This window comes from Rhodobacteraceae bacterium LMO-JJ12 (genome assembly GCA_021555075.1).
Classification (GTDB): Bacteria; Pseudomonadota; Alphaproteobacteria; order Rhodobacterales; family Rhodobacteraceae; genus JAKGBX01.
Genome location: JAKGBX010000002.1, coordinates 305,001 through 419,622 on the forward strand (window position 1 = coordinate 305,001; position 114,622 = coordinate 419,622).

Consider the following 114,622-nt stretch of genomic DNA (forward strand, 5'->3'; position numbering starts at 1 on the left):
ACAGACGTTCGAAGCGAAGCAGCGCTGAGTTATGGCGATGTGATTTTCCAGGATAAGACGATCGGCAGGGAAACCTATGTCACCTACGGCTTTGGCCGGACATATGGACCTTTTCAGCCAGTGATCGGGGCATCTGTGACCGACAGCGGCGACGCATGGGTCGGGATCGGAGCCACTTATACCGCCAATTTTGCGGCAAACAGGCTTTATGCCAAAATGTCGTTGATGCCTGGCTATTATAGCCACGGAAACGGACCGGATCTCGGCCATGACCTAGAATTTCGTTCGGGTCTTGAACTGGGGTATCGGGCCAACAATGGGATCAAGATCGGGATCAGCTATGATCATCGGTCGAATGCCGAACTTGCTTCGGTAAATCCCGGGATGGAAACCCTGCAACTCAGGGTCAGCATCCCCCTCAATTGAGGTTGTCATTAGTGTCCAGTCTTGTGACGGCGTACCTTTTGTATAATGGGTCATCGACTTGGTCTATCTAGCAAGCTTAAGCCGTTAGGTGTAGGCGCAGCGAAAGCGAGTCTTAATAGGGCGAATGAGTTAGATGGATCAGACCCGAAACCGAGTGATCTAGGCATGGCCAGGTTGAAGGTGCAGTAACATGCACTGGAGGACCGAACCCACATCTGTTGAAAAAGATCGGGATGAGCTGTGCCTAGGGGTGAAAGGCCAATCAAACTCGGAGATAGCTGGTTCTCTGCGAAATCTATTTAGGTAGAGCGTCATCCGAATACCCTCGGGGGTAGAGCACTGGATGGGTAATGGGGCCCCACAGGCTTACTGATCCTAACCAAACTCCGAATACCGAGGAGTACTAGATGGCAGACACACTGCGGATGCTAACGTCCGTAGTGAAGAGGGAAACAACCCTGACCTCCAGCTAAGGCCCCTAATTCATGGCTAAGTGGGAAAGCAGGTGGGACGACCAAAACAACCAGGAAGTTGGCTTAGAAGCAGCCATCTTTTAAAGATAGCGTAACAGCTCACTGGTCTAAATAAGTTGTCCTGCGGCGAAGATGTAACGGGGCTCAAGCCATGAGCCGAAGCTGAGGATGCCGTAAGGCATGGTAGCAGAGCGTAGTGTGACATAACTCCTATCCTCTTTAGCGCCCTTCGGGGTGTCATGGAGGACAAGGAGTTTTCTGTGAAGCCGGCGCGTGAGCGATCCGGTGGAGAGATCACTAGCGAGAATGATGACATGAGTAGCGACAAACAGGGTGAGAGACCCTGTCGCCGAAAGTCCAAGGGTTCCTGCTTAAAGCTAATCTGAGCAGGGTAAGCCGACCCCTAAGGCGAGGCCGAAAGGCGTAGTCGATGGGAACCAGGTTAATATTCCTGGGCCAGGAAGAAGTGACGGATCTCGAGGGTAGTTCATCCTTATTGGATTGAATGGGCTGCTTAGAGGTTCCTGGAAATAGCTCTTCCGCTAGATCGTACCCTAAACCGACACAGGTGGACTGGTAGAGAATACCAAGGCGCTTGAGAGAACTATGTTGAAGGAACTCGGCAAAATACCTCCGTAAGTTCGCGAGAAGGAGGCCCGGTTTCTACGCAAGTATTGACTGGGGGCACAAACCAGGGGGTGGCGACTGTTTACTAAAAACACAGGGCTCTGCGAAGTCGCAAGACGACGTATAGGGTCTGACGCCTGCCCGGTGCCTGAAGGTTAAAAGGAGGGGTGAGAGCTCTGAATTGAAGCCCAGGTAAACGGCGGCCGTAACTATAACGGTCCTAAGGTAGCGAAATTCCTTGTCGGGTAAGTTCCGACCTGCACGAATGGCGTAACGACTTCCCCGCTGTCTCCAACATAGACTCAGCGAAATTGAATTACCTGTCAAGATGCAGGTTTCCCGCGGTTAGACGGAAAGACCCCGTGCACCTTTACTACAGCTTCACACTGGCATTAGGCCGAACATGTGCAGAATAGGTGGTAGACTTTGAAGCAGGAACGCTAGTTTCTGTGGAGTCACCTTTGAGATACCACCCTTGTTCTGCTTGATGTCTAACCGCGGTCCGTTATCCGGATCCGGGACCCTGTGTGGCGGGTAGTTTGACTGGGGCGGTCGCCTCCTAAAGCGTAACGGAGGCGCGCGAAGGTTGGCTCAGAGCGGTCGGAAATCGCTCGTTGAGTGCAATGGCAGAAGCCAGCCTGACTGCAAGACTGACAAGTCGAGCAGAGTCGAAAGACGGCCATAGTGATCCGGTGGTCCCGAGTGGAAGGGCCATCGCTCAACGGATAAAAGGTACGCCGGGGATAACAGGCTGATACTGCCCAAGAGTCCATATCGACGGCAGTGTTTGGCACCTCGATGTCGGCTCATCTCATCCTGGGGCTGGAGCAGGTCCCAAGGGTACGGCTGTTCGCCGTTTAAAGAGGTACGTGAGCTGGGTTTAGAACGTCGTGAGACAGTTCGGTCCCTATCTGCCGTGGGTGTAGGATACTTGAGAGGAGTTGCCCCTAGTACGAGAGGACCGGGGTGAACGATCCACTGGTGTACCAGTTGTTCCGCCAGGAGCAGTGCTGGGTAGCTATGATCGGACAGGATAACCGCTGAAGGCATCTAAGCGGGAAGCCCCCCTCAAAACAAGGTATCCCTGAGGACCGAGGTAGACCACCTCGTCAATAGGCCAGAGATGTAAGCGTAGTAATACGTTCAGTTGACTGGTACTAATCGTCCGATAGGCTTGATTTGATCCAGTAGAAGACAGATTTTCTACTCGGCTAATCAAAAGCATACACTTAAAACAGTCGTAGTTGACTTGGAATACAGAGGTTTTTTCGGTTTGGTGGTCATAGCGCAAGCAAAACACCCAGCCCCATCCCGAACCTGGCCGTTAAGTGCTGTAGCGCCGATGGTACTGCGTCTTAAGACGTGGGAGAGTAGGACACTGCCAAACCTAAAAAGCCTCTGTGCGAAACCTCAGGTTTCGTTGATATCTCTCTAACGATGATTTCTGCACAATTCTGGTTTCAAGCACGCTTAGCAGGCGTGCATTTTGCTGAGTCCTCTTGGTAACACTCGTTCCCAGGGCCTCGGCCATATGCTTGACGGTCATCCCGATTGCGTGGATTCTGTGCGAAAAAGTAAGCAAAATCAGATATATCGAGGCAGAGGCGGAACCGAGGCATGAGCATTGCGGCAGTAACGATGGTATGGAACGACAATTGGTTCCTGCGCCGCTGGATATCGTACTATGGCCCAATTCTTGGCGAGAGAAACCTCTATGTCGTCAGCCATGGGCGCGACGACAGCCTGAACGAGATCGTGGGCGAAGCGAATGTGATCGAACTCCCGCGTAATCCCGATGACATTTCCTTTGATACGCGCCGCTGGGGTTTCTTGTCGTCTTATACGTCGGCGTTGACCCGCTATCATGACGCGGTGATCTGTCTTGACGTTGACGAGCTTTTGGTTCCGTCCGGCCCCGAGAAATCCTTGCCCGAGGTGATTGCGGCGTTTGGCTGCGATGCACCGCGCGTGGTGCCGGGCTTTGAGCTTTTTCCAGAAGAGAATGACGCCAAACTTGTTGACGGTGCCGACAGGATCGCGCCCCATATGGAGGGCGCGCTTTTCTCGCCGTTCTACAGCAAAGCTGGCATCGCGATGCGTCCGGTTGAATTCTTTCCCGGCGCTCATGGCATGATGGACGAGCCTGCGAAATATTGTCCTGATCTGGTGTTGATGCATCTTCGCTATGCAAATTTAAACGAGTTGAAACGGCGCAACAGCGAGCGTCTAATAATTTCTGAACGCGTGGCTGATGACCGCAAGGAATACCTGGAAGAAGGCAAGCCCTTTGCCACATGGCGCAACGCTGACAAGATTACGCGCCGCGCATTTCGCAGTTTTCGCAAGGCGCGGCAGGTGGAATGGGATGACATGCTGAACACGGTTGCTACAGAATTGGAGCGATTACGAGTACGGCGCGGTCGGGTTCACAAATTTCTCAACAAGCGTTATGAACCGCTTCGTGCGCCACTACCCGACTGGATGGTGACGCAGTTCTGAGGCGTTCTAAGATGCCGCAATTTGATGCTTTGCATGGTTCTGTCCGAAGCTCTGAAAAGAGTATCGGAAAATACCGAATACTTCGTCTACGCCCCTTGCGGCCCTTCGTGTGGTGCGATAACACGTCGGATATTGGCGCGGGGTGGAGCAGCCCGGTAGCTCGTCAGGCTCATAACCTGAAGGTCGTAGGTTCAAATCCTACCCCCGCAACCACCGAAATCTGACTCAGATGCGATAAGGCCTCCTTCGGGAGGCCTTTCGTCATTTTGTGGGGGCCATGCAACAAGATCCGGGAAACATCTCCCCGGATCTCGATTGCCATACCATCGCGGGCATCCTCGTCGGCAAATAGCCGCACTTCGCCCAAAAGTGACTTGAGCAAAGTGTTGGCCGCCACCATCTGATTATTCCCGGTCAACAGGTGTTCGAGACGCTCCACTTGCCGGCGGTAGATTTCCTCAAGTTCTGCAGCCGTCGGCAGTTTTGTGCACTCCGCCGAAGCCGGATTCTCTGATATTTCGGCACGCAACTCGTCACGTTCCGCTTCACGGGACGTCAGTCGTGCCAGAAGTGATTCACCAGCCTCATCGCTCTCAAGTCGGTCCAGCAGCCTTTCAATAGCGGCTTCCGTCCAGTTTAGGCGCCTCTGAAGTGAAGCGAGGCGAGCATCGGCTTCGATGCGATCATGTGAGAGCATTTCCGTCACCTCTTTTGCAAATTGTGCGGTGAAAATTGGGGTAATCAAACCCTGGCGAAGCCGGGCAAGCACACGCGCTTCGAGGCGGTCACGTGTGATCGTTCGGCTATTGCTGCACTCGTGCTTGCCCTGTGATTTTCGCGTGTAGCAGCCATACCGCCCCTTCGCGACGAGTGTGAAGCCACCTTCACAACAGCCGCATTTGACGAGACCATTCAGGAGGTAACGAGCCCTATGACTGCCATTTAGAGGTGCCGTTTTTCCGGCATATTTCGCATGCGTGCGCTCCTACCGGTCTTGAACCGTGTTCCAAACATCGTCAGATACGATTGCGGGAGCGGGTGCTTCGCCATAGATGATATCGTCAACATCAGCCGGTCGTGAAATGCGGTTTCCAGTTTCGGAATCGCGCGCAAATCGATTGCGCCCGTATACGATAATGCCCACATATGCTTCGTTGCGCAGCATTCCATCGCGCTTCTTTGCATTTCCTCTAATTGTGCTGTCGTTGCATTTGCCGCCGGACGGTGAAGGAATGCCATCCTTGTTGAGCTGCGCAGCAATCTGGCGCGGCGAGAGTCCATCTGCGTAGTCGTCGAAGATACGGCGCACAACTTCGGCTCGTTCCGGAACAATTTCCCGGTTCAGTTCCTTTTTGTTAGCGACGACGCGGTAGCCGTATGCAAGACCGGCAGCGACTCGACCGTCGCGGGTCTGACCCTTCTGTCCTCGGCGAACTTTATCCGCTGTTTCCCTCGACTAATGTTCTGCGATCGCACCCAAAAAAGGGTACTACTTTCCAATCAAATTTGCCTCCATTGGACGCATAGAGATCGACGCCGTGGCCTTCAAACCAGTCGGCAAGGACACTGATGTCAGCGGCACGCCTCCCGATTCTCTCGATCCCCTCGACGATCACTCCGGATATATCGCCTTCGGCGACGCGATCTTTCATAGATGAGACACCCGGTCGAGAACGCAGAAGCGAGCGCCCGCTCAATGCATGATCCGAATATTCGCCAACAATTTCAAAGCCGAGCCTTTTTGCCGTTTCACGGCCAAGTGCGAGTTGATGCTCGCAGGATTGATCATTTTGTTTGTCGGTCGAATACCGTGCATACAGGACCACCTTCAGCTGACCCTTGCTGGAATTGCGTTGAGAGGGAGCGGCGGCGGCGCGACGCGCCTTGCGGTTCGGAGTATTCATCGCGAGCTTTCCTTCCGAGTCCTGGCAACATAAGCTTTTGCGATCACTGAAACGAGATTCGACAGTGTGATTTCTACCGATTTTTCACCTCCTGGATTGTCGTTCGCGGCGGTGAGGGTAGTCTTATTGGGCTGATTGTTCATGCCGAGATTTCCTCAATTTTCTCAGATTGCCGTGTTTGGTGGCTACCTGATGCGGTTTCACAGACGCCGAATTGGTGTCTGATGAGGAAGTGCAATCGGATCTGACGGAGCAGCCGGATGTTTGATTAAGGTTCGATATCTCGAAGGTCAAAGCCACCAAATCTTCGGATCAAACACGGCCATGCGGGCGTTATAATCTTAGCCTTCGGTGGCGGATTGCTATCTGTGCCGAGAATGGTTTTCCCTCTCAATCCTTTGACAGGCCAGCCCCGTGCTGGCGGAGATACCCCTGCGTGTCGGCAGTCGCGTCGTAGCGGGCCTGGTCAATGTTGACGATGGTGTTGAGCATGATGGTCTCCCTTTGCATGCGTGATCGGTATTGGTGCCTGTTTCATCGGCGTCATGATCCGTGCATTGCAGGAACGGTTTTGGCGTGTGGGTGTCTCCTTGTTCTGGTGCTGGGGATGTTGGTCGTTCTTTCTCGGAACGAAGGAAAAATCTGCAGGCTGGCACCCTTTTTGTACGGAGGGATGGCCGCACCTCGGCCGAGGAGCCGGGGCGCGGCCTTAACATCAAGCAGCACGCCCGTCCGAGGCGGGGAAGATGTCGGCGCCGCGCAGGGCGTCGTCAAGCCCATCCGCCAGCAGACAGATGTCGTCGACCATGGGTTCTGACGGGTCGATCATGGCGAAGCAGGCGGCCTCCACACGGTTATCGTCGTGGACGTTCCTAAGTGTGAGGATGTCGAGCAGGTCGAACATCCTGGTCCGAAGTCGGCGGGTGATGGCCATTTGGTTGGCAAGACCGTCGAGAATCTCGCGAACAATACAGGCTCCTTTCCCGCCTGCGAGAAGGGCGGCACTGTTGGCAAGGTCCTCCGAGTGTTCCGAGAGAAAACGGCATAGGCCGATATCGCGGTTAGGCTGAGCATTTGTGTGCGTTTCCGCAGTGATCTTTCCGTGGTACATGACACCTCCTGTAATTTGTTAGGCAGTCCGGGTTTCGTCCCGGTCAAGTTGGAGGCCGATGTCATTTGTGCCCGCTTCGGATCGGCGCATCTTTCCAGGATTGATGCGCTTGTCGGTGTGGGCGGTCGGTTTGCCTTTCCTTGCAAAAATTCTTCGCATTTCGTCTCGATCGAACTTGATATTGGCCAGTTCTGTCAGGGACGAAGAAAATAATTCACTGAGACGCCAATTTTGTGAAGCCGACTGCGCGGCATGATTGCCCCTACGGCCTTTCGCCCTTAGGCTGCCGCAAAATAGAAACTATCGGCAGGCCATCATGCTCACAGGCACCATCCGCTCTCAAATCGATCAGATCTGGAACGCTTTCTGGTCCGGCGGCGTTCTTCAGCTATTCCGACAACTACCTGACGGGTGATCATCGACAATCCCAAAACGATGGTGGCCGGACGGTCGGATTTCTCTCCAGAGTCGACGCTGTGCACCAGAACAGGGTCTGCACCGACGCCAGTCGTACCGCGCCGATGACTGAAGAGACGACCCGAGATGTCACCAGCGCAGCACCGAAGGAACAGCTCGAAGATGCCCGAGAAGTGAGGAAGAGCTGTGGATTCAGGGATATTCCGATTATCAGTTCAGGCGTCGACCCGCCCAGTATCTTGAGTGCCCGCAACGCTCTTCAAAATCTCTGGCAGGTGATTCAGCAAGAAGAATACTTGTGGTCCAATCATCTGGTGAATCTTGGCTGCCGTTGAAAATATGTGGGAAAAACAATCATGTCCGATCCACTAGACTCGACCAATACCGATGCAACCGCGCCGCGCCGCGAATCCGTATCGGATGGGTCGCGCTCCGGGCCCCATGGGAATCTGGGACGTATGATAGCGATCGCAAGCGGCAAGGGCGGGGTGGGCAAGTCCACAGTTACTGCCAACCTTGCGGTGATGCTGGCGCAACGCGGCCTGCGTATCGGGCTGGTGGATGCCGATCTCTACGGCCCCTCGATTCCTGGCATGCTTGGCATCTTCGCCGACAAGCCTCCGGCGATGACGCCCGAAAAAAGGTAATTCCCGCCGAGGCGCACGGAGTCAAGGTGATCTCGATGGGAATGCTCACCGGCGATGATGAACCGGCAATCCTGCGGGGCCCGATGGTGACAAAATATCTGCGGATGTTCATCACGCAGGTGGAATGGGGCGAGTTGGATATCTTGCTGCTCGATCTGCCGCCGGGCACAGGCGATACGCAACTGACGCTGGCGCAGGCGTTTCCTTTGACTGGTGCCGTCGTTGTTTCCACGCCCCAGGATGTCAGCCTCAAGATCGCGCGGCGCGGATTGCGGATGCTGGAAAAAGTAAACGTGCCAATCCTCGGGATTATCGAAAACATGAGCGGCTTTACCTGCCCTTCCTGCGGCGAGGTCACGCATATTTTCCATAAAGGCGGGGGCGAGCTTATCGCAGACAGTCTCGCTGTACCCTATCTTGGCGCCATCCCTCTTGATCCGGCGATTGTCGATGGTGGTGACAGCGGCGTGCCGTTGGTGGCGACCGCGACAGACAGCCCGGCGGCGCGGGCTTACGCCGCTATTGCCGATGTGCTGATCGGAGGTACGGGACAAGACGCCGGTTTGCAGGTGCCGTTCGACTGGAACATCGCGACGGGAGCCGGTCATCCTGCACCAGCACCGGAAGGCACCGCGACGGACCGGCCGCTGGCATTGGATTATGACGCTACGGGCCTGACGATAAGATGGTCCGATACGGTCCAGAAGATCGACCCGCGTGACCTGCGACTGTCCTGCCGTTGCGCGGTTTGCCGCGATGAAGTGAGCGGCAGGCCGCTTCTGAACCCGGACACACTTCCACTGGATGTGGCCCCGACCAGGATCTGGAGCGTCGGCAACTACGCGCTCGGTGTGGCCTTTAGCGATGGGCATAATTCGGGGATTTATAGCTATCCCGCACTGCGCGAGATCTATTCACAATTGACGGTGTGATGCATGTGCAGGTGACGGGCGAGACGATCCTTGTGACGCGCGCAACCGGCCACGATTGGCAGGTGCTCAAAGGTCCCATCGCCGCAGCGATCCGTGCGGTTCTGGACAGCACCGACCAGCCACTCGGAGACGGAGCGGCGACACCAGCCACCGCAAAACGCGACGCAAAGCTTTTGGCTGCAATCAGCGAATTGCTCGACGCCAAGACAAACCCTTCGATTGCAAGCCATGGCGGCCATGTCAGCGCCGAGAGCGTGGAGAACGGCATCGTTCATCTGCGAATGGCGGGCGGCTGCCAGGGCTGCGCCGCCTCGGCGGTGACGCTCCGCCAAGGGGTCGAGACAATGTTGCGCGCCGCCTTGCCGACAATCCGCGAGATTGTGGATGTGACCGATCACGCCAGCGGGCAGACGCCGTTTTACGGTGACAAACCGGGGCAAAGCCCGGTGTTCAGGCGTCTGGTTCCGGCTGACGTCCTTGCCTGGGAGGAAGGTCAACTGAGGATCGCGCCGACCTATGTCGCGCCACGTCTTGGGCTGAAACCGGAAGATTTGCAGGCCGGATTCTCGCGCGGCGAGATCGTCATGGAGACCGGTCCTGGCCCCCAATCCGAGGCGACTCGCGTGATCGTGCGCGGGCCTACCTTGAGGACCTGTCGATCGAGGAGGTGCCAATTGCTTATGGGCGTCTGGCACGCAAATTGGGGATGTTCGCGCCGGGCTCGATCCGCAAGATCACTGACGCGCTGGAGGTCACGATGCGCGAGGATTGCGAGGCAGACAGGCCGTTTGTCGCGGCGCGTGTCGTAGGCCGTGGCCCTGAACGGCTCCCCGGCAATGGGTTCTTTGACCTAGCTGACGCTCTGGGGCGGGGGCCGCATTCGGGCGAGACAAAGCAGGCCTTTCACCAAAGGCTTCTCACGAGCAGCTTTGGTCCGGATTGACTTGATAGAAAGACGCAACGCGCGTCTTGGCGGTCAGGTCCGAAAACCGCGGCATGATCTCATCATCCGCGCCGCCCTGCATCCTCCAGCGCCAATGTGCGTGGTGCGCGGGAGCCTCGACAGTCAATGAACGCCCCTCGGGAAACCAGAAATCGAGAACACCATCCCATTCCTGACGACTCGTGATGGCCATCATATCAACTCCAAATGATTGTGGAAATCGTCATCACCCATGTTCCTTTCAGGACCCATGGACAAATATCACTGATACGCAGAAGATCGGACACTCTCGCGATTGTAATAACGGCCGCATAGAACGACCAGTGCGCGAAGTAGGAATAGGCCAGCCCGTTAGGGACCTTCAACATCAGGTAGGGGAAAACCAGACCAAACAGGCTGGCCACAAAGGAAAATATTACTACATAGCCGACAGGCGCTCCACCAAACAGCAGAAGCAAATGGCTGGCACCGAACAATGCGGCGCAGGTGACGGAAATTCTCTGGAAACTGTACCCAAGCGATGCAAGCGACAACACAAGGGCTGCCACCAGCAACTGCTGAAAAAGAATATCCACAGATTTCGGAAGGAAATACCAAGGATTCGCATATGGGAGCTCACGCGGGAAAACGCCTGGTGGTGGTACAAACGGTGGCAACGCCGGTACTATATAACCTACAAAAAGCACGGCTCCGACAAAGAATACTGTCCAGACTGTTGCGCTCATTATCCGGTTGTCAAACGCGCCCCAACGCGATCTTTCTTGCCATGTTGAATAGAGCGGTGTGAAAAGGACCACGCAGAGGCCAACCCAATAGAAATAGTAAAGCGCAACCGCCATGCTGTTTTCATTATAGCCCGGGGTAACTCCCAGACGGGGCAGCAGGAGATAGTAGCCGAGATCCGATAGCACCCAGATGAAGCCAATCAGTGCGATGGGGCTGTTTCGTATTTTGGTCATCAACGACATTAACCTTCCGATCAATTACCGATGTCCGCCTCGACAAATTTCATTGCCATATCTGCGCAAGGGCAAACCAGCCGTAGGTATTCGGGCGAGAGCAAGATAGCGGGCTTATAAGCCACGCTCCACCAAGCGAATAGCCCGCGCCACAAAGGCGCGGGCGCTTTTCGTTTCTGTCAATACCTTACGCCGCAACGCGCTCGACCTTGGCCTCGATGGGTCTGGCCTTGGCCGCCTTCGGCACCCGCAGCAGGCGCATGCCGTTGAGGATAACGATCAGCACCGAAAGTTGGTGAACCAGCATGCCGCCCGCCATGTGGATGGTGCCGCTGTAGACCCCGAACAGCAACCCGATCACGGTCAGCACGGCGATGACGAGGTTCTGACGCATGTTGGTCAGCGTGGCGCGCGAGATTTCCATCGCCTCGGCGATCTTGCCGAGATCGTCGGTCATCAGCGCGATATCCGCCGTCTCGATGGCGATGTCGCTGCCCGACGCCCCCATTGCGATGCTGATGTCGGCCGCCGCCAGGGCGGGCGCGTCGTTGATGCCGTCGCCCACCATCGCCACGTGCTGACCCTCGGCGCGCATCTTGCGGATCCGCTCCAGCTTGTCGTCGGGCAGCATCGCGGCATGCACCTCGTCGACGCCGACCGCTGCTGCAATCGCCTCGGCTGCCGGGCGTTGGTCGCCGGTCAGCATCACCACCCGGTTGACCCCGAGCGCGTGCAGGCGGTCGATCATCGGCCTGGCGCTGGCGCGCGGCATGTCGGCCAGCCCCAGCAGACCGACGACTTCGCCATTGCGCGCAACGATCACCACGGTGTGGCCCAGCCCATGGAGCCGGGCAATGTCCGCTTTGGCCGCGTCGTCAAAAGCGATCTTCAGGTGATCGAACAGACGATGGCTGCCGACGGCGATCTCAAAGCCGTCATGGCGCGCAACCAGGCCCATACCGGCGATTTCCTCAAGTGAGTCAGCGGTGGGCAGGTGGCCCTGCTTGCGCGCGGCCTCGATGATCGGGCGGCCGAGCGGGTGGTTCGACCCGGTCTCGGCGATGCCCGCCCAGAGCAGAACATCGGCCTCGCTTTGGCCCGCCAGCGCCACAACCTCGGCCAGACGCGGCTGACCTTCGGTCAACGTGCCGGTCTTGTCGAGCGCCAGCGTATTGATGCGCCCGGCGTTCTCCAGATGCTCGCCGCCCTTGATCAGGATGCCGGCGCGGGCCGCGCGACCGATTCCTGCGACCACCGATACCGGGGTCGAGATGACCAGGGCACCGGGGCAGCTGACCACCAGCAAGGTCAGCGCCAGTTCGACGTTGCGCGTGACGATGTAGCTGACCACCGCCATCACGAACACGACCGGCGTATACCAGCGCCCGAAACTCTCGATCATCCGCTGCGCCGGGGCCTTGGCCTCTTGCGCCTCTTCAACGCGGGTGATGATCCGCGCCAGCGTGGTGTCACCGCCGACGCCGGTTGCGCGCAGATGCAGCAGGCCGTTTTCGGCCAGGGTTCCGGCAAAGACCTTGGATCCCGGGGCCTTTTCGGCCGGGATCGGCTCGCCGGTGATCGAGGCCTCGTTGACCGCCGCGGTGCCCTCAACCACCTCGCCATCGACCGGCAGGCGCTCACCGGCCCTGACCAGAACTGTTTCGCCAAGTTGCACCTCATGGGCGACAACCTCAATCGTCTCGCCGTTACGCAACACGGTCGCCGTGACAGGTGCGGCGTCGATCAGCGCCTTGAGCGCACCGCGGGTGCGGCTCATGGTGCGGGTTTCCAGCCAGGCCCCGAGCATGAACAGGAAGGTCACGGCAGCGGATTCCCAGTGGTTGTTGATGAACAGCGCGCCGACAGCGGCGACGATGACCAGCAATTCGATGCTGAGATGGCGCAAGCGCAGCGAGGCCCATGCCCGAAGCGCGATGTCATAGCCGGCCAGCACCGCGGCAATCGTCATCAGCGGCGTCCAGGGGGCGGCCAGCCCGAAGCCATACCAGACGACCAGTGCGAGGGTGATGAACAACCCGCTGGCGATGGTCAGCCATTTGCGCCGATCAGCGGGGTGTCTGTAGATATCCATGATTGCGGAAAACATGTGCTTTCTCCTTGCGTGATAACCCCCACCGCTTGGGGGCAGAGGGGTGGAATGAACGAGGGTCAGAATGCCGAAGGTTTGGCGGTATAACCGGTCTTGGCGATGGAATTCACCAAGGCGGCCACGTCGCTGAGCGCCGGGTCATGCTCGACCTCGATCCGCCCGCTGGCGAACTTCACCTCGGCCTTCTCCACGCCGGGCAGTGCCAGCAGCGCACTCTCGATTTTCGGCACGCAGGAAGGACAGGAAAGCTCGTCGCTGCGCAGTTTGGTGCGGATTGTCGAATTGGTCATGGCGTGATCCTTTCATGTGAACGTCATTGCGTCTGACCCCAATATGGCTACACACTCAGCGCACAGTGAGTGGCCAAAACAGAAAGGCGACCTTGCATGAATGCACAGCTTGCGAATTGGGACGATCTGCGGGTGTTTCTGGCCGTGGCGCGCGCGGGCAGCCTCTCGGGGGCGGCACGCCGCCTTGGCGTCAACCATTCCACGGTGTTCCGCCGGATTGCCGGGCTCGAGGAAACGCTGGGGGTGCGGCTGTTCGAGCGCCTGGCGACCGGCTATGCCCTGACCCCGGCGGGCGAGGAAACCCTTGGCATCGTCGAGTGCATCGAGGCCGATGTCGCCACCCTTGACCGCACCGTCACCGGCCAGGATCTGCGCCTCAGCGGCACCGTGCGGATCACCGCGACCGACATGCTCGCCTTTTGGCTGCTGCCGGATCTCCTTCGCCAGTTTCGGGAGAGCTATCCGGGGATCGAGGTGGAAATCGTGGTGGGCAACGAGACGCTCAACCTGTCGCGGCGCGAAACCGATATCGCCCTGCGGATCGGCAACACCCCGCCCGAAACACTGGTGGGGCGGCGCGTCGGTCGTCTGGATTTCGCGATCTACGGCGCGCCGGATTATTGCGCCGCCCACACCGACACCGATCTCGCGCAGCACGACTGGATCGGGTTTGACAGCGCCCACGCGCCCCTGACCCGCCAGCTCGAAAAGCTCGTGCCCGGTCTGTGCCCGACCGTGCGCTCGAACTCGGTGGCCTGCGCCGTGCGGCTGGCCAAGGCCGGGCTTGGCCTTGCGGTGCTGCCCTGCGCCATCGCCGATCAGAAGCGCGACCTGACCCGCGTCGCCGAACTGCCTGACAACTTAGGCCTTGACCTGTGGTTGCTGACCCACGAAGACCTGCGCCACACCGCCCGCATCCGCGCCGTGCTGGATTTCATGACGCCCGCGCTGGCTGAAAGCCTGAAGGGAGGCAAGGTTTCCGACATGTGACCGGAACCCTTCCATCAGCGCAAACAATCACGGGATCAGGTTGGAGGCCGCGCCGCGTACCAGATTTTTCACCTTGATTCCCCGATAGACAACCTCGAAGCCACAGCAGATGTGCCTAAGGTGCTCAGGTTGGCAATTCCACGGGGCCTACGTGCTGCAGCGTGACGATGACGGCAAACGTACCCTTGCCTGTTCCGCCCTCGAAACTGACGGTTCCGCCGTGCAACTCGGCAATCCGCAAGACAATCGAGAGCCCGAGGCCGCACCCCTGCCGCCCGCTCCCCGCCACACGGTAAAATCTGTCAAACACCCTGTCCTGCAAGTCCGGGGGAATGCCGGGTCCGCTGTCGGTGATCCGAAGAATGACGGTCTGATCGGAGGTCTCAACAGAGGCCGTCACCTCGCCGCCCCTGGGGGTGTAGCGAACCGCATTATCAAGCAGATTGCGAAGCATGATGCGAAGAAGATCAGCGTTCCCGCTCACAACCGCCAGATCGGAAAGCATGTCAGCCGCCCCCAGATCGATACCATCGGCTCCCGCCTTGGGCGCTATTGCCGCAACGCATTCGATTACCAAATCTGATAGGTTCACCGGCTCGGTGACACCGACGATCGCATCCCGATCCAACCGCGATAGCACAAGCAGTTGTTCCACCAGGCGTGCGCCCCGATCGGCACCTTCGATCACCCCGACAAGTGCCGAAGCGCAGTTGTCCGCATCCCGCTCCAACCGGGCAACCTGGGCATGGGTCTTGATCGCGGCGAGCGGGGTGCGCAACTCATGCGCGGCATCGGTGGCAAAATGGCGTTCGCGTTCAAGAAGCACGGCGATCCGTCCGAACAACCGGTCAAGCGCCTCAAGAAGCGGGCGGATTTCATCGGGTGCGTCGTCGACACCGATTGGCCGCATGTCATCGGGGCTGCGCCATTCGACCACCGAGGTGACGTTTCGCAACGGTCGCAGCCCCCAACCCACCGACAGCCAGATCAACCCTCCGAGCAGCGGAATTGCGACCCAGAGCGGATGCAGGATGTGAACTGCAACGAGGTCGGCGAACTTCCCCTTCACATCATGGCGCAGCGCCACCTCGACTGAGCGCCCTTCGCCATCTGATGTTCCGAACACGCGCCAGATCTGACTATCGGCGGCGGCATCGTGAAACCCTGATTGCCAACGGTCCGTTGGAAAACCCGGCGACGCCACCGTCTCGCGCGCCGCCCCGCCTGCGCCAGCATGGACACGGAAGGCGATTATATGATCTGCATCGGCCTCCGGTTGATGCAGCATCGCTTCATTCAGATCGTCCGGCGGCAGGCGGTCGAGCAGAACAAGCAGGAGATCGGCCGATTGTACAAGATGGGTGTCCAGCATCTCGTCAATCAGTTGTCTTGTATCGAGATAGGTAAAGAATGCCGTGGCCAGCCAGGCGGCAATGATGCTGCCGCCGAGAATCACCAGCAACCGTTGGCGCAGCGAACGGATCATCTGTCGCCTACCGCGATGATATAGCCGACGCCACGGATGGTGCGAATGAGTTCCGCATAAAGCTTCCGGCGCAGGTTGTGGATGTAGACTTCGATCGTGTTGCTGCCGATCTCCTCGCCCCAGCCATAAAGGCTGTCTTCCAGCTGGCTGCGGGTGCGCACCCGCCCTGCATTCATCATCAGTTCCTGCAAGGTGGCGAATTCACGCGCGGACAACTCCACCTTTTGGCCGTCCAGAAACACCGCATGGCTGGCCAAATCGAGCGCGACCCTGCCATGCTGCAGAAGCGGGCCCGCCGCACCCTTTGAGCGGCGCAGCAGGGCGCGCAGCCGCGCCTGAAGCTCGGCCAGTTCGAACGGTTTGATCAGGTAATCGTCACCCCCCGCATCAAGCCCGGAAACGCGGTCGGCAAGAGTGTCTCGGGCGGTCAAGACGAGGACAGGGGTTGGGTCCTTCGATACACGCAGCCGCCTGAGCAATGTCAGCCCGTTGATGCCCGGCAATCCGAGGTCGAGGACGACGGCGTCATAGGAATTGGTGTGCAACGCTGCTTCGCCATCAAGACCGTCGACGACCCAGTCGACCGCCCAACCGGCTTGGGCAAGCCCTGTGGACACGCCCTTGCCCAGAAGGGTATCGTCTTCGACCAACAGAATGCGCATCGTCCCAACGAACCTCAATTTTCTACAATTTCATACCGTCATAACACTGAACGTCAGAACCGGTACCGAGACAAGTGCGGGCCGCGATCTCTTGCGGCCCGTGGGTCTTGTGGCTCTGATCGCCCGGATCAATCCAGCGGCTGCCAACCGGGATGCTCGAAATGCTCGCCATAGGCATTGAGGGCCTGCACGATCATCACCGCGCCCGCGCGGGGCTCGCTCCCGGCCTCCATGTCGGATGCACCTTCGATGACCTGTCCGAGAACGCTGTGCAGTTGCTCATCGACCTCTGGCTCCAATACGCAGTTCTCGATCATGAAGTTGGTCTGCTCCATCACCGTAGCAGCCAGCGACTTATAATCTTCAGCCGGGAGGCGATCTTCGTGGATCGCGGCAAGCTGTCCGGCGAGCGCATTGCGAATGGCATCCATACCTTTGTGCATGTTGTCGTCGCCTTGCCATTTCTCACCTGCATTCAGCGACAAGGCAAGCTCGCTTGCGCCATGTCCCTGATGAGAACTGCTCTGTGCGAAGCCGGGGGCGGCAGCAAGGGAAAGTGCAATCCCGAACAACGCCGGTGCGATATATTTGACAGTAAACATTTCAGGTCTCCTTTTAAGATCCTTTTTGGCATCTCGATGGACGCGCTGGATCCTGTCTGAGCACTGTTCCTTAAACGCCGCTTAAAGCGATGGTCCAAAACCTGTATTACTCGGGATTTTATCAAACCTCTTCGCAGTGTGAGCTTCGATTTCGCCCTAAGAAGTCGTTCCAAGGCTCGCGAGGTTCTGTTCGAGCCTGTGTTGCGCATTGGACCTGTGAGAGCGAATACGGGCATCACGAAAGGAGCTTGACCCTCCAGTAACTGGATAGCTTAGACGGAAATAAATCAGAAGAAAGTTGGCAGGACATGGAACATGATCATTCGCACGCAAAGTCGAGCATTCCGGAGGGAGCCGAAACGGCTAAGGACCCGGTCTGCGGCATGACAGTCGCGCTTGGGCCCGACACGCTTCACGCGGAGTTTCAGGACGAGACCTTCCATTTCTGCTCCGAGAACTGTCATGTCAGGTTCAAGGCCGATCCGTGGTTCTACGCCTCGGGGCGGGCCGCCGGGCAAAAGAAAACCGCTCCGGCCGACGCGCAGTACACCTGCCCGATGCACCCCGAGATCGTCCGCGATGTGCCGGGGGACTGCCCGATCTGCGGCATGGCGCTGGAGCCAATCATGCCCTCGGAAGAGCCCAGTGAGGAACTGAACGACTTCACCCGCCGGATGTGGATCTCGTCTGTGGCAGCGGTGCCGCTTATCATCCTGGCGATGGGTGAAATGGTCGCCCTGCCGGTGCGCGACTGGATCGGGCATCAGACGGCCAGCTATCTGGAGTTTGTGCTGGCAACGCCGATCGTGCTCTGGGCGGCCTTGCCGTTCTTCAAGCGTGGCTGGGAGTCGGTGCTGAACCGCTCGCCCAACATGTGGACCCTGATCAGCCTCGGCGTGGCGGCGGCCTATCTCTATTCGCTGGTCGCGACATTCCTGCCCGGCGTGTTTCCGGAACAATACCGGACGGGTGAAGCTGTCGGCAACTATTTCGAGGCGGCGGTGGTGATCGTGACGCTGGTCTTTGTCGGGCAGGTGTTGGAGTTGCGCGCCCGCGAACGCACCGGCGACGCGATCCGCGCATTGCTGGACCTCGCGCCCAAGATCGCGCGACGGATCCTGCCCGATGGCACCGAATATGACGCACCGCTGGAACACATCATGGAGGGCGACCGGCTGCGGGTGCGCCCCGGCGATGCCGTGCCGGTGGATGGCGTGGTGATCGAGGGGCGATCCAGCCTCGATGAAAGCATGCTGACGGGCGAGTCGATGCCGGTGGAAAAGGGGCCGGGCGATGCGGTGACCGGGGCCACAATAAACCATAACGGCAGCCTCGTGATCGAGGCGGGCAAGGTGGGTGCCGACACCGTGCTGGCGCAGATCGTAGCCATGGTGTCGAATGCGCGCCGCTCCCGTGCGCCGATTCAGGGGCTGGCTGACCGGGTCTCGGCGATCTTCGTCCCGACCGTGGTGGCGGTCGCGATTATCGCATTCGCCGTCTGGATGATCTTCGGACCGGAACCGGCACTGGTCTTTGCCATCGCCTCGGCGGTCTCGGTTCTGATCATCGCCTGCCCCTGTGCGCTTGGGTTGGCGACGCCGATCTCGATCACCACGGCGGCGGGGCGCGGGGCGCAGGCCGGGGTGTTGATCAAGGATGCCGAGGCGCTGGAGCGTATGGCAGCCGTTGATATGCTGATCGTCGACAAGACCGGGACGCTGACCATGGGCAAGCCGAAGCTGACCGATACCGTCGTGCTTGGGGGACTGCCGCAAGCCGACCTCTTGTCCCTTGCCGCTGCGCTGGAGCGTGGCTCGGAGCACCCGCTGGCCGAGGCGATTGTCGAGGGGGCTGAAGCGCAAGGTGCGGCGCGGCAGGAGGCGACGGATTTCGAGGCGATCACCGGCAAGGGCGTGCGCGGCAAGGTCAATGGGCGCACAGTGGCGCTCGGCAATAGCGCGATGATGCAAGAGATGGGGTTGGATACCGCCACAGCGGAGGCAGAGGCCGACGCCCTGCGCGCGATGGGCAAGACGGCGATGTTCATTGCGGTCGATGGTGCGCTTGCCGGCATCGTGGCGGTTGCCGACCCGATCAAGGACAGCAGCGCAGAGGCGATCAAGGAGCTACATGCACAGGGGCTGCGTATCATCATGGCGACCGGCGACAATGAACGGACGGGTCAGGCGGTAGCGAGCAAGCTCGGCATCGACGAGGTGCGCGCGGGCGTGTTGCCCGAGGCCAAGAAAGACCTGATCGACCAGTTGCGAACCAAGGGCCACAAGATCGCGATGGCGGGTGACGGGGTGAACGATGCCCCCGCGCTGGCCGCAGCCGACGTCGGCATCGCCATGGGCACCGGCGCCGACGTGGCGATGGAAAGCGCCGGCATCACCCTGCTGGGCGGCGACCTGATGGGCATCGTGCGGGCGCGCAAACTGGCGCGCGCCACGCTGCGCAACATCAAGCAGAACCTGTTCTTTGCCTTCGCCTACAATGCGCTCGGGGTGCCTATTGCGGCCGGGCTGCTATATCCCGTGACCGGGTTGCTGCTGTCGCCGATGATCGCCGCGGCGGCGATGAGCCTGTCTTCGGTGTCGGTCATCACCAACGCCCTGCGCCTGCGGCGGCTTGATCTATAGGCAATTTCAATAGGAGATAAGCATGAAGAGCTTCCACATCCCCGACATGAGTTGCGGCCATTGTAAGTCAACGGTCGAGAATACGATCCATGCTTTGGACCCGGAGGCGCGGGTTGAATTCGACATGCAAGCGCGTCAGATCACACTGGACACCATGGTCGAAGCGATGATCGTGCAGGCGGCTTTGGCCGCAGCTGGATACCCAGCCACAGCAGCCTGATGCCATGGCCCGATCGAACTCCGACCTTGTTCACTCGGACTAAAGCGGGGGCTGGCATCGGTGGGTCAGCGGAATCTGATGTCCTATGTCCTAAAGGATGTCAGTGATCTCAACCTTGCGCGGCACGTCCGTGACCGCTGGTGGTCCTGAACCGTGAAACTGGATACCTGATTGCCATCCAAACTGGAGGAATGGAATTCCGCCGCAGTTCTGCCCATGGCTCGTTGCCGGCGTGCCTATTCGACCTTCTGTCGTGGTGTCTCCGGGGCAGCATCACCATTGGCCTCGATATCGCTGATGTAGCGCTTCATCTCGGCAATCTCGCCGCGCTGTGCTTCGATGATCGCATCGGCCAGTGCGCGCACCCGCGGATCAGAAATATCGGCCCGCTCGCTGGTCAGGATGGCAATGGAGTGGTGCGGGATCATCGCGCGCATCCACGCGAGATCTTCCACACTCTCCTGACTTCGAACAACTCTCCTGACTTCGAACAAGCCACAGCGACACGCCGAAGGTAACGATGGCCCCGGCAAAGATCGCGATGTTGGCTTTTCGGTTGGAATACATACCCAACATGAAGGCGAGCATGATCACCGCCATAGCTGCGCCCATGTAGAGCGCCATTCACATCCGGGTCTGCGAGAAAAAGACCTGATCCAGCGCATAGGTATTTAGATACATCAGCCCGAACATCACGACTGTCGATGTTGCCATCATCGCCGCAAACCGACCGCATCCCATTCCGCCGCCTTCATTTTTGCCTTTTGACGTGTGTTGATCCATGGCGTTTCCTTCCTCCTTGCCAAAGGCATACGCCCCATAGGTATCAACCCAGCTAAATGGGGAATTGTTCCATCAGCGGCTTTCCGTAGCGAGCTAAGAGAAGGAAAACAAACAGAGGACGTTCGATCGGCTTGCCCGTCTCGAAGGACATGAAGTCAGAGGGCAGCGAGGTACGGCTGTCGCATCGAAGACGGCCGCACCATGCTTTCACGCGGCTAATGGATGCCGTTTTCGCGTTGGAGGGCGCGCACATAGGCGACGATGTTAAGCACGTCGCCTTGGGTGACACCCTTGACCGGCGGCATATTGCCGAATTTCCAGTGATGGGCCCGCACTCCGTTTTTCGCGGCCAGAACGAATGCCATGTCGCCATGGTGGTTGGGTTCGTAAAACCTGTGCACCAACGGGGGTGCAACACCCTGCTGGCCTTGCGCATTAACACCGTGGCAGGCGGCGCAAACCGCATCAAAGGCCTGCTTTCCGGTCTGCTCTTGTTCGCCAAGGGATTCAGGCACTGCAACGGCGACAATCGCATCCCCCTGAAGGATAGCGGTATTCGCGCTGCTGGCACCCATGGTGGTTTCGCCCCGCTGCATGACATACCATGCACCTGCAACCAACACGATCACAGCCAGCAATATTGTACCCCGTCTCATCCTTCTCGCTCCTTCGTCTACGATTTTTCATTGATTGGGCATCATCTTCATGGTCGTGCCCGGAGGGGGCGCTGACACGCATCGGCGCCCCCAAAAGGTTGTTTACTTCAATGTTGTCACGGTCAGCTTGCCCTTGACCCGGTCAGCGACAAACTCGATGTCCTGGCCTTCTGACATCCGTGCGATTATCGCCTCGTCGGCGCGAAACACCATTGTCATCGCGGCCATATCAAGGTTGACCAGCGGGCCGTGAATGATGGTTACCTTGCCTGCCTTGGCGTCGATCTTCTTGATCTTGCCGGTGGTGTATACGACATCCGCCTGTGCCATCTTTTCACCCACGGTAATCGGCCCGTGCATGCCGGATTCGTAATGACCCGGGATCAGGCAGGCGAACTCGAAGGTGCCGGCATTGGTGAAGGTCCAGATCACCTCGCCAGACCCACCCTCATCAAGACGGACGGAGTTGGGGTCATCATGCTCCATATCCATTTTCGCCATCGCTTTCCCGTGCTCGGCATTGCCCTCCATCGTGTCAATTACGAATTCATGCTCCAACTCACCCTTGTTCATGACGTTGAAACGGATGGTCTCGCCCGGTTCAATCTCAAGCGAAGCGGGCTCAAAGATCATCTCGCTGTCGTCGGTTTCACGCATGATGACGTCAATCGTGCGGTCCACCTTGGCGGGATCACCCGGCATGCCGATCATCATTTCGGCATGTTCGCTTGCATGGTCGTCATCATGACCGCCCTTGTGGGCGCCCGCCGCGAAGGCCGGTGTGGACAGTGTGACTGCCAGAATGGTTGTCAAAAGAAGATTTTTCATCAGTGTTTTTCCTGTGGTTTTCTGGTTGGTAAATTGGACCAAAGGGCCGGTCAGCCCTTCGAAGTCGGCTTCGGGGTAATCACGGTTTTAGGGCTGTTGTTGGATGCGAATTCGGGCAGTTCGCCGGTCCACTCATAGGCTTGCTCACCCGGAGGGTTCTCGTACCAGCCGGGATCGGAGTAATCGTCCACATCGATACCATCGCGTACCTTTACAACCGAAAACATGCCGCCCATTTCGATCGGCCCATAAGGGCCCCAGCCTGTCATCATCGCGACGGTATTGTCCGGCAGGGGCATTTCCATCTTGCCCATGTCGGCCATGCCGGCGGTGCCCATCGGCATGTATTCAGGCTGGAATTCGCGGATCTTCCGGGTCAGCGGTTTCTTGTTGACCCCGATAAACGTCGGCACATCGTGGCCCATGGCGTTCATCGTGTGGTGGGACTTGTGACAATGGATTGCCCAGTCGCCCAGATGGTCGGCGGTGAACTCATAGGCGCGCATCGCCCCCACGGGGATGTCGATGCTGACCTCGGGCCATTGCGCGGCCTCTGGCACCCAGCCGCCATCCGTGCAGGTGACCTTGAAGTCGTAGCCGTGCATGTGGATCGGGTGGTTCGTCATCGTCAAGTTACCCACCCGTACACGCACCTTGTCGCCCTTGTTCACGACAAGCGGGTCGATGTCTGGGAAGATCCGGCTGTTCCACGTCCAGAGGTTGAAATCCGTCATCGTCATGATGCGCGGCACATAGGTCCCCGGATCGATGTCGAACGCGTTCAGCATGATCAGGAAATCACGGTCCACCGGCATGAAGGTCGGGTCCTTGGGGTGGACCACGAACATGCCCATCATACCCATCGCCATCTGCACCATCTCATCAGCGTGCGGGTGGTACATGAAGGTGCCGGATTTGATCAGGTCAAACTCGTAGACGTAGGTCTTGCCCGGTGGAATGCCGGGATGGCTCAGCCCGCCGACGCCGTCCATGCCCGAGGGCAGGATCATGCCATGCCAATGCACGGTCGTGTGTTCCGGCAGCCTGTTGGTGACGTAAATGCGAACCCGATCGCCCTCTACCGCCTCGATGGTGGGGCCGGTCGATTGGCCGTTATAGCCCCACAAATGCGCGATCATGCCATCGGCCAGTTCGCGCTCGACCGGTTCGGCAACGAGGTGAAATTCCTTGATTCCATTGTTCATCCGGTGCGGCAGGGTCCAACCGTTCAGTGTGACGACAGGGTTGTAGTCCGGCCCTGTCGAGGGGCGAGGAGTGATCGCGGTGGCAGCACTGTCCATCTGGGCTGCTTCTGGCAAGCCCATGTTCGAGGTCTTGCCCCATGCTTGGGATGAAACGAGCGCGGCCCCTGCGGCCCCGGCTCCGAGTAGTTGACGTCTGTTTATCATGTCCGTTCCTTTCAGTGTCCTGCGCCACCGGCGGCAAGTGTTGCACCCGTCCCACCGGCGCCGCTGCTACCCGCGCCGCCGCCATAGATCGCGGCAGTCAGATCAGCCTGAGCCATGAAGAATTCACGTTTTGCGTTAGCAGATTCGAGCGATGCGCCGAGCCTTTCGCGCACGTCTGTCAGTAGCTCGAAGGTGTTGGTGATCATGCCGTTGTAAGACAGCAAACCTTCTTCCTCGACGGTCTTGCGCAACGGCACCAGAACGTCTCGGTAGTGTCGCGCGATCTTGTAGGACGCGTAATAGGCGGTTTCAGCACCACGCGCCTCAGACCTGACATTGACGGCCTTTTCGGCAAGGACATTCGCCGCCTGGAGATAGGCCAGTTCCGCCTTGCGCATTCGCGCTTTGCCGGTGTCGTAGATCGGAATGGCGAACTCCAACTCAAGTTGCGGGGTGGTTTTTGTTTCGATATCTCCCGCATCCGCCTCGCGCTCCGCCTCAAAGCCCGCGATGAGCTCAAGGTCTGTCACCAGTCGGGTCTGGTCGGTCAATCCAAACGCCGCCGCTTGCGCCTCAAGGCCCATCTTCGCAACCCGCAGATCAAGACGGTTGCGAAGCGCCTTGCCCTCAACGTTGGTGATCCGACCGATAGAACGCGGCAATGTGGGCAGGGCATCGGGCACGTAGTAATCCACGTCGGCCCCCCATAGGCCCATCCGCCGTGTCAGGTCTTCCTTGGCACGGGTCGCGTTCAGGCGTGCCCGCGCCAGTTGTCCTGCCAATTCGGCGTTGAAGGCCTGTTCACGGGCCTGTCCGGCCTTGTTCAGCGCACCTGTTTCACCCAGCTTGCGCGCCAGTTCGGATCCGGCATCGGATGTGGCCTTGGCCCTCTTGAGATAGCTAACTGTCTCGAAGGCAGCGACCGCATTGATCCAGGCCTGTCGTGTCTGATTGGCCAGGGTGAGCGTGTCGTTCACCGCCACCAGCTGTGCCGTGCGGAAATTTACGTCCGCCAGCGCGACCCGCTGCTTGCGCGTCTTGGCGTCCAGAATATTGGTCGTGATCATGCCTTCGATCGCACGGTATGCGCCCAGTTCGGCGGCCCCAATGCCCAACACACCGATGGAGACGACCGGATTTTCAGGCGTCGCCTGTTGCCATGCTTCGGCGGCTGACAGTCCGACATTTGCGTAAGCGGCCTGCAATCCCTTGTTGTTGAGCAGGGCGACCTGAACAGCGGTATCGGCCGAAATCGTCTTGCGATGCACCATGGCGCGCACTTCGCGGCTCAAGGCTTCGCTTTCCGCCTGAGTTTGGGCAAATGCTGTTCGCTTTTCGAGCGCCACCGCGGTTTGACTCGCCACATTGGCAAACCCTGCCTTGGGCTCGGTATAGGCACCGGGGATCGCGGTGGCGCAGGCGCCGAGGACCAAGGGGAAACCAAGGGCAAGCGGGAGGCTTCTAATGCGCATTAGTTGCCCTCCGACTGTTCTTGATTGACCGAGCGCCAGTCACGCGGACCGGTGGGGCCACGATAGGTGTATCCCGCCAAGGGGTTGCGGTAGCTGATCGGTGAGAAAATTGCTGTGTCGGCGACTGCTTGTTGCGCGGTCACGTTAGGCAGCGGCGCAGGTTCGTATGCACATGCGCCGAGTGCGAGGGCCGAAGCCCCCATAAATAGATAAAATTTCATGATGATAACCTGACTGATGGACTTCGAGTTCACGCACGGAAATGCGCAAAGCGAAAACCCTGCTAAGGGCCTTGGATCAGATCAGATGTTGGGGAGGCCTCAGAAGACCAGACGGTTCAATCGAGTCTGTCTGGTCATGAAGCATCAGGTATTTGGCACGTGTGGCGTGTTCGGCGAAAGCGAAACCGGACTCGCTGAGAACACCCGAAACGCAGATGCCGCTGCAACACTGGCCAGACGCGTGGTTCTCGTGATCCGCTTGGGAAGCAGAGCCGCTATCGTCATGCTTGGAACTTGAGGAGGCAGCACCATGCGCATGTTTAGCAACCGCGTGGTCGGCGCTGACTGATGCGACCTGCCGGTCGCTGTGCACGCCAGACTCAGCGTGGGTTGCGGAGGGTGGCAAGAACATCAATGCGCAAGCCACCACAAGGCAAGAGAGCGCCTTGAGATATGCAGAAATGGTATTCCTCATATTCATGTTTAGGTAGTTGGGCGAAAGAGGAAGGCTTGTCAATCCGTGCAATGCTGGAAGATCTCCAACTTTTCCGTGAACTGTACTGATTGTCGCGCATCATGTATTGCAATTGCCGGTATCTGGCTGATGGAGGCGATCCGTCAACCGGTAAGCTTGTTGCCAAGTTCCTGAATCTGCGACCCACCATTATCAGCGCTGCCCTCTATGAGGTTGCCCTCCACGAAAATTGATTCTTTCACCCACGCATGCAGTTTCTATTCTTGCTTGCTGATGTGGACCACCAGGAAAACAGAAGCCGCGTCGGCTATTACAGTAAAACCGCAACTTTCGCGATAGGTCGAAGGAGTGTGATGCCGAGTGACGTGGTCGTTAGCAAGTCGGCAACGCATCTTCTGACCGCAGATGACGGGTGAAAACACTCGTCTCACAGCATGTTCCAGAAGATTGCTGCGCGGACTCAGGCCGAAAGGCCATCACCACCATTTCGGGCAGCGTGAAATCTCTCATCGATCACCCTGCGGTTCAATCGCGATTATCCGACGTGTTTTATTGAGCGAAAGTGGGGCAAATTCCCCCTGGAGTGGAGGTCTTCCTCAAGACATTTGTGCTTGCATGGCGCGATACTTGGATCGCCATGCGTTTGGCAATCTGGCACGGGCAAATTTATTACACCTTGAACGCCACTCAAGTGAGACACGCGTTTGCCCCAAACAAGTCGCTTCGAATGTGGAGGTTCCACAAGATGTAAGGTCAAGTGGCCGCAGTCAAGTCGGTCTCAGAATCACCTCTCAGCCTTCGAAAGGACCACCAGATCAGCCCTAGCCCGGCCGCGATCATCGGCAGTGAAAGCGTCTGCCCCATCGTCAGCCCCCAGGTCCCGAAATGCAGCGCATGTCCAATGGGGTTCTCTTCGGTCACAAACTGCATGTCCGGCTGCCGGAAGAACTCGACGAAGCCTCGTGAAAGGCCGTAGCCCACCAGGAATGTTCCCGTGAGGACACCGGGCTTTTTCAACCAACCGCGCCGCCAGGCAAGGATCAGCAGCAAGGCGCCCAGAACGAGACCTTCCAGCAGCGCTTCATAGAGCTGGGAGGGGTGCCGTGCGCACAGGTCCGTGATGCCGGGGCAAGTTTGCGCGGCCAGTCCTGGAAAAATAACAGCCCAAGGAACATCAGCCGGGCGGCCCCAGAGTTCGTTGTTTGTGAAGTTGGCAAGACGCCCGAGTAAGAGCCCTAGAGGTGTGGCCAAAGCGAGAAGGTCTGCGGTGCTGAGAAGCGGAGCGCGCTGGCGAATACAAAACACCAGACCGGCCACCACCACGCCGACAAAGCCGCCGTGAAACGACATGCCCCCTTGCCAGACCATGGGAATTTCGAGCGGGTTTTGCAGGTAGTATTGTGGTTGATAGAACAGGACGAAACCCAGACGGCCGCCGATAATCACACCGAGGATGATCCATGTGAGCAGATTTTCGACCTGGCCGGGGTTGAGCGGAGGCCCAGCTTTAGACCAAAGCGCAGGTCTCCTGACCGCCATGACGCAAATCCGCCAGCCAATGAGAATACCTGCGATATAGGCGAGGGCATACCAGCGCAGCGCGAAGTGAAAAGTGCCGATATCGATCGCAAAGAGTTCCGTGCCGATATCTGGGAAGGGAATGGCGGCGGTTAGCATGGCTTGTCTTCCTACATGTGCGAGTGTGATTGGGAATGGCCTTCGTCGCTTGGGCGATGACGCAGAAACAGCCATTCAAAAGCGAAGACAGCTGCCATCAGACCGAACGAGACAAGCACGATGAGCGGGTCGCTTTGCCATTTCAGCCCTGCGAAGACCGAAAGCACAACGACGTCCAATATGATCGCGACGAGCATCACCCATCCGGATGCTTTGATTTCCTGCCTCAGGTGGCGGAACACACCCCAGTGGATAATGATATCCATCACCAGATAGAAGAACGCGCCGAGCGAGGCGATCCGGCCGAGATCGAAAAACACCGTCAGAAAGCCGGCGATCACCACAGTATAGACCAGCGTATGATCGCGGACCACTCCTGGCATGCCGAAGTGGCTGTGGGGGATCAGTTTCATGTCGGTTAGCATGGCGAGCATACGGGAAACTGCGAAGATGCTCGCGATCAAGCCCGAGGAGGTTGCGACGATGGCCAGAAGGACGGTTAGATAGAAGCCGGTCTGGCCGAGGGTCGGACCTGCTGCTTCTGCCAAGGCATAGTTCTTGGCGGCAATGATCTGTTCCAAAGTCAGACTGGAACCTACGGCAAATGCGACCAGTAGATAGACAATGACGCAGAGGCCTATGGATACGATGATCGCCCGTCCGACATTGCGATGCGGATCGGTAACTTCGGCACCGCTGTTGGTGATTGTGGTGAACCCTTTGAACGCGAGGATCGACAGCGCCACGGACGCTACAAAGCCTGCGACTTGCGTCGATTGTCGATCAGAAGCAGCCTCGAAAGAAATGCCGCCCGCCCAGAGCGCGGCCGCCCCGAACAGCGCGATGCCGCCGACCTTGATGACGGCCATGACGATCGAGAACAGCCCGACGGACCGGTTGCCTGCGGCATTGATAAGATAGGTAAAGACGATGAGGCCTAAGCCGAGGGCTGGAACCAGCCAGCCGGACCGCTCGATTCCCAGGCCACGCAGAAGATAAGTGGCGAAGGTTCTCGCAACGAGGCTTTCGTTAATCACCATCGACAGCGCCATGAGAAGCGCGGCCCCAGCGGCGATGGTTGTCGGTCCATAGGCCTTTTGCAGGATCATCGCGATCCCGCCGGCCGATGGATAGGCATTCGACATTTTGATGTAGGTATAGGCGCTGAACGCGGTGACGATTGCACCGACAATGAAAGATAGTGGAAAGAGTGGACCGGCGAGCTGCGCGATCTGACCCGTCAGAGCAAATATTCCGGCACCGATCATCACGCCGGTGCCCATTGCGATCGCTCCGGATAATGTAATGCTGTTCGCCTTATATTCCGAAACCATCTAAGGTGCCCTTTCTCTGGATTGCGGCATGTCGTTCGATTGCAGCATTTGTCCTGATCCGCGCGCTTTCCAGCACATGTCGCAAACCGGGTCCCCGGCCGACAGCGTATGAGGCCTCTGGTAATGCCCTCGCCTACCATCGGCGGCGATAAGGTCTGCGCCGGGCCAGTCGTAAAGACACCAGCTTTGCCGGAATGCCTCCAGCATTTCAGGATCCTCGCGACGCTCGGCGACAGCGCGCGCGAAGGTCTGCGGCGGACAATGCGTGAAATGCGTGTGCAGGTCTTCGCCATCCCGAAAGACACGCGTTTCGTAGCCCGGTGCGCCGACCGGACGGAACGGAAAGATCAGCAATTCCTGAATTGTCCAACGAAGCCTGCGCCCCGGATTGCGGCTGACAATCCGTGATGGGAGGGATGACAGCCCGAGCATGCGGCGATAAAGATCCCAACCGACATCGGCCACGACCGAATGTGCAGAGGCCGTCTCGACTCCGTGGGACCGCAGCGCTGCGTCGGCAGCGACCGTATGGATCGCCAGTTCAACCATCAGCCGACTCCCGGCATTCGGAAGCTGCGGCAAATCGGCAATCGCTCTCATCTCCGCGCTTTCGCGCTCCAGCGTGTCGAGGAAGCGGTCAGTGTCGTCGGGCAACCAGCGCAGCGCATCGCCGCTGGTCAGCCGCAGTGTCCGGTTGGCCAGATGCCGATGGCACGTGCGCCTGACGCCTTTCCACAGAAGCCAGCTGATTATTCTCCAACCAAGGGGAGTGCGTTCATCCGCTATAGATTGTTCAGTCATGAGATACCCGCTTTCTGCGCCGGTCCCTTACCGCTACGATGACAAGAGGTGTTAGCGTCAACGCACCCAACCCGATGGCGGCCCAAGCGGCACGCCCTAGTTCTCCACTGACGGCTTCATTGCCGAAATGCGCCAGAACGAAACTGGCTGGAATGATCCCGGCAAGGGTAGCCACCGCAAAGCGCCACAGGTGTAGACAGCTGAATCCGGCAGCGTAGCTGACGATGTCGAAAGAGATAAAAGGCATCAATCGGCTGGCAAAAACCGTGAATGTCAGCAGGTTTTGTGAACCGAGCCAGCCCGTATCCACCTTCTCACCCAACCATCGGGTGAGCACGTCGCGCCCCAGAAACCGAGCCAGCCCAAAGGCGACCAAGGCGCCGATTTCAGCGCCGATGACAATGTAGATGGTGCCCAGTATATGCCCGTATGCGGCACCGGCTGCCAGAGCGATCGGTGCGCTTGGAATCGGCGTGGCCACGATCGCAATGGACATAAGCGCAACGATAAGGATCGGTCCCCAAACACCAGCGGCGTTCACCCAATCGGATATGCGCTCGCCGTTCAGGTTTCTGATAAGATCGGACAAGGGGCCGACGAACAGCGCCACAGCAGCAAGGACGAGGACAGCTGCGACGGCAGCCTTTGCGATCATTCCAATCGAGAATCCAGACGTCACTGAACTCTCCTCACGGGAGATAAAGAACAAGGAGAGATGCAACTGCGAGCAGACGAAAAACGACGCAGAACGACCCAGAACAGGATATACCCTTTCGGAACTGGCGCGCCGAATACCCCTTTGTGGTGCAGAAAACTGTGGTGCAGAAAACCCCGAACGGCATATGCCGCAAGCCCCAGCGGCAAGGCAAGCGGGTTCCGGAGCAACCCAGCAAGCGCCACGGCCCCGTAGAATATGGTGACCCCAAGTTCCGGCCAGAAGGTCGTCATTGACCTGGCCGAAGCGCCAAAGCTGATATTGGCACCCGCGATCAATGCGAGCGCCAGTGCGCCACCCACAACAAAGAGTTCTTCAGCCTCCAACAAGTGGTTCGGCACAATGGCACTGAACCGACCCACTCCAATGGAATTTTTACCAAGGTTCTGGACGGGTGCTAGGGACTGAGTTCCATCGTCTGACATGTTGCGAGACTTCCCTCGTCCAGCCGGTTTCGCGTTCGATTCCCGCCAAGCCTAATGATTCCATTCGCTGGAAGGTCAAGGTATTGTCGAAAAGCACCTCTCTCATGCAGCATCAACAGCCGTGCGCATCATGTCGCGCACTTCGCCCGCAACCTTGTGCAATTCGTCATTGTCGATGGCCTGCATCGAGGCCACCGGGTCGATAGCGCTTATCTCTGTGTCGCCGTCCACTTTGCGCAGGATAACATTACAGGGCAACATCGCGCCCACGCGGGGCTCGATCCCTATGGCCTTGTGGGCCATTTGCGGGTTGCAGGCGCCAAGGATACGGTAAGGCTCCATATCGGCGTCGATCTTCGTTTTCATCGTCGCCTTAACATCGATCTCAGTCAGTACGCCGAAGCCGTTTTCAGCCAGAGCATCACGGATGCGCATTTCCGCGTCGTCAATTTCAACATTTTTCAGGATGCGGTCATAAGTATAAGACATTTCACTTTCCTTTCGATCAATTGAGTGGGGATTTGACCAGCGCCAGGATCGCCAACATGACCAATATGGAGATGAGCAGCATCCAGATGCTGCTCATTTCGAATATCATATTGACAGGTGCCATTCATGTAGGACGGTTCTAGCGTCGGCATCTTGTCGGTGCCTAAATCCTCAATTGTCGTTCATCTTGGCGCCATCACCCATACCCATGCCTTGACCGGGCTGACCCTGCATTTTTCCTTGACTGGCGCGCATCTTCTGCATGCGCTCCATTTTGTCGGCAGGCGCGGTCATTTCGTCGCTTGTGATTTTGCCGTCGCCATCCGCATCAAGTTGCTGGAACCGATCCACCATCATTTCGCGGATCATTGCGCTATGCAGAGTTTCGAACTCGGAAATCGATAGTGTGCCGTCGCTATCGCTGTCATATTCGGTCAGCTTGGTTTGCATTTGCTCGCGCATCTCCTGAGGTGTCACCTTGCCATCCCCATCGGCGTCGAACATCTGCATCATGACGCCGCCCATGTGGCCCATTCCGCCCATCATGCCACCGCCCATCTTGTTGCCATGCATGCGCTGCATCATGCCCGACATGCCATCCATTTTGCCCATCATGCCGGAGCCGCCGTCTTGCATCATCATGCCTGATCGGTCATTCGGCCCGGATTGACCTTTGTGCCCGTGATGGGAATCTGCGAATGCCGCCCCGCCGATGGCGGCTACAGTCAGAACGGTCGCTGCGAAAAGAGTTTTGCGGTTCATGATGATTACCTCGTGATCTGGTTGCGATGGATCACATATGGCAGCGCCAAGTCCCAATGTAATGCCGGGTGAGCAGCCGATTTGTATCACTCGGTCGCAAATGCCTGCTTTGATACACTTCGTGACAAATCTCTTCGGGAAAGCCGCGCGGTAATCATTAGAAGGAACACCATGACTGATCAGCCCCATATTCTCGTTGTGGATGACCACCGCGAAATCCGCGATTCCGTGACACGGTATCTGGAGAAGAACGGCATGCGCGCAACGGCGGCACGCGATGCCGTCGATATGGATGCGAGGCTGGCGAACGGCCAGTTCGATCTGATCGTGCTGGACGTCATGATGCCCGGAGAAGACGGCCTTTCGGTCTGTCGTCGTCTCTCGGCCAAGGGCACCATGCCCATCCTGATGCTGACGGCGCTCGGCGAAGAGACGGACCGGATCGTCGGCCTCGAGATCGGCGCGGACGACTACCTCGCCAAGCCGTTCAACCCACGCGAGTTGATCGCCCGGATCAAGGCGATCCTGCGTCGGGCTTCCCGGCCAGAGCTTCATGCGGGCTCCCTGTCTGGCCGCCGAATCGCATTCGCGCATTGGATCCTGGACGCCGACAGTCGGTTACTCACGCCGGAAGACGGTGAGCAGGTCGATCTGACCGGAGCCGAGTTCAAGCTGCTCACAGTCCTGTTGGAGCGTCCTCGCGTCGTGCTCAACCGCGATCAATTGCTCGATCTAACGGCGAGCCGGGCAGCCTCAGTCTTTGATCGGACCATCGACAATCAAATTAGCCGGTTGCGCCGCAAGATTGAGCTCGACCCAGCGCGGCCGCGTCTCATCACGACAGTGCGTGGCGGCGGGTATTGTCTGGCGGCCGACGTGGAAGTGCTGAGCTGATGCCTCGGATTTTTGACAGCCTTCGGGTCCAACTGGTCCTCCTGATCATTGCGGCACTCGCAGTCGCCCAAGCGGTCAGTCTCTGGCTGTTTGTAGACGAACGCAGCCTTGCCGTGCGCGCCGCACTCGGCTTTGAGGCCGCGGGCCGCGCCGCCAATGTGGTGCGTTTGATCGAGGAGGCACCCGATAGCCTGCAACCAGCAATTCTGCGGGCTGCAAATTCGCCGCTTGTCCGGTTCGATCTGTCGGATGCACCGACTGTCGACCATAAAACCCATGCAGACAGCGGTGCTGTTGAAGCACGGGTGCGTGGTCTACTTGGCCAATCGAACCGCCGAGAAATCCGTGTGGAACTGCATGAGGTCGAACACGGCATAATGCCGATGCCACATCTCACCCCCGAAATGGCTGAAATGCATCTGGCGATGATGCGCGGAGACCTGTCCGCGATCGAAATGCAGCTCTCCATCGCATTGACCAATGGGCAATGGCTGAACGTCGGAACGCGGTTTGAGCGACCGCCACTTCAATGGCCGTGGATTTCGTTTGTCAGTTTCGGGATGACAGCTGCGATCATCCTGGTGGTGGCGTTCTGGTTTTTGCTCACACGGTTGACGGGGCCGCTTCGGCGGGTCTCGCAGGCCGCCGACCAGCTTGGGCGCGGCGAAGACGTTAATTCCCTGCCGCTGATTGGCCCGGGTGAAGTGCGCGATCTGACCCGTGCGTTCAACCGAATGCAGGACAGGCTGACCCGCTTCATTGCCGACCGAACACAGCTTCTGGCGGCCCTGGGCCACGACTTGCGCTCGCCGCTGACGGCATTGCGGGTGCGTGCCGAAATGGTCGAAGAAGACGAGACGCGCGACAGCCTGATCGTCTCCATAGAAGAAATGCAGGAGATGGTGGACGCAACCCTTGCCTTTGCACGAGGGATGGCCAGTGCAGAAAGCTATGAGACGGTGGAACTGGGCGCATATCTCGCGCGCCTTCGATCAGACATGATGGGTGCCTTCACGCTGGAGGATGATGGCACAGCGCCCGTGCGCCTGCGTCTGCGGCCTCAATCGCTGCGACGTGCCCTGCGCAACATCATCGAGAACGCGCAGCGTTACGGTGGCGCGGCCCATGTCGCCTTCGGACAGGATGCCGACCACGCCTTGATCACCGTTTCCGACGACGGCCCCGGTATTCCCGAAACCGATCTGGAACAAGTGTTCGAGCCGTTCTTCAGGCTCGAAAAATCCCGATCGCGTGAAACTGGCGGCACAGGGCTTGGCCTGTCAATTGCCCGGACAATCATCCGTGCGCATGGCGGTGACGTGAGCCTGTCGAACAAAAGTGCCGGTGGCCTTGAAGCGACCGTGACACTGCCACTCGAACTGCAATCTCAGACAGATGAAAGGAAACAATCATGAAAACTCGCATGTTTATCGCCACACCTATCCTCCTGTGGTCCTTAACGGGCCCGGCACTGGCGGACAGCGACCGAGGCTTCGGCCATATGTGGGGTGGCGGATACGGTATGTTTGGTGGCCTGATGATGGTGGTTTTCTGGGGGCTGATCATCGGATTGATCGTGCTCGCAATCCGCGGATTTTCGGGCCGTTCCGACACTGGCGCAGGACAAAGCGCCTTGGACATTCTCAAAGAGCGCTATGCCCGCGGCGAGATCGAAGAAGACGAATATGAGCGGCGGAAGGCGAAACTGGAAAGCTGAATAAAAATTATAACGCTGAGATTGTTGCAGACTGTAGCATCCGCCCCCGCTGCGACAGAGCGTTACACGATAGGTCGTGTGCCAAGGTTGATGAAATCGCATACGTGGCTAGCTTTGAAATAACGCGCACGCTGAATATGAAAGGACGGAGCATATGAGACTAACTCTACTGACGCTCACCGCCGCACTGATGGCGAGCAGCGCCGCATTGGCCGACGTTTACATTCCGGAGGGAGAACCCGGCACGGCGTTGCATCTCGATAGCAACCTCAACGTCGTCGATCGTATCACTGGTCTCCACAATGTCCACGGCATGGCAGGTGCACCGAAGCGCGGATTGCTGGTTGCGGGCAGCCTATCGGCTACCATTCCGGGAGAGGTGGCCAAGCCGGCCGCTGTTTCTGAGGAAGACCACGCGGCCCATCATGGCGGAGCTACCAAGCCTTCCCCCGCGACCGCGAGCCAGGTGACGCTGGTCGATGCCGAAAGCCACGAGATTTTGCGCCGGATCGAGGTTCCGGGCATCGTTCACCACGTCGAGGTTTCGACCGACGAACGCTATGCGGTTGTCACTCATCCTGGGCTTGGCGCGGTCTCCGTGATCGACCTCGAGTCCGGCGAAGTCCCTGCAACCGTCATGACCGGGCCGATACCGGAATACGCCGTTGTAGACCCGGTAACAGGACGTTTCTTCGTTTCGAACGCGGGCAACAACACGATCAGCGATCTCGATCCCGAGGACGGGATCGTGACGCGGAATTTCAGGCTCCAGGGAGCGCCCAAGCACATGCAATTGGATGCCGAAACCCGTATGTTGATGGTGAGCGAAGCAGACGCCGGTCGTGTCAGTATGATTGACGCGGACAGCGGTGAAACCGTTGACCACATCAACATCGGCGGCGAATTGCACGGTATCGCGGTCGACGGCAACGCAATTTGGTCGAGTGCGCGCGAGCGCAACAAGGTCGTTCGGATCAACCGTGGGACCGGTGAACGCCTGGAAGCCGACGTGGGCCCCGAACCCTATCACATGGCGCGCGTTGGTGACGCCCTGCTCGTCAGCAGTGCCGCCGAGCCGGTAGTCTGGGTGTTGGACCCGAACACGCTGCAGCTGCGCAAGACCATACAGGCTGATGATACCGCGCACCAATTAGTGAATATGCCATAGCGCATTGCGAACCACCCCGGGGCGAACGACAGGCTGTTCGCCCCGGCAAATCCCGGTCGACCAAGAGCAATCATGTCCGAAAAGCCCCCAGATCTACAGGCCGCACCCCCGGTTGTAGCCATTGCCGAAAACCGGGCGAGAGTAACCGCGCCGACCGGAAGCGGTCCGGCCGTCATCGCAAGCGTGATCGCACGCTGTACTGCAGCCATTGACCTTCCCATAACGGAGGGTGGCAATCACTTCGACAATAATCAATTCATTGGATTTGGCATATGATACCGGAAATAGGACAATTTGCACTCGCGCTCGCTCTGTCCATCGCTGTGGTTCAGGGTGTCGTGCCCATGTTGGGCGCTGCGCGTGGTAACATCCTGTGGATGCAGTCTGCGCGGACTTCCTCGGTCGCGCAGTTGATCTTCATCGGCATCGCATTCGCGGCCCTCATGCGGTCCTTTGTAGTCAGCGATTTCACCGTGGCCAACGTGGTCGAAAATTCGAATTCGCTGAAGCCGATGTTGTTCAAAATCGCAGGCACCTGGGGCAGCCACGAAGGCTCCTTGCTGCTTTGGGTGCTGATCCTCGCGGCCTTTGGCGCAGCTGTGGCGCTTTTCGGATCGAACATTCCGGATGCGCTCAAGGCCCGAACACTGTCGGTTCAGGCATGGATCAGCACTGGGTTCCTGTCGTTCCTGTTGCTCACCTCCAACCCATTTGAGCGTGTCTTTCCGCCGCCCCTTGACGGTAACGACCTCAACCCGCTCTTGCAGGATGTCGGACTGGCATTGCATCCGCCGCTGCTCTATTTCGGCTATGTCGGTTTTTCTATCGTCTTTTCCTTCGCGGTTGCAGCGCTGATCGAAGGCCGCGTCGATGCCGCTTGGGCCCGCTGGGTCCGGCCCTGGACATTGGCCGCTTGGATGAGTCTGACAGCAGGGATCGTCCTTGGATCATGGTGGGCCTATTACGAACTCGGCTGGGGCGGCTGGTGGTTTTGGGATCCGGTCGAGAATGTGAGCTTCATGCCCTGGCTTTTGGGCACCGCGCTACTGCATTCAGCCATCGTTACGGAAAAGCGCGATGCGTTCAAAAGCTGGACGATTCTGCTGGCAATCCTGACTTTCTCTCTGTCTTTGCTGGGGACGTTCATTGTCCGGTCGGGACTTTTGACATCGGTCCACGCTTTTGCCGTCGATCCCGAACGGGGGCTCTACATTCTTGGTCTGCTAAGCCTCTCCATTGGAGGGTCACTGGGCCTTTTTGCCTGGCGGGCTCCGGTGATGGAGGGTGGTGGCCTTTTCAGCCCGATCAGCCGCGAGGCGGGGTTGCTCATCAACAACTTGTTGCTGGCCACCGCTACGGGCACTGTCCTTTTCGGAACGCTTTATCCCCTATTCATGGAGGCTGTTGCCGATGAAAAGATCTCGGTCGGCCCGCCGTTTTTCAATGCGACATTCATCCCGATCATGTTGCCGCTTGTACTGCTTATGGCCATCGGTCCGTTCCTGTCATGGAAACGTGCCGATTTTAAGGGCGTTTTCCAGCGGCTGCGGTTTGTTGCGTTGCTGGCGGGGTTGGTCGGGCTGGCGGTCTGGTATCTGACCGAAGGAGGCCCGGTTCTCGCGTATCTCTCTATCGTTATTGCCGCATGGCTTTTGTTCGCAACACTTAGCGAATGGGCAGGCCGGATCAGACTTTTCGACATTCCCTTCCCGGATTCCATACGTCGGGCGCGCAACCTACCGCGCGCGTCATACGGCATGACACTTGCGCATGCAGGTCTCGCTGTTGTGATGTTCGGATTTATTGGATCAAGTGCATGGAAATCCGAAGAAATTGTTTTTGTGAAACCCGGAGACAAGATTATGATTGCCGGGTTCGATGTGCGATTTGACGGTGTCGAGCAGCTGCGCGGCCCTAACTATGTTGCAGATCGTGGAACGCTCGTTGTAAGCCGCAATGGCAACCCGGTCACCACATTGTATCCAGAGCGTAGGTCGTATCCGGTTGCACAGAGCAGCACGACGGAATCAGCTATCCGTTCGACCCTCGCAGGCGATCTCTACGCATCCCTCGCCGAACCGGCGTCCGAGGAGGCCGCCGATCATGGGGCGTGGACATTGCGCATTCTATACGAGCCACTGGTTAACTTTATCTGGATCGGTTCGGCCTTACTGGTGCTGGGCGGCGGCCTGTCGCTTTCCGACCGCAGGCTGCGTGTCGGGGCGCCCCGTCGTGTCCCCCGCGCTGCGGTTCAAACGACACCAGCGGAGTAAATGGACATGAAACGCGCCATAGCGGCCCTTCCCATTCTGATTGCGCTGATTCTCGGTGCGTTCTTTCTGTGGGGGTTGAACCCTGATCGCGATCCAAACGCCATTCCATCGGTGTTGATCGCACAACCCGCCCCCGATTTCGATCTTCCCACTGTAGACGGCGTGGACGTTCCGGGTCTTTCCCGTAGCAATCTAATAGGAAACCCTACGCCGGTTGTGGTCAATGTATTTGCATCCTGGTGTGTGCCATGTCGCGCTGAACATGCGGTTCTGACCCGGATGGTGGAGCGCGATAGCGTTCGGCTTTTCGGCATCAATTACAAGGATAAGCCCGAGGCCGCACGAGGCTGGCTAGAGGATCTTGGCAACCCTTACGAGAGGATTGGCTCAGATCTGACTGGCCGCGCCGGCATCGAATGGGGAATATCGGGCGTACCTGAAACCTTCATTGTCGCCGGAGACGGAACTGTCCTTTACCGTTATGTCGGCCCGATTGTCGGTTCCGAGGCGGAGGAAGAATTTGCGCTGGCGCTTGCCCAAGCCAGAGCAGCAAATGGAGCAGGAACAGGAATATGATACGTAAACTTCTTTTCATGACCTTGTTTTTGAGCGCGATGCCGTTTGCTGTCTACGCTGTCGAACCCGACGAGATGCTGGCTGACTCGGTTCTGGAGGTGCGGGCGCGCGAGGTCTCCAAGAAATTGCGTTGCGTCGTCTGCCAGAACCAGGACATCGACAGCTCCAATTCGGGGGTGGCGCGGGATTTGCGCATTCTGGTTCGTGAACGATTGACCAAAGGCGACACGAACGCGGAGGTTTTGACATTTATCCATGCGCGCTACGGCGACTTCGTTTTGCTGAAACCGCCTTTCAAGCCGGAAACCTATGCCCTGTGGCTGGCTCCGATCATCCTGATCCTGATTGGCACCGGTGGCGTGATCGCGGTGCTGTCGAAAGCAAGTCGGCTCACGGCAATAACGGCGCTGAATACGGATGACGAACGCGCGGTTGCCGACATGCTGGCACAAGACAAGAAAGATAGGTCGTAATGCTCTGGATCATATTTGCTACATTGGCGGTTCTGGCCGCTACTTTCATGGCTCTACCGCTGCGGTTTCGGGCGCAAACCGTATCCGACCGCAACGAGGGATCGGTTTCCATTCTTGCGGATCAACTGCGCGAGGTCGAGACAGATGCCGAACGTGGCCTGATTTCGGAAGGGGATGCGCGGGCGGCACAGATCGAGATCAAACGCCGCCTTCTGGCACTCAGTCGAAGGGGTCCGCCCGCCATCCTGCGTCAATCCGTTCGCAAAGGGCACGGGGTATTATGGGCCGCGGCAATTGCCGTCCCCCTGGCGGCAGGGGCGCTCTACGCACAGCTCGGCTCCCCCGAGATCCCCGGCATCGCCTTTGCCGAGCGGCAGGACGAGCGCGATGAACAAGCTCAGATCACAGCACTGATCGGGCGGTTGGAGCAGCGTCTGCAAGACGACCCGGCTGGCGGCCCAACCGAAGGCTGGATGCTGCTGGGACAAACCTACATGCGCATGGGCTATTATGGCGATGCGGCAGCGGCGATAGAGAATGTGATCGACCGCGCCGATGCAACCTCGCCGGTCCTGTCGCAATACGCCGAGGCTCTGGTCGCGTCTGAGGATGGCATCGTCACTCCCAACGCTCGCGCCGCCATCGCCCGCGCGCGAAAGATGGACTCGTCGAATCCTGCGGCCGCCTATTATGAGGCCATCGCGCTTGACCAGGCGGGTGATAGCACGGAAGCGCATAACTTGCTGCTTGCCCGGCTGGATGACGCAACAGGGTCGGAATCCTGGGTGGAGCTTTTCGTCGCACAGGCCAATCGCATCGGCGAAACGCTTGGGCGCGAGCCTATCAGTCTTGCCTCCTTCGCTCCGATAGTTGACGAGCACATACCCGGTCCGACGGCGGTTGATATAGCTGCGGCTGGTGACATGAGTGAGGCGGATAGGAGCGCGTTCATCCAGACGATGGTTGATCGCCTTGCGAACCGCCTGACCGAGACACCCGAGGATCTGGACGGCTGGATGCGTCTTGCGAGTGCCTATAGCGTTCTTGGGGACGTTGGAAACGCACGGAACGCATACAGGACGGCCGAGCGACTTGCCGAGAGCTTGCCGACAGACGACCAGCGCAGGCAAACCATCCGGCAGGCACTGTCCGAACTTGATTGATGAGTGAAAGGAATGGAACATGAGGCGGCGGGAATTTCTTACCGGAACAACGGCAGCAGCAGGAATGACCATTGCCGCGGGCGCCGCCATTGCGCATCCGCCAAAACGGCTGCCGGACTACAATCTTCCGGAAGACATGCTTCCCCAGGTCGTGCCTATCGCCAAGGGGTTCCTGCCGTACGAAGTTCATGTCGACCCGGGTCAATTTGCCCTCTACTGGACGCTTCCTGAGGACATGGCCCTGCGCTATGTCGTCGGCATCGGGCGACCGGGGCTTTACGAGGCAGGCGAATTCTACGTCGGTGCCAAGAAGGAATGGCCCAGTTGGAAGCCCACCCCGGGAATGTTGCGCCGCCAGCCGGAGCTATACGGCCAGTGGAAGGACGGGATGCCCGGCGGGCTGAATAACCCGCTTGGGTCTCGCGCGCTCTATCTGTTTACGCCCGAACGCGGCGATACGTTTCTGCGGATCCATGGCACGAACGACCCCTCCACATTGGCGCGCCGTGTCTCTAATGGATGCGCGCGGCTGGTGAATGACCAGATGATCGATCTCTATGATCGCGTGCCGACAGGCACACGAGTGGTGCTTTATGCGCCACAGGCATGATTGGCCAGTATTGGCCAATCAGTTCCGGCTAGTGACGAGGTCCAGTCCCCGTGCGTCTTCAAGTGCCTGCACAACGGCGTCCGCCGTCAGAAGTTCAGGTAACACGATGCCGTCGGGCGCTGCCGGACCATAGACGGCATTGAATGGTATGCCGTAACGTCCGAACCCTTCGAGATAGCGTGATATGGTCTCGTCAGGACGGGTCCAGTCCGCTTGCATCGAGATCGTTCCCGGTCGGCGCAATAAGGAGATGACGGGTTCACGGTCCAGAACGATTACCTTATTGGCTTTGCAAGTGAGGCACCAATCGGCGGTCACATCGACGAAAACCACGTTACCCTGCGAAATTTGGCGGGCGATTTCCGAGCGATCAAAGGCGGACCAGTTTGTCGCAAATTTCTTCGTTGGAAGGTCGGATTGGGACATGAGACCAGCGAGCATGATTGCCACACCCGACAGCACGATCGCCCCCATAACACGAGCGAAACTCGGTAGTCGCCTGAGAGACAGGAAGACCACGACAGTCAAACTCATTCCAGCAATCCATAGCGCGGTTTGCTGGCCGGCAACACCGTTTAGAACCCACATAAGCCACCCTGCCGTTCCCGCCAGAGCCAGGCCCAGCAAGATTTTCAGCCAGATCATCCAGCGGCCCGGCTTTGGCAATCGCGTGACCATTTGGGGGAAGGCTGCGATGATCAGGTAGGGCAATGCCAGCCCCAACCCGAGCGCTGTGAAGATGACGGCGATATCGACCGTCCGCCCAGCCAGTGCAAAGGCGACGGCAGTGCCGAGGAAAGGAGCTGAACAGGGGGTGGCGAGAATGGATGCAAAGGCGCCGGTTGCGAAGTCGCCACCATATCCCTTGCCGCCGCCAGCGCGAACAAGCTGGGTCTGAAGCGAGGATGGGAGGGTGAATTCAAACGCACCAAACAGATTGGCCGAAAAGATGACGAGGATGACAAACATCACTGTCAAAAACACCGGATTCTGAAATTGCAGGCCCCAACCGACGGTCATCCCAAAACTGCGCGCCACTAACGTTGCGGCCGCGAGTGCCCACATGAACGCCAGAACTCCGAGTGCGGAGACTGCAAAGCCCTTGCGGATACGTGCCGGAGATTGATCGGGCGACCTCAGGGCCGAAGAAAGTTTAATCGATAGCACGGGAAGAACACAAGGCATGACGTTCAGGATCAGCCCGCCGAGCAAGGCTATCACGGCGATCCAGGCCAATTCTGCAAACCCCGTCAGCGTCTGGTCTATCCTGAAAGGTGGCACCGCTGCACCTTCAGACAAGTCAGGTGTCAGCGTCGCAGCACGATTGCCATCGGTTACGGTGATCTGCAATGCAGTTGGTTCATTGGCCGATGTCAAGATTGGCAGCTCCACCCAAAGCAGACGATTATTATCACCCAACCGGATATCGGGTTTACCAAAGGCCGTGCCTTCGCCCAGCTCCGGAAAAACATCCGGATTAACGAAACGCTGATCGCTGCGGGCCGTCAGCGTCAAGGCCGTCATTTCGGGGTTGAGGTAGGCCGTTTCAATCGAGATGCCGCTGGAGACACCATCGTCGGGCACCTTGTCTGCGTAGGCCGAGATGAGCGCCGCCGCGGCATCGTCAATTCCACTTGCCCTAGGCAGTGTCAGCGAAAGGTTGAAATCCTGCGGCACACAGACCGTGGAGCAGATCAACAGATTTACCCGCGCAGACAATCGCGCAGGTGCGCCGGGCTCGGACAGCGTGACCCGGAGCGGAAACACGACCTCGTCATGGTAGCCGAAATTCTCGATACCGAAGGCGGTGAAACGTTCCGGCGCTGGCCAGAGAAAGCTGACATCTGCCACATTCTGTGAACCGGCCCAATCGATCGAAGGCGGAAAGCCGACTTCTCCCGGCGAGCGCCAGTAGGTTTTCCAGTTTTCTCCCAGTTGCAGATGCAGGCCGGCCGACAGGGTCGTCGCACCGGGCGTGACACCGTTCTCAGCGGTTATCAAATGGGCTTCGACCGCCGAATCGGCGAAGCTTTCCGATGTGGCTGCATTCAGCGAACCCGTGAGCGCGACAAAGACCGCCACTAAGAGGGCGAGGGATACAATCAACCGACGAACCGCGTTCGGCGTTTTAGTGATCATGTGACAACGTATGTCGATGCCCATCATTCTTCTTTCTCCATGGCGGCAACCAGCAGCAGTGTATTGTGGTTAGCATCACCTTGAATGACTGCACAACCGATCAGCGTATTGCGCAAGATCATCGTCACGTCGGGGAGCCCATTCACTCACTTCCCATTGAGCATTTGAAGTTTCCAGTGTCGATTGGGAGAGACACATACCGAAACTCTTATGTGGGCGGTGTCGTTTCGAACGAGAAGCCCTCGCGACCGTCCTGGCACTCAAGAACCTTCAGTCCATTCGCCCCCAAATCCTTCGCAGTACAGCCCTCCGGCACCAGGGCAGATCTGGCACTTGTCGACACTCTCGTGACATCGCGTTGAAGACATTGCTGGGGAGATTGGGAACACGCGCCAAGAATAAGAACGAGCGAAAGTGCGAGGAGCCGCCGGAATGCTGTGCAGCTCCGGCAGAAGCTACTCAGCTGCAATCTCTCGGTCTACCGGAATCGGCGCTTTTTCGGCAGCGATATCGGTATCCTTCGAGGTATTATGGCACGATTTTCCCATGAAACGATGCATCACAAAATGAGCACCTACGCAAAGGAGCAATGGCGCAAAAACGAAGATGTTGCTGGTTACTCCAGCCGACAAACCGCCCGCAGCAAAATAGATAGCGATTGGTACGAACATCACGGCGCAGCAGGCCCACATGCCGTATTTCATCAGATTGGCTGGGGTACCGCTTTGTGACCTCACTACGACTTCTTTCATTCGAATTACATCTCCAATAGTTCAACCTTGTTCCTAGCGGCGTTCCTAGCGGCTTCCCGAACGGGAAAGTCAACGATACAAACCGTTACAAAAATCACTGTTTTGTCAGGCTGCCGTTGCTTGACCCTCCCGTGCGGGAAGGTGATTAAAACTCCGACAACAGATAAACAAATCAGGACGCAGGCTATGGCAAAGCAAACTCTCAAGCCGATCGATCGGCGCGGGTTCCTTGTTGCATCGGCAGGCAGCATGATCGCGCTGGCGAGCCCGTCGGTGCTTCGCGCGCAGGAGGAAGCGCCAGTGCGCAGAAATGTATCGTCTTTCCGGTTACATGAATGGCAGGACCATTTTGATGCCTTGGGAAAGGGTATTCTGTTGTCAGACACCACGACCATGGTGTTGCAACACTGGACAGCGGATGGCGAGATGAATGTTTATCCAACATCAGTGCCGCTGACCGATGAATTGACCCGCCGCGGTTATACCGAGGTGATCAGAAAGGTCGATGGGCCAAGCTGGGCGCCGACGCCGTCAATGAAAAAGCGCAATCCCGAATGGCCGGATTTCGTAGGCCCAGGCCCCGACAACCCGCTGGGAACGCATGCGCTATATCTTTCATGGCAGTACTACCGAATCCATGGCACCAACGACACGCGCAAGATTGGCCGTAAATCCTCGAACGGCTGCATCGGACTCTACAACGAACAGATTGAAGAGGTTTTCGACCGCACGCCTGTCGGAACGCAGGTTAAACTAATCTGAATTGTTTGTGAGACACAAGAGGACAAATGAAAACATGAACAAAATGCTTTTGGCGATCATCGCATTTTTCGTGCTGGGTGGCGTCGCTTTCTTTTGGAATGCATCGCAACCCTCCGCGCAGGGTGCTGGCCACTCTATGGTACCCCCCGATACGAGTGCGTTGGCAGAAGGCGCACCTATCGCGCAGGTGACGCTTCCGGCCGAGCTGTCGGCCAACGCCGAGATGGGAAAGCGCGCATTTGAGGCGAAATGCGCGCAGTGCCATGGCGAGGACGCAGCTGGCCAGAACGGTGTCGCCCCTCCACTGGTTCACATATTATATGAGCCGAACCACCATTCGGATATGGCTTTTGTTATGGCGGCGAAAAACGGAGTTCAGTCCCATCACTGGCGCTTTGGCAATATGCCTCCCGTCGAGGGCTTAACCGATGCCGATGTGAAAATGATCGCGCGCTATGTGCGCGAGCTTCAGAAAGAAAACGGCATCTTTTGAGAGGTGAAAGACCTATCGTCGAACCAATTGTTTTGCTGCGCGCTTTTCACTTTTGGCACGGCGCCACAGTGTGCTGTGACGCAGGCTGTTGCGTCCGGTATCCGAGCCAAAATTCGACCAACTAGGCGGTGCGGCCTGCCCCGTCCCGTCAAACCCCAGGACACGGAATACAATGACGACACGGCGACACTTCCTTATGCAGGGCGCGGCAACCGCCGCAGCCTTGGCATTGCCCAGATTGGCTGGCGCCGCAACGCCCGGATTTGTTGAGATCAAGGCTCAGACGGCGGCTGTCCAATTGGCACCGACGTCCTACCCAAGGACGGAAATTTGGGGCTATGGCGGCGTGATGCCCGGCCCCGAAGTGCGGTTGGCGCAAGGGTCGCGCGTGCAACGCTCGTTCCGCAACGAAGTGCCGCAGGCAAGTTCCATCCATTGGCACGGGATTCGCACCGACAACTCGATGGACGGGGTTGCTGGCTTGACTCAACTGGCCGTCGAACCCGGCGAGAGCTTCAACTATGATTTCCTGGTACCCGATGCTGGAACCTATTGGTATCACGCTCATAACCGATCGGCCGAGCAGGTGGCACGTGGCCTCTACGGCGCGCTGATCGTGGAGGAGGCCGATGCACCTGACGTGGATAGCGAAGAGGTATTAATCTTAGATGATTGGCTGCTTGATCCGGAAACGGCACAGATCGACACGGATTTCTCTTCGCGCCACGATCGCAGCCATGCAGGTCGCCGCGGCAATTTTATCGCCACAAACGGGCGCTTTGACCATTCGCGGGGGGTGCAACAGAACGAGCGATTGCGCCTCCGGCTCATCAATGCGGCGAATGCGAGGATTTTCGTGCTGACGTTTTCGGGGATGGAAGGCTGGACCGTCGCGCTCGACGGGATGCCATTGAGCCAACCGGAACCGGTGACCGAGACATTGATCCTGGGCCCGGGCCAACGCGCTGATCTGATCGTGGATATCACCGCAGAGCCGGGCGAAGCGGCACATCTTGTTCGCATCGAGGACCAGGAAGGCGTGTCGCAAGTGGCCTTCCCCGTCAAAGGTCGGGCTTCAACTGCCCGCCGTGCCGAGCCTTTGGCCTTGCCGCCCAATCCCAGGATGGTGGTGACGGGCCTCGATACCGCCACACATGCGCGTCTTAACATGCAGGGCGGTGCAATGGGAACGCTGGATTCTGCCATCCTGAATAGTGAACGCAAGAGCTTTCGCGAACTGGTCGAGGCGAACGAGTTCTGGGCCTTCAACGGAACAATCGGCATGACCGATACACCGCTCTTGAGTGTCTCTAAAGGCGAGACTGTCGCGCTTGAGATATATAATGACACGTCCTTCCCCCATGCGATGCATCTTCATGGCATGCACTTTCGCGAGATCGGTAAAGACGGTGGTCTTGGCCCGTTTCGCGATACACTTTTGATGTTCGGAGGCGAGACCCGGACCATCGGGTTTGTCGCTGACAATCCGGGGGACTGGCTGTTTCATTGTCACATGCTCAGTCATGCGGCGTCGGGTATGATAACTTGGATGAAGGTAACGTGAAGCGAGGATACCTGATCCTAACCGTTATTCTGATTTCAACTGCCAGCCTTGGCGGCTGGCTGATAACGCACGGGAGCACCCAGATCCACGACGCACCGCAGTCGTTTGATCTGGCAGAAGGCGAACGGCTTTACCAGAGCAGCTGCGCTTCCTGCCACGGCGCCAGTCTTGAAGGGCAGCCCGACTGGCGCTCACCCGACCCAAATGGCGTTCTTCCTGCCCCACCCCATGATGAAACCGGCCACACATGGCACCACGCCGATAGCATTTTGTTCGACTACACCAAATTGGGGGGCAAAGCGGCCCTCGCACGTCAGGGTGTCGATTTTGAAAGTGGCATGCCGGGCTTTGGTGATCAACTGAGCGATACGCAAATCTGGAACATCCTCGCCTATATCAAATCCACTTGGCCGAACCGACAGCGCGAAGTGCAGGCTGAACGCAGCGCCGCTGAGACCCAGAGAGAAGGAAATTGACAATGCGCCCTATACAAACCACCGCCCTAGCGCTTGGCCTGGCAATCACCCCGATCGCAAGCTTCGCCCAGAATCTGAGCGATGCACGTATCAAAGAACTCACGCTGGAAGCCATCCGAGAAAACCCGCAGATCGTTATGGAAGCGGTGCAACTGCTTGAAATGCAGCAAGCGGTGGATCAGGCCACAGCGCAAGCGGATGTTCTGGAAAACCAGCGCCAGATGCTGGAACATGACCCAAACGCGCCCGTTCTGGGGAACCCAGAGGGTGATGTGACCGTCGTGGAGTTCTTTGACTACAACTGTCCATATTGCAAACGGGCCATGCCCGAGGTTCAGGGGTTGTTGGACGCTGATCGGAATATCCGGCTCGTCTATCGCGAATGGCCCATCCTTGGGGACGGTTCGGTATTTGCGGCCAAAGCTGCCCTTGCCGCGCGGCAACAAGGCAAATACGAGGAATTTCACTTGGCACTAATGGGTTTGAAAGGACGCGCAGAGGAAACGTCGGTTATGCGCGTGGCCGAGGAAGTCGGGCTCGACATTAAACAACTGCGCGCCGATATGGAAGCGCCCGAGGTGCAGCAACATATTGACGTTTCAATGCGCCTGACACAGGCACTAGGATTCAACGGAACACCGTCTTTCGTGATCGGTGACAATCTGGTTCCGGGCTTTGTCGAACAGGAACAGCTAGAGTCACTTGTCGAAAAGGTTCGGGACAAAGATTGATCTCATCGATCACATGAAGTGTTGAAATTTGCGCCGGAGTAGTCGGCGCCATTTCTTGTGTCAGGTCGCCGCCGGCGTTCTTACGTCATAACCGGCATCGCGGATTGCTTCGGATATGGCTCGCTCGCTCAGAAAGCTTTCTACGTCGACAGTGTGCGCGCCGAGATCACAGGAAATCTTGGCGGTTGGATCGATCGCCATGATCGCCTTCTCGATTACAGCGGTGCAGTGCCCGCAGCTCATGTCCGGAACGTTCAATCTGGTCATGTCTATCTCCTTCGAACTTGCATTCAGGTGAGGCGTTCCACCGTGAGAAGGTCAAGAGTCGACGGAAAATATTGTGACCTTATTGACCTTCCATTGGGTGGAACCTCTATCTAATCTAAAGGTAAACAAACTCAAGAGTCGTCCATGCCAACCCCACTAACCCTTCGAATTTCGGTGCAGAACATGTCCTGCGCGTCTTGTGTCGGGCGGGTCGAGCGGGCTCTGTCTGTGCTGCCGGGGGTCAGTAACGTCAGTGTCAATCTTGCCAGTGAAACAGCGCAGGCATAGATTGATGCGCCCGGTCGCATCTCCGAAGCCATAAAGGCGCTTGACGAGGCGGGCTATCCTGCCCGGACTCAAAGCGTCCGGCTGAACGTGGCGTCGATGACCTGCGCCTCTTGCGTGGGGCGCGTTGACAAGGCCCTGGGGGCTGTGCCGGGTGTACTGGATGTGAACGTGAATCTCGCCTCCGAGACTGCGACGGTCACCTATGTTGAAGGTGCGGTGGATCTGGCAGACTTGCTTAAGGCGGCGAAGGATGCCGGCTATCCGGCAGAGTCCGCGCAGGACACTGCGCCCGAAGACCACAGCGCCCGCAAAGAGGGCGAGGCGCGTAAGCTGGCCCGAAGACAGCGTTGGTTGCGGCGCTTGCCTTGCCGGTGTTCCTGTTGGAAATGGGCGCGCATATTATCCCAGGCATGCATGATCTGATCGGTCGCACGATCGGCCATCAGACCAGTTGGATGATCCAGTTCGTGCTGACCACAGCTATCTTAGTCTGGCCCGGTCGTGCCTTCTATACGAAGGGCTTTCCGGCGCTCTTCAAGGGCGCGCCGGACATGAACAGCCTTGTCGCGGTCGGCACCTCGGCTGCCTATCTTTATTCGCTTGTGGCGCTGTTTGCCCCCGCACTTTTGCCCGAAGCCTCGCGTGCTGTCTATTTTGAAGCGGCGGCGGTGATCGTGGGTCTGATCCTTCTGGGCCGCTGGATGGAGGCGCGTGCCAAGGGGCGCACCGGGGCCGCGATCCAGAAACTGCTTGGCCTGCAGGCGCGTACCGCGCGGGTCTTGGTGGGCGGCGACACACAAGACGTGGCAATCGAACAGATTCGCACGGGCGATATCCTTGTCGTGCGCCCGGGCGAGCGGATCGCCGTGGACGGTGAGGTGACCGATGGTAGCGCACGGGTTGATGAAAGCATGATTACCGGCGAACCGGTGCCCGTGGCCAAGACGACTGGCGATCCTGTTACCGGCGGCACGGTCAACGGCACAGGGGCCTTCCAGTTTCGGGCAACCCGCGTCGGGGCCGATACGACCCTGGCGCAAATTATTCGGATGGTCGAAGAGGCGCAGGGGGCCAAGCTGCCAATTCAGGGCATGGTGGACCGGATCACTCTCTGGTTCGTGCCCGCTGTCATGATGCTGGCCGTTTTGACGGTGATCGTCTGGTTGCTGGCCGGACCATCACCCGCTCTCTCCTACGCATTGGTGGCGGGCGTGTCTGTGCTGATCATTGCCTGCCCCTGCGCGATGGGACTGGCCTCGCCGACCTCGATCATGGTCGGTACCGGCCGGGCTGCCGAGATGGGCGTGCTGTTTCGCAAGGGCGACGCGCTACAACAGCTGACGAGCGTCGATGTCGTGGCGCTAGACAAAACCGGCACGGTAACTGAAGGCCGCCCCGAACTGACCGATCTGGTTTTGACCGACGGGTTCGACAGGGCGGACGTCTTGGCGCTTATCGCAGCGGTGGAAGCGCAGTCGGAACATTCCGTCGCCGACGCAATCGTTCGGGCAGCGCGTGCAGAGAACGTCGCGCGGCATAACATCGAAAACTTTGAGTCCATCACCGGACACGGTGTCCGCGCAGAGGTGGCTGGACGCGATGTCCTAGTCGGGGCCGACCGCCTGATGATACGCGAAGGGCTGGAAATCGGCGTGCTGGCCGATGAAGAACGGCGTCTCGCGGAACAGGGCCGCACCGCGCTGTTCGCGGCCATCGAAGGGCGTGTGGCCGCAGTGATCGCCGTGGCCAACCCGGTGAAACCCGCCAGCGCAGCGGCGATCAGCGCGCTGCATGATCTGGGGCTGAAGGTCGCCATGATAACGGGCGACAAACGTGAGACCGCAGAGGCCATTGCGCGAGAAACGGGCATCGACCACGTGATCGCTGGCGTCTTGCCGGACGGTAAAGTCGCGGCGCTGGACGAATTGCGCGGGAACGGACGGCGCATCGCTTTTGTCGGTGACGGGATCAACGATGCTCCTGCGCTCGCTCATGCGGATGTGGGGATCGCCATCGGCACCGGGACCGACGTGGCCATCGAATCCGCCGATGTGGTCTTGATGTCCGGCGATTTGCGTGGCGTCGTGAACGCGTTCGAGGTTTCGACCCGCACCATGCGCAACATTCGTCAGAACCTGTTCTGGGCCTTTGGCTACAACGTCGCCCTGATCCCCGTGGCGGCAGGCGTGCTTTACCCGGTATTTGGCCTTCTGCTCTCACCGGTGCTGGCCGCGGGAGCCATGGCGCTCAGTTCCGTTTTCGTCCTGACGAACGCATTGCGCCTGCGCCGGGTTCGTCCGGCGATGGATGAGGCGAAATTGGCCCAGCCTTCCGCGTCCCTGTCACCTGAACCAGCCGAATGAAAAGGAATAGACGATGAACATCGGAGAAGTGGCCAACTTTTCGGGCGTACCCGCCAAAACGATCCGCTACTATGAAGATATCGGGCTTGTGCAGCCCTTGCGCAGTGCCAACGGCTACCGCAGTTTCCGGCAAAGCGACGTGCACAAGCTGGCATTTCTGAGCAGAGCCCGTGCCTTGGGCTTTACCATCGAGGACTGTCGAAACCTTTTGAAGCTTTACGCTGACACTGACCGTGCCAGCGCCGAGGTGAAACAGATCGCAGAAGAGCATCTTGAGAGGATCGACCATAAGATAGTGGAGCTTAACCAGATGCGCGCGACGCTCGCACATCTGGTTAACGCTTGCGCGGGCGACCACCGTCCCGACTGTCCAATCCTGGCCGATCTGGCGAGGGAGCAAAAAAAATAAAGAACAACTGAAAGAGACCGGCTAGAGCGGCAGTCCGCTATGGGTTGGGCCGCGATACTGGCAGTCGTACTCTTCGGTCTGAGCGGGCTTTTGCATGTTCGTGCAGTGTCTTTCGCCATGGAAAGAACGAAGCTGGTGGCATCACGCAATGGCAGTTTGCTGGTCGCACTCTAGTGCTGGCGCCCGCTCATGTGATCGAATCCGGGTTCTATGCCGTCGGCCTGGTAATCGGCGAATCGATGGGTCTCGGTGGCTTGGTCCAAGAAAACGTCATTTCGCCCATGGACGTCTTCTATTTCTCAGTCGTGAACTATACCTCACTGGGGCTTGGCGACATTTATCCCACAGGGCATCTGCGCTTGCTCGCAGGGGTCGAGACGCTGAACGGTTTTCTGCTCATCAGTTGTTCCGCTTCGACGATCTTCTTGATCACGACACACCGTGACGATTGAGCAATCCGGCCACATGCCAAACATTTCCGGACAAGATGGAACATTCCAGCGCTGGAGAGTTGTTCCCTACAACAGTAAATACATTTTCGATACCGGAGATACTCATGTCATACGGACGTTTTTTTGCGATGATTGCCACCTCTACGGTGGTGATGTTCATCCTGATGTATTTGAACACCTTTCTCTGGACCCACGTATTTTGGTCAGAGACGCGCGCCTACATGGCGCTGCTGATGGGCGCGACGATGGCGGTCATCATGCTTGGTTTCATGCTGTCCATGTATTCCAGCAAGAGCATCAATGCCGCCATTTTTGCCGGAGCCGTCGTGGCCTTTGCCGCCTCGCTCTGGCTCGTCCGCAGTCAGGTTACGGTTGGGGACACCAGCTACATGCGTGCGATGATACCGCACCACTCCATCGCGATCATGACGTCAAGCCGCGCCAATATCTCTGATCCGCGCGTCAGAAAACTGGCGGACCAAATTATCTTTGCTCAGGATAAGGAAATCGCCGAGATGCAGTATCTTGTGAACGACATCGACGCGAATGGTGAAGCGACCGAACAGGGCAAGGGCAATAGTGAACCGGCCCAGATTGTCGGCTTGGACGAGGCGCTTTCATCCGCCGAAATAGCCATCCTCGATCTTGAATTTCTGACCGACGAAGACATTGCACAGTTGTTTCCCAGCGGTGCCACCTGCACATTCAACTATACGACGACCAGCAAACCTGCGCTTGTGGTTGGCGAAGTGGGCGGCAGTGCGGCGGCCCTCGTCAAGATCAGCGGCGATCTGGTGCGACTCGACGACGAGAGCAGCGGCAACAGCCCGATAACGACGTGGAACATCGACGGCATGTCTCTGCGGCTGATCACGCCGGACGGGACCGATACCCTGGAGATAGGCAATCGCGAGATGCAGGAAGCCAACCTCGTTCTTGAACTCGATGTCGGCCTGCGGGCAGGGTATCGCGGTTTTTATGACTGTGGTGCCTGAACCTGAAAGCGGAGGGAGTTTCGTGTCCAAGAACACACCTAGTACAGCCGAGCTTTACCGGATGGTCATGCCCGATCATCTCTGCCCCTATGGTCTCAAATCGAAAGACTTGCTCGAACGTGAAGGATACCGGGTCGAGGATCACCATCTGACCACACGTGAGGAAACCGACGCTTTCATGGAAAAGCACGGCGTCGAAACGACACCGCAAACCTGGATCACCGGTGAGCGGATCGGCGGATATGACGAATTGCGGGTTCATTTCGATATCGACGCACCCAAAAATGAACGCGCCGAGACATCCTATCAACCGGTGATCGCGATCTTCTCCGTCGCATTCCTGATGGCGCTCGGCCTGTCGTGGTTCAGCTTCCAGGCCTTATTCACCCTGAGGGCCATCGAGTGGTCTATTGCAATTTCCATGTGTTTCCTCGCCGTGCAAAAGCTGCAGGACGTAGAGAGTTTTTCAACGATGTTCCTGAATTACGACCTGCTGGCGCGCAAATGGGTACGCTACGGCAAGATTTATCCGTTCGGCGAGGCATTCGCCGGTATCCTCATGGTCGCCGGCGCGCTCACCTGGCTGTCGGCACCCGTCGCTTTGTTCATCGGAACGGTCGGCGCGATATCGGTTATCAAAGCGGTCTATATAGACAAGCGCGAGTTGAAATGCGCCTGTGTTGGCGGGGAGAGCAATGTCCCGCTTGGTTTCGTCTCGCTCACCGAAAATGTCATGATGGTGGTGATGGGTCTCTGGATGCCGATCAGAATTTTCGTGCTGGGCTAAGAGATCAGGAGCATTTGCGCTGCACGATCTTTCCATTTCTTGTAAAAGTGCAGTATCTGCACTCAATCGCAAGTCTGACACGAACGGCTCGATTTTCGGACCCGCGTACGCGATATTTAACATAACTCTCATTGTACGTATTACATATGTAGCCGCAAAGCGATAATGTCACCCCTGCGCAATTCAGGAATGTCACTCTCCTCGAAAAACGATGTGAGGATAAGCGGACTGTCTGTCGTTAGGGTTTTTGGCACCAATGGCTGCGTAAACTAAGAGAGAGTTTGGCTCATCTGGTTGGTTTGATTATGCGGTGCGTTGCCTGTGATGCAAGCGTCGCGCTTCGAGTGTCTTTCGTTTGATCCTTTCCCTTTGCTGCAGAATGGCTTTGTCACGACCGAAGTAGACGTCGGCAGGCGTGACGTTGTTCAGGCTCTCGTGATATCGCTGATGGTTGTAGTGATCGACGAAGGCTTCGATCTGAGCGTCGAGGTCTCCGGGCAGGAAGTAGTTTTCCAGCAAGATGCGGTTCTTCAATGTCTGGTGCCAACGCTCGATCTTGCCTTGGCTTTGCGGGTGATACGGTGCGCCGCGTGAGTGCTTCATCCCCTTGTCTTTCAACCAATCGGCAAGGTCGCCTGAGACGTAACTGGAGCCGTTGTCGCTGAGCAGCCGTGGCGGCCCGAAAACACGCAGGTCTCGATAGTCCGCATGAGCTTCTGTCGCATATTTCACCCCTCGGATGGGCGCATATCTTGCTCACAGGCGAATACAGGTGGCCAAAATCGTGATCAAAAGAGCTTATGATACGATTCCGCCCCCAGCCGGAGTCGACCCCTTTGCCGGCGGATCACTCGCCGGAAACGATTCATCCGAGGCCTCGTCAACCTCATCCCACCTCCGGGGCGGATCGACCATTTCGCGCCGACCTGTGACGCGAACTCGATCGGGCGTAGCGGGGGGAGACGAAGTCCGCCGACTTGCCCCGAAAATGACTGCCGCCAACCCAAATCCGATGAAGAATGGGATCAACTCACTTCTCAGCATGACAGATTCCTCCCAAGAAACAGCTACGCGGGACGAACCCTACAGTACAATTCTGGTTCCCGATCGAAACCTGCTTTGGGCATGGAGCGGCCCAAGGGGAACACCTTTGCAGAATGTCAGTGGAATCCGAAGTACCAAACTGCCATCGGTACACCCGATAAAAGAAACAACGCGCCCACCATCAATGCGCCGTCGCGGGTCAGCAGCGCGGCCGCGAAGAGCGCGATGACGGCAGACGCGATGGAGCCCGATGTCGGAACCAGTTCCATGAAAGGCATGAAAAGCGTGAGCGCCATGATCAGCAGTAACGGCAGGTAAAAGCAGGGACGATGAAACAGGAAGGTAAGCCGTTCCTTCAGGAACCGTTCAACGAAGTGCAAAGGCTTGCGGAGCCATCCGATCCCCTTGCAGAGCTTGGCGGTCGACAGACGTCTGCGAGTGATAGAGCCAGGCAGCCAGAGGTGGCCGCGTCCGAGGATCATTTGCACAACCAAGAGAAACGTGATGGCGGCAACCACCGCGGTGATGCCCGGTATCGCACTGGCGGGTGAGGTGGAAATGAGCGAAAAAATCAGCATGACGGACGCGAACGACCTTCGTCCAAGCCTTTCAATGACTTCCTGCACCGTGATCTCATCTCCATCGACGGCGGACTCCAGTCGGTCAAGAACATCGCTGAGCGCGTGATTTTCAGTCATGCCCCGGGTCGCTTTCGCTGGCAGGCAAGGTGGCGTAATAGGCGACAAGCGCGCCGATATCGCTGTCGCTCAGATTGCGGGCCGCCTTGCGCATCAGCTCCGCCCGCGCACCACCGCCCCGTCCGGCGTCGCGCCACAACCGCAGTTGCGTGCTGAGATAGGGGGCGGGCAGGCCGGACAGGACCGGAAACAGCTCGGAGGTCTCGCTGGCGTTCGGGCCATGGCAGGCGGCGCAGGCGGGCACGTCGGGATCGGCGGTAGCGGCATGGGCCAGCGCGCGGCCCTGTTCGGCAAGCTGTGGCGACATCTGCGGTGCTGGGCCGGGTTCGGGGGTCTGCTCTGCGAACCAAAGCGCCAGGTCGTTCAGGGCGTCGGGGGAAACCCGGCTCACCGACTGCGCCATGATTCCGCTGGCGCGGGTGCCTTCCAGATAGGCGTGCAGCGACATCTCAAGGTAGGCGGCGCTTTGCTGCCCGAGGGGCGGCACATGGGCGCTGCCACCTTGCCCGTGGCAGCCAAGGCAATAGGCTTGGGGGGCGTCGCCCTTTGGCAGGCGGGTCAGGGCGGTGTAGTCGGCACCATCCATTCCCCGCTGTACCGAGGTCAGAAAGGCGACGACCGGCCAGACATCGTCATCCCGCGCGGCGGGCCAATGGGGCATCCCGCTCATCTTCACGCCATTAGCGACGATCCAATGCAGATGATGCGGCTGCCAGTCCTGCACGGCGATCTCGATATGGGGCGGTGCCGGCACCATCGCCGCCATGGTGGCAGTGCGGGTCTGGCCGGGGGCGGCATGACAGGTGCGGCAGGCGGTATCGTAATGGCGCGCGCCCAGTTCGATCAGGTCGGGATCGCCCAGGTCCGGCATGTTTGCGGGTTTTTCCGCGCGCAGCCGTACCGAGTTGCGGAACGTGGTGTGCAGCACCCAGGACACGCCCGGCAGATGCCCCATCCGCGCGGACACGTTGTAAAGCCCGAACCCGACGACCGCGCCGCCGACCATAATACCCAGCACCGCCAGAACCGTCAGGGTCTGCCAGATACGCCTCATGGGTGCGCCTCCATCTTGCCGAGGGCGCGCCCGGTCAGGAACAGCCCGGCCACCAGATAGACCGGCGTGCCGATCGCAAGCATCAGCAGCCCGCCCAGTTGCTGCGCTGAAAGGTCAGGCGCCACGCCACAGATCTCGGCGTAAAGATCGCGCGGCGACAGCACGATCAGCGCGCCCAGCAGCGTCATGTGCATCGACGTGAGCAGCAATCCGCCCGCGCCCATCAGCGGCTGATCGGTGCGCAGACAGCCGGCCCAGACAAGCAGACCCGCAGCCAGAAAACTGCCCTGTTCGGCCACGAAGCCGACGTCGCTGAGAAAGGCCAGCCCATAAGCGCCGGGCAGATGCCAGGCCCAGACCAGCACGAATTCGATGGCCGCGGCGATCATCGGCGGCAGCGCCACCCGGTCCGCCCACCCGGGCGCGCCTAGTACCAGCAGCGGCGGTATCACCGCGACCAGCATCATGTGGCGCAGCATATGGGCGGGAAACGCCGCGCCGAACCATGCCTCCAGCGGGGCCGCCCAGATGAATGCGGCCAGCACACACGCGGATATCAACGCCGCGCCCCTCATCGGCAGGTGTCCAGCAACAGAACGGGCAGGGTGCCATAGATCACGCCGATGGCCGAGATCAGCGCCAGCAACACCGCCGCATGGCCGAGGAACTGGTGCCGGTCCTCGGACACGCCCAGGGCGTTGGTGTAGTCGCCGGTATTGCCAACGTCCCATTGCCGCCAGGCACGCCACCCCAGCCACGCGACCACCGCCAGCGCGAGAACCGTGGCCAGCATCAGCCCCAATCGGGCTGTGTCCAGCAGGCCGGGCGCCTTGGCACAGATCACCGCAGCAACGGCGTAGCTGGTCACGAAATGCGCGGCCCATATGACCGGGGCAAGGGTGATGCGCCACAGGCTCTCGCGCTCTTCGCGGAATTCGCGGCGCTCTTCGTCGGGGCGTGGCTGGTGTTCGCCAGTCATCACAGAACCCCCGGTGCAAGGCCGATCACCGCGCCGGCAACCAGCACGGTCAGGCACAGGAAATGCCAGAACAGCGTGATGTTCCACAGGTCCGCATCATGGCGCGGCGTCAGCTTGCCGGTCAGGCTGCCCGCCAGGCAATAAAGCTGCATGATGATGCCGACCAGCGCATGGGCCACGACCCAGATCATCAGCGCCCAGATGATCGCCGGATAGACATGGCTGGACGGCTCAAGTTGCTGCACCGACAGGATCAGCGCCGCACAGCCCCCCGCCGCCAGCAAGGGCGCGCCAACCAGCGCACCGCGCGCCGCGCCCAGGCGCCCCGCGCCATTCCAGTGCCGCGCGCCCAGCGTCAGCGCCCAGGACAGGGCCAGCGCCGCCACTGCAAGGCCCACAAGCACCGGGGCGGCATGCACTGCGCCTTCGGGCGGGAAATCCGACTTTGCAGTCCAGTAGAAAAAGAACCCGAACACGACGCTGGCGAATGCGGTGGCATCGCCCAGCATGGTGATCCAGACCGCCCACCAGCCGACCGCCTTTGGCCCCGAGGCATAGGTCGGCAGAGACAGTCCCAGCCCGGCATCGCGCATGCCATGTTCCGGCGGGCGGGCGGTGGACGTCCAAAGCCAGTAGAGGATGCACACCACTGCGAAGGCACCCGAGACGATAGCGGACACGTACATATGGAACGTCGGAAAGATGAACGCGCCGCCGGTAAAACCAGCCGCCCAAAGCGTGATCCATGTGGGGCCGGTCACCCGCTGGGCCAGTTCGGGGCTGGCATCGATCACGCTGGTCACCAGCGTTTCACGGTGGCCATGCGGGCTGTCGGGCAGGTAGTAGCGCCCCGCATCCATCCGCTCGACCAGCTTGGGGTCGTCCCAGAGCGGATAACGCGACGTGATATGCGGGATCGACCGTGCGCCCCAGAATTCTGCCGGAACGTTATGGCTCCACTCCAGCGTGCCGGCATCCCACGGGTTGCGCGGCACCTGTTTCTGGTCACCCTTGGGGCGCAGAAGGTCCCAGACGAACACGGCGAACCCGGCGGCAATGACAAAGGCGCCAAGGGTGGAAATCATGTTCAGCAAGCCCCAGCCCGCCGCCTCGGGGTAGGTGAACACCCGCCTGGGCATGCCCAGCAGGCCGGTCAGATGCATCGGCAGGAACGTCACGTTGAACCCGGTAAAGATCAGCCAGAAGGCCCAGCGGCCCAGACGTTCGCTCAGCATTTTCTTGCGGATGAAGGGGAAGAAGTAATAGACCCCCGCGATCACCGGAAACACCATGCCGCCGAACAGCGTGTAATGCAGATGCGCCACGATGAAATAGGTGTCATGCACCTGCCAGTTGAACGGCGCGATCGCCAGCATCACGCCGGTCAGCCCGCCGGCGATGAAAATCGCCAGTGCGCCTGCGATCCACAGCATCGGCAGGCTCATCTTCACCCGACCGACAATCAGCGTCGCGGCAAAGGCGAACAGCTGGATTCCGGTAGGAATCACCACCGCCTCGCTTGCCGCCGAAAAGAACCCCAGCGAAATGTTGGGCAGCCCCGTGGTGAACATGTGATGCACCCACAACCCGAAGGACAGGAATCCAGTGCCGACGGCGCTCAGCACGATCCACGAATAGCCGACGATGGGCCGTCGCGCGACGGTGGGGATCACCATGGCGGCGATGGCGATGGAGGGCAGGAAGACGATGTAAACCTCGGGATGACCGAAGATCCAGAACAGGTGTTGCCACAGCATCGGGTCGCCGCCGCGCGTGGGGTCAAAGAACGGCCAGTCAAAACTGCGCTCGAGCTCGAAGAGGAAATCACCCGCGATCAGCGGCGGAAAGGCGAACAGGATCATTCCGCCCACCACCAGCACATACCACGCATAAAGCGGCATGATGTTGACGCGCATCCCCGGCGGGCGGCATTTCAGGACACCGACAATCAACTCGACCGCAGCGGCAATCGACGCGATCTCGATGAAGCTTAGGCCCAGCAGCCAGATATCGCTGCCCGGTCCCTCGTCCTGGGTAGCCAGGGGTGGATACATGAACCACCCGGCGGTGGGGGCCGCGTCGAACAGCAGCGAGCCCATGACAAAGACGCCGCCGATGACGAAACACCAGAACCCGAAGGCCGACAGGCGCGGGAACGGCATGTCGCGCCCGCCCAGAAACGCCGGCAGGATCAGGATCGCGATGGCCTCGAACATCGGCACCGCAAAGAGGAACATCATCGCCGAGCCGTGCATGGTGAAGAACTGGTTGAACCGGTCGGCCGAGATCAGATCGTTCCCAGGCACCGCCAGCTGCACCCGCATCAGCAACGCCAGGATCCCCGCCAGCAGCATGAAGCCGAAGGCGGTCAGCGCGTACCACAGCCCGACCTCGGAGTTGTTAACGGCGGTGAAGTAGCGCCAGCCTTTCGGCGGCTCCCACGCCGCGCGCAACTCTGCCGCAGTGCGGTCCTGTTCGTCCTGCGGCACGGGTTCGGCCAGCATCGCCTCGGTTGGCGGATAGGGGCCGCTGGGGCCGGTCTGTGTGGTGTCGCTCATTCCAGCCCCTTCAAAAATTGCGCCAGATCGGACAGGTCGGCGGTGCTCAGATGGTCATAGCCGGGCATCTCCACCTCGGGCTTGATCGCGCCGGTATGCGTCACCCACTGCTCGAAATCCGCCAGTGTGGTGCCCAGCGTGCCGGCACCGAGGCTGAGGCGGCTGCCTACATGGGTCAGGTCCGGCCCCACCGCGCCGCGCGCATCGGTGCCGCGCACTGCATGACAGGCGCCGCAGCCCTCGCGCGCAAATACCCGCGCGCCGCGTTCGGCGGCTTCGGTTTTCGGTGCGGTGGCGGGGGCGGCCTGCGCCTGCAACCAGTCGGCGAAATCGTCGGGCGGCATCGCCACCACCTCAAACGCCATCAGCGCATGGCTGGCACCGCAGAACTCGGCGCATTGCCCGCGCCAGCTGCCCGGCGCTTCCGGCAACAGCGACATGCGGGTTTCGCGGCCCGGAAACATGTCCATCTTGCCCCCGAGGCCCGGAATCCAGAAAGAATGAATGACCCGTGCAGATTCCAGCACGATCTCGCTGCGCCGACCTGCCGGCAGGCGGATTTCGTTGGCCGCGACAATGGGAGCGTCGGCCCTCTCGGGCCAGTATTCCACCCGCCACCACCATTGCTCGCCCGTCACCCGCAGCGTCAGCCCTTCGCCCGGCGCGCGCTGGTCGGGCATGATCGACAGCCCATAGGTCAGCAGCGCGCCCAGAACCACGGTGGGGAAAACCACGCCGCCGCCGACGATCAGCCCGTTGGCAAACCGGCGCGACATCGCCGCGCGGTTGATCCGGGTGACATAAAAGAACAACCCGTTGACCAGCAGCCACAGGACAACCGCGCCGACCAGCATGACCCAGAACAGATCGCCCAGCACCCGCGCATCGGCCCCGCCCGGCGACAGCACCGATTGCCGCCCGTCGCAACCGGCAAGGATCACCGGCACGAACAGCACCATACCCCGACCTGCGCTTCCCGGCGAACGGGCGGTGTGGTGTCCGTGGGTGGTGCGTTTCATTGACCCTCATTGCCGTGATTGCGGGCGCTGTGCTGCGTCAGCCCGGTGTGTCCGTGACCGCCTCGACCGACAGCGCCTGTTCGTGACCACCCCATCGCTGGCGCAGATAATTGACCAGCGCGGTCAGCTCTGCATCGTTCAGCCTGTCCTTGAAGGCGGGCATTTCCTGCATTCGCTGGTACCCGGTCAGGTGGCGCGCCGGAATTCCTTCGCGGATGATGCGCACGAGGTTGAGCGGATTGTCGAACATGGTGCTGGTATTGCTGCGCAGAGGAACCGAGCCATAGGGCTGTCCTTCACCGTTTGCACCATGACACCCGGCGCAAAGGCCAAGGTAATGGTTGTGACCCTCGGCGTTCTGCGCGATGGCCTCGGGGCGCGGTTCAGGCGACGTTGGCGCGGGCGCGTCTTGCATCAGATAGGTGGCGACAGCCGCGATATCCTCGGGCGTCATGTATTTCGTCGAATGGCTGAGCACCGGGAACATGCGGAAGGTCATCACCCCCTGCGGCGACAGGCCCTGGCCAAGGAAACGCTCCAGATCCTGCGTGTTCCACCCCCGTCGCGCCAGACCGGCAGGCGTGATGTCGGGGGCCAGCGCATCCTCGATCACATTGCCCTGGAGGTGTGCATCGGCCTTGCGGGCATAGGCCAGGTTGCGCGGCGTATGGCATTCGCTGCAATGGCCCAGCACCTCGACCAGATACCGCCCCCGGGCCAATTGATCCTCCTGCGGCGCAGTGATGCCGTGAACCGGCTGGTCCGGCGGATCGGGACGATAGATCAGGTTCCAGAACGCCAGCAGCGGGCGCAGGTTGAACGGAAAGATCAGTTCGGCCGGCCGGTTGGGCCGCTCGACCGGTTCCTGCGCCATCAGCCAGACCCAGAGCGCATCGTTGTCGGCGCGCGAGATCGCGTGATACGAGGTATAGGGCATCGCCGGATACAGGTGCGAGCCGCCCGGCGCGATGCCGTAAACCATCACGCGATACAGATCGTCGGCGCTGTATCCGCTGATGCCATGATCGCGCGACGGGGTGATGTTGCTGCCATAGATCGTGCCGAACGGCGTTTCCATCGGCGTGCCGCCCGCCAGCGACAGCCCGTCGGGCGATTTGTGACAGGCCACGCAATCGCCGGTGCGCGCCACATACTCCCCGGCTTGCGCCATCTCGGCGCGTTCCTCGGCGGACAGGTTTGCCAGATCGCGGCTGGCGGGCGGGATTTCGCCGGGGCCGGTGAAGGCGACATAGACGATCACCGCCGCCACAACGACAAATGCCAGCAGACCGGCGAGGATCAGCAGTGCCCGCCTCATGTGGCGGTGTCGCTTGCCGCGACCTCCCCAGTGGTCAGACCGGGCGTGTTCAGGATCACGTCGCGCGTCGCCTTAAGGTATCGCACATAGCCGGTGCAGCGGCAGATGTTGTCGTTCAGCGCCTCCAGCACGACATCCTCGACATCCTCGCGCGCAACCGGCCCGGCTTCCAGCCGTTCGACCAATGCAGTGGCGGCGGCCACGAAACCGGGGGTGCAATAGCTGCATTGAAACGAGAAATGATCCAGAAACGCTTGTTGCACTGGCAAAAGCTGCGTCACGTTGCCCTGTTCGTCGCGGGTTGCATGTCCCTCAACGGTGCGAAAACTGCGCCCGTTGGCCCAGGCCACGCCGGTGATGCAGGTGGGCACGACCTCCGGTCCGCCGGGCGCGTCGTGGATGACCGCGCAGGCGTGGCAGACCCCCTGACCGCAGCCATAGCGCGTGCCGGTCAAGTTCAGGTATTCCTGTAGATATTCGAGCAACATTAAATCTTCGGGGAGATCGACGGGGTCGGTGTCCTTTCCGTTGATCCGCATCGTGACGGACAGCATGCGATCGCTCATGACAGGGCCTCCTTGATCCGGTCGGGCGTCAGCGGCGTTTCATGGAACCGCACCCCGATTGCGTCGTGAACCGCGTTGCAGACCGCCGATACCACGGGGATCATCACCACCTCGGCGATGCCCTTGGGCGGGTCCGTCGCTGACAGGGGTGCTATGACATCGCCTGTCTGCGACCAGACGGCGACATCGCTGGCGCGGGGCAAACGGTAGCGGTTAAAATTCCATGTGCCGTTTCCGGGGCCGTCCTCATACAGCGGCATTTCCTCGTAAAGCGCGTGGCCGATCCCCATCGCGATCCCGCCCTGCAACTGTCCCGAGACAAGTTCGGGAACGATCATGTTGCCACATTCCATCCAGGATTTGTGCGACAGGATCTGCACCTCGCCCGAACCGGTGTTGACCGACAGTTCCACGATCGTGGCGACCGGCGCGTAATAGACCACGGAAGCATTGTTGCGTTGCACCGGCGGGTAGGTCACTTTTGTCCGCGGCTGAAAGGCATATCCAGCGTCGCTCATCCGGGCTTTTTTCGCAGCGGTCGCGCCATCGCCCCATTTTACCGAAAGGGCATCAATGGCCCCCGTGACAGCGATGCCGTCCACGTCGAATTCGCCAGTTGCCCATGCCCAGCGGTTGAAGGTGTGAATCGTGACGCCGGTGATCAGCCCTTTTTCATGGACGCGTTTCGCAAGGTCAGCAAAACTCAGCGGTTGCAATCCGCTTGCCACCAGATGCCCGTCGCGCCATTCGGCCTGATCGCGGCGTATGGCCAGTGGACCGGCCTGACCGCCGCCGATGCCCTCCTGCCAGATGCTAAGTGCGGCCTGCCACAAGCCGAGGTCAAACAGCAGGCGCGCGGCCTCGCTTGTGGCATGGCTAAAGTAATAAGCGGAGTTCGACGCGCTGCGCGGAGATGTGATGCGCGGCACCCAATGGGGATCTTGCTCTGCCTCGTCCTGATCCGCTTGCGACATGGTATAGGGTTCGTTGTTGCTGGTCAGGGGCAGGCTTGGCCAGTCGATCACCGCGAAATCGACACGGTCGGCATAACGACCCAGATGTCGCTCGGTCATCAGCATCTGCGACGTGGTCGACCCGCAGCCGATTTCCGACGCAACGTGCCGCATATGCAATTCGCCCTCGGGCGTGATCTCCAACTGGACCAGCGCCGCCTCGGCCCCGGTGCCATAATCTTTTTGCACGCAGGACACGCCGACACCATGGCGATAGCCGGGATTGTCGGCCTCGAACTGTCGTTTGCGCTCGGCCCGCCCGGTCCAGAGCGGATCGGCCTCGGCCGCGTCCAGCAATTCGCCGGCGCGCATGGTCCCCGCAGGGATTGCGCCCTGGGTATTTTTCATGCCGCTGTGCATCAGATTGCGCCGGCGCAACTCGATGGGGTCGAGTCCCAGATCCTCCGCCACCTCATCCACCAGCAATTCGAACGCCACCATGGATTGCAGCGTGCCGTAGCCGCGCATCGACCCGGCGGTGGGGGCGCGCGATGCCTCGACCACCACCGACAGGTCGGATTTCGGAAAGTAATGGATGCCCTGCAATGCGCTTGCCGCCACCTGACCGACCGAAGGGCTGAAATTCTTGACCCCGCCGCCGTTGGCCCGCAGATCCGCTGCCAGCGACTGGAACAGCCCGGTCTTGCGGTCCACGGCAAGCGTCATCTCGGTGTAGATCGGATGCCGCTTGATCGCGCCCTGAAAATGCGAATAGCGGTCCAGCGCCAGCCGCACCGGCCGCCCCTCGCCATAAAGCGCCGCCAACGCGACATAATAGGGCAGGACGTGGTGTTCCTTCTGGCCATATCCAACGGTATAGCCGGGGTGCAGGTGCAGTTCGTTCAATGCAAACCGGCTGCGTTGCACCATCTTTTCAATGTGATCGGCATTGGTATAGGGTGACTGTGTGCCCACGACGACATGCAGCGCGCCGTTCTCGGCATCATACCAGGAATTGCCATTGTCCGGCTCAAGTGCTGCCGGATCGACGAATTGCGACGCATAGCGCCCCTTGTAGACAGCCCAGCCTTCGGGCGGATTGTCCAGTTCCGCGCGCAGATCGGCGGCATGCGCCATGGCGCGGGCGCCGGTGTCGCCCTGCGGGTCGGCCTCGGGCCAGGGCGAGCCGCTTTCGAAATCCGCAAAGACCAGCGTGTCGGCCAGCGGCGAGAACCGGTCGGGCGCGTCGGGCGTCGCGCCGCCGATCCGCACGAAGCGCGCACCGCCATAGGGGGTCAGGTCGGGCGGTGGCACTTCATCGCCCCAGACCAGCGCCTCCGCGTTGAATAGCAAAAGGCGTCTGGCGCGGCGGAATCGCGCATAATCATGATAGATCAGCAGCGCCACCGGCTGCCCCAGATAGCGCGGCGCTTCACCAACGGGCAACAGCAGGCGGCCATAGAAATCCTCCTGGGTCATGGTCACGCCGTCGCGCTGCACCTCGGGGTCGGTGATCAGAACATCGGGGCGCAGATCGTCGGGCAAAAGCGTCTCGTTTACCCCCTCAAACCGCCGGTCGGCCCTGTCGGCGCGCAACAGCAGCGCGTGGGACTGCGTGTCGGGCCAGCCGGGCATGTCGCGCGCGCGAATGTCGATGGCGAAAACCTTGTTGCCGGTGACCTTGGGGATGCCGTCCTGGCGGAACCTGATCTTGCCATCGCGGATCCAGTTCGGCGGTTGATGTTGGGGTGCGGTCTGCAGATCCGCCAGCGCCTTGTGGAGCGGTATCACATGAATTGCGACAGCAGTAGAAACCGCCGTCCGAAGAAAACCACGACGCGAGAATTTCACCATGAACTCTCCCTCCTCTTTCGGAGAACGAACGAGATCGCAAAACGTTCCCTGGAAATTTCCCCGTGATGGCTTCAAGGTCGATCCGTATCATCGCCAAGCCCTCTTTCTCCGTCGGATCGACACTGGGCACGGTCATATTTCCACGCCACGGATTCGATGCCGCTATTGCTGTGCGCCCTCTACATGATCCTCCCGCGCCTGCGCTTCGATGAAGATGTTGGTGATGGTCGGAAACTGCTCTTTGATCCTGCGTTCAAGGCTTCGGACCGTGCGTTCCACATCTGCAAGGTCGGAGCGGTCACGGAAATCAAGGCTGAGCGCGACAAGGACGTCGCTGGGTCCGAAATGTAAAGTCTTCAGATCGTTCAGCCCAAGCACCGCAGGCTCCTCCAGCGCCATTGCGCGGATTGCCTTGGTCGTCGCGCTGGCCGCAGCCTCTCCTGTCAGCAGGCTTTTGGTCTCATAGGCAAGCCCGAGCGCGGTCAGCGCCAGGATGATTCCTATCACGATAGATGCGGCGGCGTCTGCCCATTGGATGTCCAGATATTGAACTGCGAGCAGCCCGACAAACGCGGCGACAAGCCCCAGCATCGCGGCGCTATCCTCGAACAGGACGGTGAACACCGTGGGATCCTTCGAGCGACGCACTTCCTGAAGGAAGCCGCGCGTTCCGCGGACGCGGTTGAATTCACGGTACGCCAGGGTCCAGGCCGTTCCCTCAAAGATCAGCGCGAGCCCCAGCACGATATAGTTGACGGTGAAGCTGGTTACCGGATGCGGATTGGCCAGCTTGCTGAAACCTTCGTAAAAGGAAATGCCGGACCCAAGCCCGAAGATCAGAATGGCTACGACGAAGGACCAGAAATAGACCTCCATGCCATGGCCGAACGGGTGGGCCGCGCTGGCCGGTCGTCTGGAGCGCGCGATGCCGAGTAGCAGGAGCCCCTGATTGGCGGTATCCACGACGGAATGCACGGCCTCCGACAGCATCGCGGACGACCCGGTATAGGCGGCCGCCGCGAACTTGGTCACGGCGATCAGCGCATTGCCCGCAAGTGCTGCGTAAATGACCGTCTTGGATCCGCTTTTCGCCGCCATGTCGCCTCCTGTCTTGCTGTTGCCGATTAGGTTTGGCCAGCCCAATCCTGTAACCTGTCGATGACGCCATCGGTCAGCGATTGCAGGTTCTTTTGCTGCTCCAGCGCAGGGCACGGCGATTTCAGCCGCGCGTCCATACCGTTCATGCGGAAACTGTTGGCGGCTTTGAGCCTCTCCAACTCGTCCCATGTCACCGGCAGGGCGACCGGTGCCCCCTTGCGGGCGCGAACCGAATAGGGCGCAATGGCCGTCGCGCCGCGTTCGTTGCGCAGCCAGTCGATGAATATGCGGCCCTTGCGCTTTTTCTTCGACATGGTGGCGGTATAACGGTCAGGCGATTTATCCGCCATAACATGCGCAAAGGTCTTGGCGAAAAGCTTGACGGTGTCCCATCCCCGCGTCCGCCTGAGCGGCATCCAGACATGGATGCCCTTGCCGCCGGTGACCATCGCCCCGGCCTTCAGCCCGAGCCGCGCCAGCATCTCGCGCACCTCGAAGGCCGCCGCGTGCACCTCGCTCCAATCCAGCGCCTCGTCGGGGTCGAGGTCAAAGACCAGCCGGTCGGGCCGCTCCAGCCGGTCGGTGCGCGCGCCCCAGATGTGAAACTCCACCGTTCCCATCTGCGCTGCGGCCACGAGGCTCTCGGGCCGTGTGGCATAGAGATAATCGGCGCGATCGCCGTCGCTCTCCTCGATCTCGATATGAGACAGCGCATCGGGCATCCCACCGCCGCCATGTTTCTGAAAGAAGCACGGTTCGCCCAGTCCGCCGGGACAGCGAAACAGCGACAGCGGCCGGTGGCCCGCCAGTTCGATCATCCGGGCGCCGACCCGTTCATAGTGACGCGCGATATCCAGCTTGGTGCAGCCCGCATCGGGAAAGACCCGCCTGCCGACGCTTGAAATCGTGACGCCAAGCACGGTTTCGGCTATGTCATCCTCCTTGGGCGTTTCGATCCTGACCGCTTTGGCATCCTTGTCGCCGCGCAGCCCCAGATAGCTGCCGTGCCGCACGTATCCGTCGGCGGTGAATTCTGCGAATTCCACCTCGGCCACCAAGTCGGGGCGCAGCCAGTTCGCGCCGCGCGCGATATCGTCCGGCACATCGTCGAATGGCGAGGTTTTCCGCGCGGTCATCGCGGCCTGCAACTGATCGAAATCCGCCTCGGCAAAACCGGTGCCGACGCGTCCTCGATAGCGCAGCCTGTCGCCGTCGTAAGTGCCAATCAGAAGCGATGCAAAGGGGCGCCCCGCCTTGTCCGACGGGCTGAACCCGCCTATGATGAATTCCTGCCGCCGCGAGCATTTGATCTTGCGCCAGGCCTTGGTCCGTCTGCCGCGATAGGGGGCGTCGATCCGTTTCGAGATGATGCCCTCGGCCCCTGCCTTGCACGCGTTGGCGAAAATTTCCGGCCCGCCGCCGACCACATGCTCGCTCAGCCGCAATGCACCGTCCTGCGACACGCCGGACAGCAATTCGGCCAACCGGTCGCGCCGATCCGACAGCGGCGCACCGGTCAAGTCCTCGCCATCCAGCGACAGCAGATCGAACGCGTAGAACACCAGCGGCGCACCCTCTGACAGCGCCACCTGCAACGCCGAAAAGGCCGAGCCTTCGATCCGTGCCGCCATCACCTCGCCATCGATCAGCGCCGCCTCGCAAGGCAAGGGATCGAATGCACCCGCAAGCGCCCCGAACCGGTCGGTCCAGTCCTTGCCCGACCGGGTAAAGAACCGCGTGCCGCCCTTGCCAAGCGCGGCCAGCGCGCGGTAGCCGTCGAACTTCGTCTCGTGCAGCCAATCGTTGCCTTCGGGCGCCTCGTCATAAAGAGTGGCAAGCTGAAGCGCGTGGAAACCGGGGCGTTTCCCCTTGCGCGTCGCCTCGGGCGCAGGCGGATCGGTGGCTTTGGCACCCTCGGAAATCGCCGCCATATCGCGACCCGTGGTGATGGATGTAATGGCGCTATCGGTCAGCCCTTCCGGGTGATCCGACGCATATACGTCACGGTGCTTGATCAGCAGCCAGTTCTCGCGCTTTTCCTTGCCACGCATCCGCACCAGTGCCCAGCCGCCCTTCATACGCTCGCCCTGAAGGGTGAATGACAGCTTGCCGTCTTTCAGTCCTTGATCAGGGTCGCCCTCCGGCTGCCATGTGCCCTGATCCCACAGCATCACTGTGCCGCCGCCATAGTCGCTCTTGGGGATCGTCCCTTCGAAATCGGCATAGGAAAGCGGATGACCCTCTGTCCGCACGGCAAGGCGTTTCTCGCCCGGGTCCGCGCTCGGTCCTTTCGTCACGGCCCAGCTCAGCAAAACGCCATCCCATTCCAGCCGGAAATCGTAATGCAGGCGGGTTGCGTCATGTTTCTGCACCAGAAACTTCAGCCCGGTCCGCCGGGCGCGGCCCAGCTTGCCCGCCGGTTCGCCGGTACTGTCGAAGTCGCGCCGGGCATTGTATTCGGCCAGCTTGTCCGCCGCCTTGGCCATCACGACGCCTTCTTCTTACGGGTCTTTTTCTTCTCGGCGGATTTGACGCTTTCCTTCAGCGCCGTCATGAGATCGACGACATTGTCGCCCTTGTTGTCCCCCTCATCGCCCGAAGTGGAAACGCGCGGTGTCTTCTTGTTCTTCTGCTTGGCCTCAAGCAGAACGCGCAGCGCGTCGGCGTAGCTGTCGGAGTAGCTGACTGCATCGAACGGCGCTGTCTTGCGCTCGATCAAAGTGGTCGCGACCTCAAGCAAGTCCTTGTCCGATTTGGCATCCTCGATCTGGCTGAACATCGGCTCGGCATCGCGCAACTCGTCGGCGTAGTGCAGCGTTTCGAGCAGCAAACCATCGCCGCAGGGACGCACCGCCGCCAGATATTCCTTGCCGCGCAGGGTCACCTGACCGATTCCCACCTTGTCACTGGCACGCAAGGCATCGCGCACCACGCGATACGCATCTTCGGCCAGATCATCGGTGGGCACCAGATAATAGGGTTTGTCGAAATAGATCGGTGCGATCTCGCAGGCACCGACGAACTGCACCAGTTCCAGCGTCTTTTTCGTCTCCAGCTTTACGGCGTCGATCTCGTCGGGGTCGATCAGGATGTACTCGTCATCGCTAACCTCGTAACCCTTGACGATATCATCGGTGTCGACGGGGCCGATGCCCTGCACGGTCTTTTCATAGCGAATTCTCTTGCCCGAAGGTTTGTGAATCTGGCGGAAAGAGATTTTCGCGGCGCTGCGCGTTGCCGAATAAAGCTCGACCGGGATCGACACGAGCGACAGTCGCAACTGTCCTTTCCAGAGCGCACGCGCCGCCATTCAGAGACCTCCCATTGTCAGCTGCTTTGCAGGTTACCGTAAGTGAAACGCCATGTTCGTCCGGAAGGTTCCGACAGGCCATCCCCAGACCTCGGCCAAGTTCGTCACACCGTCGGCGCGTTTGGTGACGTCGCTCGGCCGCAAATTGCCTATCTTCACGAACTTCGTTTCGGGACCGGAACGTGAGTGGTGTCAACGGTGTTCACCTGACGGGAAATCCCCTCGCCAACCAAAGGAGCAATCGAAATGACCAAGGTAAAAACGCTGAAGGATCTGTTTCACGACACCCTCCGAGACATCTATTTCGCCGAAAAACAGATACTCAAGGCTCTGCCAAAGATGCGCCGGGCCGCGATCAACGAAAAGCTGCAGGAAGCATTCGAAAAACACAAGGAACAGACAGAAGAGCATGTATCCCGTCTGGAACAGGTGTTCGACATTCTCGGAAAGCCCGCCCGCGGAAAGACCTGCGAAGCAATCAAGGGCATCATTGATGAGGGCGAGGAGATCATCAGTGATTTCAGCGGTACCGCCGCTCTGGATGCTGGCCTGATCTCATCCGCTCAAGCGGTGGAACACTATGAAATCACCCGCTATGGAACACTCCGCAGATGGGCGACGGAGCTCGGAATGTCCGATGCCGCGAAGCTGCTCGAAAAAACGTTGAAGGAAGAGACGCAGACCGATGAGGATCTGACCGACCTTGCTGAGAAGACCGTGAATGTGGCCGCGAAGTCAGCCAAAGCTGCCTGATCGGATATAAACCAGGGCGGCCAGATGTTGCGAATGGTCGCCCTGCACATCCAGAGCTAACCGCCGCTGATATCTTGTTTCTGGATAATGAGGGCGGGGGTCCAGGTTGTATTCCCGCAATTGCCGCAGGCGTTCGGCGTTGAGTTTGTGTTCCGCGGCAAGACGTGGCCGCATTTGCAGCAAGCCAAAGGCTCGGACCTATCGACAAGAGTTCCTGGTTCAACCGTTTGAGGAGGCTCACAATCCCATGCGGGTTCGATCGGCAGGCCATAAAGCGGTTCAGCGGTCGGAAAAACACTGAAGCGACCTGACGTTTCCAGATAGGCCCTGCGGATTTCGCCCAGACTACTGTAACCTTGCTCCCGCAACGCTTCGAATACCTCGCTGCGTCCCAGTTTATGGCGACGCAATGTCTTGAGAACGATTACGCCGTCACGCACGACCTCGGCCGTGACCCCATCTACCGCCTTCTCGATAGGCCGAAACTGAAAGATGAGCGTGTCGATTCCCTTGTTGATCAGGACAACTGCTGAAATCACCAGCATCGCGTGAAGGATCGGCACTTCGGGATAAAACATGGCGTCACCAACAGCCGATCCCAAGGCAATGACCAAAAGGAATTCGACCGTGGACATCTGCGCGATGCCACGACCGCCGACCCACCGGATCAGCACCAACGCGTAAAGGTAAATGACGCAGGTCCGGAAAACGATCTCGAGATAGAACAGGGCAGGATCGGTGCCAAAAAACATGCGCATCAGGTCGAACGGGACGACAGGTTCGTTCATGACAAGCCTCCGGGTGCAACGGGACCGAGCTGAAGGGCCATCTGGTCAGGGTCTTCGTTCTCGATGTATATACAATGGCATGAAAGACATTGCCTGGATCAACAGTTCCGGAAAATAACAAACTTTGTCCGGGCAACGTTTTCAATGGGAGAACAGACAGCGCATCCATTTACAATCTCGAACACCACGGTCTTTTAGATACTTCTTTTTCCATCACCTCCAAGTTCGATGGTTATGCGAATTCCTTGATAATCGACCGTGTAGTTTGCACGGCTGAGTTGAGGCCGACCTCATCCACCTTCTCAAGGCCGAGTTGCGTCAGATCCAAAGTCAATCGCGTCCCCTCTGTCATTCCCGCAGTTGTCACTGAGCGGGCGGCACGACCACGCGCGCGGGAAGATATGGTCTCATCAGCCTTCCCGTCTTCCGATGCCGCCGGCGCTGGAAACTCAATCTTCGTTTTCTTCGTTGCATCGGCGATCCGCACCTCCACCAAGGGGTCTGATGCCGGAGAGTGCGGAATCCTACGCTAAGCACTGAGAACTCGTTTCCCGTAGTCGCGCAGATTACCGTTCGGGTCGACATATCGGTAGAGTGTGACCGGTTTGACGCCCAGTTCTTACAGAGTTCAGAAACCGAAGTGTCGCGGCTGGCCATAGCGGCCTGGGCCATGCGGACCTGCGCTTTCGTCAGGGCAAATTTTCTTCCACCTTTCCGACCACGGGCGCGGGCTGCCTGGAGCCCGGCCATTGTGCGTTCTCGGATCAACTCGGTTTCGAATTCAGCCAGAGCTGCAAAGATACCAAATGAAAGTCGGCCTGCCGCAGTTGTTGTGTCGATCTGCGCGCCTTGCCCCGTGAGCACTTTGAGGCCAACTCCGCGCTCGGACAGCATGCTGACGGTCTTGACCAGGTGATGCAGACTGCGGCCTAAGCGGTCGAGCTTCCACACAACCAGAATATCACCGTCACGCAATGCTTTGAGGCAGGCCTCCAAACCGGATCGGTCATCCTTCTTGCCGGACGCCAGATCCGAGTAAATCTGTTCTTCTTCGACGCTCGCCGCGATCAAGGCATCCCGTTGCAGGTCAAGGGACTGGCTGCCGTCGGCTTTCGAGACCCGTGCATAGCCGATCAGCATGTTTCACAAACGTTCGTTTGAGTTGTTCTGAAGAGCGGCATGCTTTCAGCCATCAGAATAATTCCTTATTCAGTATCTTAATCATCAATAAGCAAACCATATTCCGAAAGCAAAAGAAACATGGCGCACCGCACTATCCTGACCGAGCGCCAGCGCTCAGCACTTTTTTGATCTTCCGACCGATCGAACTGTGATGCTGCATCATTACACCTTGGCGGACGACGATCTGGAAATCATCCGTGTGCGTCGCCGCCCACACAATCGTTTCGGCTTTGCTCTCCAGCTTTGCGCGTTGCGCTACCCTGGTCGCTTGCTGACCCCGGGTGAGGTCATTCCACTGGAAGTCACGCGTTTCCTGGCAGCGCAACTTGGGTTGAAGGCGGACGATCTGGCGGGATACGCAAGCCGCGAAGAAACGCGCCATGAACACTTGGCGGCCCTACGGGAAAATTACGACTACAAGATGTTCACTGGCCGCGGATCACGCGACCTGAAGATTTGGCTGGAGAGCGAAGCCGAAACCGCCCGGTCGAATGAGGATTTGGCGCGACGCTTCGTGGAGCAGTGCCGGGCGACCCAGACAATTCTGCCGGGGATCACGGTTATCGAACGCCTTTGCGCAGATGCGCTTGTCGCTGCCGAGCGACGGATCGACGCGCGGATTTTTCACCAGCTGGATGATGAGACGCGTAGTCGGCTGGATGCCCTGCTGACGGAAACTGCAGACAGCTCCGTCACCCGTTTTGTCTGGCTGCGCCAGTTTGAGGTGGGCCAGAACTCGGCCGACATGAACCGCCTACTTGATCGGTTGGAATTTTTGCAGGGCATAGTCGTGGACAGATCCATTCTGTTCGATGTGCCACCCCACCGCATTGCGCGCCTTCGACGGCTAGGCGAACGATATTTCGCGGGTGATCTGAGGGATATTTCAGGCGACCGTCGCCTTGCCATTCTCGCGATCTGCGCTTTGGAATGGCATAGTGCCATTGCCGACGCAGTGGTTGAGACCCATGACCGTATTGTCGGAAAGGCATGGCGTGAGGCAAAACGCGCATGCGATGCCCGGGCGGATGACGCCAAGGCGGCCTTGAAGGACACTTTGCTGGGCTTCTCAAATCTCGGATCAGCGTTGCTGGTGGCACATGAAGATCAGGCGTCCCTGAGTGACGCTGTTCAAAACGCTGGTGGCTGGACTTCGCTCAGGGAGCTTATCGCCACCGCTGCCCAACTCACCGACACATTGACGGCCGATCCGCTGGCACACGTTGTTCATGGATATCATCGCTTTCGACGTTATGCGCCGCGCATGCTGCGGGCGCTCGATATTCAGGCCGCCCCGGTTGCCGAACCTCTGCTGGGCGCCGCCGCTATCATCGCGGGGACGGAAACCACCGCCGACCGTTCCCTCACCTTTCTGCGCCGCACCTCTAAATGGCATCGGCACTTGAATAACGATGACGGGAACCGGCTTTGGGAGGTGGCCGTCTTGTGCCACTTGCGCGATGCATTCAGGGCTGGCGACATCTGGCTTGCCCATTCCCGCAGGTATGGCGACATCAAGGACGCGCTGGTTCCGGCCGAAGTTGCCAGGGCAACGCTAAGGCTGGCCATGCCATATGAGCCAGAAATCTGGCTGGCAGATCGTAAATCTCGTTTGGCTGAAGGCTTGCAGCGTCTGGCCCGCGCCGCCAGGGCGGGTGCCATTCCGGGCGGGTCTGTCGAAGACGGCGTGCTCAAGATCGACCGTTTGACCGCAGCGGTTCCTGAAGAGGCTGACGCCATGGTGCTCGATCTTTACAGCCGCCTGCCAGAGATCAGGATTACCGACCTCCTGATCGAAGTCGATGACGAGATCGGATTCACCGAGGCCTTCACCCACCTGCGCACGGGCGTCCCGTGCAAAGTCAGGGTCGGTATGCTGAATGTGCTGCTGGCTGAAGGACTGAACCTCGGCCTCAGTAAAATGGCTGGGGCCACCGACACCCACGACTATTTCCAACTGTCGCGCTTGTCGCGATGGCATGTCGAAAGCGAGGCGATGGCACGCGCATTGACCATGGTGATCGAAGGCCAATCTGCCTTGCCGATGGCCCAGTATTGGGGCGCCGGCACCAGCGCGTCCAGTGATGGGCAATTCTTCCCCACCACGCGCCAGGGCGAGGCGATGAATCTGATCAACGCCAAGTATGGTCATGAACCCGGCTTAAAAGCCTACACCCATGTCTCTGACCAGTTTGGACCCTTCGCCACCCAGACCATCCCGGCTACGGTGAACGAAGCACCCTACATTCTTGATGGCCTGTTGATGACCGGCACCGGGCAAAAGGTCCGCGAGCAGTATGCCGATACAGGCGGCTTTACCGACCACGTCTTTGCCGTCACTGCCCTTCTGGGCTTTCAGTTCATCCCCCGCATCCGGGATCTGCCATCCAAGCGCCTCTACCTCTTCGATCCGGCATCTTGCCCGAAGGAACTGAAAGGATTGATTGGAGGGAAGGTGAGGGAACCCGTTATCAGCTCAAATTGGCCAGATATCCTGCGCAGCGCGGCCACCATGGTGGCGGGCGCAATGCCGCCAAGCCAACTCCTGCGAAAGTTTGCGGCCTATCCCCGGCAGCATGAGCTTGCAGTCGCGTTGCGCGAAATAGGTCGGGTCGAACGGACCCTGTTCATCATCGACTGGCTGCTCGATGCTGACATGCAGCGCCGTGCCCAGATCGGCCTCAATAAAGGCGAGGCCCACCACGCCCTAAAGAACGCCCTGCGCATTGGCCGCCAAGGCGAAATCCGCGACCGAACATCCGAAGGACAACATTTCCGAATGGCTGGGCTGAACCTGCTCACCGCCGTCATCATTTACTGGAACACCAAGCACCTCGGTCAGGCTGTCGCAAGCCGCCGCCGCAATGGATTGGATTGCTCACCCGACCTTCTGGCGCATATCTCACCCCTCGGATGGGCCCACATCCTGCTCACTGGCGAATACAGAGGTTCTGTCGCAAACTTTCTAGAATATGGGCCTGCTTACCAAGCTGTGATAGGCGCCGACCTTTGAATTCGAAGGTGAGTATCGGAACGTGAAGATTGACTTCAAAGGCAGCCAGTATCCGAAAAACGTCATCCTGTACGCGGTGTTTTTCTATGTCCGATATGCGGTTTTCTATCGCGATTTGGAGGAGATCATGGCGGAACGAGGTGTCGAAGTTGACCATGCTGGCCTGAGCCGGTGGGTCTTGAAATATGCCCCGTTGATCGCCGCAAACGCCCATGCCAGGAAGCGACCAACCGCCGTTTCCTGGCGGATGGATGAGACTTACATCAAGGTCAAAGGCAAGTGGGTCTACTATTACCGAGCCATCGACAAGTTCGGCAAAACCCTTGATTTCATGCTTTCGGAACACCGGGACGAAGCAGCGGCAACGGCATTCTTCACCTAGGCAATTGGAAACAACGGCTTCCCCGACAGGGTTGTCATCGACAGAAGCGGCGCAAATCTCGCCGGGTTGCAGAACATGAGCTGCCTGCTGATCTTGAACGGTTGGTTCTGGTTGATCGAAGTCCTGCAGGTCAAGTATACTCAACAGTATCATTGAGCAGGACCACAGATTCATCAAGAAGCTGACACGACAAATGAAGGGGTTCAAATCCGTCGTCTCAGCCTCTGCGACTCTGGACGGCATCGAAGTTGCCCACATGATTTGCAAGCGACAATTCGAGACGTCAGGACAATCCGCATTCCAGCAATTTGCGGCGCTTGCTGGATAACTGTGTCCAGCGTCAGCTATGAATCTGCAATTTGCAAAACTTTGCGACAGAACCGTCAAAGATGCCAGACACCGGTGATTGATGCGAAAAGAAGCGCGCCTGATGTCTGACAAACTGAACACACGCGGTCAATTTGATCAGATAAGGTCTGAGCATAGAGCGTTGGCCCTACTGCGCCTTTTGGACATAGTGCACGAATATCGCATCAACAGCCAAATCGCTGTCGAATGGCTCAGAAAAATTGCTCTTGCCGGGACCACCGAAGAAGTGGTTGAGACTATTTCGGCCTTGGAGCGATTGGATCTAATTCGGACAGATCAAGCGGAAAATCTCACGATCATAGAACTTACTGAGATGGGCCAAGACGTTGCTCTAGGTCGGAACGTTGTTGATGGGGTTCTCAGGCCAGTTCCGGACTGTCCATACTAAGATTGTCAGGTCTGCGGGAAAAGCTAATGCTTGTCCTGGGAGTTACGATAAGGATCGGCTTTCTTAATCGGAAACCTTCCACTTGAAGCGAGTTCCGGTGGTAATGATAATGGCCCCGCTTATCCTACTTCCATCAATAACCGATACGCGCTGCAGACCTTCGCGGCGCCATGCACCAAGGTCTTAGATGCGGACATTACCGACTTTTGACTTATCCTCTTTGCTGACGCAGCATTTCGTTGCACATGCGGCGATGTTCTCGCTGCGCTGCGGCCTATGGAAGCGGTCACTAGGTGTGGTCAATTAGTGCCAGATTGAAACGATTTTTTTCCCTGCGTGATGGAGGAACAAGGTGGGAACGGGCTGAGTGGATATCTGTAGCAACGACTCTTACTGAAGCAGAAAACTCTCTAACACTCGACATGGATTGTCCTGCATTGCAGCAAAAATCATCAAGCGGGCCAACATTACGCCCTTAGTGGTGTTCGCAACCTACCGGCTTTTGGTCATACCTGTCAAAAACCATTGACAGGTCCCGTGCCCAACAAAGTTACCATCGTGCCGACGTGACGCCGATTTTACAGTTTAAAACTTCGCATATGGTGTCAAATGTTAGTTCTGTATATAGTAGGAACACAATCTAACAACTTTACAATGAGGGTAGATTTTAAGTGATCACAGGTCTGAAGCTGGCTGTAAGAAATGGAGTGATTTTGCGCTCTCTGAAAGTTGCCATCGTGGTTGGCACTGCGCTAAATTTCATCAACCAATACGATGCGATTTTCGGGAACAGTAGCTTCAGTATCCTGAAAGCGGTTTTGACATATTGTGTGCCGTTTTGTGTCGCTACATACGGTGCCGTGATGGCGATGGAAGCCGCGGAGACTTGAGATGCAGGATAAAGGTTTGATCAAGATTGGCGATCTCGCGCGCAGTAGCAACCTGAGCGAAAGGTCGTTACGCCACTATGAAGAGTTGGGTATTATCACCCCCACCCGCACCAAAGGCGGGACCCGCGCTTACACGCAGCAAGATGTCGCTGTAGCAAAGCTGGTTCAGCGCATGCGGGATATTGGCATTTCGGTTGACCAAATATCCTCTATCGCGACGGCACGCTCGAAGCACGACACTGGGGCTAAGTCCGCCGCGGCTGTGCGGCGGCAGCTTTCGCGCCTGTCTGAGAACTTGATGAAAATGGCACGTTTAGCCATCGAATTGGAGAGCGAAGTTACCGAAGTCATCATGGCAGTGGATGCGTGTCTGTCTTGCGAAAACAAGGCGTCCAGCATTGGATGCCCGACGTGTCCGATGAATGAAGTTTCTAAGGACTCGTCTTTGGCGGACCTTATTTGGCGGGACTAAATCGAAACGCCATTTATCCTCCTGAGGTGGCAGGGATAGTCTTGCGTGCGCGAACTTGAAACGGTGTCATGCCGTATTCGTCCCGAAATGCTTTCGACAATGAATTAGAAGAAGAAAAACCGGTTGCCAACGCGATTTCCAAGACGCTTAGAGGGGTTTCCTCGACCAGTATGCGGGCTTGTTTCAAACGCGAGTTCTTGTAGAACTTTGCGGGAGTTGTGCCCAGGTTGGCGTTGAATTTCCGCTCAAGTTGGCGAGTTGAAATCCCGATGCGCCGTGCCAAATCCCCCACAGGAATTGGCTGTTCAATCTCTTGTTCCATGATCTTGATCGCCTGACTCAGGTTTCTGTCAAAACAAGGATAGATGTCGGCAATTGAATTTGGCTGTTCAGCTCGGCTATTTCGGATGCTCGGCAAAACCAGACGATTGCCGATTTCGGTCATTTCGGGCGCACTAAGAACGTCTGCCAGCAATTCAATCACAAGTTCGGACGTTGACCCAACACCCGCGGCAGTAATGATGTTCCCGTTTCGCTCAGACAAACGATTGGAAATTTCTGAACGATAACAGGTTTCCCGCAGTACAACGTGATCACACCAATGCGTTGTGACCGTAGTGTTCGCGGGTTTGATTGCCTTGATGTAGGCGGATGCCGCAGATGAAAGAAGCACGACAATCAGACCGTCTCGAGTCATGCTGCGAAGGCGCGGCAGCCATTCGTGTGGTTTGCTCACAAGGCCGCCTACCACGATCATATGGTCAGAAAAATTGTGACCTGGGACAGCAGGAACGGCGCGGATGATTTGCCCGCCTGCGCCCGTCAAAAAGCCCGGCGTGTCTGAAACAAAGCTCCAATGACACAAATCCGATTCAATGACCTGATTAACAACCTGAAGCGTGTGGGTTATGGCTGCGACTTCCAATTCAGAAAAGCCATGCTGCACGAAGATCTCAAAGCTCAATTCCTCAGGAAAATTGCGATGAGTTTTCCCCACATCTTCAAACGTCTCGGAAGCAATGTTCAGCATTTCGAACCTCGTTCTAACTGGGGTCTATTTGCGTTACGAATGCACGCCCCACCACGGGCCAACTGACCTCAAACGAAACGTCTGTCGCGGTTTTCTGGTGGTTTATTCTTGGCAGCGACTTGCCCGCTGCTTCCGCATTCCGCGATGCGCTCAAACCCGAGATGTGCCGATCAAGATCGCTATATCGCATTGTTTTCTTCATATGTGCCGTAGGCAGGGGCAGCGACCGCCCTGCAAATTTCAGATCGCCGTATCCGCCAACAACCCACCGTCTCTCGGGTTCCCAGTAGGGTTCCAGCATTTGCACGGTCTTTTCATATTTGCGCGCAACCGATTGGGGCAACTGCATCTCACCCCAGCTAAGGGCTGCAAACACACCACCAGGTCGCAAGACACGGCTTGCTTCTGTCAGATGGCGTTCCACGTCGAAATGGTGGAGTGCCTGCATCGAAATTACCAGATCAACGGACCGGTCATCGAACGGAAGTGTTTCTGCAGGAGACGACAGGTAGGTGAACCCGGCTTTCTTGGCTAAAGCTGCGGCACCTTGCGGGGGATGCAAGTCAGTCGCGGTCACTGTGTGGAAGCGCGGCGCGAGGAAAGCGGATATTTCCCCTTTCCCTGCACCGCATTCCACACAATGGACCGGAGTGGTGCATTGGTTGGCGAGCCAGCCGATCAGATCGGCTGGTCCCAATTTTGTTGCCAAACTCATGGCACTCAGCCGACAGATTCCAGGAACTTGGCGAGTTCGCCGTCATGCATGTTATGCGAGAGTTCCGGTTTCGGAAATTGCCCCCCGCTTGCGGCCTTGAAATAGGCTGCATACGCTTTTTCCATTTCCCCCCAAACATCCCCGAAAACCTCGCGTTTCGGCGGAATCGGGAAGACGGAACACCCGATGATGTCGCTGGAGACGTGGAAGATACCGTGAGCATGTGGTCCCGAACCAAGGCTGGCAACTGCAATGGGTAGGTTCTCGTAGCAGTATTTGGTCAACTCAACCGAAGTATGCTCAAAAAGGGCGGCAAAGATTCCTGCGTCAATCGAAGCGTGTACCAGTTCCAAAATTGCTTTTGCCTCTTCTGCAGTCCGACCGGCAGGGGTGTGACCGGAATTCATCACGGCCCTTTCGCCTTGCACGCCAAAATGCCCGACAACGGGTATACCTGCGGCTACGATGGCACGGATGTGTTCGACAGTGCCAAGTGAGGGTTCGATATGTACTCCATCCGCGCCGAGCTTCACTACTTTCGCGGCGTTGCGCACGGATTGCTCGATTGAAATGCTGGCCGTAGTGTTTGGCATGTTACAAATGATGAACGGCGAGGATGCCCCCCGAAGGACGCCTTCCAGCATGTAAAGCTGTTCTTCAAAATCTACGGTCGCCATAGATTTGTGTCCCATTAAGCCCATGGGCCCCGGACTGCCGCAGCACAGAAGGTCCATTCCGAGTTCTTCTGCCATAATGGCGCTTGGCGTGTCATGACACTCCATGCCGATGATACGTTCGCCCTTCTGAACCTTTTCTCCGAGGTGCTTGAGACGCGTTTTTCTACGTTTAGCCATGTCTTCCTCCCAAAAAACTGTTGAGTGCGACCTCCCGCCGCACCCTCACTATCTGACAGTTATGTTAGATAAGCAATAAAAAAGAACTTGCTTATACTGGGCGTTTCTTCCAGTTATCTGATTTACTAGTAAATTTCTGGAACGAAAGCCCTGCAGTTCAGGCCGATGCCCGAAATCTACACAATCTGTGAATTTGATGCCTGATCTTTGCTGCGCCATGTATAATTGACCGGTTCTTTTGCAGCGAAGCAGCAACTCACTTCTCGCTCACGCAACAGTTTCCACGCCGCAAGAGCGCGCAGCACACCATGCAAATTTACAGTATGGGCTCCAAGCAGTCGTTCTCTGCGAGTTGCAGCAGGTCACGAACGTCTGGATTACTCAAGCGGGCCAGCGGATCTGACATGAAGGTCAATTTGACTGCTTTTCACAACACGGCGCCGGACGCTGCTTCACACCGCAAAAAAGTTCCGGTTTCATGAACAGGGACGGTCAGGGTCAGACCCGAGATGCCCGAACCCAGATCGAGTCAAACAAACAGAACGAGCAGAGTTTCATTGAGCGCAAAACCATCGCAGGCAAAAGATGACCCATCATGGGCCCGCTCGCGCGCCACAGCAACCGAGCTTCGCGCGGACGGTCATGCCGCCGTGAGCGCCTTCCTTCACCCGGCGGGCGTCTGACCCTTTGAGATCGTCTTCCACAGATGCGTGTAACGATACTTGCGCCGCATCTCGTCGGTCATTTCCGTGACGCGAACATGCTTCTTGATCCCGGCCCCTTCCAGTATCCGGTTCATGAAATTGTAGAGGGATGTCACAGAGATGATGTCGAACAAACCCTCTTCCGAGAATCCAGCGTCATAGATCGCCTGAGCGTCTGACATGCCCACACCCGCAGGATCGACGGTCAGCCGACGCGCATAGGCCAGCACCGGAAGCATCCGTTCGGGAATGCCTGGGTGGTCCAGATCGACCTGCACATTGCCGAACACCTCCTCCGGTATGCCCCAGGCCTTTGCATGATCCCGATGCGCCGAAAAACAGTAGTGGCACCCGTTGACGGAGGACACATATGCCGCGATCAATTCCCGATCTCCGACGGAGAGTTCGCTGTCATTGCGTAGGATTGCGTCGTGATACTCGAGCAGGGGAAGGATGCCTCGCTCGGGGAATTTGCGAAACAATGCGAGGAGTTCAAGGTTCGGGATTGTGGGGAAATGTGACAAGGGTGCAGGCTCCTATTGCAACGTTTGCCCAATGGCTCAGGCAAATTTCTGTCAGTGTAGCGTCCTTCGGATGCATTGCCATGTACCACCAACTGACGCTCAAGTGATCGGCGCTTCAAGAAAAATCTGTAACGTTTTCGGATTTCATCCGTCCTCACGACAGGCTTGGGCAAGAAAAGGAACAGGTTCCTGTGGCACGAAACATTCCAACGCAATTCCTGCAACACGTGATCGCCAGCCAGCGCCGATGAAAAAGTCCCTTCTTTCGGGCGCCCTGACAGTGGTGGCTCTCGTCCTCATTGTCGCCCTGGGTCACCAGAACATTGACCTCGAGACGCTCCGTATCTGGTTCGCCAATGCAGATACCTGGCGCGAGGAACGCCTTGTCACCCTCGCAGTTGCGTTCCTTGCCACCTATGTCATGGTGACGGCTTTGTCCTTGCCCTTTGCCGTGAACCTTTTAATGGGTCTGACGCCAATTCGCGTCGTCACCTTTTGCCTGATGTCGCAGTTGGGGATGTTGGCGGGCGAATGGCGGCGCGCACATGCGAACTCGAGGGTGCTGGCTTTGGTGAAACGATTCCACGATTGGAGACGGGGATGATTGATGCGGCGATCCTGCCGTTGCAGCGGCGCATCCTGACGCCGCCCGGCCGGTGGCTGGCCGAATGCGGTATCAGCGCCGACCAACTCACGCTTACAGGCTTTGCGCTGGGCGTGCTGGCTGTTCCGGCATTGGCTCATGGTGCTTTTGGTCTGGCGTTGACGTTGCTGGCGTTAAATCGTCTTGCCGATGGGCTGGACGGCACTGTTGCGCGTCTGACCGGAGCTACGGACCGCGGCGCGTTTTTGGACATTGCTCTCGACTTTGTCTTTTACGCGCTGTTTCCGCTGGGTTTTGCGCTGGCAAATCCAGCAGTGAACGCCTTGCCTGCTGCCGTGCTCATTGCAGCGTTCGTGGGGACGGGGTCGTCCTTTCTGGCATTTGCTGCCATCGCGGCCAAGCGTGGAGAAAACGCTGCGGCTTTTCCGTCCAAGGGAATCTATTACCTTGGGGGCCTGACAGAAGGGTTCGAGACCATCGCGATCTTCGTGGCGATGTGTCTGTTCCCACAGGTTTTCCCGATCCTTGCCTATGGCTACGCTGCCGCCTGCGCCTTGACCACGGTTCTGCGTTGGCGTCAGGGCTGGCAGGTCTTCTCGACACGGGAATGATGAGCGATAAACTGTAACATAAACGCGGCGATCCCAATCTTCCCCGAGGAGTTATTCGCCAAATACTGGAGATCACATGAAACTTCCTTTCCTCTTTGCTCTGACTTTGCTTGCAACTCCGGCCCTGGCCGATTGGCAGCTGACCCTGGACGCCGCACGTGGCCAGACCGTTTATTGGAATGCCTGGGGTGGTGACGCGCGCACCAACGCTTTTATTGCCTGGGTCGGTGATCAGACCGAGGCGAAGTTTGGGGTCAGTGTCGAACAAGCCAAGTTGAGCGATACGGCAGAGGCAGTGACGCGCGTGATTTCTGAAAAGACAGCCGGTCAGGATGAGGGCGGGAGCGTGGATCTGATATGGATCAACGGGCCAAACTTTCTGGCAATGAAGGAACAGGGGCTGCTGCACGGGCCGTTCGTGGCCGATCTGCCTAATGCAAAGTATCTGGATCTTGGGCCGACGTCGCCTGCGTCGGTGGATTTTACTGTTCCGGTGGAAGGTATGGAGAGCCCGTGGCGGCTGGCGCGGTTCGTTTTCAACTATGATTCCGCTCGCGTGGATGCCCCGCCGCGCAATATGGCGGATTTTGTGGACTGGGCGGCGGTTAATCCGGGGCGTATGACCCATCCTGATCCGTCGAATTTCATGGGGGCGACGTTTCTGAAACAAGCCTTGATCGAACTGACACCCGATGCGGGGGTATTGCAACAGCCCGTCACGGACGCGGCTTTTGACGCGGCAACCGCGCCGCTTTGGGACTGGTACGATGCACTACGCCCCAACCTGTGGCGCGGGGGCGAGACCTATCCGACGAACGAATCCGTGCAGCAGCAGTTGCTGAACGACGGGGAGGTCGACATTGCGATGACGTTTGATCCTGCCTCTGCCGCCGCCGCCATTGCGGACGGTCTCTTGCCCGAAAGTGTCCGCGTTTTCGTGCCCGAAAGCGGGAGTATCGGCAATATCAGCTTTGTTGCCATTCCCTATAATGCGGCCAATGCCGAAGGGGCGAAGGTTGTGGCGAACTTCCTGCTCGATCCGGCGACGCAGGCGCATATGCAGAATATCGAGGTTCTGGGGTCGTTCTCGGTGCTTGATCCAGCGCGGCTGAATGATGACGCCAAGGCGAAATTCGCCGCCCTGCCGAGCGCCCCGGCGCTGCCGACTTTGGCAGAGCTTGGCCCGACACTTCTGGAACCTCATGCAAGTTGGATGACCCGGCTAACCGAGGAATGGGCGCGGCGTTACGTTAAATGAGCCAGAACGGCCGTCTACTTCGCGCTGTTGTCTTGGGGGCGGTTGGGCTTGGCCTGATCGCGCCCATTGTTATTGGTCTGTGGCAGACGGGGCGGGCCGCTTTTGGCATTCTGCCCGCGTTGGGGCAGAACATGTTTTCGCTTGAGCCTTGGGGTGAACTGCAAACCATGCCCGGGTTTGGCACCAGTCTGCGACTGACGTTGGTGACGGGCCTTGGCTCGACCGTGCTTTCACTGGTGTTGGCCACCGGGTTTTGCGCGGCGGTACACGCCCGGATGAACCCATCGGCAGGGGCGCGAATGCTGACACCGTTCTTGGCGATCCCACATGCGGCGATGGCGGTGGGGCTGGCCTTTGTTCTGGCCCCGTCGGGCTGGATCGCGCGGATGGTGGCGCCTCTTGCAGGGTGGGACCGCCCGCCCGATTTCTCAACCATCAATGATGGCTGGGGCTTGGCGCTGATGCTTGGGTTGATGGTGAAGGAAGTGCCGTTCCTTTTGTTGGTGATCCTGTCGGTGCTAAGCCAGATTCCTGTGGCGGGCCATATGGCGGCGGGGCGCGCGCTCGGCTATGGCCGCGGAATTGTCTGGATCAAGATCATCATGCCGCAGGTCTGGCCTCTGATCCGGCTGCCGGTCTGGGTGGTGCTGGCCTATGCGCTGTCGGTTGTGGATATGGCGATTATCCTTGGCCCGTCCAATCCGCCGACGCTGGCCGTGGCGGTCACACGCTGGTTCACTGATCCTGACCCGACGATGATCCTGCCAGCGTCGGCGGGGGCTATCTTGCAAGCGGTAGTCGTGGGTCTTGGGGTGGTTCTGCTGATGGTCATTGAGACGGCAGGCAAGAGGCTGGGCCGCTGGTGGATAAGACGCGGTGGGCGCGGGTTGTCGGCGGAGCCGGGGCTTTGGGTGGCCAGCGCGGCGGTGATGGCGCTGATGGCGGCGGGTCTGCTTGCGATGGTTTCGCTTGTCGTCTGGTCGCTGGCGTGGCGTTGGTCGTTTCCGCAGATCCTGCCGGAAAGCTGGTCGCTCAAACCTTGGGGCGCTGCTCAGGATGGTTGGATGCGCGCTCTCATGAATACGCTGTTGTTGGCAGGTGCGACTGTGGGCTTGTCTCTGGCGTTGGCGATTGCCTGGCTTGAGGGTGAGGATCGCGCCAGTCGCACCCGTGCGCCCTGGGCCGAGGCGCTGATCTATCTACCGCTGCTGATTCCGCAGATCGGGTTTCTCTATGGCCTGAATGTGGGGTTTTTGCAGATCGGCCTTTCAGGCGGTATCTGGGCCGTGGTCTGGGCGCAGGCGCTGTTTGTGTTTCCCTATGTGATGATTGCGCTGTCGGACCCTTGGCGCGCCCTCGACCCGAGGATGATCCGTGCCGCTGCAGCGCTTGGAGCTGGGCCGGGACGTAGGCTATGGACGGTCAAGCTGCCCGTTCTTCTGCGCCCGATCCTGACCGCCACCGCCATCGGCGTGGCCGTTTCGGTGGCGCAATATCTGCCGACCCTTTTCATGGGCGCGGGCCGTGTTGCGACGCTGACCACCGAAGCGGTGACCCTTTCTTCGGGGTCTGACCGCCGGGTAACCGGGGTTTATGCGACACTGCAGGCCGGGCTCCCCTTTGCGGCCTACCTTGCTGCATTCATCATTCCTGCAATGGTGCACCGCAACCGCCGCGCCTTATCTGGAGTCTCCACCACATGAGCCTTGATCTTGACGCGCTTTCCATCCGTTCGGCCAATGGCACTGCGCTGTTCCAGCCGTTAACGCTGCATGTTCCTGCCGGCGGTGTCGTCACGGTCATGGGGCCGTCGGGTGTGGGGAAGTCGACGCTGCTTGACGCCATTGGTGGGCATCTCGGGCATGGGTTTCACCTTTCGGGCACGGTGCACCTGAATGGGCGTGACATGACGGGCCTGCCCGCCGAAGCGCGGCGGATCGGGTTGATGTTTCAGGACTCGCTATTGTTTCCGCATTTGTCGGTCGGTGACAATCTGGCTTTTGGTTTGCCTGCCGGTCTACGTGGGCGTGCCGCGCGCCGCGCGGCGGTGGAGGCTGCGCTGTCTCAGGCGGGGCTCACAGGGCTTTACGAACGCGACCCGGCCACGCTGTCGGGCGGGCAGCGTGCGCGCGCGGCGTTAATGCGCACTCTGCTGGCTGACCCTGCGGCGCTACTTCTGGACGAACCCTTCTCGAAACTCGATAGCGGGCTGCGCGATGACATGCGGCGTTTCACTTTCGAGCATGTGAAATCCCGGGCCGTCCCAACCCTGATGGTCACACATGACCCCGACGATGCCGCAGCCGCTGGCGGACCAGTGGTTGCATTGAAAGAGGTCATCGCGCCATGAGCGCTGACGCCGCTGCCGCAGTGACTGGTTCCTGCATCATGATGGCTGTCTTCGCGCTACGTCAATGATCCGCCCACCTGCTTCGGGTCAGAGGCAGGGTCGACGGACCATTCCAGCATATGAGGATCGAACCCTTCGGCCAGATGTGGTTTGACGATCTGGAAATACGGCGACAGGTCAAAATCGCGTGGCGCAAACAGTGAGTGGTGGCGGATGTGCAGAATTTCCCGCCTTGCGAAGTTCGATCCCTTCCGCGCTTTTACCGCCCGTGCATCAGGCAGGATCGGATAGCGGACCGATTGGAATGCCCGCGCAATCAGCGATGAACAGATCGCCCGAGTCGGATCGCCTGATCCGAAGGCCAGCATGCGCCTGCGCCAGCGCACCGGAACAGGCGGCGTTGGAAAGAAATAGCGCAAGAGATCGAAGATGTTGCGCAGATCATATTTCAGGCCAACGCGCAGGGTCATGAAATCGGTCACTGCCCGGCGCTCCGTGGGCGTCAGGCCGATGGGGCGGCAGATCCGTGTGTTGAAACGTGCGTATTTCGACAACGGCGCTGATACGCAACCTTCGCCCAGATTGACTTCAATCAGCCGGTGAGGCTCGGCGTCGCCCGGCGTCGCTGGCAAACTGTCACCCACATACATCGCAGCATGCGACCATGTGGATTGGGTCAAATACTTGATGGCATTGGAAACCCGTTCCTGCCCCTCAACCAGCAACACGTCGCCGGGTTGCAGTGTGCGACACAGGGTCTCAAAATCCGAAGGTGTGAAGGGGGTATAGCCGACACTCGGGCGGTTCAGGTAATCGGCCAGTCGTCGGCCGATCTTGCTCAGGACTGAATCGCAGCGATTTCGTAGTGTGACGGACATCCAGCGCCTCCATTTGATACGTCTTGGCCATGTAAAGAGGACTCCGGGTGCGGTGAAATGTTACAGACTGGCGCGGCAAATATCGCCTTCGCAAAGGATGGTGGGGATCGGGCGACCGCTCGCGCGTCTCAAGGAGAGGGCCAGCGCGACGCCGATGATGATCGCCAGCCAGCTTGGCAGTGCATGAGGTGAGAGGGCGGGCAGGCCGAACAGGATCAGCCCGTCGTTGCCCCCGGGGATCAGCGCAGCGCCCATTCCCATCATGACCCCAGCCATGCCGTGGCGCAAAGCGGCCATGAGACGGAGGCGGTGCAACCGGAACGATCCGCGCAACACAGCCGAACCGACCATTCCCAGAAGCGCGGCTCCTGAGACCAGCCACAATGACGTGCTGTTGACGCAGCCGGACAAGGGCGCTGCCTGCACTGTGCAGAGCAATGTCGAGGTAAAGGACCACGTTGATCCCAACGCCAATATTCCGAAATTTGCCATCGCGACCAACGTCACGGACAGGGATAAGGGCCACTGCGTGGCACGCAATTGCCCCCATCCTTCGGCGTGCAGACGCCGCAGGATGTGCAAGCCGTGCCACGCCATCCAGGGCCCGATGGCGACCAGGAACCAAGCCGGGGCGCCGGGCGCTTGGACTGGCGGCTGGTGCAGCGCGGGCCATAACAGATGCACGCCGAGCATCCCAAGAGGCCAGCCCGCCAGCGTGAACAGCATGGCGACATGCCCATCGGCCAATCGCACCAGCGTGGAAAAGCTGCACGCTCCGTTCGCCCCGGCTCCAAGACCGAAGATCAGGCCGCCCAGCACAGCGCTTGCACTCATCGGCCAGTGCCGCAGGGCAACGCCGTCACTCAGCGTGCCCGCAATCGCGGCGAAGCCGAATACCCACATCGAGGCCTTCAGGAACGACCACAAGATCCAGCCGCGGCCCGAAGTCATCACCTCTGCCACCGCTTTGACGGCGCATAGCCCGGCCCGATGCGCCGAAACCCCAAGGATCACGCCCATGAGCAGGGACAAGGGCAAGATGTGTGACATGGGACCTCGGCGCGGGCTGGCTCACTCTGGCTTAGTTCGCCAGGTGGTCAGAGGTGAACACCATGTCGTCGCCCGCAGCCTTGTGACAGGCGATGCATCCCTCATCCATGCCTTTGGCCACCTTTCCGGCCATGGCCATGCCATTGGGCGTCTGGTCCAGTGATCCATCGGGCAGGTATTTGACCCAGAACCAGTCTCCGTCTTCGGGATCATATCCCGCCTCGCGACGAAACATGATGGTATAGGCGGCCAGATGGGTATCGGGGTCGCGCAAAACCTCGTCCTCGCTCACGCCGACGGGGCCGAAGTTGCGTTTCACGATCAGGTCGCCCTCATGCCCGTTGATCGTGGCGGTGGTATAGAACGTCTCCAGCATCATGCCATGCGGGTCGGTTCCCTCATAGGGTGAGGTTCGGATCATGCCCGGCCCGACCAGCCTACTCTCTTGCATATATGCCCAGATATCTCCGGCATAGTCCGCGTCTGCGGCAGAGCCGAAGGGCATGTCCTGAGCCATGGTTGCAGTGCCACCCAGCAACAGCGTCAGCGCAGCGGAAATCAGTGAACGTTTCATTGGTATCCTCCCGTTTATTGTCTTCTGGTGACTTGCGAGGGCGCCGAATGTTACGCAGCCACGCCTCACTCTTTCGTGAGGGTCGGGCCGCATCGAAGAACCTCGTCAACCGCGTTCACATTGCCGGGATACCGGGGGCTTTTTCTTTACTTCCCATCCACGGGCAAGACACTGGTTGCGGAAAGGGAGGTGACCATGAAGCGCTCTGTCCTGTGCCCGGTTCCTGCCGAACTTCCGCAATTTCCGCCGGTCGTGTCTGAATTTTGCACAGGCAACGCCGCAAGTGGAGAAGGGCGTTACACAGACGGCGAACCTGTCGACGGCATAGTCATGGATCGTAAGAGGCCGGGCAGCTCAAGGGCTGCCGCCGCTTGTTGCCGTTTTCTTAGGGGGTCGCATGGATGAGCTTCCCGAAGTGCCACAAGGCACCACAGGCGCCCGCGTATTCCGGGTCGTGCTGCGCCTGACCCTATTGCTGATAATGGTCTATTGCGTCCATCTGTTGGTCGCTTGGTTTTCAGCGCGCACTGCGGACATCCATCCCGGCGCGCAGGTCGGTATGTTGGTGGCGCTGCTCATGGTCTATGCGCTGCTGATTGCCGTCCCGTTCGTACCGGGGATTGAAATCGGCTTGATGCTGCTCGCAGTTGAGGGGGCATGGATCGCTCCGTGGCTCTATTTTGCCACGACAGCGGGTTTGTTGTTCGCCTACGGGGCGGGCGAGTGGGTGCCATATGCGCGCCTGCACCGGATTTTGGCCGATTTGCACATGCGCCGGGTCTGCACGTTGCTCGAGCGCATTCATCCGCTCAGCCGCGAGGAGCGGGTCACTCTGCTGCGCGACAATGCGCCCAAATGGCTGCGCCCGTTCATTTCCCGCTATCGCTACTTGTTCCTGGCCGGGGTCATCAATCTGCCAGGCAACGCGGTGATCGGCGGCGGGGGCGGCATCCTGTTCGTTACCGGCCTCAGCCGACTCTTCAAGCCAGCCGCCGTGGCCCTGACGGTTGCGTTGGCTGTGATGCCGGTGCCGCTGGCAGTCTGGATATTCGGTATCGACATAATCCCATAGCGGATTGCCAGAGCGACAATCTCTTTGCCCTCAGGTTACCCCTGATGCTGCGGCCCTATTCCCTGAAATATCTGGCGCAGATCCAGGGTGCTGCGTATGCCGATATCGGCATGGATCCGCTCCAGCTGATAGCGGGCCTCGTCCAGCCTGCCTCTTCGATCTGCCGCCCCACGAAATCGATGGCCCGCAACTCCTTGAGAAGGCTGGAGTTGAAGCTGATCTCGTTAACGCGGTTCTGAATTTCCTGCGCGGTTCGCGGCACGCCCTTGCGTTTGCTGGGATTGATCTGCACCACCACGATGTCGCCGGTGTCGGATCCGGCATGGAACGGAAACAGCGCCGGGTTGCCGATGTAACCACCGTCCCAATATGGCACACCGTCAATGATCACCGACTTGAAGATGTTGGGCAGGCAGGCCGGGGCCATCACCATATCCGCCGGCAGTAGGTGACTGTCGAATACCTTGACCTTTCCGGTTTCCGCATTGGTGACAGAAATGTAGAGTAGGATGCCGTGGCAGCTTTGCACGCAGGTGAAATCAACGCAGGATTCCAAGTTGTCTTTCAGCAGGTAATCCAGCACGTCTCAGGTAAAGGCGCCGTGGGCACCGCCCCCTTGTAGGGCCAAGTTGATCCGCTTGGGTTTCGCAGCGGGTGTTTTGCGCGGATGGTTCACAATCTTTGCCATCACTGCACTGCCTCGCCATCGGCCAAAGTGGCGCCGTTCGCGCCGGGGAAACGGTGCTTCTTGCTATACATAGCATGTCTCCTGTTGAGGGTTCGGGCGGCAGGCGTGCCTGCCGCACCGCTACAGTTCAGGAATACGCCGGCTTGGGTGCGACGAGCATGCGAAACACGATTCCCAGCACGGCCCCGTAAATGACGTGCAGCACCAGCGTCATCATTGGTCCCATGATCCCGAAGGCCATTCCGAAGAGTCCGGCTCCTGCCATCGGCATGACCATGATCATCATGCCAAACCAGGCGGCAATGCCGAATACGATGCCCTTGATCAGCGCCGAACCACCCGGGATCAGACCGTAAAGCAGCACAAACCCGCCGCCCCAGGCCACCGTGCCAATGATGAAGTGGCCCAGCCACCCCATTGCGGCGGGTGCACCCATCATGGTGCTGAGCATGGCGATAACATCGAGTTCCGGCATGACGCCCATCATGCCCTTGGCAAGCATCATGACCGACAAAACGACGGTCGCTACGAAACCGGCGACGAGGCCGGCTGTGATCTTGTTCATGGTATGGTTCCTTTCGCGGGGGCCTCAGCCGCCCTTTTGCTTCCCTTCGTGAAGCTGGGAAAGGATAGCGCTGATGTGGTCGTCATCGGCCTCATCATGCGTAGCGGCTACAGGCAGGCTTTCAGTCAGATTGCGGGTCGTCCGCATCTGGCCGATGAACCGGCCGCACCCTTTGCACATCGCAAGATGTAGTTGCATCTGAAGGGCTTCCCATGTGCTCAGCTCTCCGTCGATCAGGGCGCTGGCGCGGGCTGCTACTTCCTGGCAATTCAACATTTGGCGGTGTCCTTTTCACGTGCCTCACATGAACAGGACAAACGAAACCCCGCCGCGTTACACGTGTCTGAAAAATAGTTCAGTCCCGGCGACATGCAAGACCTCATGTCACATCAGGCCATCGAGAGCAGCGCGAACGCCCAGACGTGCCCGGTGCAACAGAACCCGCATGTTACCTTCGCTGATACCAAGGATGGTGCAGACTTCTTCGGCCTCCATCCCCTGTTGTGCGCGTAAAATGATCACGGAGCGCTGGCCAGGCGGCAGAGTTTCGATCGCAGCATTCACATGGTCCATCACGTTGCGTCCGGCCAGAATGCGCTCGGGGGTCAGGGTTTCCCAAAGTTCGGGCATATCTTTCCAGCGCCCCCGGCCATCAAAGGCCGCCGTCAGATTGTCGTCCTCGCCCGCACCATCAAACGAGACGATGCGCCCGTCGCGCTTAGCCCGGCTGCGGGCCTTGTTCATGAGGATCGAGAAGATCCAGCTTGCCAGTGAAGAGCGCCCCTCAAAACCTGAGATGCTTTTCAGAACCGCGATCCAGGTTTCCTGGGCTACCTCTTCAGCCGTCGCGCGGCTACGAACGATACCTGTCGCGACGCGGATCAGGGTTGTATTATGTTTGCGGTAAACCTGCTCGAATGCAGCCCTGTCACCGGTGGCAAGCAGTTCAACCAGCGCCGCTTCCCTCTTCCGTGCAGTCGGCATCGCAATCTCCCCAAAGTTTTATTTCACTAAGCAGAACAAACGCTCAGAAAGTCCAGCGACGAGTGGGCACGCTCAAAGTATCGTGAAATCCTGTGTCTTGAATTTGGTAGATCCGCCAAGCAGGTGTGAAGCGTCGGTCGCTGCCTGACAGGGGCATTGGCAGGGCGCTGAACCATCCGCAGCGATCGGCACGAAAATCTTATTGCCCAGTTCATGGGTGAATGGCGGCGAAAACCCCGATGGGCTGCCGTAAATCTGCACCCTGCCGTCTTTATCGGCAACCTACCACCTCGTGACGCAGACAACTACGGCTCTTGCGATCATCAGGTGAGAGGCGAGCAAATGAAGCGAAGTCTGGCAGCCGCCACTTGTACCGCTGACAAATGCCACATGAACGGCCCCCACGTTGCGAAACTTGCCTGACCGGTTTGTCGCTGCGTTGCAGCTGTCCGAACCAGCCATTCATGATAGTCGCAGCATTCTGGTTGGGTTTAGGCAGGGAATATCGCCAAGCGCAGGTTGCAGCGCTCCAGATTGAAGAGTGGGTTGAACGCGATTAGCGGATGATATCAGCTACAACCAAAGTGGCCGCTATAAGTCGAAGCTTCGTGCTCGCCGTGTAGCCGAGCTTGTGAGATTCAAGACTGTGCTGAGGCTCCTCTTGTGTGATCACGGGAGTTTGAGGCCCTTGTTGTGTGATCCCGGTATTAGTGGGGCCCCAGGTAGTGTTAATGTGGGCACTGAAAAAAGGAGCATTCAATGAAACATTACATCGCCGCAACCATCATCGCACTTTCGACAACGGCAGCATGGGCAGAAGATATGACCAAAGCTTCCCCATTGTCGGTCAATGATACCATCGACAGCCTTGAAGCTGCTGTAACAGGGGCGGGCGCAACGGTTTTTGCGCGCGTTGATCACGCAAAGGGTGCAGAAAGCGTGGGTAAATCAATCCCGGATGCGACGTTGCTGATCTTTGGAAACCCTGCATTGGGCACATTGGCGATGGAAGCGGATCTACGTGCCGGTTTGGTATTGCCGCTGCGTGTGCTGGCTTATCAGGACGCCGACGGCAACACCCAGCTTGTGTGGTCTCCTGCCGAAGATTTATTTGATGGCCTGAATATCCCGGCAGACTCAGAGATCATAACCAAAGTGAATGGCGCGCTGAAGGCGCTGACGGACAAAGCTACGTCAGCAAAGTGACTTGGCGCTGTCTGTGGGTTCGGTGAAATCCGGAAATAATTCTCACGAAATATGAGGCGGCTTCGGGGCGCGCGCGTGTGCCACGGCGTGCCCGGAGGCGCTTTGCGATGCGGTAATGCGGATTATGGACTAATCGTTTCAGCTTGGCAGAAACCGTCGAGCAATATCGTGAGCGATCCGTTCTGGCCGACGGGTGAGTTACAGGCCTAAGGGTTAGTACCTCGATCCAATAGGAAATCTGGCCGAAGAACATGAGTCTATCTGTTTGATCGCAATTGTCGTTCGCAGAGAAAAATCCCAAAAATGGTATGCCAAGACTTCGGTGTTGTAAGAAACCAGCATAGATCTCGGTGGTGTCAGGCCCCCGCAACCAGTTTTAGCGCACTTTTGGTGACAAATGACTCTGCCCGAGGCTGAGCCTGTCCCACATGGGCTGTGATATTACCGACAAATTCGATCTGAACACCAATGTCAAACCAGGTTGGTGTGGAACCGTTTTTCGTATCAGATCCGCGAAGCCGTCGTCGAGTTCGCGCTCGACCATTAGGGCCTGAGACCGCACACAATAGATATTGGTATTTGTATTACCTATTAGGCTCCTGTATAATCGGCATTATGAATACCAATTGGTGGAGGCACACATGCGTCTTGCGGCTTATGCCGACTACGGGTTGCGGATAGTGATGCGACTGACTGACCAACAGGCAGGCATCGACGATGCCGTGCCGACTGTGCAGATCGCCAGCGAATTTACAACCGCCGAATGCTTCGGTACCGATGACGGACACTGCCTGTTGAAGCTGCGTTGCGATCTGGAACCGCAAATCGCTGCTGACTGAATTTCAGATGACGAGCTTGGGTCGAAGGAGAGGTCGATGTTGAGAATTGCACTTCCGGCTGACAGGACGGTGATTGATATGGCAGCCGTTGCCAATGCTTTTGGCATTAGCGTCAAAGATCTGCAGGATGGAATACATATCGGCACCATCAGCCGATGGTTCGAAGTGGGTGAAGGCAGTGAGGATAACAAGCCTCAGCGGATTTTGGCCTCAGAAGAACTCGGAATTCGAGTCGATGTGGATGAATACGGCAACGTGCGATCCGCCCGCAAAATTGACAATAACTTGGGAAAAAATCATGCCTGATCAACTAGACTCGACCAATACCGATGCAACCGCACCGCGCCGCGAATCCGTATCGGACGGGTCGCGCTCCGGGCCCCATGGGAATCTGGGACGTATGATAGCGATCGCAAGCGGCAAGGGCGGGGTGGGCAAGTCCACAGTTACTGCCAACCTTGCGGTGATGCTGGCTCAACGCGGCCTGCGCATCGGGCTGGTGGATGCCGATCTCTACGGCCCCTCGATTCCTGGCATGCTTGGCATCCTTGCCGACAAGCCTCCGGCGATGACGCCCGAAAAAAAGGTAATTCCCGCCGAGGCGCACGGGGTCAAGGTGATCTCGATGGGAATGCTCACCGGCGATGATGAACCGGCAATCCTGCGGGGCCCGATGGTGACAAAATATCTGCGGATGTTCATCACGCAGGTGGAATGGGGCGAGTTGGATATCCTGCTGCTCGATCTGCCGCCGGGCACAGGCGATACGCAACTGACGCTGGCGCAGGCGTTTCCTTTGACTGGTGCCGTCGTTGTTTCCACGCCCCAAGATGTCAGCCTCAAGATCGCGCGGCGCGGATTGCGGATGCTGGAAAAAGTAAACGTGCCAATCCTCGGGATTATCGAAAACATGAGCGGCTTTACCTGCCCTTCCTGCGGCGAGGTCACGCATATTTTCCATAAAGGCGGGGGCGAGCTTATCGCAGACAGTCTCGCTGTACCCTATCTTGGCGCCATTCCTCTTGATCCGGCGATTGTCGATGGTGGTGACAGCGGCGTGCCGTTGGTGGCGACCGCGACAGACAGCCCGGCGGCTCGGGCTTACGCCGCTATTGCCGATGTGCTGATCGGAGGTACGGGACAAGACGCCGGTTTGCAGGTGCCGTTCGACTGGAACATCGCGACGGGAGCCGGTCATCCTGCACCAGCACCGGAAGGCACCGCGACGGACCGGCCGCTGGCATTGGATTATGACGCTACGGGCCTGACGATAAGATGGTCCGATACGGTCCAGAAGATCGACCCGCGTGACCTGCGATTGTCCTGCCGTTGCGCGGTTTGCCGCGATGAAGTGAGCGGCAGGCCGCTTCTGAACCCGGACACACTTCCACTGGATGTGGCCCCGACCAGGATCTGGAGCGTCGGCAACTATGCGCTCGGTGTGGCCTTTAGCGATGGGCATAATTCGGGGATTTATAGCTATCCCGCGCTGCGCGAGATCGAAAGCGCCGAGGTCGAGGATGTCTGACACAGGACCACGGCGGCGCATCCGGGCCCAGGTTTCGCTGCGTGATCCGGCCACAATGCGCTTTATCCTCGACGCACCGGTCCAGCAAGGGCGCGCGGCCAGCTTTGATGCGCCGACGGATGAGGCCCCTTTGGCGCGGGATCTATTCACAATTGACGGTGTGATGCATGTGCAGGTGACGGGCGAGACGATCCTTGTGACGCGCGCAACCGGCCACGACTGGCAGGTGCTCAAAGGTCCCATCGCCGCAGCGATCCGCACGGTTCTGGACAGCACCGACCAGCCACTCGGAGACGGAGCGGCGACACCAGCCACTGCAAAACGCGACGCCGAGCTTTTGTCCTCAATCACTAAATTGCTCGACGCCAAGACAAACCCTTCGATTGCCAGTCATGGCGGCCACGTCAGCGCAGAGAGCGTGGAGAACGGCACCGTTTATCTACGTATGTCCGGCGGCTGCCAGGGCTGCGCCTCTTCGGCGGTGACGCTGCGCCAAGGTGTCGAGACGATGTTGCGCGCCGCCTTGCCGGCAATCCGCGAGATTGTGGATGTGACCGATCACGCCAGCGGGCAGAGACCGTATTACCGAGGCACATTGGGGCAAAGCCCACTCTTTAAGCGCCCGGTTCCCCCCGATGTTTTTTCCTGGGAGGGAGATCAGGTGAGGATCGCCCCGAGCTATCTTGCACCGCGTCTCGGGCTGAAAGCAGAAGATTTGCAGGCCGGTTTTTCGCGCGGCGAGATTGTCATCGAAACCGGCCCTGGCCCCCAACCGGAGGCGACTCGAGTAGTTGTTCGCAGCGCTCAGAGGGCATGGGCGGCCGACATTGCGCCCGACGGCACCGCACAAGAAGTTCCGCCGCCACGACAGCCATCGGCAGCAGGACGCACGCCGTCTCTGCCTGATCGGGTGCGGGCCTACCTTGAGGACCTGTCGATCGAGGAGGTGCCAATTGCTTATGGGCGTCTGGCACGCAAATTGGGGATGTTCGCGCCGGGCTCGATCCGCAAGATCACTGACGCGCTGGAGGTCACAATGCGCGAGGATTGCGAGGCAGGCAGGCCGTTTGTCGCGGCGCGTGTCGTAGGCCGTGGCCCTGAACGGCTCCCCGGCAATGGGTTCTTTGACCTAGCTGACGCTCTGGGGCGGGGGCCGCATTCTGGTGAGACGAAACAGGCCTGTTATCACAGGCTGCTGACGAGCAGCTTTAATCCGGATTGACTTAAAAGCAATCAGCATTGGCGTTTCTTAAAGTGGTATTGACAATGCATATTTTAGTGCGCATTAATAGGTATTACAAAATCCAATTCAAACGATGTGCTGACCGTATGCAAATGGTCTCGCCCGGCCAGCGCGACAGCGGAGCGTTTCATGTCCTGTGATCCAGACCAGTCTTGCACTCGGCCTGTTGGCAGCATTGTTCCGACACTGGCGGGCATATGGGCTGGGGTAATCGGTTTTTGCCGATGGTCCGAATCTGATTTTAGCGGCCATGGCGGGATTGGACAGTATCTGGACCGGCCTGGCCGTCTGGCCCATGCTTGGGCCCGTGTTGGAGCGGTGCGTGTTTACCTGAATAGCAATATCTATTTCTCGCGGTTCGAAGCCATGCCGCACAACTGACTTCAACCGCCCATCGAGATGGGAGGATCCGATGCACGAAACAACAGTGAACCAGGGCTACAACGAACGTGGTTTCTTCATCAGATGGTTCATGTCGACGAACCACAAGGATATCGGAATCCTCTATCTGTTCACCTCTGGGGCCATCGGGGTGGCTGCGGCGTTGCTGTCGGTCTTCATGCGCCTCGAACTGATGGATCCGGGCGTGCAATATCTCTGCCTGGAAGGCATGCGCTTTTGGCCGTCGGCCGCGGAGTGCACGCCCAACGGGCACCTGTGGAACATCATGATCACCTATCACGGCTTGCTGATGATGTTCTTCGTGGTGATCCCGGCGTTGTTCGGCGGCTTTGGCAACTATTTCCTGCCGTTGATGATCGGCGCGCCCGACATGGCATTTCCGCGGCTCAACAATCTCAGTTATTGGCTGTTCATCGCCGGGGCGACGCTTGCTTTCGCCTCGTTTTTTGCACCCGGCGGTGATGGCTCGCACGGGGCCGGGGTCGGCTGGACACTCTATGCGCCGCTTTCGGTGCTGGATGGCGGCATGTCGATGGATCTGGCGATCTTTGCGATCCATCTATCGGGAGCCAGTTCGATCCTCGGCGCGATCAATATGATCACCACCTTCCTCAATATGCGCGCACCTGGCATGAGCCTGTTCAAGGTGCCGCTGTTTGCCTGGTCGGTCTTTGTCACCGCTTGGATGCTTCTTATGGCCGTGCCGGTGCTGGCCGGTGCTGTCACCATGCTGCTGACCGACCGCAACTTTGCAACCACCTTCTTTGACCCCTCGGGCGGCGGCGATCCGATGCTTTATCAGCATCTGTTCTGGTTTTTCGGCCACCCGGAGGTCTATATCGTCGTGTTGCCCGGTTTTGGCATTATCAGCCACGTGGCCGCGACCTTCTCCAAGAAACCGATCTTCGGCTATCTGCCGATGGTTTGGGCGCTGATAACCATCGGTGCAGTGGGTTTTCTGGTTTGGGCGCATCACATGTTCACCTCTGGCATGTCGATCTCCCAGCAGAGCTTTTTCCAGATTGCCTCGGTCACGATTGCGGTGCCGACGGGCATTAAGATATTCTCGTGGCTGGCAACGATGTGGGGCGGGTCAGTCGAGCTCAAGACGCCGATGCTTTTTGTCATCGGGTTCATTTTTCTGTTCACCATGGGCGGTGTAACCGGCGTTGTCATAGCACAGGCCAGCGTAGACCGGGCCTACCACGATACCTATTATGTGGTGGCGCATTTCCACTACGTGATGAGTTTGGGAGCAATTTTCGCGCTGATCGCCGGGGTGTATTACTGGCTGGCCAAGATGTCGGGGCGACAATACCCGGAATGGGCCGGCAAGCTGCATTTCTGGATGTTCTTCATCGGTGCCAACCTGACGTTCTTTCCCCAGCATTTTCTTGGCCGTCAGGGCATGCCGCGGCGCTATGTCGACTATCCGGAAGCTTTTGCCTATTGGAACGAGGTGTCGAGCTGGGGCGCGCTCTTGTCTTTCACGTCACTGCTCTTATTCATCGGAATCGTGTTTTACACCCTGCTGGCGGGCAAGCGCGAGACCCGGGCGAATTACTGGAATGAATACGCAGATACGCTGGAATGGACGCTGCCGACGCCGGTGCCGGAACATACCTTCGAGCAGTTGCCTCAACCGGAAGATTGGGACCTGCGGCCCGCTGAATGATTATCAATTTCTAAAGCCATGCGTCCGACGAGCGGACCTCTCTGGCGTGGGTGCGCACGGTGGTGGGGATCGTCGGATTCGGTCTGGCGGCTGCACGATTGTCCGATCATCCCAGCCCGCTGTAGTCTGAAGTGTTGATGCTCGTTACTGGGGCTGTGGTGATTCTGATCGCCTGGCTTCGGATGCGGCGTGTGCACCATCGGATCGACGATCCCGATCGTTTGCCTGACGATTCATCGCTGGCCGATTTATTCCTGTTGCTATTGATCCTGGCACTTTTCCTCCTGCTGGGGAGCTTTGTGATCAATGTCAGGTGGCGCGAACATGGTGTCGCGGGGGAGTGCGTCGTAAGGGGCGCGGTCAAGCCGGATGGTCGCGGTGCGAGCGTCTGGCGTCTCAGAATTCCTCTTCGATGATCCGATCATCCGGAACGCCCAGATCATGCAGTGCATCGCGGATTGCATCCATCATCGGCGGCGGGCCGCAGAGATAGCAACGGCTATCGTCGCTTACGAATTGGCGCAGATAATTGCGATCGAGCCTTTGCTGCGGCACACTGGCACCGGGTTCGTCAACCACGAAGGCAGTGGTCAGACCCGTCATCGTCTCGAACTTGTCGCGCCAGATGATGTCGGCCTCGGACTTGTTGGCAAATACCAGCGTGGATCCTTCAAGCGTGCCGTGATCTTGCAGTCGCTTGCGCAGCACCGCGATCATTGGTGTGACACCGGCGCCACCGGCAATAAATACTCCCGGCCCCTGATCCGAGATGGCGCCGAACGGGCCTTTCATTTCCAGGTCGGCGCCCGGCCGCAACTTGCTGATCTGCTCAGTGACGCCGTGATGCTCGGGGTAGGATTTGATGACAAATTCCAGGTTCGGTTCACTCGGCAATGAAACCGGTGTGAAGGGGCGGCCTTCATCCTTCCAGCCGTCCTTGAGGACAAATAGTTCGACGCCCTGACCGGGTGAATAGTCAAACTCGTCGGGGCGGTCGAAAACCAGATGATAGGTGTCATGGGTGACAGGCTCGATCTGTTTAAGGGACAAGTGATGTTTCATGGGAGGACTCCTTTGTTTGTCAATCCGCGCTTTTGCTATCGGATTCGGCTCGGATAGTTGTCGTCAGGCATACGAACCCATTTGTTCAGCTATGCTCCTCTGCGCTGGTGGTCACCGGCGGGTAGACCACGGTGCCATCGGGCCGCCGTTTGGCACCGGGCGTTAGCCTTGCCGGGTCTTGGCGGCCTGGCCCCATCAGGTGAAACACCTCGAGCCCATCCAGCAGGAGATAGTCGGTGATGATGCGCCTATGACAGCGCCACCAGACGGCTTCGGCGCACATAATCGCGACGCGACGGTGGCTGCCAAGCGCAAGCAGGTTGGCATAGGCGCGTCGGAAAGGTTCGGACAGAGCGTAATCGGCGTAGTTCTGAAAGCTACGGTTGTGCCAGAAGGCGTTGAACGAGTCTGGCACATCCTGCTGTATATTGCGCCGCCCGCCAAGATCGGGAAAGTGGCGGTAGCCGATCTGATAGGTGTTCAGCTGATCGGGAAGACTTTCGATATTGAAGGCCGGGTAGTTTCGCGAATGTGGAAAGCTGCGTACATCGGCGACGGACTGCACCCCCGCCTGATGTAGAATGTCGGCGAACGTGGCAAGACTGCGGTTCGAATGCCCGATTGTGCGGTACCCACACTGCATCACTTGATCTTCGTGAGCGCGCTTCCCTTGTGGGCGGCTATATGGTCGGTTTTGTCGCTTGCGATCTCGTATTGTGGATCATCTTTCGACGCGCGCCGCTTGTGGCCCTTGTAGTCGAAATCGCTGGTGTGGATCTTGGTGATTTCGCCCGTCACGTATCCGGCTTCGGAATTCCATTTGACATGATCACCCATCTTGAAATTGGTCATTTCTGGCCTCCTTTTCAAGTCAACTGTTTTGCGGGCGCGCGAGTTCCCCGAATGTGGCGATTTGTCGGAGGTTTTTCGGGGTGTGGTTCGAGATCCCTGGCAGTCTTTGTTGGAAATCTGTCCAGCTGTTAACGGTTTTTCCAGCGGCGCGAAGGTGTGCGCGTTGGGCCTTAGGTGCGGTGCAGGTAAATTGCAGATCGACTAATTGCGGAAACTGCCCTTTTGCAAACCTCATTGATGTCATATGTTGGAGTTGCTGTCGTCCTTTCGCCCATGGAACCGTAAGGAAACTCGTCATGCCCACACCACTCAGCCTGCATGTCCCCGAACCGGAGGTTCGCCCTGGTGGGGTTCCGGATTTCACCAAGGTGCATATCGCGCCAGCCGGAGAGGTGGACTGCCCACCCGTCGACGTCGATCCGAGCGAAATCAGGGACATGGCGTTTTCCATCATCCGCGTTCTGAACCGCGAGGGTGAGGCGGTTGGTCCCTGGGCGGGCTCGCTGAGCGATGAGCAACTGGTCGAGGGGCTTCGCCACATGATGCTGCTGCGCGCATTGGATGCCCGGATGATCATTGCGCAGCGGCAGGGCAAGACATCATTCTATATCCAGCATCTGGGCGAAGAGGCTGTCAGCACTGCTTTTCGCAAGGTTCTCAAAAAGGGCGATATGAATTTCGCCACCTACCGGCAGGCAGGTCTACTCATCGCGGATGGTTATCCGCTGGAGACCATGATCAACCAGATTTATGCCAATTCCGAAGATCCGCTCAAGGGGCGGCAATTGCCGACACTCTATTCGGTGCGCGAACAGGGGTTCTTTACCCTGTCGGGCAATCTGGCGACCCAGTTTCCGCAGGCAGTTGGCTGGGCCATGGCCTCGGCAATCAAGGGGGAGACAAACATCGCCGCGGGTTGGATCGGTGATGGATCAACCGCCGAGAGCGATTTTCATGCAGCACTGGTATTTGCCTCGACGTTCAAGGCGCCGGTGGTGCTGAACGTGGTCAACAATCAGTGGGCGATCTCGACCTTTCAGGGCATTGCGCGCGGCGGGGTTGGCACATTTGCCGCCCGTGGTCTGGGCTATGGCATCCCTTCGCTCAGGGTGGATGGTAATGACTATCTGGCGGTTCACGCGGTAGGGCAGTGGGCAGCAGAGAGAGCGCGCCGCAATCTCGGCCCGACGCTGATCGAGTATGTGACCTATCGCGCCGGCGCGCATTCCACCTCGGATGACCCAAGTGCCTATCGCCCGAAAGAGGAATCCGCCGCCTGGCCGCTTGGTGACCCGGTGATCCGGCTCAAGGCGCATCTGATCGTCAGAGGGGTGTGGAGTGAGGACCGCCATGCCCAGCTTGAGGCGGAAATGCTCGACACGGTGATCGCCGCGCAAAAGGCTGCCGAAACGCATGGCACGATGCATTCAGACAACCGCCCCTCGGCGCGCGATATGTTCGAAGGGGTCTATGCCGAGATGCCGCCACACCTACGGCGACAACGCCAGGAATCGGGGGTGTAGACGTGGCACGCATGACGATGATCCAGGCTATCCGTGACGGGATGGATGTGGCGATGGGCCGGGACGAAACGGTCGTGGTTTACGGCGAAGATGTGGGCTATTTCGGCGGCGTCTTCCGTGCCACGCAGGGCTTGCAGGAGAAATACGGCCGCCACCGTTGTTTTGATGCCCCGATTAGCGAGAGCGGCATCGTCGGTACTGCCATCGGCATGGCGGCCAACGGGATGCGCCCCTGCGTAGAGATCCAGTTCGCTGATTACATGTATCCCGCCTATGACCAGATCACCCAGGAAGCGGCGCGCATCCGCTATCGCTCGAACGGGGATTTTACCTGCCCGATGGTCATTCGTATGCCGACGGGTGGCGGTATCTTTGGTGGGCAGACCCACAGCCAAAGTCCGGAGGCGCTGTTCACTCATGTCGCAGGACTCAAAGTCGTAGTGCCTTGTAACCCTTATGACGCGAAGGGATTGTTGATTGCTGCGATCGAAGATCCCGATCCGGTGATATTTCTCGAACCCAAGCGCCTCTATAACGGGCCATTTGACGGGCATTATGAACGCCCCGTAACCGGGTGGGGCAAACATCCTGACGGCGAAGTGCCCGAAGGACATTACACAGTGCCGCTGGGACAGGCCCGAGTCATGCGCGTGGGGCGCGATGTGACCATTCTGGCTTATGGCACCATGGTGCATGTGGCCCTGGCCGCCGCCGAAGATACTGGCATCGACGCCGAAGTGATCGATCTGCGCACGTTGCTGCCCTACGATCTGGAGGCGATCACGGACTCGGTGCGCAAGACTGGGCGCTGTGTCATCGTGCATGAGGCGACGCTGACCTCGGGGTTTGGTGGGGAACTGGCGGCTCTGGTCGCTGAGCATTGCTTTTACCATCTCGAAGCGCCGATCCGTCGCGTGGCAGGCTGGGATACGCCTTATCCGCATGCCCAGGAGTGGGATTACTTTCCCGGCCCCGCCCGTGTCGGCGATGCCCTCAAACAGACGATGGAGGCCTGAGACATGGGCCAGCATACGATAAAGGTGCCGGATGTCGGCGAGGGTATCGCCGAGGTGGAACTGGCGGAATGGAACGTCGCGGTTGGCGATCTGGTGCGCGAGGATCAGATACTGGCGGCGGTGATGACGGATAAGGCGACGGTCGAGATACCATCGCCCGCCGATGGCAAGGTGCTTTGGCTGGGGTCTGCCCCCGGCGACAAGATGGCTGTCGGCGCCCCCCTTATCCGGCTGGAAGTGGCGGGCGAGGGTAATACCGAAACCACGCCGGAAGACTCCACGCCCGAGGTTGCACCCAAGCCGCGTGTTGAGGCGCCTGATACAGTCGAATCCCAAGCGCCGGAGCGCCCGGTTTCCGCTGTCTCGTCACCCGACACGGGTGGCGCTCATCTGCCACGTCCCGAGGGAGAAAAGCCGATGGCGTCGCCATCGGTGCGGGCGCGGGCACGCGAGTCGGGCATTGATCTGCGTCGCGTCGCCGGCAGCGGCCCGGCCGGGCGGATTACCCATGAGGACCTTGACCGGTTGTCAGTCGCTCCCGATCTGGTGGGGCAGACAGCGAGCTATCAGCGCAATACGTCGGTCGAACAGATTAAGGTGATCGGGTTGCGTCGCAGAATTGCGGAAAAAATGGCCGAGGCCTCCGCAAGGGTTGCTCCGATCACCTATGTCGAAGAAGTCGACATGACCGCGCTGGAAGAGCTGCGCGCTAGCCTCAACAGGGAGCGGAAGGAGGAGCAGCCAAAACTGACGCTGCTGCCGTTCCTTATGCGGGCGATGGTGCGGGCGATTGCCGCACAGCCGCGTTTGAATGCGCATTACGACGACGAAGCGGGCATCATCAAGCAAAGTGGCGGCGTGCATATTGGCATCGCGGCCCAGACTGACGCCGGGCTGATGGTGCCGGTCGTGCGTCATGCCGAGGCGCGTGATCTCTGGAGCTGTGCTGCGGAACTCAACCGCGTCAGCGAGGCGGCCAAGGCGGGCAGTGCCGCGCGCGACGAACTCACCGGCTCGACGATTACCATCACCTCGTTGGGTGCGCTGGGCGGGATCATGAGCACACCGATCGTCAACCGCCCCGAAGTGGCGATTGTCGGCGTCAACAAGATGGTCATTCGCCCCGTCTGGGATGGCAGCGGATTTACGCCGCGCAAGATGATGAACCTTTCGTCGAGCTTTGATCACCGGGTGATTGATGGCTGGGATGCGGCGGTGTTTGTGCAGAAGATCAAGACGCTGCTGGAGACCCCGGCGCTAATGTTTGTCGAGGGATGAGCCCATGAAGGATATTTCCTGCAAGCTTCTTGTGATCGGTGCCGGCCCAGGCGGTTATGTCTGCGCAATTCGCGCAGGACAGCTAGGTGTCGATACGATTATTGTCGATGCCTCGCCGCGCCCGGGTGGAACCTGCCTCAATGTCGGCTGCATCCCCTCCAAGGCGCTGATCCATGCGGCAGATGAATTCGCAGCTGCGACCGAGCGCGCGACCGGCGACGCGCTGGGCATCAGCGCGGGGAAACCCCAGATCGATCTGGCGCAGACGATGGAATGGAAAGACGGGATCGTTACCCGTCTTGTTGGCGGTGTCAGCGGGTTGTTGAAAAAGGCGGGTGTCAAACGCGTGACCGGCCCGGCAAGATTTCGCGATGGTCGCACGGTCGAGGTGCAAACTGATACCGGCGTTCAGGTGATCCATGCCGAGAACGTGGTGATTGCCACCGGATCTGCCCCGGCAGAGTTGGGAGCGATACCTTTTGGCGGGCGGGTGATCTCATCAACGCAAGCGCTGGCGCTGACTGAATTGCCCGCAACTCTCGCTGTGATCGGCGGCGGATATATCGGGCTGGAACTGGGCACCGTATTTGCCAAGCTTGGCGTAAAGGTCACTGTGATCGAGGCGGCTTCGCGCGTATTGCCACAATATGACGCCGACCTGACCCGCCCTGTGATGAAGCGGTTGAAGGAGATTGGCGTCAAGGTCGTGTGCGATACCAAGGCAATCGGGCTGACCGGGAAGGGAATGTTGCAGATCGACGGTCCCGAGGGAGAAAGCCGTATCAAGGCCGACAAGGTCCTGGTGACGATCGGGCGCAGGCCCGTTACCGATGGCTGGGGGCGCGATGAACTGGCTCTGGAAATGGAGGGGCCGTTTCTGCGCATTGATCAGCATTGCCAGACCGCAATGCGCGGAATCTATGCGATTGGCGATGTGACCGGAGAGCCGATGCTTGCACACCGGGCAATGGCACAGGGCGATGTGGTGGCGCGTATCATCTCAGGGCAACAGATGCAGTGGGATAAACAGGCTATTCCAGCGGTTTGCTTTACAGACCCCGAGATTGTCACCGTTGGGCTGTCGCCTGATCATGCCCGCGATACCGGACGCGAGATCAAAATCGGCATTTTCCCTTTCAGTGCCAACGGCCGCGCCATGACGATGCAGGCCCAGCAGGGCTTTGTGCGGGTGGTGGCGCGGGCCGACAATCATGTGGTGCTGGGAATTCAGGCCGTTGGAAAAGGGGTATCGGAACTTGCGGCGTCGTTCAGTATAGCTCTGGAGATGCAGGCGCGTCTGGAAGATATTGCCGCGACCGTTCACGCCCATCCGACCCTGGGAGAAGCGCTGCAAGAGGCTGCGATGGCGGCTCTTGGTCAAACACTGCACGCCTGACGTCATCGTGTAATATCCAAGTATTTGGTGATTTCTCGATCAGCATCGTGGGCATGCTCTTTGCGCATGAACTGACGGGCACCGCTCGCGCCCATGGAAAGACAGGCCGAGGAACATGAGTTCATCTGTTGATCGCAATTGTGGTTCGTGGACGGAAATTTTCAAAAACCACAATTCCCATACTTTGGGGGTATCAGGCCCCTACGGCCACTTTAAGCGACCTATTGGTAAAAACTGGCTCAGCCTCAGGCTGAGCCAGTCCCACAAGGGCAGTTATAGTACCATCAAAGTCGATCTGGACGCTGCAATCAGTTTCGTGAATTGTCACAGCCTCGATCATCTCGTCGTAGACCTCTCCTTCTTCCTCCCAAATCTGAGAGGTTAAGGGAAACGTCTCGTGCGTAGCGGCGTATCTGCAAGTGTCCTCAGGAGCCGAAGGCGACCGTGATCCCGAAATTGTAGATAGGTTTCGCGCTTTCGGACAGTTCGATCAGGACACCGGCCGATACATTCTCGGTGATGCCATACGAAATACCGGCCTCGCCATAGATGTCGGTGCCATCGTGGCCGACAAGGGCTTCGCCCGTGAAGCTTTTGCCCAGGCCGAACTCGGCACCAAGGCTGACATCGGTAGATTTGGCGGTGAGGTCACGGACAACTTCCAGCGTGCCGCCAACATCACCCGTGATCGGGAAATCAAGGGCCAGAGCCACCTCCTGCGAACTGAAACCGCTATCGTCGAGATAGATACGCGAATAGGAGGCGGTCAGGGCGGTATCGGTGCCGATATCGAAGGAATAGCCTAGGGTCAGGGTGATCTCGGCATTGTCGGCCGGATCCTGGTAGAGCGTTTCAAGTTCGGCGCCAACGAAGGCTCCGCCGTAGGAGAGTTCGACTATCATGATGCCGGTTGTTTCAGCCGTCCCGCCAGACGAGGATGCGACGTTGATGCCGGCTTCGCCAGACCATTCAAGTTCATTGGCCGACGCTGCCGCAGGTAGACCCAGTGCTATGACGCCTGCGAGCAGGATGTGCTTGTTCATTTTGTATTTCCTTTTGAGTGTTTGTCCCAAAGGGGCGTCTGGCTTGCCGCGCGCCAAGGGAAGGGTGTGCTGTGCAATTCAGCGTTTTGTATGCAGCAGTTGGAGTTGCTGCATATTTCGATCGGGTGGGCGCGATCTGGCGTTGTTTCGGCCCCCCGTTCATTTCGTAAGGATCAGTTTGCCCGCGCGGGTGATGCGTAGGGTGTAGAGTTGATCGCCAAGGCGGATCTGAACGGCCTGGTGGCCTTTCAACAGCTCTTGTGCGTCAAGTTCAGGGGCGACGGCTTTAATTGGCGAGGCTGCATCCACCGGCTTTTTTTGCGTCATACCAACCGGCCTCTCGTAAAGGTCAGGCGGTCGATCAACCATTCGCCGTCAGGCATCCGGAAGAGTGTTTCAAGCGGCACGCCATCCCGGGCCAGTACGAGCAAGTCGTCAACCGGCCTCTTCTCAATGGCGCGATTAGTGTTTTCAGTATGGTCAATGTGCATTTTGCGGCTCCGACAATGTGTCACGGGCTTCCCCAAAATGCAGCTCGGGGTGGCTGGTGTTCGGGCGTTTCTGATAAAATTGATCGGAATTGTCAATCCGATAAGTTTTGTCAGGAATATTTACCTGATGAAATAACTCAGATACCTGTGAGATAGTTTCACGAATCAATTCAAAAAGGACACTAGTCGCAATGACCCTGAAAATAGCACTCCCTCTGACCCTGCTTTTTGCCTTCCCGGCAGCTGGCGCAAGCGCCGCAGACCCCGGGGCGATTCTGAAGAACTATTCCGACATTGCTCATGCGGGATACGAGGACAGCCTGACTCTTGCCAAATCGCTTCGTGGTGCTGTTCAGGATTTGGTTGATGCACCATCGGACGCGACGTTGACCGCCGCCAAGCAGGCCTGGCTTGCCGCCCGCGTGCCCTATCAGCAGACAGAAGCGTTCCGCTTTGGCAACCCAACCGTCGATGAGTGGGAAGGCAAGGTCAACGCTTGGCCGCTGGATGAGGGTCTGATCGACTATATCGAAGGAGATGCGGGTGTTAACGAGGAGAATCCGTTCTCGACCGCCAACGTGATTGCCAACGCCAGCTTTGAAGTGGCGGGCCAGACCATTGATGCGTCCAACATCACGCCCGAGTTGATCGAGAGCCTGCATGAAATTGACGGGATCGAGGCCAATGTTGCCAGCGGCTATCACGCCATCGAATTCCTGCTCTGGGGTCAGGACCTCAACGGCACCGATCATGGCGCAGGTATGCGCCCCGCCAGCGATTTTGATACCGCCAACTGCACCAATGACAATTGTGATCGTCGCGCCGACTATCTTGTAGCGGCGACCGATCTGCTGATTTCGGATCTGGAGGACGCGGTGGCCAACTGGTCGGCAGACGGGCAGGGCCGTGCCGACGTGACCGCAGACGAGGCCAAGGGGCTTGTGATGGCTTTCACCGGTCTGGGGTCGCTGTCATATGGCGAACAGGCGGGCGAGCGCATGAAACTTGGCCTGATGCTGCATGACCCGGAAGAGGAGCACGACTGCTTCTCGGACAACACCCACAACTCGCATTACTATGACGGGCTGGGCGTGCGGAATGTCTATACCGGCACCTATGTTCGAGTTGATGGATCGGTGGTTTCAGGCCCCTCGCTGCATGATCTTGTGACAGAGCGCGACGAGTCGGTGGCCAACGCATTGATGAGTGATCTGAACACTACGATGATGGCGCTGGGTGCGATCCGCGACGTGGCCGAGGCGGGGACGTCCTATGATCAGATGCTGGCGCCCGGTGCGGCAGGTGGTGCTCTTATTCAGGCCGGGATTGACGGGTTGGTGGCGCAGACCCGCAATATCGAACGCGCCGTGGCGCTGGTTGGCCTTGACGGCGTGACCGTTGAGGGGTCTGACAGTCTTGATAACCCGAACGCCGTGTTCGAATGAGATTGCTTTGACTGCAAGGCTAACAAAATGGGGAGGCATTGTTTTTCTCCTCGCGGTGCTAGCGCTCTGCGCTAGCACTTTGCGTTCTGAGCAGCGCGTTCGGCACTTGGGCGAACCGCATCTGAGCAACGTGCCACGCAGCACGCAAGAAACGGAGCGGGTTGCCAGTGTGACCGCGCCCGCGCAGGACTTCACAGCCCCCGAGCCCTTCGAATTGCGCCCCGCTGGGGCCTCAACCCTGATCGCGCCACCGTCGGCGAAATCCTTCTATTCGCCATCTGCCGGTATCTCGGGTGAGCGTGAACTAGAGTTCTTCGTCGGGTTGTCTTTGTTCGAAAAGCTCTGGGTTGCCGCTCCGTCGGCGACAGTATCCAGCGACGGGCTGGGCCCGCTTTATAACGCACGGGCCTGCTCGATCTGTCATCCCGGAAACGGACGCGGCCGCCCGCCGGAGGGGGATGGAGATCGGGTTGGGTCGCTGTTCGTGCGGGCCTCAATCCCGAAGGCGGTTTCGGACCTGCCGCGCGAAGACTTGGCATTGTTGCCAAACGCACCCGAGCCGATTTACGGGTTCCAGATCCAGGACAAATCGGTGCCGGGCGTCCCAGCCGAGGGACGGTTGCACGTGACCTACGAGAGCGTTCCGGTGACCTTGGGCGATGGTAGCGTGGTCGATCTGCGCAAGCCGACGTATGATGTGGCCGCGCTTGGCTACGCAGCCTTGCACCCCGAGGCGGAGCTTTCCCCGCGAATCGCACCACAGATGATCGGGCTGGGGCTTCTCGAAGCGATTCCCGAGGCTGACATTCTGGCCCATGCCGACCCGGAAGACGCCGATGGCGATGGTATTTCCGGGCGTCCCAATGTGGTCTGGTCAGGGTTTTACGGCCAGTGGATGACGGGGCGGTTCGGGCTCAAGGCGGGGGCGCCAACGGTGCGGGCGATGTCGATGGAGGCGCTCAATTCCGATATTGGGCTTTCGAACCCCTATCGCACCGCCGCCACCGGTGATTGCACCGCGTTGCAAACCGAATGCATGGCCGCCCCCGATGGCAACACCCCGGCGCAGGAGAACCTTGAAGCGTCCACCGTGGTGATGGACCTGCTCACCCATTTTGCTCGCAACGTCGCGCCGCCACAGCGGCGCAATTTTGCGGCTCCAGAAGTGTTGAAAGGCAAGGCATTGTTCTACAATGCGGGCTGTGCGGACTGCCATATGCCGAAATTTGTCACCCACCGGCTGGAAGATCGCCCCGAGCAGAGTTTTCAACTGATTTGGCCCTATTCTGATCTCTTGTTGCATGACATGGGCGAAGGCTTGGCCGATAATCGGCCCGAATGGCAGGCGACGGGGCGCGAATGGCGAACCGCGCCGCTGTGGGGAATCGGGTTGACGGCAGAGGTCAGCGGGCACACAAACTTCCTGCATGACGGGCGGGCGAGATCTCTTCTCGAGGCCATCCTTTGGCACGGTGGCGAAGCCGAGAATGCTCGTGAAACCGTCCGCATGATGGACAAATCCGAGCGCGAAGCGCTCATCGCATTTCTGGAGTCGCTGTGAGATGTTGCATCGTTTGGTCTCTGCTCTGACCGGAATTTTCCTATTGGCAATGCCGGCTCAATCCCAGGTCGTCGAGATTGACCACGTCGCTTTGCGGGATCGGTCTTTGAGTGTGCTCGAGAATCAGTTTGGCGAGTTTCGCGTTGCGGCCGCAGGAATGGCTGATGCGTCTAGGGATTACTGTGCGAAGGTGATTGATCGCGCGGCTTATGACGAAGTATTCCGAGCAACTTGGCTGGCCTGGGCGCCGCTGGATGCTTACCAGTTCGGACCCATCGTGCAACGCGGTGCGGTTCTGTCGGTGGGGTTTTGGCCGGACAAGAAGGACTATGTCGGTCGTGGGTTGAAGCAGCTTCTGTCCGAAAGCGCCGAGGCGCTGGCAGACCCGGAAACTATTGCCCGGCATTCCGCCGCAGTGCAGGGTCTGCCTGCAATTGAACGCCTGCTGTTTGACGAGATGCCGTCCTGCCCTGCGATTGTCGGCATTTCGGCCCATGTGGCGATGACGGCGGACGCGCTTTATGCCGACTGGTTTGATGCGGACGGCTGGTCCGATCTGGCGCGCGGTGCGGGGCCGGAGAATCCGGTCTATCTGTCGGATGCCGAGTTCACCAAGGTGCTGTTTACCGCCATTGATTTTGAGCTGACCCGGATCGCCGATACACGGCTGGGCCGTCCGCTTGGCACATTCGATGCCCCGCGCCCCAGCCAAGCTGAAGCCTGGCAGGCGGGGCTGAGCCTTGCCATCATCGATGCTCAACTGGCCGGGATTGCCGAGTTGCTGAAGCTGGGGTTCGCCGAGGCGGTTGATGAGTCGGGTCGCTTGGAAGTGCTGAACGCGATCAAGAAGGCGCGGGCGCGGATCGGCGATATTGGCGCGCCGTTGGACAAGGCCGTGGCAAAGCCGATGACACGTATCCGGGTCGAAGGGCTGCAGTCGGAAATGCGCTCGCTGCACGTGCAATTGGCCGAGATTGTCGGCCCCAGCATGGGGGTCGAGACCGGTTTTTCCGCTGCCGACGGGGACTAGCCATGCGTCGCCGCAGCTTTCTTTTGGGGGTCAGTGCCGGGATCGCTGCGCATGCGTCTCCGGTCTGGGCCGATTTTGGCGAGACTCTGTATCTGAGCGCGGCAAACCAGCCTGACAAGTCGACCTGGCTGGCGGGGTTGTCTCTGTCCGGTGCCGTGCGGTTTGCCCTGCCGATCCCGGGACGCGGGCACGCCGCCGCCGTGCATCCCGAGCGCGCCGTGGCCGTTGCATTTGCCCGTCGTCCGGGTGATTTCGCCTTGATCCTCGATTGTGCCAGCGGGCAGGAACTCGCCCGGCTGACAACACCCGAAGGCGCGCATTTCTACGGTCACGGCGCCTTTACGGCTGATGGGAGTTATCTGCTGACCACGGAAAATGCCTATGACATCCCTGATGGTCGGATCGGGGTGTGGGATGCGGCAAACGGTTATGTCCGTGTGGGTGATTTTGCCAGTGGTGGTATTGGTCCCCATGAGATCATACGCTTGGGAAATGGTGATTTCGCGGTGGCCAATGGCGGCATCCAAACACATCCTGATTTTGCCCGCGCCAAGCTTAACATTCCGAAGATGCAGACCAATCTTAGCTTCGTCTCGGCCACTGGCACGCTGTTGGAAACCCAGCCGCTTGTCGGGGATATGGTGAAGAACTCGGTTCGCCATATCGACGTGGACGCTGCGGGTCGGATCGTTGCCGCGCTGCAATGGCAGGGGGTGCCAACACAAACTGTGCCGCTTGTGGCGCGATTCACTCGTGGCGGTGTGCCCGAGTTGTTGTCACACCCGGCGCAGGCCCGCCTGAAAAACTATGCAGGCTCTATCGCCGTGTCGCCCGATGGCAGTGAGATTGCCGTGACTGGTCCGAAAGGCAATCATGTGATCTTTCTGGATTCTGCGGGGCAGCCGCTTGACGGCGCTGAATTGCCGGTCGCCAGCGGTGTGGCGCAGACCCGCCGCGGTTTAGTCATCACCTGCAAGGGCGGACTTGCCCTGCGCCAGGACAGCGGTGTTACAACCGTCCCGGTCACTGGCGGTTGGTCCTGGGATAATCATTTGGTGCGAGTCGGCTAGGGGCAGGGCCGATTAGTCTTCCAAAAGATGCTCGTAGCGCGCATCGGTCAAAGTTTTCATGAACGCCACCAGCGCATCTATCCGCTGGTCATCAAGCGCCGGGCCGTGGGTCAACTCCTCGACCGACAAGGTGTCGGCGATTTCGGGCATCCGGAACGGCGCACCGGTTTCCGGGTTGATCCGGCGTTCGGGCGACAAGGTGTTGTACTGGTTGTAGAACAGCACCACGGTGCGCAGATCGGCGAACACGCCGTTGTGCATATAGGGCCCGGTTACGGCAATGTTGCGCAGGGTGGGCGTGCGAAACTTGCCGCGTTCGCTCATGGCACCCTTTACAGACGGGTTCAGGGCCAGACCGTCATCATTGGTGCCGATTGCAACGCCGTTCATCTCGCGCAGGCGCAAGTTTTCGGGCACCCCGATATTGTGATAGCTGTAATCGGTGAAGGTTTCGCGCTGGTCGATCAGGCTTTCGCCGACCTGGTGGCACTGGTTGCAGTTGGTGAATTGTTCGGAAAAGAACAGAAGTCGCCCGAGTTCCTCTTCGTCACTCAGCTGCACCTCGCCGCGCAGGAAACGATCGTATTTCGAGGTGAAAGGGCTGAACTGTTCGGTGCTTTCAAAAGCGGCAATCGCTTTGGTCATTGCGGCATAGGCGCCGTCGGTATCGTCCAGAATGCCCGGGCCAAACAGGGCGGGAAAGGCATGAACATAGGCCGGATCATCCTTCAGTCGGGCCACGACTGAGGCCTCGTCGGGCATCCCCATCTCGATCGGGTTGAGCGGCGGGCCACCGGCCTGGTCAGCCAGAGTCGCGGCGCGCCCGTCGTGGAACTGTCCACCGAACCATTGTCCATCTTCGTCGTTGTGGAATTCAGGTATCAGGGCCGCATACATTGCCGTTGGCGCGTTGCGATCCCCAAGCGATACCCCGTCGTCGCCGGGCGAGGCCATCCCGCGCGGGTCTGCAAAGGCATGTTCCGGATCATGGCACGATGCACAGGATTGGGTCCGGTTAGCGGACAAATTGGTGTCGAAGAACAACTGTTCGCCAAGCTCTTCTAGAGTTGTCGGCAACCCGCTTTCAGCGTGAGCCAAAAAGCCAAGGCAAGCTAGAATGGCCAGTGAGAATGGCAGGCTCCTAGTGAACATCAGTTTCTCCGCAAATAGTCGAGTTATTTTGTCAGAATGCCTGAGTTAGAGTATTGATCCAAGTCAATTGAATGCTGATGCACATCGGCGGCCCTGAAGCTGCTTGATCAGGCGCTCCTTGACATAAGCCAGTACCTGACTGAAAGGCTAAGTTTAAGAGGACTCAAGCTGCACCGCAACGTCTAGTATGGAATGATCTCGACGATGGCGATTGAAATCAGTAATCAGCGGGTCCGATTTGCCCAGCTCTTATCTGCGTTTCTGCGTCGCGCCAGTTATGGGTCCAAGGCCGCTGAGCTGATTCTCTATATTCTGGCGGTCA

At 58.8% G+C, this 114,622-nt stretch carries 108 protein-coding genes, 1 tRNA gene, 2 rRNA genes and 7 pseudogenes (2 of these 118 only partly in view); 58 read left to right on the plus strand and 60 right to left on the minus strand.

What is annotated here, in order from left to right; all coding sequences use genetic code 11:
• The 4 genes from LZG00_13475 to LZG00_13490 form a co-directional block, all read left to right on the plus strand.
• Positions 1-2,708, plus strand: a 23S ribosomal RNA gene (locus LZG00_13475) (it extends 720 nt beyond the left edge of the window).
• A 90-nt stretch (positions 2,709-2,798) separates the two neighbouring features.
• Positions 2,799-2,913 (plus strand): 5S ribosomal RNA (gene rrf / locus LZG00_13480).
• A 230-nt stretch (positions 2,914-3,143) separates the two neighbouring features.
• On the plus strand, positions 3,144-4,025 hold the full coding sequence (locus LZG00_13485) for a glycosyltransferase family 2 protein (GenBank protein MCF3595008.1): 882 nt from the start codon (positions 3,144-3,146) through the stop codon (positions 4,023-4,025).
• A 136-nt stretch (positions 4,026-4,161) separates the two neighbouring features.
• Positions 4,162-4,238 (plus strand) — tRNA-Met (locus tag LZG00_13490).
• A 772-nt stretch (positions 4,239-5,010) separates the two neighbouring features.
• Here the strand turns inward: LZG00_13490 and LZG00_13495 are convergent.
• From LZG00_13495 to LZG00_13510, 4 genes are all read right to left on the minus strand, one after another.
• On the minus strand, positions 5,011-5,334 hold the full coding sequence (locus tag LZG00_13495) for a recombinase family protein (protein ID MCF3595009.1): 324 nt from the start codon (positions 5,332-5,334) through the stop codon (positions 5,011-5,013).
• Positions 5,335-5,461: 127 nt separating this feature from the next.
• Positions 5,462-5,929, minus strand: coding sequence for a recombinase family protein (locus LZG00_13500; GenBank protein ID MCF3595010.1), 468 nt, complete (start codon positions 5,927-5,929; stop codon positions 5,462-5,464).
• Positions 5,926-6,072: a hypothetical protein gene (locus LZG00_13505; protein ID MCF3595011.1), complete on the minus strand. Its 147-nt coding sequence runs from the start codon at positions 6,070-6,072 to the stop codon at positions 5,926-5,928. The genes LZG00_13500 and LZG00_13505 overlap by 4 nt, the downstream gene beginning before the upstream one ends.
• Before the next feature lie 572 nt (positions 6,073-6,644).
• Entirely contained in the window at positions 6,645-7,040 is a 396-nt protein-coding gene (locus LZG00_13510; GenBank protein MCF3595012.1) for a hypothetical protein, read from the minus strand.
• A 233-nt stretch (positions 7,041-7,273) separates the two neighbouring features.
• Between LZG00_13510 and LZG00_13515 the strand changes: the two genes are divergently transcribed.
• The 4 genes and pseudogenes from LZG00_13515 (at position 7,274) to LZG00_13530 (ending at position 9,845) form a co-directional block, all read left to right on the plus strand.
• Entirely contained in the window at positions 7,274-7,792 is a 519-nt protein-coding gene (locus LZG00_13515) for a hypothetical protein (GenBank protein MCF3595013.1), read from the plus strand.
• Between the two features lie 126 nt (positions 7,793-7,918).
• Positions 7,919-8,577: pseudogene (locus tag LZG00_13520) on the plus strand (Mrp/NBP35 family ATP-binding protein).
• A gap of 96 nt (positions 8,578-8,673) precedes the next feature.
• Positions 8,674-9,036: a DUF971 domain-containing protein gene (locus tag LZG00_13525; protein ID MCF3595014.1), complete on the plus strand. Its 363-nt coding sequence runs from the start codon at positions 8,674-8,676 to the stop codon at positions 9,034-9,036.
• Complete coding sequence (locus LZG00_13530; GenBank protein MCF3595015.1) at positions 9,036-9,845, plus strand: NifU family protein; 810 nt, start codon at positions 9,036-9,038, stop codon at positions 9,843-9,845. The genes LZG00_13525 and LZG00_13530 overlap by 1 nt, the downstream gene beginning before the upstream one ends.
• Before the next feature lie 108 nt (positions 9,846-9,953).
• Here the strand turns inward: LZG00_13530 and LZG00_13535 are convergent, their stop codons facing one another.
• From LZG00_13535 to LZG00_13550, 4 genes are all read right to left on the minus strand, one after another.
• Positions 9,954-10,172: a hypothetical protein gene (locus tag LZG00_13535; GenBank protein ID MCF3595016.1), complete on the minus strand. Its 219-nt coding sequence runs from the start codon at positions 10,170-10,172 to the stop codon at positions 9,954-9,956.
• Between the two features lie 4 nt (positions 10,173-10,176).
• The gene (locus LZG00_13540; GenBank protein ID MCF3595017.1) at positions 10,177-10,947 is read right to left on the minus strand and encodes a hypothetical protein; all 771 of its coding nucleotides are present in this window, start codon (positions 10,945-10,947) and stop codon (positions 10,177-10,179) included.
• Positions 10,948-11,125: 178 nt separating this feature from the next.
• Positions 11,126-13,045, minus strand: a complete 1,920-nt coding sequence (locus LZG00_13545; GenBank protein MCF3595018.1) for a cation-translocating P-type ATPase — start codon at positions 13,043-13,045, stop codon at positions 11,126-11,128.
• 62 nt (positions 13,046-13,107) lie between these two features.
• Positions 13,108-13,338: a cation transporter gene (locus LZG00_13550; protein ID MCF3595019.1), complete on the minus strand. Its 231-nt coding sequence runs from the start codon at positions 13,336-13,338 to the stop codon at positions 13,108-13,110.
• Between the two features lie 96 nt (positions 13,339-13,434).
• On the opposite strand from LZG00_13550, the gene LZG00_13555 reads away from it, so the two are divergent.
• Entirely contained in the window at positions 13,435-14,328 is an 894-nt protein-coding gene (locus LZG00_13555; GenBank protein MCF3595020.1) for a LysR family transcriptional regulator, read from the plus strand.
• A 124-nt stretch (positions 14,329-14,452) separates the two neighbouring features.
• Here the strand turns inward: LZG00_13555 and LZG00_13560 are convergent, their stop codons facing one another.
• The 3 genes from LZG00_13560 to LZG00_13570 form a co-directional block, all read right to left on the minus strand.
• Positions 14,453-15,814, minus strand: coding sequence for an ATP-binding protein (locus LZG00_13560; GenBank protein MCF3595021.1), 1,362 nt, complete (start codon positions 15,812-15,814; stop codon positions 14,453-14,455).
• On the minus strand, positions 15,811-16,476 hold the full coding sequence (locus LZG00_13565; GenBank protein ID MCF3595022.1) for a response regulator: 666 nt from the start codon (positions 16,474-16,476) through the stop codon (positions 15,811-15,813). Before LZG00_13565 ends, LZG00_13560 begins: the two co-directional genes overlap by 4 nt.
• Before the next feature lie 128 nt (positions 16,477-16,604).
• Positions 16,605-17,078: a hypothetical protein gene (locus LZG00_13570; GenBank protein MCF3595023.1), complete on the minus strand. Its 474-nt coding sequence runs from the start codon at positions 17,076-17,078 to the stop codon at positions 16,605-16,607.
• 308 nt (positions 17,079-17,386) lie between these two features.
• On the opposite strand from LZG00_13570, the gene LZG00_13575 reads away from it, so the two are divergent.
• Entirely contained in the window at positions 17,387-19,720 is a 2,334-nt protein-coding gene (locus LZG00_13575; GenBank protein ID MCF3595024.1) for a heavy metal translocating P-type ATPase, read from the plus strand.
• Between the two features lie 22 nt (positions 19,721-19,742).
• Positions 19,743-19,940 carry a heavy-metal-associated domain-containing protein gene (locus tag LZG00_13580; protein ID MCF3595025.1) on the plus strand — a complete coding sequence of 66 codons (198 nt, stop codon included), beginning with the start codon at positions 19,743-19,745 and terminating at the stop codon, positions 19,938-19,940.
• A gap of 266 nt (positions 19,941-20,206) precedes the next feature.
• Here LZG00_13580 and LZG00_13585 read toward each other — a convergent pair.
• The 13 genes and pseudogenes from LZG00_13585 to LZG00_13645 form a co-directional block, all read right to left on the minus strand.
• A pseudogene (locus LZG00_13585) lies at positions 20,207-20,681 on the minus strand (DUF305 domain-containing protein).
• A gap of 257 nt (positions 20,682-20,938) precedes the next feature.
• Positions 20,939-21,379: a cytochrome c gene (locus LZG00_13590; GenBank protein MCF3595026.1), complete on the minus strand. Its 441-nt coding sequence runs from the start codon at positions 21,377-21,379 to the stop codon at positions 20,939-20,941.
• 102 nt (positions 21,380-21,481) lie between these two features.
• A complete protein-coding gene (locus LZG00_13595) occupies positions 21,482-22,207 on the minus strand; it encodes a copper-binding protein (protein ID MCF3595027.1) in 726 nt (241 codons plus the stop codon).
• A 50-nt stretch (positions 22,208-22,257) separates the two neighbouring features.
• Complete coding sequence (locus LZG00_13600; protein MCF3595028.1) at positions 22,258-23,616, minus strand: copper oxidase; 1,359 nt, start codon at positions 23,614-23,616, stop codon at positions 22,258-22,260.
• Positions 23,617-23,627: 11 nt separating this feature from the next.
• Positions 23,628-25,088: a TolC family protein gene (locus tag LZG00_13605; GenBank protein MCF3595029.1), complete on the minus strand. Its 1,461-nt coding sequence runs from the start codon at positions 25,086-25,088 to the stop codon at positions 23,628-23,630.
• The gene (locus LZG00_13610; GenBank protein MCF3595030.1) at positions 25,088-25,309 is read right to left on the minus strand and encodes a hypothetical protein; all 222 of its coding nucleotides are present in this window, start codon (positions 25,307-25,309) and stop codon (positions 25,088-25,090) included. The genes LZG00_13605 and LZG00_13610 overlap by 1 nt, the downstream gene beginning before the upstream one ends.
• A gap of 1,228 nt (positions 25,310-26,537) precedes the next feature.
• A complete protein-coding gene (lgt, locus tag LZG00_13615; GenBank protein ID MCF3595031.1) occupies positions 26,538-27,461 on the minus strand; it encodes a prolipoprotein diacylglyceryl transferase in 924 nt (307 codons plus the stop codon).
• Positions 27,462-27,472: 11 nt separating this feature from the next.
• On the minus strand, positions 27,473-28,795 hold the full coding sequence (locus tag LZG00_13620) for an APC family permease (protein MCF3595032.1): 1,323 nt from the start codon (positions 28,793-28,795) through the stop codon (positions 27,473-27,475).
• On the minus strand, positions 28,796-29,596 hold the full coding sequence (locus tag LZG00_13625; protein MCF3595033.1) for a hypothetical protein: 801 nt from the start codon (positions 29,594-29,596) through the stop codon (positions 28,796-28,798).
• The gene (locus LZG00_13630) at positions 29,589-30,251 is read right to left on the minus strand and encodes a VTT domain-containing protein (protein ID MCF3595034.1); all 663 of its coding nucleotides are present in this window, start codon (positions 30,249-30,251) and stop codon (positions 29,589-29,591) included. Before LZG00_13630 ends, LZG00_13625 begins: the two co-directional genes overlap by 8 nt.
• Positions 30,252-30,271: 20 nt before the next feature.
• A complete protein-coding gene (locus LZG00_13635; GenBank protein ID MCF3595035.1) occupies positions 30,272-30,736 on the minus strand; it encodes a hypothetical protein in 465 nt (154 codons plus the stop codon).
• Between the two features lie 102 nt (positions 30,737-30,838).
• Positions 30,839-31,225, minus strand: a complete 387-nt coding sequence (locus LZG00_13640) for a DUF302 domain-containing protein (protein MCF3595036.1) — start codon at positions 31,223-31,225, stop codon at positions 30,839-30,841.
• 171 nt (positions 31,226-31,396) lie between these two features.
• On the minus strand, positions 31,397-31,987 hold the full coding sequence (locus LZG00_13645; protein MCF3595037.1) for a calcium-binding protein: 591 nt from the start codon (positions 31,985-31,987) through the stop codon (positions 31,397-31,399).
• Positions 31,988-32,158: 171 nt separating this feature from the next.
• On the opposite strand from LZG00_13645, the gene LZG00_13650 reads away from it, so the two are divergent.
• From LZG00_13650 to LZG00_13690, 9 genes are all read left to right on the plus strand, one after another.
• On the plus strand, positions 32,159-32,881 hold the full coding sequence (locus LZG00_13650) for a response regulator (protein MCF3595038.1): 723 nt from the start codon (positions 32,159-32,161) through the stop codon (positions 32,879-32,881).
• Positions 32,881-34,296 (plus strand): ATP-binding protein, encoded by a 1,416-nt coding sequence (locus LZG00_13655; GenBank protein MCF3595039.1) that lies wholly within the window; start codon positions 32,881-32,883, stop codon positions 34,294-34,296. The genes LZG00_13650 and LZG00_13655 overlap by 1 nt, the downstream gene beginning before the upstream one ends.
• Positions 34,293-34,598 carry an SHOCT domain-containing protein gene (locus LZG00_13660; GenBank protein ID MCF3595040.1) on the plus strand — a complete coding sequence of 102 codons (306 nt, stop codon included), beginning with the start codon at positions 34,293-34,295 and terminating at the stop codon, positions 34,596-34,598. Before LZG00_13655 ends, LZG00_13660 begins: the two co-directional genes overlap by 4 nt.
• Before the next feature lie 154 nt (positions 34,599-34,752).
• Complete coding sequence (locus tag LZG00_13665; protein ID MCF3595041.1) at positions 34,753-35,766, plus strand: YncE family protein; 1,014 nt, start codon at positions 34,753-34,755, stop codon at positions 35,764-35,766.
• Between the two features lie 272 nt (positions 35,767-36,038).
• Entirely contained in the window at positions 36,039-38,039 is a 2,001-nt protein-coding gene (locus LZG00_13670) for a heme lyase CcmF/NrfE family subunit (GenBank protein MCF3595042.1), read from the plus strand.
• Between the two features lie 6 nt (positions 38,040-38,045).
• Positions 38,046-38,615, plus strand: coding sequence for a DsbE family thiol:disulfide interchange protein (locus tag LZG00_13675; protein ID MCF3595043.1), 570 nt, complete (start codon positions 38,046-38,048; stop codon positions 38,613-38,615).
• The gene (locus tag LZG00_13680) at positions 38,612-39,088 is read left to right on the plus strand and encodes a cytochrome c-type biogenesis protein CcmH (GenBank protein MCF3595044.1); all 477 of its coding nucleotides are present in this window, start codon (positions 38,612-38,614) and stop codon (positions 39,086-39,088) included. The genes LZG00_13675 and LZG00_13680 overlap by 4 nt, the downstream gene beginning before the upstream one ends.
• A complete protein-coding gene (gene ccmI / locus LZG00_13685) occupies positions 39,088-40,251 on the plus strand; it encodes a c-type cytochrome biogenesis protein CcmI (protein MCF3595045.1) in 1,164 nt (387 codons plus the stop codon). Before LZG00_13680 ends, ccmI begins: the two co-directional genes overlap by 1 nt.
• A 19-nt stretch (positions 40,252-40,270) precedes the next feature.
• The gene (locus tag LZG00_13690) at positions 40,271-40,861 is read left to right on the plus strand and encodes a L,D-transpeptidase (GenBank protein MCF3595046.1); all 591 of its coding nucleotides are present in this window, start codon (positions 40,271-40,273) and stop codon (positions 40,859-40,861) included.
• Between the two features lie 18 nt (positions 40,862-40,879).
• On the opposite strand, the gene LZG00_13695 is transcribed toward LZG00_13690, so the two are convergent.
• Positions 40,880-43,027 (minus strand): thioredoxin family protein, encoded by a 2,148-nt coding sequence (locus LZG00_13695; GenBank protein MCF3595047.1) that lies wholly within the window; start codon positions 43,025-43,027, stop codon positions 40,880-40,882.
• A 428-nt stretch (positions 43,028-43,455) separates the two neighbouring features.
• On the minus strand, positions 43,456-43,752 hold the full coding sequence (locus LZG00_13700) for a DUF2933 domain-containing protein (protein MCF3595048.1): 297 nt from the start codon (positions 43,750-43,752) through the stop codon (positions 43,456-43,458).
• Positions 43,753-43,938: 186 nt separating this feature from the next.
• Here LZG00_13700 and LZG00_13705 point away from each other — a divergent pair, with 186 nt between their 5' ends.
• From LZG00_13705 to LZG00_13725, 5 genes are all read left to right on the plus strand, one after another.
• Complete coding sequence (locus tag LZG00_13705) at positions 43,939-44,514, plus strand: L,D-transpeptidase (protein ID MCF3595049.1); 576 nt, start codon at positions 43,939-43,941, stop codon at positions 44,512-44,514.
• 34 nt (positions 44,515-44,548) lie between these two features.
• A complete protein-coding gene (locus LZG00_13710; GenBank protein MCF3595050.1) occupies positions 44,549-45,007 on the plus strand; it encodes a cytochrome c in 459 nt (152 codons plus the stop codon).
• A 172-nt stretch (positions 45,008-45,179) separates the two neighbouring features.
• Positions 45,180-46,571 carry a multicopper oxidase family protein gene (locus tag LZG00_13715; protein ID MCF3595051.1) on the plus strand — a complete coding sequence of 464 codons (1,392 nt, stop codon included), beginning with the start codon at positions 45,180-45,182 and terminating at the stop codon, positions 46,569-46,571.
• A complete protein-coding gene (locus tag LZG00_13720) occupies positions 46,568-47,047 on the plus strand; it encodes a cytochrome c (GenBank protein ID MCF3595052.1) in 480 nt (159 codons plus the stop codon). The genes LZG00_13715 and LZG00_13720 overlap by 4 nt, the downstream gene beginning before the upstream one ends.
• Positions 47,048-47,049: 2 nt before the next feature.
• Positions 47,050-47,778, plus strand: a complete 729-nt coding sequence (locus LZG00_13725; GenBank protein ID MCF3595053.1) for a DsbA family protein — start codon at positions 47,050-47,052, stop codon at positions 47,776-47,778.
• Between the two features lie 60 nt (positions 47,779-47,838).
• On the opposite strand, the gene LZG00_13730 is transcribed toward LZG00_13725, so the two are convergent.
• Positions 47,839-48,045, minus strand: coding sequence for a cation transporter (locus LZG00_13730; protein MCF3595054.1), 207 nt, complete (start codon positions 48,043-48,045; stop codon positions 47,839-47,841).
• 183 nt (positions 48,046-48,228) lie between these two features.
• Between LZG00_13730 and LZG00_13735 the strand changes: the two genes are divergently transcribed.
• The 6 genes and pseudogenes from LZG00_13735 to LZG00_13760 all read left to right on the plus strand — a co-directional run bounded on the left by LZG00_13735 (position 48,229) and on the right by LZG00_13760 (position 53,339).
• Positions 48,229-48,333, plus strand: coding sequence for a heavy-metal-associated domain-containing protein (locus LZG00_13735; protein MCF3595055.1), 105 nt, complete (start codon positions 48,229-48,231; stop codon positions 48,331-48,333).
• A gap of 96 nt (positions 48,334-48,429) precedes the next feature.
• Positions 48,430-50,696: pseudogene (locus tag LZG00_13740) on the plus strand (heavy metal translocating P-type ATPase).
• Between the two features lie 13 nt (positions 50,697-50,709).
• On the plus strand, positions 50,710-51,105 hold the full coding sequence (gene cueR, locus LZG00_13745; protein ID MCF3595056.1) for a Cu(I)-responsive transcriptional regulator: 396 nt from the start codon (positions 50,710-50,712) through the stop codon (positions 51,103-51,105).
• A gap of 173 nt (positions 51,106-51,278) precedes the next feature.
• Positions 51,279-51,557 (plus strand): potassium channel family protein, encoded by a 279-nt coding sequence (locus LZG00_13750; GenBank protein ID MCF3595057.1) that lies wholly within the window; start codon positions 51,279-51,281, stop codon positions 51,555-51,557.
• A 104-nt stretch (positions 51,558-51,661) separates the two neighbouring features.
• Positions 51,662-52,552, plus strand: a complete 891-nt coding sequence (locus LZG00_13755; GenBank protein ID MCF3595058.1) for a DUF305 domain-containing protein — start codon at positions 51,662-51,664, stop codon at positions 52,550-52,552.
• Positions 52,553-52,613: 61 nt separating this feature from the next.
• Complete coding sequence (locus tag LZG00_13760; protein MCF3595059.1) at positions 52,614-53,339, plus strand: glutaredoxin; 726 nt, start codon at positions 52,614-52,616, stop codon at positions 53,337-53,339.
• Positions 53,340-53,642: 303 nt separating this feature from the next.
• Here LZG00_13760 and LZG00_13765 read toward each other — a convergent pair.
• The 13 genes and pseudogenes from LZG00_13765 to LZG00_13825 all read right to left on the minus strand — a co-directional run bounded on the left by LZG00_13765 (position 53,643) and on the right by LZG00_13825 (position 69,790).
• A pseudogene (locus tag LZG00_13765) lies at positions 53,643-54,014 on the minus strand (integrase core domain-containing protein).
• Positions 54,015-54,499: 485 nt separating this feature from the next.
• Positions 54,500-55,081, minus strand: coding sequence for an exopolysaccharide biosynthesis protein (locus LZG00_13770; protein ID MCF3595060.1), 582 nt, complete (start codon positions 55,079-55,081; stop codon positions 54,500-54,502).
• Positions 55,074-56,135, minus strand: a complete 1,062-nt coding sequence (locus LZG00_13775) for a c-type cytochrome (protein ID MCF3595061.1) — start codon at positions 56,133-56,135, stop codon at positions 55,074-55,076. The genes LZG00_13770 and LZG00_13775 overlap by 8 nt, the downstream gene beginning before the upstream one ends.
• Positions 56,132-56,710, minus strand: coding sequence for a cytochrome c oxidase assembly protein (locus LZG00_13780; GenBank protein MCF3595062.1), 579 nt, complete (start codon positions 56,708-56,710; stop codon positions 56,132-56,134). The genes LZG00_13775 and LZG00_13780 overlap by 4 nt, the downstream gene beginning before the upstream one ends.
• A complete protein-coding gene (locus LZG00_13785; GenBank protein MCF3595063.1) occupies positions 56,707-57,114 on the minus strand; it encodes a hypothetical protein in 408 nt (135 codons plus the stop codon). The genes LZG00_13780 and LZG00_13785 overlap by 4 nt, the downstream gene beginning before the upstream one ends.
• Positions 57,114-59,672, minus strand: coding sequence for a cytochrome c oxidase subunit I (ctaD, locus tag LZG00_13790; GenBank protein MCF3595064.1), 2,559 nt, complete (start codon positions 59,670-59,672; stop codon positions 57,114-57,116). Before ctaD ends, LZG00_13785 begins: the two co-directional genes overlap by 1 nt.
• Positions 59,669-60,631, minus strand: a complete 963-nt coding sequence (locus tag LZG00_13795; GenBank protein ID MCF3595065.1) for a c-type cytochrome — start codon at positions 60,629-60,631, stop codon at positions 59,669-59,671. Before LZG00_13795 ends, ctaD begins: the two co-directional genes overlap by 4 nt.
• A gap of 97 nt (positions 60,632-60,728) precedes the next feature.
• Positions 60,729-62,009 carry a cytochrome c gene (locus tag LZG00_13800; GenBank protein ID MCF3595066.1) on the minus strand — a complete coding sequence of 427 codons (1,281 nt, stop codon included), beginning with the start codon at positions 62,007-62,009 and terminating at the stop codon, positions 60,729-60,731.
• Positions 62,006-62,575, minus strand: a complete 570-nt coding sequence (locus LZG00_13805) for a (2Fe-2S)-binding protein (protein ID MCF3595067.1) — start codon at positions 62,573-62,575, stop codon at positions 62,006-62,008. The genes LZG00_13800 and LZG00_13805 overlap by 4 nt, the downstream gene beginning before the upstream one ends.
• Positions 62,572-65,382 carry a molybdopterin-dependent oxidoreductase gene (locus tag LZG00_13810; GenBank protein MCF3595068.1) on the minus strand — a complete coding sequence of 937 codons (2,811 nt, stop codon included), beginning with the start codon at positions 65,380-65,382 and terminating at the stop codon, positions 62,572-62,574. The genes LZG00_13805 and LZG00_13810 overlap by 4 nt, the downstream gene beginning before the upstream one ends.
• 162 nt (positions 65,383-65,544) lie before the next feature.
• Positions 65,545-66,480 (minus strand): cation diffusion facilitator family transporter, encoded by a 936-nt coding sequence (locus LZG00_13815; protein MCF3595069.1) that lies wholly within the window; start codon positions 66,478-66,480, stop codon positions 65,545-65,547.
• Positions 66,481-66,506: 26 nt separating this feature from the next.
• Positions 66,507-68,966 carry a DNA ligase D gene (gene ligD, locus LZG00_13820; protein MCF3595070.1) on the minus strand — a complete coding sequence of 820 codons (2,460 nt, stop codon included), beginning with the start codon at positions 68,964-68,966 and terminating at the stop codon, positions 66,507-66,509.
• The gene (locus LZG00_13825) at positions 68,966-69,790 is read right to left on the minus strand and encodes a Ku protein (GenBank protein MCF3595071.1); all 825 of its coding nucleotides are present in this window, start codon (positions 69,788-69,790) and stop codon (positions 68,966-68,968) included. Before LZG00_13825 ends, ligD begins: the two co-directional genes overlap by 1 nt.
• 246 nt (positions 69,791-70,036) lie before the next feature.
• Between LZG00_13825 and LZG00_13830 the strand changes: the two genes are divergently transcribed.
• On the plus strand, positions 70,037-70,543 hold the full coding sequence (locus LZG00_13830) for a ferritin-like domain-containing protein (protein MCF3595072.1): 507 nt from the start codon (positions 70,037-70,039) through the stop codon (positions 70,541-70,543).
• Between the two features lie 56 nt (positions 70,544-70,599).
• Here the strand turns inward: LZG00_13830 and LZG00_13835 are convergent, their stop codons facing one another.
• On the minus strand, positions 70,600-71,331 hold the full coding sequence (locus tag LZG00_13835) for a DUF421 domain-containing protein (GenBank protein MCF3595073.1): 732 nt from the start codon (positions 71,329-71,331) through the stop codon (positions 70,600-70,602).
• A 529-nt stretch (positions 71,332-71,860) separates the two neighbouring features.
• Positions 71,861-72,471, minus strand: a pseudogene (locus tag LZG00_13840) (recombinase family protein).
• 120 nt (positions 72,472-72,591) lie between these two features.
• On the opposite strand from LZG00_13840, the pseudogene LZG00_13845 reads away from it, so the two are divergent.
• The 4 genes and pseudogenes from LZG00_13845 (at position 72,592) to LZG00_13860 (ending at position 78,027) form a co-directional block, all read left to right on the plus strand.
• Positions 72,592-75,526: pseudogene (locus LZG00_13845) on the plus strand (Tn3 family transposase).
• Positions 75,527-75,602: 76 nt separating this feature from the next.
• A pseudogene (locus tag LZG00_13850) lies at positions 75,603-76,236 on the plus strand (IS6 family transposase).
• Positions 76,237-76,338: 102 nt separating this feature from the next.
• The gene (locus LZG00_13855) at positions 76,339-76,665 is read left to right on the plus strand and encodes a hypothetical protein (GenBank protein ID MCF3595074.1); all 327 of its coding nucleotides are present in this window, start codon (positions 76,339-76,341) and stop codon (positions 76,663-76,665) included.
• 891 nt (positions 76,666-77,556) lie between these two features.
• Positions 77,557-78,027, plus strand: coding sequence for a MerR family transcriptional regulator (locus LZG00_13860; protein ID MCF3595075.1), 471 nt, complete (start codon positions 77,557-77,559; stop codon positions 78,025-78,027).
• Positions 78,028-78,040: 13 nt separating this feature from the next.
• Here the strand turns inward: LZG00_13860 and LZG00_13865 are convergent, their stop codons facing one another.
• The 4 genes from LZG00_13865 to LZG00_13880 form a co-directional block, all read right to left on the minus strand.
• Positions 78,041-79,057, minus strand: a complete 1,017-nt coding sequence (locus tag LZG00_13865; GenBank protein MCF3595076.1) for a helix-turn-helix domain-containing protein — start codon at positions 79,055-79,057, stop codon at positions 78,041-78,043.
• A 13-nt stretch (positions 79,058-79,070) separates the two neighbouring features.
• Positions 79,071-79,772: a class I SAM-dependent methyltransferase gene (locus LZG00_13870; GenBank protein ID MCF3595077.1), complete on the minus strand. Its 702-nt coding sequence runs from the start codon at positions 79,770-79,772 to the stop codon at positions 79,071-79,073.
• A 5-nt stretch (positions 79,773-79,777) separates the two neighbouring features.
• Positions 79,778-80,626, minus strand: a complete 849-nt coding sequence (locus tag LZG00_13875; GenBank protein ID MCF3595078.1) for a 3-methyl-2-oxobutanoate hydroxymethyltransferase — start codon at positions 80,624-80,626, stop codon at positions 79,778-79,780.
• Between the two features lie 664 nt (positions 80,627-81,290).
• The gene (locus tag LZG00_13880) at positions 81,291-81,854 is read right to left on the minus strand and encodes a peroxidase-related enzyme (protein ID MCF3595079.1); all 564 of its coding nucleotides are present in this window, start codon (positions 81,852-81,854) and stop codon (positions 81,291-81,293) included.
• Between the two features lie 103 nt (positions 81,855-81,957).
• Here LZG00_13880 and LZG00_13885 point away from each other — a divergent pair, with 103 nt between their 5' ends.
• The 5 genes from LZG00_13885 to LZG00_13905 all read left to right on the plus strand — a co-directional run bounded on the left by LZG00_13885 (position 81,958) and on the right by LZG00_13905 (position 86,677).
• Complete coding sequence (locus LZG00_13885) at positions 81,958-82,458, plus strand: hypothetical protein (GenBank protein ID MCF3595080.1); 501 nt, start codon at positions 81,958-81,960, stop codon at positions 82,456-82,458.
• Entirely contained in the window at positions 82,455-83,069 is a 615-nt protein-coding gene (locus LZG00_13890) for a CDP-alcohol phosphatidyltransferase family protein (GenBank protein MCF3595081.1), read from the plus strand. The genes LZG00_13885 and LZG00_13890 overlap by 4 nt, the downstream gene beginning before the upstream one ends.
• A gap of 76 nt (positions 83,070-83,145) precedes the next feature.
• Entirely contained in the window at positions 83,146-84,327 is a 1,182-nt protein-coding gene (locus LZG00_13895) for an ABC transporter substrate-binding protein (GenBank protein MCF3595082.1), read from the plus strand.
• Positions 84,324-86,030, plus strand: a complete 1,707-nt coding sequence (locus LZG00_13900; GenBank protein ID MCF3595083.1) for an ABC transporter permease subunit — start codon at positions 84,324-84,326, stop codon at positions 86,028-86,030. The genes LZG00_13895 and LZG00_13900 overlap by 4 nt, the downstream gene beginning before the upstream one ends.
• The gene (locus LZG00_13905) at positions 86,027-86,677 is read left to right on the plus strand and encodes an ATP-binding cassette domain-containing protein (protein MCF3595084.1); all 651 of its coding nucleotides are present in this window, start codon (positions 86,027-86,029) and stop codon (positions 86,675-86,677) included. The genes LZG00_13900 and LZG00_13905 overlap by 4 nt, the downstream gene beginning before the upstream one ends.
• A 56-nt stretch (positions 86,678-86,733) precedes the next feature.
• On the opposite strand, the gene LZG00_13910 is transcribed toward LZG00_13905, so the two are convergent.
• From LZG00_13910 to LZG00_13920, 3 genes are read right to left on the minus strand one after another with little or no spacing between them, the layout of a single operon-like run.
• Complete coding sequence (locus tag LZG00_13910) at positions 86,734-87,555, minus strand: lipo-like protein (GenBank protein MCF3595085.1); 822 nt, start codon at positions 87,553-87,555, stop codon at positions 86,734-86,736.
• A 60-nt stretch (positions 87,556-87,615) separates the two neighbouring features.
• Positions 87,616-88,605, minus strand: a complete 990-nt coding sequence (locus LZG00_13915) for a YeeE/YedE family protein (GenBank protein ID MCF3595086.1) — start codon at positions 88,603-88,605, stop codon at positions 87,616-87,618.
• Between the two features lie 31 nt (positions 88,606-88,636).
• Positions 88,637-89,179 (minus strand): hypothetical protein, encoded by a 543-nt coding sequence (locus LZG00_13920; GenBank protein ID MCF3595087.1) that lies wholly within the window; start codon positions 89,177-89,179, stop codon positions 88,637-88,639.
• Between the two features lie 397 nt (positions 89,180-89,576).
• On the opposite strand from LZG00_13920, the gene LZG00_13925 reads away from it, so the two are divergent.
• Positions 89,577-90,251 (plus strand): hypothetical protein, encoded by a 675-nt coding sequence (locus LZG00_13925; protein ID MCF3595088.1) that lies wholly within the window; start codon positions 89,577-89,579, stop codon positions 90,249-90,251.
• A 55-nt stretch (positions 90,252-90,306) separates the two neighbouring features.
• On the opposite strand, the gene LZG00_13930 is transcribed toward LZG00_13925, so the two are convergent.
• From LZG00_13930 to LZG00_13945, 4 genes are all read right to left on the minus strand, one after another.
• Complete coding sequence (locus LZG00_13930) at positions 90,307-90,834, minus strand: hypothetical protein (GenBank protein MCF3595089.1); 528 nt, start codon at positions 90,832-90,834, stop codon at positions 90,307-90,309.
• 232 nt (positions 90,835-91,066) lie between these two features.
• On the minus strand, positions 91,067-91,504 hold the full coding sequence (locus tag LZG00_13935; GenBank protein ID MCF3595090.1) for a hypothetical protein: 438 nt from the start codon (positions 91,502-91,504) through the stop codon (positions 91,067-91,069).
• A gap of 24 nt (positions 91,505-91,528) precedes the next feature.
• Positions 91,529-91,780 carry a zf-HC2 domain-containing protein gene (locus LZG00_13940; GenBank protein MCF3595091.1) on the minus strand — a complete coding sequence of 84 codons (252 nt, stop codon included), beginning with the start codon at positions 91,778-91,780 and terminating at the stop codon, positions 91,529-91,531.
• Between the two features lie 108 nt (positions 91,781-91,888).
• Positions 91,889-92,488, minus strand: coding sequence for a sigma-70 family RNA polymerase sigma factor (locus LZG00_13945; protein MCF3595092.1), 600 nt, complete (start codon positions 92,486-92,488; stop codon positions 91,889-91,891).
• Between the two features lie 759 nt (positions 92,489-93,247).
• Here LZG00_13945 and LZG00_13950 point away from each other — a divergent pair.
• The 7 genes from LZG00_13950 to LZG00_13980 all read left to right on the plus strand — a co-directional run bounded on the left by LZG00_13950 (position 93,248) and on the right by LZG00_13980 (position 99,506).
• Entirely contained in the window at positions 93,248-93,694 is a 447-nt protein-coding gene (locus tag LZG00_13950; protein ID MCF3595093.1) for a DUF302 domain-containing protein, read from the plus strand.
• Between the two features lie 641 nt (positions 93,695-94,335).
• Positions 94,336-94,533, plus strand: coding sequence for a hypothetical protein (locus tag LZG00_13955; protein MCF3595094.1), 198 nt, complete (start codon positions 94,336-94,338; stop codon positions 94,531-94,533).
• Positions 94,534-94,569: 36 nt separating this feature from the next.
• A complete protein-coding gene (locus LZG00_13960) occupies positions 94,570-94,839 on the plus strand; it encodes a DUF6522 family protein (protein MCF3595095.1) in 270 nt (89 codons plus the stop codon).
• Positions 94,832-96,061 carry a P-loop NTPase gene (locus tag LZG00_13965; protein MCF3595096.1) on the plus strand — a complete coding sequence of 410 codons (1,230 nt, stop codon included), beginning with the start codon at positions 94,832-94,834 and terminating at the stop codon, positions 96,059-96,061. The genes LZG00_13960 and LZG00_13965 overlap by 8 nt, the downstream gene beginning before the upstream one ends.
• Positions 96,054-97,283, plus strand: coding sequence for a NifU family protein (locus LZG00_13970; protein MCF3595097.1), 1,230 nt, complete (start codon positions 96,054-96,056; stop codon positions 97,281-97,283). Before LZG00_13965 ends, LZG00_13970 begins: the two co-directional genes overlap by 8 nt.
• A 433-nt stretch (positions 97,284-97,716) precedes the next feature.
• Positions 97,717-99,381 carry a cytochrome c oxidase subunit 1 gene (locus tag LZG00_13975; GenBank protein MCF3595098.1) on the plus strand — a complete coding sequence of 555 codons (1,665 nt, stop codon included), beginning with the start codon at positions 97,717-97,719 and terminating at the stop codon, positions 99,379-99,381.
• Between the two features lie 62 nt (positions 99,382-99,443).
• Complete coding sequence (locus tag LZG00_13980; GenBank protein MCF3595099.1) at positions 99,444-99,506, plus strand: hypothetical protein; 63 nt, start codon at positions 99,444-99,446, stop codon at positions 99,504-99,506.
• A gap of 271 nt (positions 99,507-99,777) precedes the next feature.
• On the opposite strand, the gene LZG00_13985 is transcribed toward LZG00_13980, so the two are convergent.
• The 3 genes from LZG00_13985 to LZG00_13995 all read right to left on the minus strand — a co-directional run bounded on the left by LZG00_13985 (position 99,778) and on the right by LZG00_13995 (position 101,295).
• Positions 99,778-100,443 (minus strand): FAD-binding oxidoreductase, encoded by a 666-nt coding sequence (locus LZG00_13985; GenBank protein MCF3595100.1) that lies wholly within the window; start codon positions 100,441-100,443, stop codon positions 99,778-99,780.
• Between the two features lie 85 nt (positions 100,444-100,528).
• Positions 100,529-101,086 carry a DUF488 domain-containing protein gene (locus tag LZG00_13990; protein MCF3595101.1) on the minus strand — a complete coding sequence of 186 codons (558 nt, stop codon included), beginning with the start codon at positions 101,084-101,086 and terminating at the stop codon, positions 100,529-100,531.
• The gene (locus LZG00_13995; GenBank protein MCF3595102.1) at positions 101,086-101,295 is read right to left on the minus strand and encodes a DUF2945 domain-containing protein; all 210 of its coding nucleotides are present in this window, start codon (positions 101,293-101,295) and stop codon (positions 101,086-101,088) included. The genes LZG00_13990 and LZG00_13995 overlap by 1 nt, the downstream gene beginning before the upstream one ends.
• 296 nt (positions 101,296-101,591) lie before the next feature.
• On the opposite strand from LZG00_13995, the gene LZG00_14000 reads away from it, so the two are divergent.
• From LZG00_14000 to lpdA, 4 genes are read left to right on the plus strand one after another with little or no spacing between them, the layout of a single operon-like run.
• The gene (locus LZG00_14000; protein ID MCF3595103.1) at positions 101,592-102,818 is read left to right on the plus strand and encodes a 3-methyl-2-oxobutanoate dehydrogenase (2-methylpropanoyl-transferring) subunit alpha; all 1,227 of its coding nucleotides are present in this window, start codon (positions 101,592-101,594) and stop codon (positions 102,816-102,818) included.
• A gap of 2 nt (positions 102,819-102,820) precedes the next feature.
• Positions 102,821-103,834 (plus strand): alpha-ketoacid dehydrogenase subunit beta, encoded by a 1,014-nt coding sequence (locus LZG00_14005; protein ID MCF3595104.1) that lies wholly within the window; start codon positions 102,821-102,823, stop codon positions 103,832-103,834.
• A 3-nt stretch (positions 103,835-103,837) separates the two neighbouring features.
• Positions 103,838-105,112, plus strand: coding sequence for a 2-oxo acid dehydrogenase subunit E2 (locus tag LZG00_14010; protein MCF3595105.1), 1,275 nt, complete (start codon positions 103,838-103,840; stop codon positions 105,110-105,112).
• A 4-nt stretch (positions 105,113-105,116) separates the two neighbouring features.
• Positions 105,117-106,508, plus strand: a complete 1,392-nt coding sequence (gene lpdA / locus LZG00_14015; protein ID MCF3595106.1) for a dihydrolipoyl dehydrogenase — start codon at positions 105,117-105,119, stop codon at positions 106,506-106,508.
• Between the two features lie 425 nt (positions 106,509-106,933).
• Here lpdA and LZG00_14020 read toward each other — a convergent pair whose 3' ends face one another.
• The 3 genes from LZG00_14020 to LZG00_14030 form a co-directional block, all read right to left on the minus strand.
• Positions 106,934-107,551 carry a hypothetical protein gene (locus LZG00_14020; protein MCF3595107.1) on the minus strand — a complete coding sequence of 206 codons (618 nt, stop codon included), beginning with the start codon at positions 107,549-107,551 and terminating at the stop codon, positions 106,934-106,936.
• Between the two features lie 159 nt (positions 107,552-107,710).
• Positions 107,711-107,878 carry a hemin uptake protein HemP gene (locus tag LZG00_14025; protein MCF3595108.1) on the minus strand — a complete coding sequence of 56 codons (168 nt, stop codon included), beginning with the start codon at positions 107,876-107,878 and terminating at the stop codon, positions 107,711-107,713.
• On the minus strand, positions 107,875-108,042 hold the full coding sequence (locus LZG00_14030; protein MCF3595109.1) for a hypothetical protein: 168 nt from the start codon (positions 108,040-108,042) through the stop codon (positions 107,875-107,877). The genes LZG00_14025 and LZG00_14030 overlap by 4 nt, the downstream gene beginning before the upstream one ends.
• Positions 108,043-108,233: 191 nt before the next feature.
• Here LZG00_14030 and LZG00_14035 point away from each other — a divergent pair, with 191 nt between their 5' ends.
• The 4 genes from LZG00_14035 (at position 108,234) to LZG00_14050 (ending at position 113,148) form a co-directional block, all read left to right on the plus strand.
• A complete protein-coding gene (locus LZG00_14035) occupies positions 108,234-109,487 on the plus strand; it encodes a peptidase (GenBank protein MCF3595110.1) in 1,254 nt (417 codons plus the stop codon).
• 106 nt (positions 109,488-109,593) lie between these two features.
• A complete protein-coding gene (locus LZG00_14040) occupies positions 109,594-111,048 on the plus strand; it encodes a c-type cytochrome (protein ID MCF3595111.1) in 1,455 nt (484 codons plus the stop codon).
• A 112-nt stretch (positions 111,049-111,160) separates the two neighbouring features.
• Entirely contained in the window at positions 111,161-112,078 is a 918-nt protein-coding gene (locus LZG00_14045; protein MCF3595112.1) for an imelysin family protein, read from the plus strand.
• Positions 112,079-112,080: 2 nt separating this feature from the next.
• Complete coding sequence (locus LZG00_14050; protein ID MCF3595113.1) at positions 112,081-113,148, plus strand: DUF1513 domain-containing protein; 1,068 nt, start codon at positions 112,081-112,083, stop codon at positions 113,146-113,148.
• A gap of 12 nt (positions 113,149-113,160) precedes the next feature.
• On the opposite strand, the gene LZG00_14055 is transcribed toward LZG00_14050, so the two are convergent.
• A complete protein-coding gene (locus tag LZG00_14055; protein MCF3595114.1) occupies positions 113,161-114,303 on the minus strand; it encodes a methylamine utilization protein MauG in 1,143 nt (380 codons plus the stop codon).
• A 201-nt stretch (positions 114,304-114,504) separates the two neighbouring features.
• Between LZG00_14055 and LZG00_14060 the strand changes: the two genes are divergently transcribed.
• Positions 114,505-114,622, plus strand: partial view of a hypothetical protein gene (locus tag LZG00_14060; GenBank protein ID MCF3595115.1) — the 5' end (the start) only. The gene runs 3,206 nt beyond the window's last position; only the first 118 of its 3,324 coding nucleotides appear in the window; it begins with the start codon at positions 114,505-114,507; the stop codon falls past the right edge of the window.

Coding starts and splice junctions, on each gene's coding strand:
- LZG00_13485 (MCF3595008.1), top strand. CDS start 3,144: ATGAGCATTGCGGCAGTAACGATGGTATGGAACGACAATTGGTTCCTG.
- LZG00_13500 (MCF3595010.1), bottom strand. CDS start 5,929: ATGAATACTCCGAACCGCAAGGCGCGTCGCGCCGCCGCCGCTCCCTCT.
- LZG00_13505 (MCF3595011.1), bottom strand. CDS start 6,072: ATGAACAATCAGCCCAATAAGACTACCCTCACCGCCGCGAACGACAAT.
- LZG00_13510 (MCF3595012.1), bottom strand. CDS start 7,040: ATGTACCACGGAAAGATCACTGCGGAAACGCACACAAATGCTCAGCCT.
- LZG00_13530 (MCF3595015.1), top strand. CDS start 9,036: ATGCATGTGCAGGTGACGGGCGAGACGATCCTTGTGACGCGCGCAACC.
- LZG00_13535 (MCF3595016.1), bottom strand. CDS start 10,172: ATGGCCATCACGAGTCGTCAGGAATGGGATGGTGTTCTCGATTTCTGG.
- LZG00_13540 (MCF3595017.1), bottom strand. CDS start 10,947: ATGTCGTTGATGACCAAAATACGAAACAGCCCCATCGCACTGATTGGC.
- LZG00_13545 (MCF3595018.1), bottom strand. CDS start 13,045: ATGTTTTCCGCAATCATGGATATCTACAGACACCCCGCTGATCGGCGC.
- LZG00_13550 (MCF3595019.1), bottom strand. CDS start 13,338: ATGACCAATTCGACAATCCGCACCAAACTGCGCAGCGACGAGCTTTCC.
- LZG00_13555 (MCF3595020.1), top strand. CDS start 13,435: ATGAATGCACAGCTTGCGAATTGGGACGATCTGCGGGTGTTTCTGGCC.
- LZG00_13560 (MCF3595021.1), bottom strand. CDS start 15,814: ATGATCCGTTCGCTGCGCCAACGGTTGCTGGTGATTCTCGGCGGCAGC.
- LZG00_13565 (MCF3595022.1), bottom strand. CDS start 16,476: ATGCGCATTCTGTTGGTCGAAGACGATACCCTTCTGGGCAAGGGCGTG.
- LZG00_13570 (MCF3595023.1), bottom strand. CDS start 17,078: ATGTTTACTGTCAAATATATCGCACCGGCGTTGTTCGGGATTGCACTT.
- LZG00_13575 (MCF3595024.1), top strand. CDS start 17,387: ATGGAACATGATCATTCGCACGCAAAGTCGAGCATTCCGGAGGGAGCC.
- LZG00_13580 (MCF3595025.1), top strand. CDS start 19,743: ATGAAGAGCTTCCACATCCCCGACATGAGTTGCGGCCATTGTAAGTCA.
- LZG00_13590 (MCF3595026.1), bottom strand. CDS start 21,379: ATGAGACGGGGTACAATATTGCTGGCTGTGATCGTGTTGGTTGCAGGT.
- LZG00_13595 (MCF3595027.1), bottom strand. CDS start 22,207: ATGAAAAATCTTCTTTTGACAACCATTCTGGCAGTCACACTGTCCACA.
- LZG00_13600 (MCF3595028.1), bottom strand. CDS start 23,616: ATGATAAACAGACGTCAACTACTCGGAGCCGGGGCCGCAGGGGCCGCG.
- LZG00_13605 (MCF3595029.1), bottom strand. CDS start 25,088: ATGCGCATTAGAAGCCTCCCGCTTGCCCTTGGTTTCCCCTTGGTCCTC.
- LZG00_13610 (MCF3595030.1), bottom strand. CDS start 25,309: ATGAAATTTTATCTATTTATGGGGGCTTCGGCCCTCGCACTCGGCGCA.
- lgt (MCF3595031.1), bottom strand. CDS start 27,461: ATGCTAACCGCCGCCATTCCCTTCCCAGATATCGGCACGGAACTCTTT.
- LZG00_13620 (MCF3595032.1), bottom strand. CDS start 28,795: ATGGTTTCGGAATATAAGGCGAACAGCATTACATTATCCGGAGCGATC.
- LZG00_13625 (MCF3595033.1), bottom strand. CDS start 29,596: ATGACTGAACAATCTATAGCGGATGAACGCACTCCCCTTGGTTGGAGA.
- LZG00_13630 (MCF3595034.1), bottom strand. CDS start 30,251: ATGATCGCAAAGGCTGCCGTCGCAGCTGTCCTCGTCCTTGCTGCTGTG.
- LZG00_13635 (MCF3595035.1), bottom strand. CDS start 30,736: ATGTCAGACGATGGAACTCAGTCCCTAGCACCCGTCCAGAACCTTGGT.
- LZG00_13640 (MCF3595036.1), bottom strand. CDS start 31,225: ATGTCTTATACTTATGACCGCATCCTGAAAAATGTTGAAATTGACGAC.
- LZG00_13645 (MCF3595037.1), bottom strand. CDS start 31,987: ATGAACCGCAAAACTCTTTTCGCAGCGACCGTTCTGACTGTAGCCGCC.
- LZG00_13650 (MCF3595038.1), top strand. CDS start 32,159: ATGACTGATCAGCCCCATATTCTCGTTGTGGATGACCACCGCGAAATC.
- LZG00_13655 (MCF3595039.1), top strand. CDS start 32,881: ATGCCTCGGATTTTTGACAGCCTTCGGGTCCAACTGGTCCTCCTGATC.
- LZG00_13660 (MCF3595040.1), top strand. CDS start 34,293: ATGAAAACTCGCATGTTTATCGCCACACCTATCCTCCTGTGGTCCTTA.
- LZG00_13665 (MCF3595041.1), top strand. CDS start 34,753: ATGAGACTAACTCTACTGACGCTCACCGCCGCACTGATGGCGAGCAGC.
- LZG00_13670 (MCF3595042.1), top strand. CDS start 36,039: ATGATACCGGAAATAGGACAATTTGCACTCGCGCTCGCTCTGTCCATC.
- LZG00_13675 (MCF3595043.1), top strand. CDS start 38,046: ATGAAACGCGCCATAGCGGCCCTTCCCATTCTGATTGCGCTGATTCTC.
- LZG00_13680 (MCF3595044.1), top strand. CDS start 38,612: ATGATACGTAAACTTCTTTTCATGACCTTGTTTTTGAGCGCGATGCCG.
- ccmI (MCF3595045.1), top strand. CDS start 39,088: ATGCTCTGGATCATATTTGCTACATTGGCGGTTCTGGCCGCTACTTTC.
- LZG00_13690 (MCF3595046.1), top strand. CDS start 40,271: ATGAGGCGGCGGGAATTTCTTACCGGAACAACGGCAGCAGCAGGAATG.
- LZG00_13695 (MCF3595047.1), bottom strand. CDS start 43,027: ATGATGGGCATCGACATACGTTGTCACATGATCACTAAAACGCCGAAC.
- LZG00_13700 (MCF3595048.1), bottom strand. CDS start 43,752: ATGAAAGAAGTCGTAGTGAGGTCACAAAGCGGTACCCCAGCCAATCTG.
- LZG00_13705 (MCF3595049.1), top strand. CDS start 43,939: ATGGCAAAGCAAACTCTCAAGCCGATCGATCGGCGCGGGTTCCTTGTT.
- LZG00_13710 (MCF3595050.1), top strand. CDS start 44,549: ATGAACAAAATGCTTTTGGCGATCATCGCATTTTTCGTGCTGGGTGGC.
- LZG00_13715 (MCF3595051.1), top strand. CDS start 45,180: ATGACGACACGGCGACACTTCCTTATGCAGGGCGCGGCAACCGCCGCA.
- LZG00_13725 (MCF3595053.1), top strand. CDS start 47,050: ATGCGCCCTATACAAACCACCGCCCTAGCGCTTGGCCTGGCAATCACC.
- LZG00_13730 (MCF3595054.1), bottom strand. CDS start 48,045: ATGACCAGATTGAACGTTCCGGACATGAGCTGCGGGCACTGCACCGCT.
- LZG00_13735 (MCF3595055.1), top strand. CDS start 48,229: ATGTCCTGCGCGTCTTGTGTCGGGCGGGTCGAGCGGGCTCTGTCTGTG.
- cueR (MCF3595056.1), top strand. CDS start 50,710: ATGAACATCGGAGAAGTGGCCAACTTTTCGGGCGTACCCGCCAAAACG.
- LZG00_13755 (MCF3595058.1), top strand. CDS start 51,662: ATGTCATACGGACGTTTTTTTGCGATGATTGCCACCTCTACGGTGGTG.
- LZG00_13760 (MCF3595059.1), top strand. CDS start 52,614: ATGGTCATGCCCGATCATCTCTGCCCCTATGGTCTCAAATCGAAAGAC.
- LZG00_13770 (MCF3595060.1), bottom strand. CDS start 55,081: ATGACTGAAAATCACGCGCTCAGCGATGTTCTTGACCGACTGGAGTCC.
- LZG00_13775 (MCF3595061.1), bottom strand. CDS start 56,135: ATGAGGCGTATCTGGCAGACCCTGACGGTTCTGGCGGTGCTGGGTATT.
- LZG00_13780 (MCF3595062.1), bottom strand. CDS start 56,710: ATGAGGGGCGCGGCGTTGATATCCGCGTGTGTGCTGGCCGCATTCATC.
- LZG00_13785 (MCF3595063.1), bottom strand. CDS start 57,114: ATGACTGGCGAACACCAGCCACGCCCCGACGAAGAGCGCCGCGAATTC.
- ctaD (MCF3595064.1), bottom strand. CDS start 59,672: ATGAGCGACACCACACAGACCGGCCCCAGCGGCCCCTATCCGCCAACC.
- LZG00_13795 (MCF3595065.1), bottom strand. CDS start 60,631: ATGGTGCTGTTCGTGCCGGTGATCCTTGCCGGTTGCGACGGGCGGCAA.
- LZG00_13800 (MCF3595066.1), bottom strand. CDS start 62,009: ATGAGGCGGGCACTGCTGATCCTCGCCGGTCTGCTGGCATTTGTCGTT.
- LZG00_13805 (MCF3595067.1), bottom strand. CDS start 62,575: ATGAGCGATCGCATGCTGTCCGTCACGATGCGGATCAACGGAAAGGAC.
- LZG00_13810 (MCF3595068.1), bottom strand. CDS start 65,382: ATGGTGAAATTCTCGCGTCGTGGTTTTCTTCGGACGGCGGTTTCTACT.
- LZG00_13815 (MCF3595069.1), bottom strand. CDS start 66,480: ATGGCGGCGAAAAGCGGATCCAAGACGGTCATTTACGCAGCACTTGCG.
- ligD (MCF3595070.1), bottom strand. CDS start 68,966: ATGGCCAAGGCGGCGGACAAGCTGGCCGAATACAATGCCCGGCGCGAC.
- LZG00_13825 (MCF3595071.1), bottom strand. CDS start 69,790: ATGGCGGCGCGTGCGCTCTGGAAAGGACAGTTGCGACTGTCGCTCGTG.
- LZG00_13830 (MCF3595072.1), top strand. CDS start 70,037: ATGACCAAGGTAAAAACGCTGAAGGATCTGTTTCACGACACCCTCCGA.
- LZG00_13835 (MCF3595073.1), bottom strand. CDS start 71,331: ATGAACGAACCTGTCGTCCCGTTCGACCTGATGCGCATGTTTTTTGGC.
- LZG00_13855 (MCF3595074.1), top strand. CDS start 76,339: ATGTCTGACAAACTGAACACACGCGGTCAATTTGATCAGATAAGGTCT.
- LZG00_13860 (MCF3595075.1), top strand. CDS start 77,557: ATGCAGGATAAAGGTTTGATCAAGATTGGCGATCTCGCGCGCAGTAGC.
- LZG00_13865 (MCF3595076.1), bottom strand. CDS start 79,057: ATGCTGAACATTGCTTCCGAGACGTTTGAAGATGTGGGGAAAACTCAT.
- LZG00_13870 (MCF3595077.1), bottom strand. CDS start 79,772: ATGAGTTTGGCAACAAAATTGGGACCAGCCGATCTGATCGGCTGGCTC.
- LZG00_13875 (MCF3595078.1), bottom strand. CDS start 80,626: ATGGCTAAACGTAGAAAAACGCGTCTCAAGCACCTCGGAGAAAAGGTT.
- LZG00_13890 (MCF3595081.1), top strand. CDS start 82,455: ATGATTGATGCGGCGATCCTGCCGTTGCAGCGGCGCATCCTGACGCCG.
- LZG00_13895 (MCF3595082.1), top strand. CDS start 83,146: ATGAAACTTCCTTTCCTCTTTGCTCTGACTTTGCTTGCAACTCCGGCC.
- LZG00_13900 (MCF3595083.1), top strand. CDS start 84,324: ATGAGCCAGAACGGCCGTCTACTTCGCGCTGTTGTCTTGGGGGCGGTT.
- LZG00_13905 (MCF3595084.1), top strand. CDS start 86,027: ATGAGCCTTGATCTTGACGCGCTTTCCATCCGTTCGGCCAATGGCACT.
- LZG00_13910 (MCF3595085.1), bottom strand. CDS start 87,555: ATGTCCGTCACACTACGAAATCGCTGCGATTCAGTCCTGAGCAAGATC.
- LZG00_13915 (MCF3595086.1), bottom strand. CDS start 88,605: ATGTCACACATCTTGCCCTTGTCCCTGCTCATGGGCGTGATCCTTGGG.
- LZG00_13920 (MCF3595087.1), bottom strand. CDS start 89,179: ATGAAACGTTCACTGATTTCCGCTGCGCTGACGCTGTTGCTGGGTGGC.
- LZG00_13925 (MCF3595088.1), top strand. CDS start 89,577: ATGGATGAGCTTCCCGAAGTGCCACAAGGCACCACAGGCGCCCGCGTA.
- LZG00_13935 (MCF3595090.1), bottom strand. CDS start 91,504: ATGAACAAGATCACAGCCGGCCTCGTCGCCGGTTTCGTAGCGACCGTC.
- LZG00_13940 (MCF3595091.1), bottom strand. CDS start 91,780: ATGTTGAATTGCCAGGAAGTAGCAGCCCGCGCCAGCGCCCTGATCGAC.
- LZG00_13945 (MCF3595092.1), bottom strand. CDS start 92,488: ATGCCGACTGCACGGAAGAGGGAAGCGGCGCTGGTTGAACTGCTTGCC.
- LZG00_13950 (MCF3595093.1), top strand. CDS start 93,248: ATGAAACATTACATCGCCGCAACCATCATCGCACTTTCGACAACGGCA.
- LZG00_13955 (MCF3595094.1), top strand. CDS start 94,336: ATGCGTCTTGCGGCTTATGCCGACTACGGGTTGCGGATAGTGATGCGA.
- LZG00_13960 (MCF3595095.1), top strand. CDS start 94,570: ATGTTGAGAATTGCACTTCCGGCTGACAGGACGGTGATTGATATGGCA.
- LZG00_13965 (MCF3595096.1), top strand. CDS start 94,832: ATGCCTGATCAACTAGACTCGACCAATACCGATGCAACCGCACCGCGC.
- LZG00_13970 (MCF3595097.1), top strand. CDS start 96,054: ATGTCTGACACAGGACCACGGCGGCGCATCCGGGCCCAGGTTTCGCTG.
- LZG00_13975 (MCF3595098.1), top strand. CDS start 97,717: ATGCACGAAACAACAGTGAACCAGGGCTACAACGAACGTGGTTTCTTC.
- LZG00_13985 (MCF3595100.1), bottom strand. CDS start 100,443: ATGAAACATCACTTGTCCCTTAAACAGATCGAGCCTGTCACCCATGAC.
- LZG00_13990 (MCF3595101.1), bottom strand. CDS start 101,086: ATGCAGTGTGGGTACCGCACAATCGGGCATTCGAACCGCAGTCTTGCC.
- LZG00_13995 (MCF3595102.1), bottom strand. CDS start 101,295: ATGACCAATTTCAAGATGGGTGATCATGTCAAATGGAATTCCGAAGCC.
- LZG00_14000 (MCF3595103.1), top strand. CDS start 101,592: ATGCCCACACCACTCAGCCTGCATGTCCCCGAACCGGAGGTTCGCCCT.
- LZG00_14010 (MCF3595105.1), top strand. CDS start 103,838: ATGGGCCAGCATACGATAAAGGTGCCGGATGTCGGCGAGGGTATCGCC.
- lpdA (MCF3595106.1), top strand. CDS start 105,117: ATGAAGGATATTTCCTGCAAGCTTCTTGTGATCGGTGCCGGCCCAGGC.
- LZG00_14020 (MCF3595107.1), bottom strand. CDS start 107,551: ATGAACAAGCACATCCTGCTCGCAGGCGTCATAGCACTGGGTCTACCT.
- LZG00_14025 (MCF3595108.1), bottom strand. CDS start 107,878: ATGACGCAAAAAAAGCCGGTGGATGCAGCCTCGCCAATTAAAGCCGTC.
- LZG00_14030 (MCF3595109.1), bottom strand. CDS start 108,042: ATGCACATTGACCATACTGAAAACACTAATCGCGCCATTGAGAAGAGG.
- LZG00_14035 (MCF3595110.1), top strand. CDS start 108,234: ATGACCCTGAAAATAGCACTCCCTCTGACCCTGCTTTTTGCCTTCCCG.
- LZG00_14050 (MCF3595113.1), top strand. CDS start 112,081: ATGCGTCGCCGCAGCTTTCTTTTGGGGGTCAGTGCCGGGATCGCTGCG.